The 88,573-nt window shown below is 63.2% G+C and carries 77 protein-coding genes and 1 pseudogene; 28 read left to right on the top strand and 50 right to left on the bottom strand.

All coding sequences use genetic code 11. The features are described 5' to 3' along the window. Positions 1 to 155 precede the first annotated feature (155 nt). Together queD and ABM562_RS16955 are read right to left on the bottom strand one after the other, a co-directional pair. The gene (gene queD / locus ABM562_RS16960; RefSeq protein WP_010226613.1) at positions 156 to 512 is read right to left on the bottom strand and encodes a 6-carboxytetrahydropterin synthase QueD; all 357 of its coding nucleotides are present in this window, start codon (positions 510 to 512) and stop codon (positions 156 to 158) included. 49 nt (positions 513 to 561) lie between these two features. Continuing rightward, a complete protein-coding gene (locus tag ABM562_RS16955; RefSeq protein ID WP_460422696.1) occupies positions 562 to 1,644 on the bottom strand; it encodes a patatin-like phospholipase domain-containing protein in 1,083 nt (360 codons plus the stop codon). Between the two features lie 157 nt (positions 1,645 to 1,801). Here ABM562_RS16955 and ABM562_RS16950 point away from each other — a divergent pair, with 157 nt between their 5' ends. From ABM562_RS16950 to ABM562_RS16935, 4 genes are read left to right on the top strand one after another with little or no spacing between them, the layout of a single operon-like run. Continuing rightward, positions 1,802 to 2,110, top strand: coding sequence for a PepSY domain-containing protein (locus ABM562_RS16950; protein WP_045201338.1), 309 nt, complete (start codon positions 1,802 to 1,804; stop codon positions 2,108 to 2,110). Then, complete coding sequence (locus tag ABM562_RS16945) at positions 2,110 to 2,424, top strand: PepSY domain-containing protein (RefSeq protein WP_115087843.1); 315 nt, start codon at positions 2,110 to 2,112, stop codon at positions 2,422 to 2,424. The genes ABM562_RS16950 and ABM562_RS16945 overlap by 1 nt, the downstream gene beginning before the upstream one ends. Then, the gene (locus tag ABM562_RS16940; protein ID WP_460422694.1) at positions 2,424 to 3,092 is read left to right on the top strand and encodes a response regulator transcription factor; all 669 of its coding nucleotides are present in this window, start codon (positions 2,424 to 2,426) and stop codon (positions 3,090 to 3,092) included. Before ABM562_RS16945 ends, ABM562_RS16940 begins: the two co-directional genes overlap by 1 nt. Then, positions 3,089 to 4,408: a sensor histidine kinase gene (locus ABM562_RS16935; protein ID WP_460422692.1), complete on the top strand. Its 1,320-nt coding sequence runs from the start codon at positions 3,089 to 3,091 to the stop codon at positions 4,406 to 4,408. Before ABM562_RS16940 ends, ABM562_RS16935 begins: the two co-directional genes overlap by 4 nt. A gap of 85 nt (positions 4,409 to 4,493) precedes the next feature. Here ABM562_RS16935 and ABM562_RS16930 read toward each other — a convergent pair whose 3' ends face one another. From ABM562_RS16930 to ABM562_RS16920, 3 genes are all read right to left on the bottom strand, one after another. Beyond that, positions 4,494 to 5,345 (bottom strand): ABC transporter permease, encoded by an 852-nt coding sequence (locus tag ABM562_RS16930; RefSeq protein WP_460422690.1) that lies wholly within the window; start codon positions 5,343 to 5,345, stop codon positions 4,494 to 4,496. Further along, positions 5,342 to 6,328: an ABC transporter substrate-binding protein gene (locus tag ABM562_RS16925; protein ID WP_233674779.1), complete on the bottom strand. Its 987-nt coding sequence runs from the start codon at positions 6,326 to 6,328 to the stop codon at positions 5,342 to 5,344. Before ABM562_RS16925 ends, ABM562_RS16930 begins: the two co-directional genes overlap by 4 nt. 153 nt (positions 6,329 to 6,481) lie before the next feature. Next, on the bottom strand, positions 6,482 to 8,629 hold the full coding sequence (locus ABM562_RS16920) for a methyl-accepting chemotaxis protein (protein WP_115087838.1): 2,148 nt from the start codon (positions 8,627 to 8,629) through the stop codon (positions 6,482 to 6,484). Positions 8,630 to 8,898: 269 nt separating this feature from the next. Here ABM562_RS16920 and ABM562_RS16915 point away from each other — a divergent pair, with 269 nt between their 5' ends. Beyond that, positions 8,899 to 10,218, top strand: coding sequence for a Na+/H+ antiporter family protein (locus tag ABM562_RS16915; protein ID WP_115087837.1), 1,320 nt, complete (start codon positions 8,899 to 8,901; stop codon positions 10,216 to 10,218). Positions 10,219 to 10,244: 26 nt separating this feature from the next. Here ABM562_RS16915 and ABM562_RS16910 read toward each other — a convergent pair whose 3' ends face one another. The 3 genes from ABM562_RS16910 to ABM562_RS16900 form a co-directional block, all read right to left on the bottom strand. Beyond that, positions 10,245 to 11,249: a FecR family protein gene (locus ABM562_RS16910; protein ID WP_115087836.1), complete on the bottom strand. Its 1,005-nt coding sequence runs from the start codon at positions 11,247 to 11,249 to the stop codon at positions 10,245 to 10,247. A 191-nt stretch (positions 11,250 to 11,440) separates the two neighbouring features. After that, entirely contained in the window at positions 11,441 to 13,210 is a 1,770-nt protein-coding gene (locus tag ABM562_RS16905) for an acyl-CoA dehydrogenase C-terminal domain-containing protein (RefSeq protein WP_115087835.1), read from the bottom strand. Positions 13,211 to 13,234: 24 nt separating this feature from the next. Continuing rightward, on the bottom strand, positions 13,235 to 14,857 hold the full coding sequence (locus ABM562_RS16900) for an acyl-CoA synthetase (protein WP_115087834.1): 1,623 nt from the start codon (positions 14,855 to 14,857) through the stop codon (positions 13,235 to 13,237). Positions 14,858 to 15,048: 191 nt separating this feature from the next. On the opposite strand from ABM562_RS16900, the gene ABM562_RS16895 reads away from it, so the two are divergent. Continuing rightward, a complete protein-coding gene (locus tag ABM562_RS16895) occupies positions 15,049 to 16,854 on the top strand; it encodes a PAS domain-containing sensor histidine kinase (protein ID WP_115087833.1) in 1,806 nt (601 codons plus the stop codon). A gap of 1 nt (position 16,855) precedes the next feature. After that, positions 16,856 to 17,470 (top strand): response regulator transcription factor, encoded by a 615-nt coding sequence (locus ABM562_RS16890; RefSeq protein ID WP_115087832.1) that lies wholly within the window; start codon positions 16,856 to 16,858, stop codon positions 17,468 to 17,470. A 39-nt stretch (positions 17,471 to 17,509) separates the two neighbouring features. On the opposite strand, the gene ABM562_RS16885 is transcribed toward ABM562_RS16890, so the two are convergent. Beyond that, the gene (locus tag ABM562_RS16885) at positions 17,510 to 17,830 is read right to left on the bottom strand and encodes an ElaB/YgaM/YqjD family protein (RefSeq protein WP_460422686.1); all 321 of its coding nucleotides are present in this window, start codon (positions 17,828 to 17,830) and stop codon (positions 17,510 to 17,512) included. 130 nt (positions 17,831 to 17,960) lie between these two features. Between ABM562_RS16885 and ABM562_RS16880 the strand changes: the two genes are divergently transcribed. Further along, positions 17,961 to 18,215: a hypothetical protein gene (locus ABM562_RS16880; RefSeq protein WP_010226580.1), complete on the top strand. Its 255-nt coding sequence runs from the start codon at positions 17,961 to 17,963 to the stop codon at positions 18,213 to 18,215. Between the two features lie 3 nt (positions 18,216 to 18,218). Here ABM562_RS16880 and ABM562_RS16875 read toward each other — a convergent pair whose 3' ends face one another. Beyond that, a complete protein-coding gene (locus ABM562_RS16875; RefSeq protein WP_460422684.1) occupies positions 18,219 to 19,127 on the bottom strand; it encodes a LysR family transcriptional regulator in 909 nt (302 codons plus the stop codon). 87 nt (positions 19,128 to 19,214) lie between these two features. Here ABM562_RS16875 and ABM562_RS16870 point away from each other — a divergent pair, with 87 nt between their 5' ends. Then, positions 19,215 to 20,144 (top strand): carbon-nitrogen hydrolase family protein, encoded by a 930-nt coding sequence (locus tag ABM562_RS16870; protein ID WP_115087829.1) that lies wholly within the window; start codon positions 19,215 to 19,217, stop codon positions 20,142 to 20,144. Here ABM562_RS16870 and ABM562_RS16865 read toward each other — a convergent pair. Next, positions 20,066 to 20,611 carry an LEA/WHy family protein gene (locus ABM562_RS16865; protein WP_460422682.1) on the bottom strand — a complete coding sequence of 182 codons (546 nt, stop codon included), beginning with the start codon at positions 20,609 to 20,611 and terminating at the stop codon, positions 20,066 to 20,068. The genes ABM562_RS16870 and ABM562_RS16865 overlap by 79 nt on opposite strands. 135 nt (positions 20,612 to 20,746) lie before the next feature. Between ABM562_RS16865 and ABM562_RS16860 the strand changes: the two are divergent. The 3 genes and pseudogenes from ABM562_RS16860 to ABM562_RS16850 all read left to right on the top strand — a co-directional run. Next, positions 20,747 to 21,250 (top strand): annotated as a pseudogene (locus tag ABM562_RS16860) (RNA polymerase sigma factor); the annotation flags it as partial. A 7-nt stretch (positions 21,251 to 21,257) separates the two neighbouring features. Then, a complete protein-coding gene (locus tag ABM562_RS16855; RefSeq protein WP_233674777.1) occupies positions 21,258 to 22,136 on the top strand; it encodes a FecR family protein in 879 nt (292 codons plus the stop codon). A 199-nt stretch (positions 22,137 to 22,335) separates the two neighbouring features. Further along, positions 22,336 to 24,771, top strand: coding sequence for a TonB-dependent receptor (locus ABM562_RS16850; RefSeq protein ID WP_460422680.1), 2,436 nt, complete (start codon positions 22,336 to 22,338; stop codon positions 24,769 to 24,771). A 1-nt stretch (position 24,772) separates the two neighbouring features. Here ABM562_RS16850 and ABM562_RS16845 read toward each other — a convergent pair whose 3' ends face one another. Continuing rightward, positions 24,773 to 25,663, bottom strand: a complete 891-nt coding sequence (locus ABM562_RS16845; RefSeq protein ID WP_460422678.1) for a LysR family transcriptional regulator — start codon at positions 25,661 to 25,663, stop codon at positions 24,773 to 24,775. A gap of 100 nt (positions 25,664 to 25,763) precedes the next feature. On the opposite strand from ABM562_RS16845, the gene ABM562_RS16840 reads away from it, so the two are divergent. The 6 genes from ABM562_RS16840 (at position 25,764) to ABM562_RS16815 (ending at position 31,349) form a co-directional block, all read left to right on the top strand. Continuing rightward, entirely contained in the window at positions 25,764 to 26,843 is a 1,080-nt protein-coding gene (locus ABM562_RS16840; protein ID WP_460422676.1) for an extracellular solute-binding protein, read from the top strand. 21 nt (positions 26,844 to 26,864) lie between these two features. After that, positions 26,865 to 27,824, top strand: a complete 960-nt coding sequence (gene speB / locus ABM562_RS16835) for an agmatinase (RefSeq protein ID WP_460422674.1) — start codon at positions 26,865 to 26,867, stop codon at positions 27,822 to 27,824. A gap of 125 nt (positions 27,825 to 27,949) precedes the next feature. Then, entirely contained in the window at positions 27,950 to 28,270 is a 321-nt protein-coding gene (locus tag ABM562_RS16830; RefSeq protein ID WP_134063382.1) for a hypothetical protein, read from the top strand. Between the two features lie 30 nt (positions 28,271 to 28,300). Then, on the top strand, positions 28,301 to 29,449 hold the full coding sequence (locus tag ABM562_RS16825; protein WP_115087821.1) for a PQQ-dependent sugar dehydrogenase: 1,149 nt from the start codon (positions 28,301 to 28,303) through the stop codon (positions 29,447 to 29,449). A 186-nt stretch (positions 29,450 to 29,635) separates the two neighbouring features. Beyond that, positions 29,636 to 30,754 carry a cell division protein ZapE gene (gene zapE / locus ABM562_RS16820; RefSeq protein ID WP_134063380.1) on the top strand — a complete coding sequence of 373 codons (1,119 nt, stop codon included), beginning with the start codon at positions 29,636 to 29,638 and terminating at the stop codon, positions 30,752 to 30,754. A gap of 10 nt (positions 30,755 to 30,764) precedes the next feature. Further along, on the top strand, positions 30,765 to 31,349 hold the full coding sequence (locus ABM562_RS16815; RefSeq protein ID WP_115087819.1) for a DinB family protein: 585 nt from the start codon (positions 30,765 to 30,767) through the stop codon (positions 31,347 to 31,349). Here the strand turns inward: ABM562_RS16815 and ABM562_RS16810 are convergent. From ABM562_RS16810 to ABM562_RS16795, 4 genes are read right to left on the bottom strand one after another with little or no spacing between them, the layout of a single operon-like run. After that, on the bottom strand, positions 31,346 to 31,780 hold the full coding sequence (locus ABM562_RS16810) for a YqaA family protein (protein ID WP_258579295.1): 435 nt from the start codon (positions 31,778 to 31,780) through the stop codon (positions 31,346 to 31,348). The two genes, ABM562_RS16815 and ABM562_RS16810, sit on opposite strands and share 4 nt — an antisense overlap. Before the next feature lie 10 nt (positions 31,781 to 31,790). Next, positions 31,791 to 32,219 carry a DUF411 domain-containing protein gene (locus ABM562_RS16805; RefSeq protein WP_115087817.1) on the bottom strand — a complete coding sequence of 143 codons (429 nt, stop codon included), beginning with the start codon at positions 32,217 to 32,219 and terminating at the stop codon, positions 31,791 to 31,793. A 15-nt stretch (positions 32,220 to 32,234) separates the two neighbouring features. Beyond that, complete coding sequence (locus tag ABM562_RS16800; RefSeq protein ID WP_460422671.1) at positions 32,235 to 33,101, bottom strand: copper resistance protein B; 867 nt, start codon at positions 33,099 to 33,101, stop codon at positions 32,235 to 32,237. Then, a complete protein-coding gene (locus ABM562_RS16795; RefSeq protein ID WP_460422670.1) occupies positions 33,094 to 34,803 on the bottom strand; it encodes a copper resistance system multicopper oxidase in 1,710 nt (569 codons plus the stop codon). The genes ABM562_RS16800 and ABM562_RS16795 overlap by 8 nt, the downstream gene beginning before the upstream one ends. Before the next feature lie 156 nt (positions 34,804 to 34,959). On the opposite strand from ABM562_RS16795, the gene ABM562_RS16790 reads away from it, so the two are divergent. Continuing rightward, positions 34,960 to 36,135 (top strand): sterol desaturase family protein, encoded by a 1,176-nt coding sequence (locus ABM562_RS16790; protein WP_233674773.1) that lies wholly within the window; start codon positions 34,960 to 34,962, stop codon positions 36,133 to 36,135. A 71-nt stretch (positions 36,136 to 36,206) separates the two neighbouring features. Next, positions 36,207 to 36,953, top strand: coding sequence for an SDR family oxidoreductase (locus ABM562_RS16785; RefSeq protein WP_460422668.1), 747 nt, complete (start codon positions 36,207 to 36,209; stop codon positions 36,951 to 36,953). On the opposite strand, the gene ABM562_RS16780 is transcribed toward ABM562_RS16785, so the two are convergent. From ABM562_RS16780 to ABM562_RS16760, 5 genes are all read right to left on the bottom strand, one after another. Next, on the bottom strand, positions 36,954 to 39,047 hold the full coding sequence (locus tag ABM562_RS16780) for a hybrid sensor histidine kinase/response regulator (RefSeq protein WP_460422666.1): 2,094 nt from the start codon (positions 39,045 to 39,047) through the stop codon (positions 36,954 to 36,956). Positions 39,048 to 39,129: 82 nt separating this feature from the next. Beyond that, on the bottom strand, positions 39,130 to 41,064 hold the full coding sequence (locus ABM562_RS16775) for a PoNe immunity protein domain-containing protein (RefSeq protein ID WP_460422664.1): 1,935 nt from the start codon (positions 41,062 to 41,064) through the stop codon (positions 39,130 to 39,132). A gap of 66 nt (positions 41,065 to 41,130) precedes the next feature. Next, positions 41,131 to 42,540, bottom strand: coding sequence for a GntR family transcriptional regulator MpaR (gene mapR, locus ABM562_RS16770; RefSeq protein ID WP_460422699.1), 1,410 nt, complete (start codon positions 42,538 to 42,540; stop codon positions 41,131 to 41,133). A gap of 41 nt (positions 42,541 to 42,581) precedes the next feature. Further along, positions 42,582 to 43,994 (bottom strand): cytochrome c oxidase accessory protein CcoG, encoded by a 1,413-nt coding sequence (gene ccoG / locus ABM562_RS16765; RefSeq protein WP_346617816.1) that lies wholly within the window; start codon positions 43,992 to 43,994, stop codon positions 42,582 to 42,584. Positions 43,995 to 44,115: 121 nt separating this feature from the next. Continuing rightward, complete coding sequence (locus ABM562_RS16760) at positions 44,116 to 44,355, bottom strand: DUF3203 family protein (RefSeq protein WP_115087810.1); 240 nt, start codon at positions 44,353 to 44,355, stop codon at positions 44,116 to 44,118. A 143-nt stretch (positions 44,356 to 44,498) separates the two neighbouring features. Here ABM562_RS16760 and ABM562_RS16755 point away from each other — a divergent pair, with 143 nt between their 5' ends. Further along, on the top strand, positions 44,499 to 45,023 hold the full coding sequence (locus tag ABM562_RS16755) for an MgtC/SapB family protein (RefSeq protein WP_115087809.1): 525 nt from the start codon (positions 44,499 to 44,501) through the stop codon (positions 45,021 to 45,023). 537 nt (positions 45,024 to 45,560) lie between these two features. Here the strand turns inward: ABM562_RS16755 and ABM562_RS16750 are convergent. The 3 genes from ABM562_RS16750 to ABM562_RS16740 all read right to left on the bottom strand — a co-directional run bounded on the left by ABM562_RS16750 (position 45,561) and on the right by ABM562_RS16740 (position 47,942). Next, on the bottom strand, positions 45,561 to 46,460 hold the full coding sequence (locus ABM562_RS16750; RefSeq protein ID WP_115087808.1) for a hydroxymethylglutaryl-CoA lyase: 900 nt from the start codon (positions 46,458 to 46,460) through the stop codon (positions 45,561 to 45,563). An 18-nt stretch (positions 46,461 to 46,478) separates the two neighbouring features. Next, positions 46,479 to 46,880 carry a MerR family transcriptional regulator gene (locus ABM562_RS16745; RefSeq protein ID WP_028944211.1) on the bottom strand — a complete coding sequence of 134 codons (402 nt, stop codon included), beginning with the start codon at positions 46,878 to 46,880 and terminating at the stop codon, positions 46,479 to 46,481. 123 nt (positions 46,881 to 47,003) lie between these two features. Next, positions 47,004 to 47,942: a LysR family transcriptional regulator gene (locus ABM562_RS16740; RefSeq protein WP_115087807.1), complete on the bottom strand. Its 939-nt coding sequence runs from the start codon at positions 47,940 to 47,942 to the stop codon at positions 47,004 to 47,006. 138 nt (positions 47,943 to 48,080) lie between these two features. Here ABM562_RS16740 and ABM562_RS16735 point away from each other — a divergent pair, with 138 nt between their 5' ends. Continuing rightward, entirely contained in the window at positions 48,081 to 49,310 is a 1,230-nt protein-coding gene (locus tag ABM562_RS16735) for an acyl-CoA dehydrogenase (protein ID WP_233674727.1), read from the top strand. On the opposite strand, the gene ABM562_RS16730 is transcribed toward ABM562_RS16735, so the two are convergent. From ABM562_RS16730 to xthA, 3 genes are all read right to left on the bottom strand, one after another. Then, complete coding sequence (locus ABM562_RS16730) at positions 49,304 to 50,326, bottom strand: TerC family protein (RefSeq protein ID WP_134063362.1); 1,023 nt, start codon at positions 50,324 to 50,326, stop codon at positions 49,304 to 49,306. The two genes, ABM562_RS16735 and ABM562_RS16730, sit on opposite strands and share 7 nt — an antisense overlap. Positions 50,327 to 50,491: 165 nt before the next feature. After that, positions 50,492 to 51,808 carry a substrate-binding domain-containing protein gene (locus ABM562_RS16725; RefSeq protein WP_115087804.1) on the bottom strand — a complete coding sequence of 439 codons (1,317 nt, stop codon included), beginning with the start codon at positions 51,806 to 51,808 and terminating at the stop codon, positions 50,492 to 50,494. A 198-nt stretch (positions 51,809 to 52,006) separates the two neighbouring features. Then, complete coding sequence (xthA, locus tag ABM562_RS16720; protein WP_115087803.1) at positions 52,007 to 52,819, bottom strand: exodeoxyribonuclease III; 813 nt, start codon at positions 52,817 to 52,819, stop codon at positions 52,007 to 52,009. A gap of 161 nt (positions 52,820 to 52,980) precedes the next feature. On the opposite strand from xthA, the gene ABM562_RS16715 reads away from it, so the two are divergent. From ABM562_RS16715 to ABM562_RS16705, 3 genes are all read left to right on the top strand, one after another. Continuing rightward, complete coding sequence (locus ABM562_RS16715) at positions 52,981 to 53,631, top strand: GNAT family N-acetyltransferase (RefSeq protein ID WP_115087802.1); 651 nt, start codon at positions 52,981 to 52,983, stop codon at positions 53,629 to 53,631. A gap of 66 nt (positions 53,632 to 53,697) precedes the next feature. Beyond that, positions 53,698 to 55,440: an autotransporter assembly complex protein TamA gene (locus ABM562_RS16710; RefSeq protein WP_134063359.1), complete on the top strand. Its 1,743-nt coding sequence runs from the start codon at positions 53,698 to 53,700 to the stop codon at positions 55,438 to 55,440. Beyond that, positions 55,437 to 59,111 carry a translocation/assembly module TamB domain-containing protein gene (locus ABM562_RS16705; protein ID WP_460422658.1) on the top strand — a complete coding sequence of 1,225 codons (3,675 nt, stop codon included), beginning with the start codon at positions 55,437 to 55,439 and terminating at the stop codon, positions 59,109 to 59,111. Before ABM562_RS16710 ends, ABM562_RS16705 begins: the two co-directional genes overlap by 4 nt. Positions 59,112 to 59,123: 12 nt before the next feature. Here ABM562_RS16705 and ABM562_RS16700 read toward each other — a convergent pair whose 3' ends face one another. From ABM562_RS16700 to ABM562_RS16685, 4 genes are all read right to left on the bottom strand, one after another. Next, entirely contained in the window at positions 59,124 to 59,657 is a 534-nt protein-coding gene (locus ABM562_RS16700) for a DUF2589 domain-containing protein (protein ID WP_233674739.1), read from the bottom strand. A 131-nt stretch (positions 59,658 to 59,788) separates the two neighbouring features. After that, entirely contained in the window at positions 59,789 to 60,358 is a 570-nt protein-coding gene (locus ABM562_RS16695) for a DUF2589 domain-containing protein (RefSeq protein WP_115087799.1), read from the bottom strand. 70 nt (positions 60,359 to 60,428) lie between these two features. Continuing rightward, positions 60,429 to 60,809, bottom strand: a complete 381-nt coding sequence (locus ABM562_RS16690) for a Mor transcription activator family protein (protein ID WP_134063353.1) — start codon at positions 60,807 to 60,809, stop codon at positions 60,429 to 60,431. Positions 60,810 to 61,108: 299 nt separating this feature from the next. Next, complete coding sequence (locus tag ABM562_RS16685; protein ID WP_134063351.1) at positions 61,109 to 61,570, bottom strand: hypothetical protein; 462 nt, start codon at positions 61,568 to 61,570, stop codon at positions 61,109 to 61,111. 159 nt (positions 61,571 to 61,729) lie between these two features. On the opposite strand from ABM562_RS16685, the gene ABM562_RS16680 reads away from it, so the two are divergent. Continuing rightward, the gene (locus ABM562_RS16680) at positions 61,730 to 61,918 is read left to right on the top strand and encodes a hypothetical protein (protein WP_115087782.1); all 189 of its coding nucleotides are present in this window, start codon (positions 61,730 to 61,732) and stop codon (positions 61,916 to 61,918) included. A 36-nt stretch (positions 61,919 to 61,954) separates the two neighbouring features. On the opposite strand, the gene ABM562_RS16675 is transcribed toward ABM562_RS16680, so the two are convergent. Beyond that, positions 61,955 to 62,341 carry a fe2+ zn2+ uptake regulation protein gene (locus ABM562_RS16675; protein ID WP_115087781.1) on the bottom strand — a complete coding sequence of 129 codons (387 nt, stop codon included), beginning with the start codon at positions 62,339 to 62,341 and terminating at the stop codon, positions 61,955 to 61,957. A gap of 242 nt (positions 62,342 to 62,583) precedes the next feature. Between ABM562_RS16675 and pvdQ the strand changes: the two genes are divergently transcribed. Continuing rightward, positions 62,584 to 64,875, top strand: coding sequence for a bifunctional acylase PvdQ (pvdQ, locus tag ABM562_RS16670; RefSeq protein WP_460422698.1), 2,292 nt, complete (start codon positions 62,584 to 62,586; stop codon positions 64,873 to 64,875). Position 64,876: 1 nt separating this feature from the next. Here the strand turns inward: pvdQ and trhP are convergent, their stop codons facing one another. Then, positions 64,877 to 66,196 (bottom strand): prephenate-dependent tRNA uridine(34) hydroxylase TrhP, encoded by a 1,320-nt coding sequence (gene trhP / locus ABM562_RS16665; RefSeq protein WP_134063349.1) that lies wholly within the window; start codon positions 66,194 to 66,196, stop codon positions 64,877 to 64,879. Positions 66,197 to 66,318: 122 nt separating this feature from the next. Here trhP and ABM562_RS16660 point away from each other — a divergent pair, with 122 nt between their 5' ends. Continuing rightward, positions 66,319 to 67,383 carry an AI-2E family transporter gene (locus ABM562_RS16660; protein ID WP_115087778.1) on the top strand — a complete coding sequence of 355 codons (1,065 nt, stop codon included), beginning with the start codon at positions 66,319 to 66,321 and terminating at the stop codon, positions 67,381 to 67,383. Here the strand turns inward: ABM562_RS16660 and ABM562_RS16655 are convergent. The 17 genes from ABM562_RS16655 to ABM562_RS16575 all read right to left on the bottom strand — a co-directional run bounded on the left by ABM562_RS16655 (position 67,380) and on the right by ABM562_RS16575 (position 88,429). Further along, positions 67,380 to 69,434, bottom strand: coding sequence for a TonB-dependent receptor family protein (locus ABM562_RS16655; RefSeq protein ID WP_460422655.1), 2,055 nt, complete (start codon positions 69,432 to 69,434; stop codon positions 67,380 to 67,382). The two genes, ABM562_RS16660 and ABM562_RS16655, sit on opposite strands and share 4 nt — an antisense overlap. Positions 69,435 to 69,644: 210 nt before the next feature. Continuing rightward, positions 69,645 to 71,114 (bottom strand): NADH-quinone oxidoreductase subunit NuoN, encoded by a 1,470-nt coding sequence (gene nuoN, locus ABM562_RS16650; RefSeq protein WP_115087775.1) that lies wholly within the window; start codon positions 71,112 to 71,114, stop codon positions 69,645 to 69,647. 7 nt (positions 71,115 to 71,121) lie between these two features. After that, entirely contained in the window at positions 71,122 to 72,654 is a 1,533-nt protein-coding gene (gene nuoM, locus ABM562_RS16645) for an NADH-quinone oxidoreductase subunit M (RefSeq protein ID WP_115087774.1), read from the bottom strand. A gap of 39 nt (positions 72,655 to 72,693) precedes the next feature. Beyond that, entirely contained in the window at positions 72,694 to 74,547 is a 1,854-nt protein-coding gene (gene nuoL, locus ABM562_RS16640; protein WP_115087773.1) for an NADH-quinone oxidoreductase subunit L, read from the bottom strand. After that, positions 74,544 to 74,852, bottom strand: a complete 309-nt coding sequence (gene nuoK / locus ABM562_RS16635) for an NADH-quinone oxidoreductase subunit NuoK (RefSeq protein ID WP_028944232.1) — start codon at positions 74,850 to 74,852, stop codon at positions 74,544 to 74,546. The genes nuoL and nuoK overlap by 4 nt, the downstream gene beginning before the upstream one ends. A gap of 4 nt (positions 74,853 to 74,856) precedes the next feature. Beyond that, the gene (gene nuoJ / locus ABM562_RS16630) at positions 74,857 to 75,357 is read right to left on the bottom strand and encodes an NADH-quinone oxidoreductase subunit J (protein WP_115087772.1); all 501 of its coding nucleotides are present in this window, start codon (positions 75,355 to 75,357) and stop codon (positions 74,857 to 74,859) included. A gap of 9 nt (positions 75,358 to 75,366) precedes the next feature. Continuing rightward, the gene (nuoI, locus tag ABM562_RS16625; protein ID WP_009400993.1) at positions 75,367 to 75,915 is read right to left on the bottom strand and encodes an NADH-quinone oxidoreductase subunit NuoI; all 549 of its coding nucleotides are present in this window, start codon (positions 75,913 to 75,915) and stop codon (positions 75,367 to 75,369) included. Positions 75,916 to 75,926: 11 nt separating this feature from the next. Then, positions 75,927 to 76,934 carry an NADH-quinone oxidoreductase subunit NuoH gene (gene nuoH / locus ABM562_RS16620; protein ID WP_038996049.1) on the bottom strand — a complete coding sequence of 336 codons (1,008 nt, stop codon included), beginning with the start codon at positions 76,932 to 76,934 and terminating at the stop codon, positions 75,927 to 75,929. Beyond that, positions 76,931 to 79,645: an NADH-quinone oxidoreductase subunit NuoG gene (gene nuoG / locus ABM562_RS16615; RefSeq protein ID WP_134063343.1), complete on the bottom strand. Its 2,715-nt coding sequence runs from the start codon at positions 79,643 to 79,645 to the stop codon at positions 76,931 to 76,933. The genes nuoH and nuoG overlap by 4 nt, the downstream gene beginning before the upstream one ends. 134 nt (positions 79,646 to 79,779) lie before the next feature. Then, positions 79,780 to 81,153, bottom strand: a complete 1,374-nt coding sequence (nuoF, locus tag ABM562_RS16610; protein ID WP_115087770.1) for an NADH-quinone oxidoreductase subunit NuoF — start codon at positions 81,151 to 81,153, stop codon at positions 79,780 to 79,782. Next, positions 81,150 to 81,647, bottom strand: coding sequence for an NADH-quinone oxidoreductase subunit NuoE (nuoE, locus tag ABM562_RS16605; RefSeq protein WP_115087769.1), 498 nt, complete (start codon positions 81,645 to 81,647; stop codon positions 81,150 to 81,152). Before nuoE ends, nuoF begins: the two co-directional genes overlap by 4 nt. A gap of 2 nt (positions 81,648 to 81,649) precedes the next feature. After that, positions 81,650 to 83,431, bottom strand: coding sequence for an NADH-quinone oxidoreductase subunit C/D (gene nuoC / locus ABM562_RS16600; protein WP_134063341.1), 1,782 nt, complete (start codon positions 83,429 to 83,431; stop codon positions 81,650 to 81,652). Between the two features lie 78 nt (positions 83,432 to 83,509). Beyond that, positions 83,510 to 84,187 (bottom strand): NADH-quinone oxidoreductase subunit B, encoded by a 678-nt coding sequence (locus ABM562_RS16595; protein WP_010220398.1) that lies wholly within the window; start codon positions 84,185 to 84,187, stop codon positions 83,510 to 83,512. Between the two features lie 10 nt (positions 84,188 to 84,197). Beyond that, positions 84,198 to 84,611: an NADH-quinone oxidoreductase subunit A gene (locus ABM562_RS16590; RefSeq protein WP_010220397.1), complete on the bottom strand. Its 414-nt coding sequence runs from the start codon at positions 84,609 to 84,611 to the stop codon at positions 84,198 to 84,200. Positions 84,612 to 84,969: 358 nt separating this feature from the next. Further along, on the bottom strand, positions 84,970 to 85,632 hold the full coding sequence (locus ABM562_RS16585) for a lysoplasmalogenase (protein WP_460422651.1): 663 nt from the start codon (positions 85,630 to 85,632) through the stop codon (positions 84,970 to 84,972). Positions 85,633 to 85,879: 247 nt separating this feature from the next. Beyond that, positions 85,880 to 87,205: an isocitrate lyase gene (gene aceA / locus ABM562_RS16580; protein WP_115087766.1), complete on the bottom strand. Its 1,326-nt coding sequence runs from the start codon at positions 87,203 to 87,205 to the stop codon at positions 85,880 to 85,882. A gap of 489 nt (positions 87,206 to 87,694) precedes the next feature. Then, on the bottom strand, positions 87,695 to 88,429 hold the full coding sequence (locus ABM562_RS16575) for a secretin N-terminal domain-containing protein (RefSeq protein ID WP_240047875.1): 735 nt from the start codon (positions 88,427 to 88,429) through the stop codon (positions 87,695 to 87,697). Between the last annotated feature and the right edge of the window lie 144 nt (positions 88,430 to 88,573).

Genomic DNA, 88,573 nt, shown 5'->3' with positions numbered 1-88,573 from the left:
GATTAAATTCCGAAACCCCTATCTGCGTATGCAGGTAGGGGTTTTGTCTTTCTGGGGTCTGTGGGAGCGGCGTCGCACCGCCGCTCTCACAGGACTGAAAACCAGGCCAAAAAAAACCACCCCGCAGGGTGGTCTCTTCACATCCATTTACCGACTCAGTCGCCGTAATACTCGCAACCACTGGTGCAGGTCTCATGAATGCGCACCTTGGAAAGCTCAGGCAACAGCGGCTTGACCTGGTCCCAGATCCACTTGGCGATCACTTCGCTGGTCGGGTTCTCCAGGCCAGGAATATCGTTCAGGTAGTTGTGGTCCAGTTGCTCGTACAGCGGCTTGAAGATCGCCTTGATCTCGGAGAAGTCGCGGATCCAGCCGGTATGTGGATCGAGCGGGCCAGTCAGGTGCAGGGCAACCTTGAACGAATGGCCGTGCAGGCGACCGCACTTGTGCCCTTCAGGCACGTGGGGCAGGCGGTGGGCCGATTCGAACGTAAACTCTTTAAAGATTTCCACGATGTCTTGACTCAGTAAACCAATGCTGGCGGCCAGTTTACCAGCATGGTCACTTCAGTGGTTGCAGATGCGCGTGCAGCTTGCCGGTTTCTATCAGCTCGAGCAGCTCATCGCCCAGGCGCTGGCTTTCGGCCATTGCCTTGTGCCAATAACGCTGACGGCTGCCAGCATCGCCCATGAAGCGCTTGAAGTCGCTACGATCCGGCAGCTTGCCGAAGGGCAAGCTGGCCAGATACTGCGGCGAGGGTGCAAGTAGCAGCACGTTGCGCAGCCGATCAGCATCGCCACGGCGCCACGGCAGGGCCTTGTCGAACCAGCCGGGGATGACCTTGTCGGTGAAGTGCGGGTAGAGCACCAGGTCATTGCCGGCGTAGGGCAGGTCCAGGTGATAGTCCAGCAAGCCGCCATCCCGATAGGTTCCCTGGCCCACGCCCGGAATATCGCGCACACCTTCCATGACCATGGGGATCGACCCGGAAGCCAGCAGGGCATGGCGCAAATTGGCGACGTCCAGGTGCAGGCAGCGCGACGGGAAGTCAGTCAATGGCTGCAGTGGCGGAGCACTGCGGGCATCATGAAGAATGATCCGCTCGAAGTGACGGGACAGGCGCGGGCGGCCGATCAGGTTGTCGGCGATCACAGACGACAGGCCCATGCCCAAGCGTCCGCGATGATCGTGAGCAAGCAATCCACGGCTCTTCACCACCATGATGTTCAGGCGATAGTCAGCACTTTCGAGGATCTGCGCGTCGCGTCCTTCGAGCAATTCATCGAGCATGCGCTCGCAGCTGCGGCTGACTTCGGCTTGAGTCACACCCTTGGCAAAGTCTTGTTCGGTGTACAGCTGCCCCAAGCGCCGCAGGGCCTGGGCCGGGTTGGGCAGGCAGGCACTGGCGAAGCGCCAGGAGCCGATCGAGGCACCGATCAGCGCCCGTTCACGCGGTGCGCCGGGCAACCACTGGCCGAACAATGCCAGGTCCAGCCCTTGGATGCCCAAGGCCTTGGGGCCGCCCGCAGCGCCTGGCAACACACCCACATCCGCTGCCTGCAAGCCACCTTCGCGTATGCGTTGCAGGGCACGGCTACCAGCCTTGAGGGTCAGGGCCGGGTACTTGATATGGATTGCGCTCATACGGGCCTCGCTGTGTTGAGCCGCAATTATAAAGAACAGCGTCCAGATGTGGGGCTGGGCTGCGCTATCATGTCGCCAGTTGTTTTCAGCTTCAATTAAGTTCGGTTGGGTACTTTAGGCCCCGTAGAAACATTTTTGATCTCAACGGAGAGACACCATGAAAACTTTGACTGCCCTGTTCGCCACTGCTGCCCTTGCCCTGAGCGCCAACGTTGCGCTGGCTAAAGACATTCCGACCAATGAAGTGGTCAAGCTGGTTCAGGCCAAGACCATCATGTCCCTGGACGACTTGAACGCCAAGGCGCTGGCCAAGCACCCAGGCGCTACCATCAAGGATTCCGAGCTGGAGGACGTCTACGGCCGCTATGTCTACAAGGTAGAACTGCGTGACGCCCAGAACGTCGAATGGGACGTTGATCTTGATGCCAAGACCGGTGAAGTCCTCAAGGACGCCCAGGACACCTGATGAGCCCTTGCATGCGAACAGCACAGACACTTCTTATTGCGCTGTTGGCCCTCTGCTCGCTGGCTTCGGCCCGTGACCTCGATCAGGATGAAGCCCTGCAACTGCGGGAGCGGGGCATCATCCTGCCGTTGGAGCAACTGCTTAAAGACGCCCTGGGACGCTATCCCGGGGCGAGGTTGCTGGAGGCGGAGCTGGAAGAGAAACACGACAGATACGAGTACGAGGTCGAATTGCTGACCCCTGAAGGCGTAGTGCGCGAGATCAAGCTCGATGCTACCAATGGAGCGCTGCTCAAAGACGAGGAAGATGACTGATGCGCCTGTTACTGGTCGAGGACAACGTGCCGCTGGCAGATGAACTGACCCAGAGCCTGCAACGCCAGGGCTATGCGGTCGACTGGCTGGCTGACGGCAGGGATGCGGTCTACCAGGGTAGCAGCGAACCTTACGACCTGATCATTCTGGACCTCGGCTTGCCCGGCTTGCCGGGCCTTGAAGTGCTGGCCCAGTGGCGTGCATCGGGGCTGTCGACACCGGTGTTGATCCTCACTGCGCGTGGGTCCTGGGCCGAGCGCATCGAGGGCCTCAAAGCCGGCGCCGATGACTACCTGAGCAAGCCGTTTCACCCGGAAGAACTGCAGCTGCGCATCCAGTCGCTGCTGCGTCGTGCCCGTGGCCTGGCCAACCAGCCGACCCTGGAAGCCGCCGGCCTGCAACTGGACGAAAGCCGCCAGTGTGTGACCCGCGCCGGTGTCGACATCCAGCTCACCGCTGCCGAGTTTCGCCTGCTGCGTTACTTCATGCTCCACCCGCAACAGATCCTCTCGAAAAGCCACCTGGCCGAGCACCTCTACGACGGTGAAACCGAGCGCGATTCCAACGTCCTGGAAGTGCACGTCAATCACCTGCGCCGCAAGCTCGGCCGCAGCGTGATCGAAACCCGCCGCGGCCAGGGTTATCGCTATGCCGGGAGCAGCGAGTGAAGTCGATCCAGGCACGCTTGAGCCTTGGCCTGATTGCGGTACTGGTGCTGGTCGGGCTGGTCCTGGCCCAGCTCAGCCTGTGGCTGTTCGAAGCCGGGCTGCAACGCTACCTGGAGACCGGCCTGCGCAAGGAAAGCGAAAACCTGCTGGTGGCGCTGGTGCGCGGCCAGACCGGCCTTGAACTGGATGAGCGACGGATTTCCTCGGCCTACAAGCGGCCGTTTTCCGGCTATTACTTTCGCATTGATTTCGACGGCGGCAGCTGGCGATCGCGTTCGTTGTGGGACATGGACATGCCAGCGCCGCAAAGCCCCGGTCTGCACACCGGACTGGAACTGGGGCCTGAAGGCCAGCAACTGCTGGTACTGCGCGCCGATTACCGGCGCCTGGGTCAGGCCATTTCCATCAGCGTCGCCCAGGACTACACCCCGGTACGGGATGGCTTCAGGCGCATGCAGCAGATCGGCCTGGGCCTGGGCCTGGTCGCGCTGTTGCTGATCCTGGTGCTGCAACGCATCACCGTGACGCGCTCTTTGCGCCCACTGGAGCGTGCCCGCGAACAGATCGCCCAGCTGCAGCAAGGCCAGCGTTCGCAGCTCGATACTCAGGTACCGACAGAACTTGAGCCCCTGGTCGCGCAGATCAACCACTTGCTGGCCCACACCGAAGACAGCCTGCGCCGTTCACGTAATGCCCTGGGCAACCTCGGTCATGCCCTCAAGACGCCTCTGGCGGTGCTGCTCAGCCTGGCCTCCAGCGAACGCCTCAAGGACCTGCCGGAAGTTCGTGCCCAGTTGCGCGACCAGCTCGAGCAGATCCAGCAGCGCCTGAGCCGCGAGCTCAACCGCGCGCGGCTGGCCGGTGACTCATTGCCGGGCGCGCAGTTTGATTGCGATGCCGAATTGCCAGGGCTGCTATCGACCCTGGGCATGATTCATGGCGAAGGCCTGGAGCTGAGCAAGCATGTGCCGCCGGGTTTGCTCCTGCCTTGGGACCGTGAGGACCTGCTGGAGCTGTTGGGCAACCTGCTGGACAACGCCTGCAAATGGGCGGACAGCGAAGTGCAGTTGAGCATCGAAGAACAGCCGCAACACTATTGCCTGTGGATCGACGACGACGGTCCCGGCATCCCGGAGACGGCCCGTGAACAAGTTCTCGAGCGCGGTACCCGGCTTGACGAGCAGGTCGATGGCCACGGCCTGGGCCTGGGTATCGTGCGCGACATCGTCGAGGCCTGGGGCGGGCAGATGCGTTTGCTGGAAAGCCCGCTGGGTGGTTTGCGGGTCAGCATCGAGCTACCGCGCAAGGTCAGATAGCATCGCGGGGCAAGCCCGCTCCCACAGACTTTGTGGGAGCGGCGGTGCGGCGATCCGACTTGCCCCGCGATGAGGTCTGCAAATTCTAATCGCGCCGCACCTGCCCATACGCCTGACTAATCCGGTCAATCACCATCGCCAGCGCCACAATCGCCAACCCGGCCTCCACCCCTTTGCCGACATTGAGTGTCTGAATCCCCGCCAGTACATCTTCCCCCAACCCGCGCGCGCCAATCATCGAAGCGACCACCACCATCGACAGCGCCATCATCACCGACTGGTTGAGCCCGGCCATGATGCTCGGCATCGCCAGCGGCAGTTGCACCCGCCGCAGTCGCTGCCAGCGACTGGCCCCCAGGCCGTGAGCCGCCTGGGTCAGGCTCGGGTCGATCTGGCTCAGGCCCAGTTCGGTCAGGCGGATCAAGGGCGGCAGGGCATAGATCAGGGTGGCGAAGATGGCCGGCACCTTGCCTAGGCCGAACAGCATCAACACCGGGATCAGGTAGACGAAGCTGGGCAGGGTCTGCATGACGTCGAGCACCGGCATCAGCAGCTTGCGCGCCAAGGGCCGGCTGGCCAGCAGGACGCCCACCGGGATGCCGATCAGTACGCACAGGCCGGTGCTCACCAGCACCAGCGCACAGGTTTGCAGGAGCTTGTCCCACAAGCCGACCACGCCGATCAGAAACAACAGGCCGCTGAGCACCAGGGCACGGACGACACTGCGGCTGGCGTGCCAGGTCATCAGTGCGACGATCACCAGCAACAGCCACCAAGGCGTCAGGCGTAGCAGGTTTTCCAGGCCGACCAGTACCTGCAGCAGGCCATCGGAGACATTGCGCAATTGATCGCCGTAAGCCAGTACCAGCCAATCAACGAAGCGGTTAACGGCGTCGGCAAAGGAGAAGTGCAGCGCTTCGGGGAAGCCTCCACTCACAGGCTCGCCTCGACCTTGCCCGCGATCTCGGCGGGTAGCCAGGCTTTCCAGATGTTCGGGTTATCGCGCATGAACCTGAGCGCTGCCTCCTTGGGCGCCTCGCGCTTTTCGCTCATCTGCGCCAGGGTCTTGTTGAGGGTGTCGATAGGCAGGTCGACCTTGGCGAAGAACTCGACCAGTTCCGGATAATCCTTTTTGAATGGCGCCGAAACACCAATGGACAATTTTGCCGGCAGTGAACGCGTGCCTTGCGGGTGCGGATGGCTGGCGTCGGTCAGGGTCTGCCAGGCCTCGGCATTGAACGGCGGTTCCTCAAGGCGTACCAGGTCGAAACGCCCCATCAGCGGGGTAGGGCTCCAGTAGTAGAACAGCACCGGTTTGCCACGGCGTATGGCCGAGGTGATTTCGGCATCGAGTGCGGCGCCCGAGCCACTGCGAAAGTTCACGTAGTCATTGTGCAGGCCGTAGGCCTTGAGCTTCTGGCTGTTGACGGTCTCGGAAGTCCAGCCGCTGGGGCTGTTGAGGAAGCGGCCCTTGTCGGGGGATTCGGGGTCCTTGAACACGGCCTTGTACTGTTTGAGGTCGGCCACCGAGCGCAGATTCGGCGCCAGATCCTTGATCACGTACGCCGGCACATACCAGCCCTCATCGGCATTCTTCACCGTATCGCCGATGCTGAACACCTGGCCGGCCTGCTCGGCCTTGATCCAGGCGGGGCTGCGACCGGCCCATTCTTCGCCGATGACCTGGATGTCGTTACGGGCCAGGGCCACTTCCATGCTCACGGTGCTGCCGGGCAGGGTGTCGGTGGGGTAGCCGTAGCCTTTCTCGACGATCAGCCGCAGGATCTCGGTGGTGAGGCTGCCGCTTTCCCAGGTGATGTCACCGAAGTGGATGGGCGTGGAGTTGTCGGCGGCGTGGCTGGAGGGTATCAGAGCCAGCGCAAGGAGAGCGCTGGCCAGCAGGGTAGTGATCGGCTTCATTGTGCCTCGCTCGCAGGGTAGGGAGTCTGGCAAGTGTAGTAGAGGAGAGCCGGCAGGTTTTTGTGGGAGCTGGCTTGCCAGCGATGAGGCCTGCATGAGGCTCCACCAGCGAGCGCTTTGCGCTCGATCGCTGGCAAGCCAGCTCCCACGGGGTTACACCCGGAACTGATCCATCAGCCCCTGCTGCTGGTTGGCCAGGCTGTTGAGCGACTGGCTGACCCGCGCCGATTCGTTGGCCTGTTCCGACAGCGACTCGGTGACGTCACGAATGGTCGCCACGTTGCTGTTGATCTCTTCGGCCACCGCGCTCTGCTCTTCGGCGGCGCTGGCGATCTGCAGGTTCATGTCGCTGATCACCGTGACCGCATCGCCGATCTGCTGCAGGGCCGTGACCGCCTGGCTGACCTGCTCGACGCTGCCCTGGGCCTGGCGATGGCTGCTGTCCATGGCGCCGACCACTTCACGGGTACCGGCCTGCAGCTGTTCGATGACCTGGCGGGTTTCTTCCACCGATTCCTGGGTGCGGCGGGCCAGGTTGCGGACCTCGTCGGCCACCACGGCAAAACCACGACCGGCTTCACCGGCACGGGCGGCTTCGATGGCGGCGTTGAGGGCCAGCAGGTTGGTCTGCTCGGCGATCGAGCGGATCACTTCCAGCACCGAACCGATCTTCTCGCTGTTCTCGGCCAAACCTTCGACCTGGCCCATGGCGGTACTCATGTCGGCGGCCAGGGTGTCGATGCTGCTGGTGGTGCGGTCGATCACGGCCAGGCCCTGGCGGGTGGCCTGGTCGGCGTCACGGGCTGCCTGGGCGGCTTGCGCTGCGCTGCGGGCGACGTCCTGGGCGGTGGCGCTCATTTCATGGGAGGCGGTGGCCACCTGGTCAACCTGGCGATACTGCTGCTCCATGCCGGCACTGGTCTGGGTGGCAATGGCCGAGGACTGATCGGCAGTGTCACGGGCGGCCTGGACCGAGCGTTTGACTTCGGCAATGGTCGGCTGCAGCTTGTCGAGGAAGCGGTTGAACCAGCCGGCCAGCTCACCCAGTTCATCGCGCTTGTCGTAGGTCAGGCGGCGGGTCAGGTCGCCTTCGCCGCTGGCGATGTCCTTGAGCATGGCCGCGACGCCGAGGATCGGCCGGGTCACGGTGCGCGCCATCAGCCAGATTAGCAGCAGGCCGACGATAGCCGCCAGCAGGCCCAGGCCCAGCTCCATCAGGGTGCCGCTGGTGTTGCGCTGGTCGAGCTCTTGCTTGAGGGCTTCGGCCGGGCCGGTCAGGGCGCTTTCCGGCACATCGAGCAGCACGCCCCAGGGTTTGCCGCCGGGGATCGGCGCGAACGAGGCCAGCACTTTCAGGCGCTGGTTGTGGTGGATGCTGTGCAGCGGAGTGCTATCGCCGAGCAAGCGGATCAGCTCGGCGCCTTTTTCCATGTCGACCTGGTCAAAGCGCTGGGCCAGCTTGCTGGCGTCCGGGCTGTAACCGGCCAGCAGGCCCACGGGGCTGAGAATGCCGACCTGGGTCTGGCCCTGGTAAAGGTTGCGGCTGGCCTGTTGGCTCATGGCCTGCAGGCTGTTGAGGTTGATGTCGATGGACAGGGTGGCGATGACCTTGTCGGCCGCCATCAGCGGGAACACGATGCTGGTCATCAGCACCTGCTGGCCGTTGATTTCATAGAAGTAGGGCTCGATCACACAGACCTTGCGGGTCGTGCGCGGGCACACCGACCAGGTGTTGGCCGGCTCGCCGCTGGGGCCGATGCTGGTGTCGTTCATGTCGCGCTCAGGCAGCGCCATTGAGGTCAACTGGCCCGGGGTCGGTTGCGACCAGTACAGGGCAAAGCGGCCTTTCTCGTTGCTGCCCAGTTCTTTCTGGTCGACGAACAGCGAGTCCTTGTTGTCCAGCGCGTTAGGCTCGAACACCAGCGACAGGCCGAGCAGGTCGGGGTTGGCCTGCAGCGCGGCGCGCACCTGGCGGGTCATGTCTTCGCGCAGGTCGAAGGCATCGAGGAAGCGCTTCTCGGCCTGCTCGCGAAGGAACAGTACCTGGCGGGAGAAGCCGGCACCGTACTGGTAGGCATCCATGAACTGGCGACGGATGTTCAAGGCCTGGACTTCACCCTGGGACTCGATGCGTCCCTGGGCCGCTTCAGTGAGCATCTGCATGCTGCTGGCCTTGACCAGTTGCGTGCTGTGCTCCATGCGGTACAGCGAGAGTCCCACCAGCAGGGTAACGATGCCGGCCAGGCACAGGCCGGCCAGCAGGGTGATCTTCCACTGAATGGAAAGTTGTCTGAACGACATGGCGAAGTCCTTTGATCCTGAAAGATTGAGGCTGCCGACTATATCGGCTGCGATGCCGTTTTCTTTATTCAAACGTTCAATTGAAATGCGTCGTTTTCGGTCACGGAAGCGACTGATTGTCGCAGGCGCGAAATCCCGTTTTTTTGACAAGCGCGGGGGTCTGCTTCAGAGTGTGCGCCCTCCATAAAAATACCTGTCGTTCGGCCACTGCTCCCGAGCAGTCTGTCGCCGGATCGGTCGCTTTTTGTCTGGTTTCTAGAGGTCACAGAATGAATGCAGTAATTGCCGCGGTCGGCATCATGCTGGTATTGAGCCTGTCCCGCGTGCATGTGGTGATTGCCCTGATCGTGGGTGCCCTGGCGGGTGGGCTGGTCGGCGGCCTGGGCATCGAAGGCACGCTCAAGGCCTTCAACGGCGGGCTGGGTGGCGGTGCCACGGTGGCGTTGTCCTATGCTCTGCTCGGCGCCTTCGCCGTGGCCATCGCCAAGTCGGGCATGGCCCATGCCCTGGCTGATCGTGCCTTGGCCATGATCGACCGGCAGGGGCACAGCAACGGCGGCAAGGTCAAATGGCTGCTGATCGGCCTGCTGTTGGTGGTGGCAATTTCGTCGCAGAACATCCTGCCGATCCATATCGCCTTCATTCCGTTGCTGGTGCCGCCGCTGCTGTATGTGCTGACCAAGCTGCAGATCGACCGGCGCTTGGTGGCCTGTGTGATGACCTTCGGCCTGATCACCCCGTACATCTTCCTGCCGGTGGGCTTTGGCAACATATTTCTCAACCAGATCCTGCTGGGCAGTGTCAGCCGCAGCGGCGTGGATGTCAGTGGCGTCAACGTCACCCATGCCATGGCCATCCCGGCGGCGGGCATGCTCTTCGGTTTGCTGGTGGCGGTGTTCATCAGTTATCGCAAGAAGCGCGTGTATGACCTGGAGAAAATCGAGCAGGTCGAGCAGGTGGCCGTGAGCTACAACCCGCTGACCCTGCTGGTAGCGGGCTTCGCCATTGCGGCGGCGTTCATCATCCAGTTGTGGCTGGACTCGATGATCATCGGCGCCATGGCCGGCTTTCTGATCTTCTCGGTGTCGGGCATCGTGCGCTGGAAAGACACCGACGACCTGTTCACCGAAGGCATGAAGATGATGGCCATGATCGGCTTCATCATGATCGCCGCCTCGGGCTTTGCCGAGGTGATGAAAGCCACTGGTGAGGTCAAGACCCTGGTCGAGGCCTCGGCGGCCTGGATCAATCACAGTAAAGGCATCGGTGCACTGCTGATGCTGCTGGTGGGGCTGCTGGTGACCATGGGCATCGGTTCGTCGTTCTCCACCGTGCCGATCCTGGCGGCGATCTTCGTGCCGCTGTGCGTGCAACTGGGCTTCGATCCCGTAGCGACCGTGTGCATCGTCGGTACTGCCGGTGCCCTGGGCGACGCCGGTTCACCCGCGTCGGATTCGACCCTGGGGCCGACCTCGGGCCTGAACGTCGACGGTCAGCACCACCATATCTGGGACACTGTGGTACCGACCTTCATCCACTACAATCTGCCGTTGCTGGCGTTCGGTTGGCTGGCGGCGATGATGCTCTAGGGCTGCGCAGGGGCTGAGCGCAAGGCTCAGCCTTTGGCGGGTGGCGGCGAGATGCGGTTAAGCACCATGTTGCCGCTCTTGTTCTGGGTCAGGTACACCGGCAACACCTTGGGCAGGGTACTGACCAGACGCTTGATCTCGCTGGTGTTGTAGATGCCGCTGATGCGAATGCTACCGGTGCTGGTGTCAGCCAGTTGCAGGGGTTTGTCCAGGTAGCGGTTGATCATCGGCAGGGCCTGGGCCAGGCTCTGGTTGTCAAGGATCAGCTTGCCATTGCGCCAGGCCAGGCTGTTGTCCTGGCTGTAGGTCTGATCCAGATGCGGTTCGTAATCACCCGCCCGGTAGCTGGCCTGCATGCCCGGGCCAAGGCGGTAGCTGCTGTCGCTGGCCTTGCCGTCACTGCTGACCAATACCGAACCTTCCACCAGGGTCACCTTGACCTGATCGTCATACTTCCACACGTTGAACTGGGTGCCGGTGACCCGGGTCCAGCCATTGGCCGCGTGCACCACGAAGGGATGCTGACTGTCGTGGCTGACCTTGAAGAAGGCTTCGCCCTTGATCAGCGTGACCCGACGCTCGTCCTTGTAATTGGTGAAACGCAGTTCGGTGTTGAGGTTGAGTTCGACTTCGCTGCCGTCGCTGAGCACTACGCGGCTCAGATGCTCACTGCTTTCCAGGTATTGATAGCTGTTGGGCAGCCAGCCTTGCTCCCAACCGATCCAGGCGCCAGCCGGCAGGGTCACCAGGGCGATGGCTGCGGCCGTGGCGAATCGCTGCCAGGTGCCGCGGCGGCGCTGAGGCAGGGGCACGACGTTGTCGGGGAAGGTGCGGGGCAGATGGTCGGCGGTCTGCCAGATGTCCACCATCGCCTGGTATTCCTGCAGGTGCAACGGATGAGCCGTCAGCCATTGCTCGAACGCCAGCCGCTCGGCGGCGGTGCAGTCTTCAGCTTGCAAGCGCAGGCACCACTGCGCAGCGGCATCGGTGATGGCATCATGTTCGGCGGCGCTGAGACTGGTGTGGTTCATTGAAACTCCCGGTTTTGTCCATTCTACCTTGCAGGGTAGGTGGCCGAGAACCGAGATAATGGCGAATGACTATCAGTTGTAGGTTTTTTTACCGCCAAAACCCCGTAAAACCACGGATTTGACAATGATTGCTTACAAAATCACGGACGAAAGGTAGGCCTGCGCCACCGGGCAGCAGCGCAGGCCGTTCTTCAGAACTGCGCGGCGTCAAGCTCGAACAACGAGGCACTGCCGGCACGAATGCTGGCTTGCAGCGACAGCGTCCGGGGCAACAGGCGTTCGAAAAAGAACGCCGCGCTGGCGAGCTTGGCGCCGTAAAAGGCCGGGTCTTGCACCAGCGCGTCGCGGGCGACCGCGGCCATGCGCGACCACATGTAGGCGTAGGCGACGTAGCCGAACAATTGCAGGTACTCCACAGATGCCGCGCCAATGGCATTCGGGTCGCGGCTCGCTTGCTCGCACAGCCACTGGCTGAGGTCCTCCAGCTCGTCCAGGGCGTTGAGCAGCGGCTGGCGAAAAGGCGGTTCGGTTGCGCTGAACTGGCGAATCTGCGCGGCGAAGGCCGCCAGCGCCTGGCCACCATCGGCCACGACCTTGCGCCCGAGCAGGTCCAGGGCCTGGATACCGTTGGTGCCCTCGTAGATCTGTGCGATGCGCACATCGCGCACCAGTTGCTCCTGGCCCCATTCGCGAATGTAACCATGGCCGCCGAACACCTGCTGGCCGAGCACACAGCTTTCCAGGCCGTTGTCGGTAAAGAAGGCCTTGGCCACCGGGGTCAGTAGCGCCACCTGACGTTGCGCCGCGTCGCGTTCATCGGCGTCTTCGGCGTACTTGGCGATGTCCAGTTGCTGGCCGACGTAAGTGGCGAAGGCGCGTCCGCCTTCGGTGAGGGCGCGCATGGTCAGCAACATGCGCCGCACATCCGGGTGGACGATGATCGGGTCGGCAATCCGCTCCTTGTCCTGGGCACCGGTGGCTGCCCGGCTTTGCAGGCGCTCACAGGCGTAGCGGGCGGCGTTCTGGTAAGAGGCCTCGGCACAGCCGATACCCTGGATGCCGATCGACAGGCGTTCGTAGTTCATCATCGTGAACATCGCCGCCAGGCCGCGGTTCGGTTCACCGATCAGGTAGCCGGTGGCGCCGTCGAAGTTCATCACGCAGGTGGCCGAGGCCTTGATGCCCATCTTGTGTTCGAGCGAGCCACAGCTGACCGCGTTGCTCTGGCCCAGGCTACCGTCGGCATTGACCAGGCGCTTGGGTACCAGGAACAACGAGATGCCCTTGGGCCCGGCCGGCGCATCCGGCAGCTTGGCCAGCACCAGGTGGATGATGTTGTCAGTCAGGTCCTGGTCGCCGCCAGTGATGAAGATCTTGGTGCCGCTGACCTTGTAGCTGCCATCGGCCTGGGGCTCGGCCTTGCTGCGGATGATGCCCAGGTCGGTACCGGCGTGGGGCTCGGTCAGGCACATGGTGCCGGCCCACTGGCCACTGTAGAGCGCCGGCAGGTAAGTGGCCTTGAGCGCGTCGCTGGCGTGGGCGTCGATCGCCAGGCAGCAGCCGGCGCTCAGGGCCGAGTACAGGCTGAAGCTGCAGTTGGCGGCATAGAGCATCTCTTCGAACTGCACCGCGAGCATCTTCGGCATGCCCAGGCCGCCAAATTCCGGGTTGCCGGCCAGGCCCACCCAGCCGCCGTCGCGGTAGGTCTGCCAGGCCTGGCGAAAGCCGTCCGGGGTGCGCACTGCACCGGCCTCGAACGCCACGCCCTGTTCATCGCCGCTGCGGTTGAGCGGGGCGAGCAACTGGCCGGTGATTTTCGCCGCCTCTTCGAGGATGGCCGTGGCGGTGTCGGCATCGACCCGCTCGGCCAGGGCTGGCAGGCGCGCCCACAGGGCCGGGCCATGGAACACTTCATGAAGGACAAAGCGCATGTCGCGCAGGGGAGCATTGAATTCAGGCATGGCAGTTCTCGCAGTCAAAAGGGGTCAGAGCGCCTTGGCCCAGTCGCGCAGCAGGTACTTCTGGATCTTGCCGGTAGAGGTCTTCGGCAATTCGCTGAACACCACGGTTTTCGGCAGTTTGAAGCCGGCCAGGTGCTCGCGGCAAAAGGCGATGATCTCGGCTTCGCGGGTGCCCTCGCAGCCGGCCTTGAGGGTGATATAGGCGCAAGGGGTTTCCCCCCATTTGTCATCCGGGCGGGCGACCACGGCGGCTTCGAGTACCGCCGGGTGCTTGTACAGGGTGTCTTCGACCTCGATGGTGGAGATGTTCTCGCCGCCGGAAATGATGATGTCCTTGAGCCGGTCCTTGATTTCCACGTAGCCGTCGGCATGCCACACCGCCAGGTCGCCAGTGTGGAACCAGCCGCCACGGAAGGCTTCGGCGGTGGCTTCGGGGTTTTTCAGGTAGCCCTTCATCACTGTGTTGCCGCGCATGAAGATCTCGCCCAGGGTGTTGCCGTCGCGCTGTACCGGCTCCAGGGTCTGCGGGTCGGCGACCATCAGGCCTTCGAGGGTCGGGTAGCGCACGCCCTGGCGCGATTTGATTCGCGCCCGTTCGGCCAGCGGTTGTTCATCCCATTCAGCGTGCCAGGCACAGACCGTCACTGGGCCATAGACCTCGGTCAGGCCATAGACGTGAGTGACCTTGATGCCCATTTCTTCCACCGCGCCGATGACCTTGGCCGGCGGCGCCGCGCCGGCGACCATGGCATTGACCGGGTGATCGATCGCCGCCTTGGCCGATTCGGGCATGTTGATCAGCGCATTGAGCACGATCGGCGCACCGCACAAATGGCTGACCTGATGTTCGCGGATCAGGGTGAGGATCTTCTGCGGGTCGACCCGGCGCAGGAACACATGGGTGCCGGCCAGGGCAGTGACGGTCCAGGGGTAGCACCAGCCGTTGCAGTGGAACATCGGCAGGGTCCACAGGTACACCGGGTGGTTGCCCATGGCCCAGGTCATCTGGTTGCCGAGGGCGTTGAGGTAGGCGCCGCGGTGGTGATAGACCACGCCCTTGGGGTTGCCGGTGGTGCCGGAGGTGTAGTTCAGCGAGATCGCCTGCCATTCGTCTTCGGGCCAGTGCCAGGCGAACTCGGGGTCACCTTCGGCGAGAAAGGCTTCATAGTCCAGGTCGCTGACCGCCTGGCCTTCGCCGTACTCCGGGTCATCGACATCGATCACCAGCGGCGGGTATTCCATCAGCGCCAGGGCCGCTTCAATGACCTTGTGGAACTCGCGGTCGCTGATCAGTACCTTGGCTTCGCCGTGCTCGAGCATGAACGCGATGGCCTCGGCATCCAGGCGCACGTTGAGGGCGTTGAGCACGGCGCCGATCATCGGCACGCCAAAGTGCGCTTCGAGCATGGCCGGAATGTTCGGCAGCATCACCGCCACCGTATCGCCCTGACCGATACCGCGCCCGGCCAGGGCGCTGGCCAGGCGACGGGAACGTTCGTAGGTCTGTTGCCAGTTGCGCCGGATCGCGCCGTGGATCACCGCCGGGTACTGGCCGTAGACGGCGGCGGTACGCTCGATGAAACTCAAGGGGCTCAAGGCAACATGATTGACAGGGGCGGGCGCCAGGCCCTGGGAGAAAATCGACATGAGGTCGTCCTGTGCAGGAGGCAGTCGCCCGTGGCGAACTGAAACCTCCGATGGCTGATTGTTAGCTCTGATCAGGTTTCGTGAAGGGCAGGCCCTTCCGCTGTCGCAAGTTTTACGCGAATGGCTATGGTAACTGGAAGATAGACTATAGCAATATGGTATAAATACTATAAAAGCCCTGAGGCGCCGCTTTGGATACTTCTTTCACCTTGCTGCTGGCCAAGGATCCGCAACCGAGCCTGTTGCTGGATGCTTCAGCCAGCGTACTGGCCAGCAACCCGGCCTTGCAGGCGCTGCTCGGGCCCTGGCCGCAGCGTGACGTCGAGCACTGGCTGCCGAGCAACTACCGGGCACTGGTGCGCGCCTGCCTGGAGCAAGGGCGGGCGATCAATGAGGTCGAGGCGCCGGTGGCCGGGCAGATCCTGCTCTGGACCTTCATCCCCGATGACGCCGCCCAGCAGGTGCTGGCGCGTTGTCGTGATGCCACCCTGGAGCGCCAGGGTGAACGTGACGCCAGCCAGGCCCGGCGCCTGTACCGGCTGATCACCGAGAACACCACCGACCTGATTTCCCGGCACACGCCTGACGGCAGTTTTATCGATGCCTCGCCCGCCGCGTTCCGCCTGCTGGGCTACTGGCCGGAAGAACTGCGCGGAGTGCAAGTGCAGTCGTTGTTCCATCCCCAGGATCGCCAGCAATCGTTGTTGCAGGCATCCCAGGCGCTGGAGCAGGACGGCTACCAGACCATGACCTGCCGGGTGCGGCACCGTGACGGGCGTTACCTGTGGTTCGAGATCGCCAGCCGCGCCATCCGCGAAACCTATACCGGTGCCGTGGTGGAGATTGTCAGCGTCTCGCGGGACATCAGTGTCCGTATCGAAGCCCAGGAAAACCGCCGGCGCCTGGCCGAGGTGGTCGAAGCCAACACCGACCTGGTGCTGTTCAGCGACCGCGACGGCCGGCTCAGCTACCTCAACCGCTCGGCGCGGCGGACCCTGGGGTTGCAGGGGGTAGAGCCGCTGCCCGGGTTGCACGCCTTGCTCGACCCGCAGCTGCAGCAGCGCTTGCACAGCGAAGGCTGGCAGCGTGCCGAGCAGCACGGCGTGTGGCAGGCCGAGGCGCGGCTGATCCCGCACCAGGGCGGCGCGGCGTTTCCGGTATCGCTGGTGTTGCTGGCCCATCGCGCTACCGGTGGTGAGCGCTACTACTCGCTGGTGGCCCGCGACATGACCGAGCGTGAACTGCGCGAAAGCCAGCAACGCCGCCATCAGGACGAACTGGCCCACAGCGCCCGGCTGATTACCCTGGGCGAGCTGGCCTCGGGGATTGCTCATGAAATCAACCAGCCGCTGGCGGCGGTGGTCAACTATGCCAGTGCCAGCCAGCGTTACCTGCAAGCCGTGGAGCGCGATCCGCAGGCCGCGCAACGCGTCGCCCAAGGCTTGCAGCGCATCAATGAACAGGCGACCCATGCCGCTGAAGTGATCAAGCGCTTGCGCGCCTTTTTGCGCAAGGAACCGCGACGCCTGCAGGCCTTGGCGATTGCCGATGTCGTGGCTGAAGCGGTACGCCTGTGCGACTGGGAGGCCAGCCGCGATCAGGTGAGCATCGAGCAGCGTGTGGACGAGGGGTTGCCACCGGTGTATGCCGACCGGGTGCTGCTCGAACAGGTGCTGCTTAACCTGTTGCGCAATGCCATCGACGCCAACCGTGACCAGCACGACGGTCAGGCCTCGCGTATCCTGCTCAGCGCCGAGCTTGCGGCGGGCTGGCTAACGATCCGGGTCAGCGATCAGGGGCCGGGGGTGGCGGCCGAGCGCCTGGATGGCATCTTCACCCCGTTCAACACCAGCAAGCCGGACGGCCTGGGTTTGGGCCTGAGCATGAGCCGCAGTATCGTCGAAGGCTTTGGCGGCACCTTGCAGGCACAGCCTGGCGAGGCGGGCGGATTGATCTTGTGCTGTCGGCTGGCGCCGGTGGCAAACAGTGGGGAGTGATATGCAGGAACCGCGGGTGTATGTGGTCGATGATGATCAGGGCATGCTCGATTCGACCGTGTGGTTGCTCGAGTCGGTGGGCTTGCAGGCGCTGCCGTTCACCAGTGGCCAGGCGTTTCTTGACGCCTGCGACGGCCATGTGCCGGCCTGTGTGCTGCTGGATGTGCGCATGCCGGGGATGGGCGGCTTGAGCGTGCAGGACGCGTTGCGTGCGCGGGGGATCGATTTACCGGTGATCTTTGTCAGTGGCCACGCCGATGTGCCGATCGTGGTGCGGGCCTTCAAGGCCGGGGCCTGCGATTTCATCGAAAAACCCTACAACGATCAGTTACTGCTCGATAGCGTTCAGGACGCGCTCGGGCAAGTGCGCCATGCCGGGCCGCTGGAAGCGGTGCAGGCGCGTGTCGACAGCCTCACGCCCCGCGAACGTGATGTGTTCCTGCCGCTGGTGCAGGGCTATACCAATCGGGAAATTGCCGAGCAGCTGGAGGTCAGCATCAAGACGGTCGACCTGTATCGCTCGCGGGTGATGAAGCGCATGCAGGCCGATCACTTGCCGGCGCTGGTGGGGATGGCGATTGCCTGCGGGCTGGTACAGCCGTTGAATTTGCGTTGACTGGATCGCGGGGCAAGTCGGCTCGCCCCGCGATGGGTATTAAGGTCTGCGCCCCAGCAACAAACCGACCACCAGGCCGAACCCCGCGGAAATCGCCACCGTCTGCCACGGATGGCCACCGATGTAGTCCTGGGTGGCATCCACCACTGGCTGCGCCTTGCTGCGCATGCTGGTGACCGCATCACGGGCCTGCTTCAATTTCAGTCCGATCTGGGCGCGCAGGGTTTCGGCTTCTTCGCCAACCAGTGCGGCACTGTCGTTCAGTAGTTTTTCCGACTCTTCGATCAACGCCTGCAGTTCACTGAAAGCCTGATCCTTGATTTGCTCGGCATCGCTTTGCACGGTGGTTTTCCTGGCCATGGGCGCTTCCTCGTCAGTTGATGGCATTGAACAGTGGATGCCGCCGGGCGCGGAAAGTTGCAGCGGTTTGCCGGGCCCCGGCGGCTACAGTGTAAGATAGCGCCTATTTTCCAGCGGCAGGACACCCCTCATGAGTTTCAATCTGGCCAACAAGAGCTTCGCCGAACGGGCGCAGATCGAGGACGAGAAAGCACGACTGTTCGAGCTCTGGCAGACCAACCTGGGCAAGGCCAAGGCCGACGCCGCCCGGCTGATCGCCGAAAAACCACGGCGCAAGGGCAAGTGGGCCGAATGGGTCCGGGCCGAACTGGACGGCATGTCGCCGCCCGAATACGCCAACATGGTCCGCAGTGAAGTCAACAAGCTGATGGCAGCGGCCAAGTAAGCCTCAGGCGAACACCGCCAGTACCGCTTCACGGACTTTCTCCAGCGCCGGGTCCGGTTGCCCGCCGGTGCGCCAGCCCAGTTCCACCGGATATTGCGGCAAGGCCAGCGGGCACGGCAGCACCACCAGGCCGGCGGTTTCGGCAATGGTCCGGGCGGCATGGCCGGGCAGGGTGGCCAGGCGCTCGCTGCCCTTGAGCAAGTAAGCCAGGGCAGCAAAATGGCTGGTCGACGCCGCCACCCGGCGACTCAAGCCCAGTTCGGCCAGTGCCTCGTCGACGATGCCGATAAACCCCCCTGATGACACCAGAATCTGCTCCCGCGCCACGAACTCATCCAGGCTTAATGCGCTTTGCCCGGGCGCCATGCTGTGCGGGTCGAGCAGGCACAGATAATCCCCTTCATCGAGCACCCGGCGGCTGAGCAGGCGGGCGGAAAACCCGCCTGAGGCCAGCGCCAGATCAAGGCTGCGATCAAGTAAAGCGCGGGCGACGATCTGGCTGTGAGTCTGGCGAAAGATCAGCCGCAGGCCCGGCGCCAGCCGTTGCACCTGCTCGATCAAGGCCCGGCCGTAGGCAATCTCGAAATCATCGGAGAGGCCCAGGGTCACTGCCCGGCCTTCGAACTGTTCGGCTTGCGGATCGAGCAGGGCCAGGCTTTGCCGGCATTTGTTCAACGCTTCGCTGATCAGCGGCTTGAGCTGGTTGGCCCGCAGGGTTGCTGCCAGGCCACGCCCGGTGCGCATGAACAGCGGGTCGCCATAGACCTCGCGCAAACGCCGCAAGGCAGCGCTGACTGCCGATTGGGTCAGGCCCAGGCGTACGGCAGCGCGGCTGGCGCTGACTTCGTCGTGCAGGGCTTCGAAGACCTTGAGCAGGTTGAGGTCGATGTCGGTGATATTTGCAGGATTCATATCATTCAGAAACGAAGTGGGCTTTATTCATGATTGGTCCGGCGCCGACAATCTGCAATACCCATCGCCCACCCGGAGCACCCGCTAATGACCAAGTCCGTCGTCGCCGCCTTGCAGATCGGTTCATCGCCTGAAGGCAAAGCCCATACCCTGGAGCAGATCCTTGCGTACGAGCAGGCCATCAGTAACGCGGGCGCCAGCCTGGTGGTGATGCCCGAAGCGCTGCTGGGCGGTTATCCCAAGGGCGAGACCTTCGGTACGCGCCTGGGCTACCGCCTGCCCGAAGGCCGCGAAGCCTTCGCCCGCTACTTCGCCAATGCCATCGACGTACCCGGCAGCGAGACCGAGGCCCTCGCTGGGTTGTCGGCGCGTACCGGCGCCAGCCTGGTGCTCGGGGTGATCGAGCGTAGCGGCCATACCCTGTATTGCAGCGTGCTGTTCTTCGAGCCCGAGCAGGGCCTGGTGGCGGTGCACCGCAAGCTGATGCCCACCGGTACCGAGCGGCTGATCTGGGGCCGTGGCGACGGCTCGACCTTGCCGGTGATCGAAGGCCGTGCCGGGCGTATCGGCGCTGCGGTGTGCTGGGAAAACTACATGCCGCTGCTGCGCACAGCGATGTACGCCAAGGGCGTGGAGCTCTGGTGTGCACCGACGGTGGACGAGCGTGAGCTGTGGCAGATGAGCATGCGCCATATCGCCGCCGAAGGCCGTTGCTTCGTGATCAGTGCCTGCCAGGTGCAGGACTCGCCCAACGCGCTGGGCATCGAGGTCGCCGACTGGCCGGGCGAGCGCCAGCTGATTGCCGGGGGCAGCGTGATCGTCGGGCCGCTGGGTGAAGTGCTGGCCGGGCCATTGGTCGGTGAGCGCGGTCTGCTGTGTGCCCAGATCGACACCGCAGAGCTGGTGCGCGCCCGCTATGACTTCGACGTGGTCGGCCATTATGCGCGGCCGGACATCTTCGAGCTGAGCGTGGATGAGCGCAGCAAGCCCGGCGTGCGCTTCATCAACCAGGGCTGAGCGCTGGCCGGTTGTGGCAGGTTGAGCCGGCCGCTGTCGCTGAAGCGCCGGGTGCCGAAGGCGCCGCCGGCCAGCTTGCCGCGCACCGTGTAGGGCAGACCGTCGAGGCTGCGCACCTGGCTCAGGCCCACAGCCTGGCGCAGCACCGAGAACGCGGTGATGCTCACCGGCACCACCAGCACGCCTTCGCTGAAGCGGCCGATGCTGCCGCTTTGATCACTCACGCCAGCTGCCAGCGGCTGGCCGTTGACCTCAAGGTTGAGGGCGATGCCGTTGTAGTCGATCGCGGTTTCATTGGGGTTCTGCACGCGGATCTTCACCGCCATGCGCAGCTCCAGGTCCTGGCCGGGCAGGGGATCGATACCGATCACGCTGATGTTCACCGGGTCGCGGGACTGGAACAGGGCGCAGGCGTTCAGGCCGCCGATCAACAGCAGGGCCAGGCAAAGGCGTAGGAATCGGGTCACAGGCACAGCTCCAACGCAGGAGAACAACTCCGAGTGTGGCAAATGCACAGCGGCGTTGAAAGTGCTGTGCGTTATGAAAGATACTTGTTCTCATTAACGCCCGCTAATTCCTCCCACTGGCCCATCGAATCCTTCATGTTGACGTCTCCCGTGTCCGGACTGCTTTCAAGCTTCCAGGAACATTACGATGACCTGCTGCAGTTCCTGACCCGGCGCATGAGCGACCGGCAGCGGGCCGCCGACGTCGCCCAGGAAACCTACCTGAAGCTGGTGAAGATCGAGCAGCAGGAGCTGCCGGTGCTGCATGCGCGCAGCTTCATCTTTCGCGTGGCCGGCAACCTGGCGATCGATACCCTGCGCCGCGAGCAACGCATGAGTGCCAACCTCGACGACAGCGAAGCGGCGCGCCAGGTGCCGTGCCCGGCGCCAGCGCCGGAAGCGGCGTTGCTGGCCAGTGAACGCCTGGAGCTGCTCGATGAAGCCTTGCTGCAATTGTCGGCCAATGCCCGTCAGGCGTTGCTGCTCAACCGCGTCGAAGGCCTGACCCAGGCGCAGATTGCACAACGGCTGGGCGTTTCCGAGAGCATGGTGGCAAAATACATCGGCCAGGCCCTGCGCCATTGTCGCGACTGGCTCAAACACAACCATGACTGATGCCCTTGCCATGCCCGCGCCGCAGCCGATCAGCGATTTGTCCGATGATGCCCTCGACTGGCAGGTACTGCTGCATTCGGGCAACGCCAGCGCCAGCGACCAACAACGCTACCAGCGCTGGTGCGCGCTGAGCCCGGCTCACGCCGAGGCCGCGAGCGAAGCCGAGGCGTTGTGGGCGGACCTCGGGCAGACCCGCGCGGCGGCTGAAGTCGTAGCGACGGCGCCACGTCGGCGGCGCTGGGGCTCGAAAATTGCCGCTTCGCTGGTGCTGGCGCTGGTCGGATATGGCAGTGTGCAGCAGGCACCAGCCTTGCTTGCCGACTACCACACCGGGGTTGGCCAGCAGCAACGCATCACCCTGGCCGATGGCTCGCAGGTCACCCTCAACAGTGGCAGCGCCTTGTCGGTGGATTTCAGCCGTGGCGAGCGCCGCGTTGTCCTCAAGGCCGGCGAGGCCTTGTTCGAGCCGGCCGCCGACCCGCGGCCGTTCGTGGTCGATGCCGGGGCTGAGCCCGTGCAGGGCAGCGCCGCGGTATTCAGTGTGCGCCGTGACGGTGCACGCAATCGCGTGGTGGTTGCCCAGGGCCAGGCGCGGGTCGGCGGGCAATTGCTGGAAACATCGCCCGATGCCCGGGCGCAAACCGCCTGGCAGCGCGGCAAGCTGATCTTCAACGGCAAGCCGCTGCGTGAAGTACTGGCCGAGCTTGAGCGCTATCAGCACGGGCGTATCGTGCTGTCTGACCAGCAACTGGCGGCGCTGCAGGTCAGCGGGGTGTTTGACCTGAACGACCCTGAGGGGCTGTTGCGCACCCTTGAGCAGCGCTATGCATTGAAGGTTACCTACCTGCCCTGGCTGGCGGTGGTGTACTGACGGGTCTCATCGCTGGCAAGCCAGCTCCCACAGGTATTGCATGCACCGTACCTGTGGGAGCTGGCTTGCCAGCGATAGGGTCGTAACTGCGCAAAAAATATTTTCAAATTCCCACTGCAAGTTCTTCCCCGCCCAATCGTCGTAGTGAGACTGATCAGCAATCCATTCTCATTTACAACCATTTGCCTGGAAGACAACAGTGAAGGGTCCGCTCAAGCCAATCGCCCGTTCCACCGGTTATTTCAAACACGCCCTGCTGGCCTCCACTGCCGTTGCCGCATTGCTCGGCACGCTACAAGTGCACGCTGCCGATGCGGTAAATGCCGCCAGCACCCAGCAGGAACGTGAAGTATCCCTGGACCTGCCAGCGCAGAGCCTCGACCAGGCCCTGACCGCCTTCGCCGACCAGGCGGGCCTGCACCTGCTGTTTACCAGCCAGGACGTGGCCGGCCGGCAAAGCCCGGCGCTCAATGGCCGCTACAGCATCGCCCAGGCCCTGCAAAGCCTGCTGGCCGGCAGCGGCATGAGCTGGCAGTTCAGCGAGCAGAACACGGTGATCCTGCGCAAGAGCGCGGCGGCGCAAAGTGTCAGCCTCAAGCCCATCGAAGTCAGCGTGGCCTCGCGTACCAGCACCTCGATCAGCGAAATCCCCGGCACCGTCTGGGTGGTCGACCAACAGCAATTGCGCGAGCAGATCGACAGCGGCGTCAGCCTCAAGGAGGCCATCGGCAAACTGGTACCGGGCCTGGACCTGGCGCCGGAAGGGCGCACCAACTACGGCCAGAACATGCGCGGGCGCAACGTGCTGGTGATGATCGACGGCGTCAGCCAGAACAGCTCACGCGGGCTGTCGCGCCAGTTCGACAGCATTTCGCCGTTCAACGTCGAGCGCGTCGAAGTGCTCTCCGGCGCCAGCGCCATCTATGGCGGCGGCGCCACCGGCGGGATCATCAACATCGTCACCAAGAAGGGCGAGGCGGGGCCGGCGCGCTTTGAAACCCAGCTGGGCGCCAGCAGCGGATTCAACAACAGCGACGACCTGTCGACCCGCATCGCCCAGTCGATCAGCGGCGGCAACGAGCGCGTCAACGCGCGCCTGGGCGTGTCCGCCGAGCAGAACGAAGCCTTCTACGACGGTGCCGGCGACCAGATCTTCATCGACAACACCCAGACCGACCTGCAGTACAACCGCACCATCGACGTGCTCGGCAGCCTGGGCCTGAAATTCAACGACGAGCAGAGCCTCGACCTGCTGGCCCAGTACTACGACTCGGGTAACCACGGCAGCACCGGTATCTACTTTCCCAACCTCAACTACAACGGCCCATCGGACCTGGAAGATGCCGAGCTGCGTGGTGGCTATTCCACCGACCTAGAGCCGCGCACCAAGCGCCTGCTGCTCAATGCCAACTACCACCACAGCGATGTGCTCGGCCAGGACTTCTACCTGCAGGCCTCGTACCGCAAGGAAGACGACAACTTCTATCCGTTCCCGTACTACAACACCGGCAAACCGGCGGGCTCCAAGGGCGTGTACTTTGCCGCTTCGCAGCAGAACTTCGAGGTCAGCAGCCTCAAGGCGCTGTTCGCCAAGCAGTGGGACAGCCTCAAGCTGACCTACGGCGTGGACCTGGACCGCGAGCGCTTCAATGCCGACCAGACCACCTTCGATGCCCTGACTTCATCCGAAAGCGGCGGCCTGGACCTGGATGAAGCCAGCAAGGCGGCGCGCTACCCCAGCTACCGGGTCGATGGCATTTCGGCCTACGCCCAGCTGGACTGGAAGGCGACCGATAACCTGACGGTTTCCGGCGGCGCCCGGCGCCAGCAGATGGACGTCGATGTCGGCGCTTTCAAGAGCGTGCCCGGCGGCAACAACGACTACCAGGTCAACCTGTTCAACCTTGGCGCCATCTACGACTTCAAGAACGGCCACCAGGTCTGGAGCAACTACGGCGAAGGTTTCGACCTGCCGGACCCGGCCAAGTACTACGGCAAGCCGGGCCTGAGTGTCGAAGACAACCCGCTGGCCGGGATCAAGAGCCGCCAGGTGGAACTGGGCTGGCGCTATGCCGACCTGGACTGGGACGCCCAGGCGGCGGTGTACTACATCTGGTCGGACAAGATCATCACCACTGACATGGCCACCCTGACCATCAACGTCGAAGAACAGAAGAGCCGCGACTTCGGCTTTGAAGGCGCGCTGACCCGCCACTTCGAAAGCGGCTGGGAGGCCGGCAGCACCCTGCACCTGGTGCGCTCGGAAGAGGAAGACAAGGACGGCGACTGGATCAAGCGCGATGCCCGTTATGCGTCGCTGTCCAAGTCCACTGCCTTCGTCGGCTGGAAGGGCGATGGCCGTAGTGCACGCCTGCAGGCCAACCACGCCTTCACCCTCAAGGACGATGCCGATCACACGATCAGCGGCTACACCACCTTCGACTTGCTGGGCAGCCAGGACACCGGCTTCGGGACCTTCAGTGCCGGCATCCAGAACCTGCTCGACAAACAGTACAGCACCGTCTGGGGCCAGCGCGCGACGCTGTTCTATTCACCGACCTACGGCCCGGCCTACCTCTACGACTACCAGGGCCGTGGCCGCACCTACACTCTGACCTGGTCGCTGGCCTACTGAGTCAGGCGAAGGCTGCCAGCAGGTCGGCTGCGAAGGCCTGCTGGGCGTCGCTGGGCACCTGGGCGCGATGGCGCACCAGCACGAACGGCACGGTGAAATCCAGCGCCGGGTCCAGGCCCTGCAACAGGCCGCGCTCAACCCAAGGCTCGGCGTAGTGGCAGGGCAGGTAGCCGATGTGCTGGCCGGAGAGGATGAAGGTCAGGGCACCGTCCACCTGCTCTGAACGGGCTGCGCCACTGGTGCCGTCAAAGGGCTCCTGGCGGCTCTGGAAACGGTAGGGGTGTTCGACCTGGTCGGCCTGCTGCAACGCCTCCAGGCTAACGTCCGGCTGGCCGGCCAGCGGATGATGGCTGGCGCAATACAGGCGCTGGTTTTCTTCGAATAACGGCGTGTAATCGAACGCCGCCTGTTTGCCGGAAAAATAGCCGATGGCCAGGTCCAGGCGTTGCTGCAACAGTTGACGCTCAAGGTCTGCCGGCATGGCGCTGACCAGTTCCAGGCGCACCGACTCGTCACGCTGGCGAAAGCGCTCGATGGCCCGCGCCAGGCGCAAGGTCACGGTGCTTTCCTGGGCTTCGGAAATGCCGAGGCGCACCTCGCCGAGCAAACGCCCGGCGACGCCATTGGCCTGATGGCGAAACGCCTCGATCTGCACCAGCAGTTCGCGAGTGGCCTTGAGCAGCACTTCACCCTTGGCGGTCAGGCGAAAGCCGCCCTTGCCGCGGCTGCACAAGCGATAACCCAGACGGGTTTCCAGGCGCGCCATCTGCTGGCTGATGCTTGGCTGGCTCAGGCCCAGCACGCCCTGGGCGGCGCTGAAGCCACCGGCCTCGACTACAGTGACGAACAGCCGCAGCAGATGCAGGTCGAGGTCGTGCAGTTGTCCCAACATCAAACATTGCTCCCGATGAATGTCAGGTTAATTGACTTGCCATTTTAGTAATGTAACCCGGCAGGCATGCTGGCGGCATCCACTGACAAAGGTGCCCGACATGCGTACATCCCTGTGGTTGTTGTCCCTGGTCCTGGCCTTGCCGGTGCAGGCCGAGGAAAAAGTCCTCAATCTGTACAGTTGGGCCGACTATGTCGCCCCCGAAACCTTGCAGCGTTTCGAGCAGGAAACCGGTTACAAGGTGCGCTACGACACCTTCGACACCACTGAAGTCCTGGAAACCAAGTTGCTCACCGGTGGCAGTGGCTATGACGTCGTGGTGCCGTCCGCCAGCCTGCTGGCCCGCGCCCTGGCTGCCGGTGCCTTGCAACCGCTGCAGGCCCAGGCCATGCCCGGCTACGGCAATCTAGACAAAGACCTGCTGGCCAAGCTGGCCGAGGTCGACCCCGGCAATCAGTACGCCGTGCCCTACACCTGGGGCACCCTGGGCCTGGGCATGAACCTTGAGGCGGTGCGCCAGCGGCTGGGCGATGCACCGCTGGACAGCCTCGACCTGTTGTTCAAGCCCGAGTACGCCAGCAAGCTCAAGGATTGCGGGATTGCCATGTCCGACTCGCCCCAGGAGGTGATTGGCGTAGCCTTGAATTACCTGGGCAAGGATCCCTACAGCCGCGACAAAAACGACCTGGCGGCCGCCCAGGCGCTGCTCAAGCAACTGCAACCCTCCATCCGCTATGTCGCCAACGGCCGGCAGATCAACGACCTGGCCAACGGCAGTGTGTGCCTGGCCCTGACTTACAACGGTGACGCGGCCATGGCCGCCGACCAGGCGCAAAAGGCCGGCAAGCCGTACCAGGTGATCTATCGCATTCCCCGCGAAGGCACGCTGATCTGGCAGGACAACCTGGTCATGCCCAAGGACGCGCCGCACCCGGACGCCGCCCGCGCCTTCATTGCCTTCATGTTGCGCCCCGACTCGGTGGCGCCGTTGACCAACACGCTGTTCTTCGCCAATGCCAACCAGGCCGCCACGCCCCTGGTGGACGAGGCGGTACGCAGCGACCCGGACATCTACCCTTCGGCCGAAGTGCGCGCGCGGCTGTTTGCCGACCGCAGCATGAGCCTGGCCGACATGCGCCAGCGCACTCGCCTTTGGACCACCTTCCGTAGCCGCCAATAACAACAGACCAGGAGCCCGACCATGGACCTCGCCCCCGACAACGACCAGGCCATCACCCGCGACAGCCTCTACGGCACCATCGCCGAAAATACCTTTGCCGGCATCACCAGCTTCTCGCGCCGCCGCTACAGCCGCGACCTGCGCGGTGTCGATGTGGTGGTCAGCGGAGTGCCGTTCGACACCGCCACCAGCAACCGCCCCGGTGCGCGTTTCGGGCCGCGGGCGATTCGCGCGGCGTCGGTGCAGCAGGCCTGGGCCCGGCACTGGCCGTGGGAGTTCGACCCCTTCGAGCACCTGGCAGTGATCGACTACGGCGATTGCAACTTCGACTACGGCAGCCCGCATACCGTGCCCGAGCGCATCCAGGCCCATGCCGAGCAGATTCTCGAAGCCGGCTGCGCCATGCTCACCCTGGGCGGCGACCACTTCATCAGCTACCCGCTGCTCAAGGCCCACGCACGTAAACACGGACCGCTGGCGCTGATTCACTTCGACGCCCACAGTGACACCTGGCCGGACGAGGAGGGCCAGCGCGTCGATCACGGCACCATGTTCTGGCATGCCGCCCGTGAAGGCCTGGTGGACCCGGCGCGCTCGGTGCAGATCGGCCTGCGTACCACCAATGACGATACCCAGGGCTTTGCCGTGCTCGACGCCCGCCAGGTGCATCGCCGCGGTACCCAGGCGATCATCGAGGCGATTCGGCAACGGGTCGGCGACCAGCCGGTGTACCTGACCTTCGACATCGACTGCCTGGACCCTGCGTACGCCCCAGGCACCGGCACCCCGGTGTGTGGTGGGCTGACCACGGTGCAGGCGCTGGAAATCCTCGGCGGGCTGCGCGGTATCAACCTGGTGGGCATGGACCTGGTGGAAGTCGCGCCGGCCTACGACCATGCCGATATTACTGCCCTGGCCGGCGCGACCCTGGCCATGGAGATGCTCTGCCTGTATGCCGCCCGGCATAAGGTCGATAGCTGATCCGGTAACAAAATGAATCACCTCCGGGGGAATTCGAGGTTTCCCGGCGAACCTGTCGCGCCTTAGGCTATCCAACGCTTGGGCGCGCTGGTTTTCGGCGCCGCGTGGTGCCGGAGGTGAATACCGTGAACCGATCCCTGTCGGGCCTGGCAATGGCCCTGCTCTTGAGCTCGCCGCTGCAGGCTGCGCCCGTTGCCGCGCCGTTGCAGCTGGCGGCCAGCAACAACAACCCCTACAACAGCCCGATCATGCGCGCCAACCCCAACAGCCGACAGGGCAGCGTGCCGGCCACGCCGCCTGTGCGCGGCCCTTCGACCCAGCCCAATCCGCGCCCGCCGACCCTTGAAAACCGCGGTATCGGCAATGGTGAAAACATCCGCCGCGAACAGACCACCCCGCGCCTGGAACCCACCCGCCCGCCGCGCGCACCTGCGCCCGCGCCCTGAGTAACAGGCCCTCCCTGGAAGGAATCGCTGATGTCCCCACGCACCTGGCTACCCACCCTGATGACCGCGGCGTTGCTGCCGCTGCTGGCCCACGCCGCGCCCGAGCGCGATTTCAAGAGCGAGGAGGGCAGCGTCAAGGTCAGCACCCTCGCCGAGGGCTTGCGCAACCCCTGGGCCCTGGCATTCTTGCCGGACGGTCAGGGCATCCTGGTGACCGAGCGGGCTGGCAACCTGCGCATCGTCAGCCCCGAAGGCAAGGTCGGGGCACCACTGGGCGGCGTCCCTGAGGTGTGGGCCCAGGGCCAGGGCGGCCTGCTCGATGTGGTGCTGTCGCCGACTTTCAAGCAGGACCGCATGGTCTACTTGTCCTATGCCGAAGGCGGCGGGGAAGGCGGCACGGCCGGCACAGCGGTGGGCCGCGGGCGCTTGTCAGCAGACAGTGCCAAGCTTGAAGACTTCAACGTGATTTTCCGCCAGCAACCCAAGCTCTCCAGCGGCAACCATTTTGGCTCGCGCCTGGTGTTCGACCGCGACGGCTACCTGTTCATCGCCCTTGGCGAGAACAACCAGCGGCCGACTTCGCAGGACCTGGACAAGCTGCAGGGCAAGCTGGTGCGCATCCTCCCGGACGGCACGGTGCCCAAGGACAACCCTTTTGTCGGTCGCGATAACGTGCGCCCGGAAATCTGGTCGTTCGGCCACCGCAACCAGCAGGGCGCGGCGCTCAACCCCTGGACCGGCGAGTTGTGGACCAACGAGCACGGGCCCCGTGGCGGTGATGAGATCAACATCCCCAAGCCCGGTAAGAACTTTGGTTGGCCGATTGCCACCCATGGCATCAACTATTCGCTGATGCCGATTCCCGAAGCCAGGGGCGAGCATGTCGATGGCATGGTCGACCCGCACCATGTCTGGGAAAAATCCCCGGCCATCAGCGGCATGGCGTTTTACGACAACCCACGCTTCAAGCCGTGGGAGCACAGCCTGTTCATCGGCGCGCTGGCGGCGCAGGAGCTGATTCGCCTGGAACTCAACGGCGACAAAGTGGTGCATGAAGAGCGTTTACTCGGCGAGCTCAAGGCGCGGATTCGCGATGTGCGGGTAGGGCCGGACGGGTATCTGTACCTGCTGACCGATGAGCGTGATGGGGCGCTGCTCAAAGTCGGGCTGGATCTTTAGAGTTGCACCGAGCCCTGTGGGAGCTGGCTTGCCTGCGATCGAGCGCGCAGCGGTCGTAATCCAGGCGCCTTCTGATGTGCAGGCTGTACTGGCCCCATCGCTGGCAAGCCAGCTCCCACAGAATGCGGGCTTGCCCCATACTGCGCTGCAGCCGCAGAATGCCTGCTTTTGCGACGGACGCCGCGCATGTCCTGCTTCACCGAACAGTCCCCCCTGACCCTCTACCGGCAGGCCATTGCCAGCCAGGGGTTTGTCAGCGACCCGGCCCAGTTGCAGGCCGCCACGGCCCTGCAAACCTGCTTCGAGGCCCTGCAACGCGGCGAAACCCCAACGGGTGTCTACCTCTGGGGCCCGGTCGGACGCGGCAAGACCTGGCTCATGGATCAGTTCCACGCCTGCCTGCAGGTACCGGCCCGGCGCCAGCACTTTCACCACTTCATGCGCTGGGTGCATCAACGTCTGTTCCAGCTCAACGGCACGGCCGAGCCCTTGCAGGCGCTGGCCTTGTCCCTGGCCAAAGAAATCCGCGTGCTGTGTTTTGACGAGCTGTTCGTCAACGACATCGGCGATGCGATCATTCTCGGTGGCCTGTTCCAGGTGCTGTTCGAGGCCGGGGTGGTGATCGTTGCCACTTCCAACCAGCCGCCCGAGCAGCTCTACAGCGACGGTTTCAACCGTGAGCGCTTCCTGCCGGCGATTGCCGCCATCGAGCAGCATATGCAGGTGGTCGCTGTAGCAGGGGAGCAGGACCATCGCCTGCATCCGGGCGCGGCGCAGCAACGCTACTGGGTACGCGACAACGGCCGGCCCAGTGCCCTTGAGCAGGTCTTCGCCCAGTTACGTGGTGATCAAGCGAGCGCTGGCCAGCCGCTGCAGATCGGCTCGCGCAGCTTGAACGTGGTGCAACGCTGCGACAGCGTGCTCTGGTGTCGCTACGCCGACCTCTGTGAGCAACCCTTTGCCGCCATGGATTTCATGGCCTTGTGCGACAGTTTCCAGGCCATCCTGCTGGGCGAGGTGCCGGCCCTCGGCGCCCGCCAGCGCCCGGCGAAGATTGCCCGCGGCACCGAGGATGGCGCCCAGCGGGTGGTGGCCGGGGACCGCGAACTGCCGCAGCTATCAGTACATGACGACAGCGTGCGGCGCTTCATCGCCCTGGTCGATGAATGCTACGACCGTCGAATCGCCTTGTACCTGGAAGCCGAGGTGGCGCTGGAAGCACTCTACACTCAAGGGTATCTGGAGTTCCCGTTCCGGCGTACGCTCAGCCGTTTGCGGGAGATGCAACTGCAACGCTTTTGCTGAGGAATCGATCATGGCCGAGCCTCTCTCGCACTACCTGCTGACCATGGCCTACCAGAATGGCTGGGCCAACCACAGGGTGTACAAGGCCTGCAGGCAACTGAGCCAGGACGAGTTCGTCGCCCCACGGGCGAGTTTCTTCCCGTCGATCAAGGCCACCCTCAACCACATCCTCACCGTCGACTGGTTCTACCTGCAGGCCCTCGAGTGCGAGCAGCGCGGCGAAGCGCCCGACCCGGACAGCCAGCGCTTCTTCGAGCCCGATGAGCCTTATGCCACCTGTCTGGAACTGCACGCCGAACAGGTCCAGGCCGACCACCGGCTGATCGCCTACTGCAGCCAGCTGCGTGACGACCAGTTGCACCGTTACGTGAATATCGTGCGCCCCGACTGGGTGCAGCGCGAGCAACGCCTGCGCCTGCTGTCGCACCTGTTCGAGCACCAGATTCACCACCGCGGCCAGGTGCACGCGATGCTCAGTGACACCTCGGTGCGCCCGCCGCAGCTGGATGAGTTCTTCTGTGAGGATGAAGCGCACCTGCGCGCCCAGGACTTTGCCGAGCTGGGCTGGACCGAGGCGCAGATCTGGGGGCGCTAGTGCTGCATCCAGCCGAGCGTCAGCAGCGCCAGCACCAGGTAACGGCCGGCTTTGGCGACAGTGACCAGCACTAAAAAGCGCCAGAACGGCTCGCGCATGATCCCGGCAATCAGCGTCAGCGGGTCGCCGATCACCGGCATCCAGCTCAGCAGCAGCGACCACTGGCCATAGCGCTGATAACGTTGCTGGGCTTTTTCCAGCTGCTCGGGCTTGAACGGGAACCAGCGTTTGCCGCGAAGGTGCTCGATGCCGCGGCCCAGCAGCCAGTTGACGATCGAACCGAGCACGTTGCCGGCGGTGGCGATCAGCAACAGGCTGACCATGGCTTCAGGTTCGCGCAGCAGCAGGCCGACCAGCACGGCTTCCGATTGCAGCGGCAGCAAGGTGGCTGCGCCGAAGGCGCTGAGAAACAGCGCCCAATAGCTGAGCATCACGGTCAGATCAGTAGTTGGCGACCACTTCGTCCTTGCCCTCAAGGGTCAGGCCGATGACCTGGTAGGCGTCCTTGTGGTCGCCCATTTCCATGCCCGGCGAGCCCATGGGCATGCCCGGTACGGCGAGGCCCTTGAGATCGGGGCGCTTGCCCAGCAGCTTGATCTGCTCAGCCGGTACATGGCCTTCGACGAACTTGCCGTCGATCACCCCGGTGTGGCACGAGGCCAGACGCGGTGCGACACCCAGGCGCTGCTTGACCGCGCTCATGTTCGGCTCGACATGGTCATTGACCGTGTAGCCGTTGTCTTGCAGGTGCTTGATCCATTCCTTGCAGCAGCCGCAGTTGGGGTCGCGGTACACGTCGATGGTCTGCCCGGCCTGAGCCAGGGTACTCAGGGCCAGCAGGCCGAAGGCGACGATTTTCTTGCTCAGCATGGTACTTCTCCACTTCTAGAAACGCAGGCGCACACCGGCGACCAGGCGGGTCTGGCCGATATCGCCGTGCTCATCACGGATCTGTTCGGCGTTGTTGCCATAGGCCCGGTTGAAGCTAATGCCCAGGTAAGGGGCAAAGCCGCGGGTGATTTCGTAGCGCAGGCGCAGGCCGATCTCGCTGTCGGCAAGGCCGCTGCCCTGGTCCCGTGTCGCGTCGTTACGGTCGTAGAAATTGGCCTCGAGCGACGGTTCGAGGATCCAGCGATTGGTCAGCAGGATAGCGTAACTGCTCTCCAGGCGCAGCGCGGTTTGCTGGCGCTCGCCGACATAGGCGGTGGCTTCCAGCTCCAGGCCATACAGCGGCGTGCCCTGGATACCGAAGGCGGCCCAGGTTTGCCCACTGGCCGGCTTGAAGTCCTGGCGCAGACCGCCGACCAGTTCCCACCAGGGGCTGATGGCGTGCCCCCAGAGGGCCTGCAGCTCGGCCTTGTGAGTCACACCTTGTTCGCGCTCACCCTCGGTGCGCAGCCATAGGCGATCGACATCGCCGCCGATCCAGGCATTGGCGTTCCAGTTCAGGGCGCTGCTGCTCTCGAAGTTCTGGTATTCCAGTTGCTCGACGATCACCGCCCAGTTCATCTGCCGGTCATGGACCTGATGACCGGGTAGGGGCGGGAAGGCCGCCTGGCGCTCGGCGTCGGTGATCGGACGCAGTGGCGTGCTTGGAGTGCCCGGCGCCATGCTGTGGTTCATGCCTTGATGGTTCATGGCACCGTGGCCCATGGCGGCATGATCCATGACTTCGGCGCGAGCCTCTTCACTGGCCAGCAAGGCCAGCAGGGCGAGGCTGCCGAGCAGTGGGCGATTGAGAAGCTCATTCATCGACGCGTACCTCGCGGAACATGCCCATCTCCATGTGATAGAGCAGATGGCAGTGATAGGCCCAGCGCCCCAGGGCGTCCGCGCTGACCCGGTAGCTGCGCCGGCTGCCCGGCGGGATGTCGAGGGTGTGCTTGCGCACCTGGAAGCGCCCGTGTTCGTCCTCCAGGTCGCTCCACAGTCCATGCAGGTGGATCGGGTGGGCCATCATCGTGTCGTTGACCAGGGTGATGCGCAGGCGCTCGCCGTAGGTCAGGCGCAACGGCTCGGCGTCGGAGAACTTGATGCCATTGAACGACCAGGCGAAGCGCTCCATGTGCCCGGTCAGGTGCAGTTCGATCTCCCGTGACGGCTCGCGGCCATCGGGGTCGGCGAAGGTGCTTTTGAGGTCGGCATAGGTCAGCACCCGGCGGCCGTTGTTGCGCAGGCCGATGCCCGGGTCGGCGAGGTTGGGCTTGGGGTTCATGGTCTGCATGTCGACCAGTGGGTTGCCGGTTTCGCTGGCCGGGTGCTGCTGCATGCCGGCCATCATCGAATGGTCCATGCCGGCCATCTGGCTGTGGTCCATGCCGCCCATGTCAGCCATGCCAGCGTGACCCATGTCGGCCATGCTCAGGATCGGCCGCGGGTCCGGTGCCGGCACCTCGGCGCTGAGGCCATTGCTGCGCGCCAGGGTGCCACGGGCGTAGCCGCTGCGGTCCATGCTCTGGGCATACAGGGTGTAGGCGGGCAGGTCACCGACCCGCACCAGTACGTCATAGGTTTCGGCCACGGCGATGCGCAACTCGTCGACCTCGACCGGCTGCACCGGTTGGCCATCGGCGGCAATGACCGTGAGCTTCAGGCCCGGAATGCGAAAATCGAAGTAGCTCATCGCCGAGCCGTTGATCAGGCGCAGGCGCACGGTGTCGCCGGGCTGGAACAGGCAGGTGAAGTTGCCGTCCGGTGGCTGGCCGTTGAGCAGGTAGGTGTAGGTGGCGGCGCTGATGTCGGCAAGGTCGGTGGGGCTCATGCGCATGGCGGCCCAGGCCTTGCGCTCGGCGACGGTTTGCCGCCAGCCGTTGCTGGCGACATCGTCGATGAAGTCACCGACGGTGCGCTTGTGATAGTTGAAGGCGTCCGACTGCTTTTTCAGGGTCGCCATCAGCTCGGCGGGGGCCTGGTCGCTCCAGTCGCTGAGCAACAGCACGTAGTCGCGCTGATAGCGATGGGCTTCGGGCTCTTGGGGTTCGATGACGATCGCCCCGTAGACCCCGGCCTGTTCCTGCAAGCCGGAATGGCTGTGGTACCAGTAGGTGCCGCTCTGCGCCAGGGTAAACCGGTAGAGGTACTCGCCACCGGGTTCGATGCCGGCAAAGCTCAGGCCCGGCACCCCGTCCATGTTGGCCGGGAGGATGATCCCGTGCCAGTGCAGCGAGGTCGGCTCGCCCAGGCGGTTGCGCACGCGCAATGTCACGGTGTCGCCTTCACGCCAGCGCAGGGTCGGGCCGGGCAGGCTGTTGTTGATGGTCAGGGCCGTGCGCGAGCGGCCAGTGATGTTCACCGGCGTTTGACCGATAAACAGCTCGAAGTGCTGGCCGCTCAGTTCATTGCTGAACACCGCAGGTGCGGCAAACGCCGGCAGGCGCCAGAGGCCGAGACCGGCCAGGGCGCTGCCGGCGGCAAAGCCCTTGACGAAGGTGCGGCGGGTCGGGTGTCGAAGCATGGGTGCCATTCCAGGGGCTGGGATGGCACGACCTTAGCCAGCACTGACTGTCAGCAAACTGAGCAGTGGATTACAGATTTGTCAGCTGCCCAGGCATGCACGCGTTCACTTGTGGCCGCAGGTCGGTATACTCCGCGCCGCACGGAGCCCACCACTATGAAGGATCAGCGATTCATGCAGGCAATCAAGGCCTATTTCAAACGCCACGGCCACGACCCGTTCAGACTTGGCCAGGGGCGTATCAGCGGTTACATTTCGGCCGCCCTCGGGCTGCTCAGCCTGCTGGCGGTATTGTGCTTTCTGTTTCCGCAGTGGCTGACCTTTGCCGAGTTCCGCAAGGTCTACAGCGTGCACTTTGCCCGCACCGCGCTGCTGATCGGGCTGATCCTGGCCTTTGCCCTGGGCACCCTGAACATCCTCCTCAACAAGCGCAAGCGCCTGGGCTTTACCGGCATTAGCGCGGCAGGGCTGGCGATGTTTCTGGGGGGCACCAACATCCAGACCGAAACCATCGGCCAGACCCCGTACTCGCTGGGCCTGGACTGGTTCGTGCTGGCGCTGCTGGTGTCGGCGATCATCTTCATCCCGCTGGAAAAGCTCTACGCCAAGGACCCGCAGCAGAACATCCTGCGCCCGCACTGGCGCACCGACCTCAGCTACTTTTTCGTCAGCCATATGCTGGTGCAGTTCATCCTCATCTTCGTCACCGCCTCTTCCGGCTGGCTGGCCGGCTGGGTGGTCTCCGACACCTTGCAGGCCAAGGTGCAAAGCTTGCCGATCGTCGTGCAGTTTCTGCTCGCGGTGTTCGTTGCCGACCTCGGCCAGTACTGGCTGCACCGCCTGTATCACGTGGTGCCGTGGATGTGGCGTTTTCATGCGGTGCATCACTCGAGCACGCACATGGACTGGCTGGCCGGTTCGCGTATCCACTTCTGCGAGATTCTCCTGACCCGCACCGGGGTGCTGGCACCGCTGATCCTGCTGGGCTTCTCGCCCCAGGCAATGAACGCCTATGTGATCCTGGTGGGCGTGCAGGCGGTGCTGGCCCATGCCAACGTGCGTATCGACGGCGGCTGGCTCAACTACCTGCTGGTACTGCCGCGCTATCACCACTGGCATCACGCCCGGCACAAGGATTACATTTACAAGAACTACGCAATCCACACGCCGCTGGTGGACATGCTGTTCGGCACCTTCAAGCTGCCGCCCAAGGAATGGCCGGCGCGTTATGGCGTGTTCGGCAAGGACCTGCCTGAAGGTATCGTGCGCCAGCACCTGTATCCGCTGCGCAAAGCCGAACCCAAGGCGCCCGTACCGCCACCGGCTGCCTGAAGCGGCTTTGTGCCCGGCCCCTGACTGCGTTAGCCTTGAGGGGTCAACGCCATTGGGGGCAAGGAGTATCCATGGACAAGGTTATCGTGATCACCGGCGCCAGCCGCGGCATTGGCGCCGCCACCGCGCGCCTGGCCGCACGCGCCGGTTACCGCATCTGCATCAACTACCTGCGTGACGACGAGGCCGCCCAGCGGGTGCTGGCCGAGGTCCGTGAACTGGGCGCCGAGGCCATTGCGGTCAAGGCCGACGTCAGTGTCGAGGACGAGATTATCCAGCTGTTCCAGCGCGTCGATGCCGAGCTGGGGCCGGTCACCGCGCTGGTCAATAACGCCGGTACCATCGGCCAGCAGAGCCGGGTCGAGGAAGTGTCGGAGTTTCGCCTGCTCAAGCTGATGAAGACCAACGTGGTCGGGCCGATGTTGTGCGCCAAGCACGCGCTGCAGCGCATGTCGACCCGCCATGGCGGGGAGGGTGGGAGCATCGTCAACGTCTCGTCGGTGGCCGCGCGGTTGGGCTCGCCCAACGAATACGTCGACTACGCTGCCTCCAAGGGCGCGCTGGACACCTTCACCCTCGGCCTGGCCAAGGAAGTGGCCGGCGAAGGTGTGCGGGTCAATGCCGTGCGCCCGGGCTACATCTTCACCGACTTCCACGCGCTCAGCGGCGACCCGGACCGGGTCAGCAAGCTCGAACCGGGCATTCCCATGGGCCGTGGCGGTCGGGCCGAAGAAGTGGCCGAGGCGATCCTCTGGCTGCTGTCAGACCAAGCTTCTTATTCGACCGGCAGCTTCCTCGACCTCGGCGGCGGGCGCTGATCAGCCCATCATCTCCTCGATGCGCTGGGCCAGGGTATCGAGGCTGAACGGCTTGGTCAGCACCCGGGTAGTGGGCTCGAAAACCCCAGTGCCGAGCACCGCCTGCTCGGCATAGCCGGTGATGAACAGTACCTTCAGCCCAGGCCGCAGTTGGCGGGCCGCGGCTACCAGTTGTTGGCCGTTCATGCCGCCGGGCATGCCGACATCGCTGATCAACAGGTCGACGGTCGCGCCGTTTTGCAGTGCATGCAGGGCGCTGTGGCCGTCGCCGAATTCGATCTTGGCGTAACCCAGGTCGCTGAGTACCTCGCCGACCAGCATGCGGATGGTTGCTTCATCATCGACCAGCATCACCGTCATGTCGCGCAGGTCACGCTGCTTGCGTGCAACCGGCAGCGACTCTTTGGCCGGCAGGCTGGCGCTGTCCAGGCGTGGCAGGTACAGGTGCACACTGGTGCCCTGGCCAGGTTCCGAATACACCCGCACCTGGCCACCGGACTGGCGGACGAAACCATAGACCATCGACAGCCCCAGGCCCGTACCCTGGCCCACCGGCTTGGTGGTGAAGAACGGATCGAAGGCGCGCGCCAGCACCTGCGGTGGCATGCCGCTGCCGTTATCGCTGACGCTCAGGGCCAGGTAGTCACCGGGGGCCAGGTCCAGGTGCGCGGCGACCTGGTCGTCAGCCTGCAGATGACGGGTTTCGATGGTGATCCGGCCGCCGGCCGGCATGGCGTCACGGGCGTTGATACAGAGGTTGAGCAGGGCGTTTTCCAGTTGCGATGAGTCGATGCTGGCCCGGCACGTAGTGCTGGCGGTAAACAAATCGATCTCGATATGCGGGCCAACGCTGCGGCGGATCAATTCGGTCATGCCGCTGACCAGGCGGTTGACATCGATGGTGCGTGGTTCAAGGGTCTGGCGCCGGGAAAAGGCCAGCAGCCGGTGGACCAGGGAGGCTGCGCGGTTGCACACGTCCTGGGCGGTACGCAGGTAGGGGTCGATATGCTGGTGGCGGCCGCGCCCGAGCAGGTTGCGCGACAGCTCCAGGGAACCGCTGATGCCGGTCAGCAGGTTGTTGAAGTCATGGGCGATGCCGCCGGTGAGCTGGCCGACCGCTTCCATTTTCTGCGCCTGGCGCAGGGCCTCTTCGGTGTTGCGCAGGCGCTTTTGCTCGCGGATCCGCTCGCTGATGTCGTAGGCGAACAGGTAGGCACCGATCAGTTGCCCGTGGGCATCATGCAGCGGGCTGAAACGCAGTTCGTAATGGCGACGCTGGTCACCCTCGCCAAACTCGGTTACGTCGACGAAGGCCTCACCTTTGAGCGCCCGTGTCCAGAGCAGCAGGCCGCGGGCGCAGTCTTCGGGATGCTTGGCCATCAGTTTCGGCAAGCTGTCGCCGACACTCGGTGTCAGGCCGAAAATCTGCCGGAACTCGTCGCGGGCAGCGCTGTTGATTGCCAGCCAGCGCATGTCCAGATCCACTACCTGGATCTGCGCCAGGGTGGCTTCGACCACATCGGTGAGGATCTTGCGTTCTGCCACTGCCTGGGCAACCCGTTGTTCCAGCTCCTGGTTGAGACGCCTGAGGGCGGATTCGGCGCGCTTGCGTGCAGTCACATCCTGGAACAGCACCGCCACCTGCTTGCGGCTGGCCGGCTCCAGGCGAAAGGCGCAGATGTCCAGGTGGCGGCCGGTGACCACCAGCTCCTGGTCAAAGCGGATCGGGTTGCCGCTGTGCAACACCGGACCGTAGCGGGCAATCCAGCCTTCCGCCTCATCGGGGACCAGCTGCCGCAGGGTTTGGCCTACCACGTTGTCGATACCGGCATGCATGGCGTAGGCGGCGTTGGCTTCGATGTGGACGTAGTCGCTGAGCGGGCCGTGGGGGCCGTCGAAGAATTCGATGATGCAAAAGCCTTCGTCCATGGCCTCGAACAGAAAGCGGTAGCGCTGCTGGGTATCGGCCTCGGCTTGCTCGACAGGTGCAGGGGCTGCGCCATTGCGTTTGGCGAGCCGGGCTTTGAGCAGGTTATTTTGCTGCTTCGACTGCTCAAGTTGCTGACGCAGGGACTGCAGTTCGCTCGACGGCATGCGCGTATTCCGACCTGGGGACTGTGGCAAATGTAGCGTCCCGCGCAGCACTCAACAACTGCGCGGCTGCAGGTCGGGCGGATCAATGGCCGTGGTAGCGAGCGCTGGCCCATTCCCACCAGAGGGCGTTCAGTTCACAGTACGGTGCAATCCGCCCGGTGGTTTCGGCATACAGGTCGTCCCGGTCGAGTTTCGAGGGGATGAAACCCAGGCTGCGCAGGTCTCGGTCGATCAGCGCTGCGCTGCTGTCCAGCGCCTTGATCGGCTGGCGTTGGTAGGGGCGCGGGTCCTCACCGTAATACACCTTGGCCGGGCCGAAGGGTACGCCCTCAAGGCGGATATGACCGAGGTTGTTCAAATGGCCTTCAGCAATGCTGCCGTCGGCGAAAATCACCTTGTAGGCCGCGCCGGGAACCCCGCCCAGCTTGCCGTCGTCCAGGCTCAGCTCCAGCCAGTTGCTGGTGGCCGCCGGGTTGATCTGCTCCCGGCTGAGTTTGCCGGCATCGGTGGCCGCCGGATGGGTACTGACCGTACCGTGTTCGCGCAGGCTGTCGACGCGCCGCGACTGCGGTTTGCTGGTTTGCGCCGGGGTGCGCAGGCTGCTGCCCGAAGCCTCGGCAGAGCTATTGCGTTGCACCGCAAGCCACGGCATCAGGCGTTCGTCGATGCGTTCGATCAGATCGTCCAGGTGTTCGCCGGCCTGCTCCAGGTCGCTCAGCACCAGCGCCTGGCGTTGCTCATCGAGTGCCAGGAAAGCCGCACTGGCACGTACCGCCATGATGATCTGCGCAAGCTCTGCACGCAGCACCTCGGCGTTCAGGCTTTCTTCAAGCAGGGCATCCGGGCTGGTCTTCAGTTTGCAATTGAGCAGCACATGGCGCAGCAAATCGTAAAGCTGCTCGGCGTGTTTTTGCGGGTCGCGATTGACCAGGCGCAGCACGCGCTTGAGCCCGTGGCCGGGGCCGGGTACCCAGCCGAGCAGGGCCAGGGCCAGGTCAAAATAGGCGTCGTCCTGCTCCTGAGCGTCGCCAGCAAGGTCCAGGGCCAGGATCGCCTCGACCGTGTCATAGGTGTTAAGGGCCTGGGCCAGGTGCGGGATGTTGCCGGCGTCGATGGCATCGGACAGGGTCACGCCGGCAGCCTTGATGTCGTAGGCGAAGTCTTCGTCGCGGTCTTCGTCGTCCTCTTCGTCGATAACTTCTTCGTCCTCGTGCTGGTCATCAGCGTCGCCCAGGCACTCCCAGCGTATGGCGTGGTAAACCGGCAGTTTGCGGGCGTGTTCGAGCAAGTCATGGGGGAAGATCACGTGCAGCAGTGCGCGGGTATCGATGCCATAGAGCAGGGCCACGGCTGCCGCCTCGAACGACCAATAGCCGACGTAGCCGCTTATATCGTCGCCATGGGTGTCGTACCAGCTGGCGTGCAGGAAGTGCTCGTACCATTGCTCGCAGTAGCCCTGCAGGCGGCTGGCCGCTTGCTCGGGGCTGGTGGCGTAGATGGTTTGCACCAGCGGCGTGGCGTAGTCCTGGTACCACTCATCGACATCGTAACGGTCGGGCAGCACCCGGCTCAGCAGGTCTTCATAGAGGGTGTCTTGTTCGGCGTAGCCGCCGTTGTCCATCAGCGCGACGAAGCGTTCGAGCAGGTCGTGGCGGCCGAGCAGGATGCACAGGCTGATGACCTGCATGCATTCGTGATGCTCTTCGACATCGTCCAGATTCAGCGGGGCGACGTCTGGCTCTTCGGCATACACCGCCATCTTGCGTTGCAGTTGCCCGTACTCGGCGACCAGCGCCTCGAGCAAGGCGGGCAGGGCGTCGAAGTCGACGCCGGCGGTATAGCTGATCAGCAGCTTGTCCAGCGCCAGGCCCTTGAGGCTTTTACCGCTGAATACCGCTTCCTGTTCGTCGGAGTCGGCCTGCAGGCGGTTGTTGCGCAGGAATGCACGGCTTTCTTGGTCGTGTTCGAGGAAACGCTCGTAGCGTTGCGGCGAAAGAAAATGCTGTCGCTTGTGCATGCCATCCATCCCTGGGAAATTCGAGCGCGCAGGGTGCAGCAAGCGCGCTCGAAGTTCAACCGGCGCTCAAAACGAGCGGACGATCTTGCCCAGGGTTTCCATGGCCTTTTCCGATTGCTCGGTCCAGGGGCTGCCATAGTTCAGGCGGATGCAGTTGCGAAAGCGCCGGGTCGGCGAAAAAATCGGCCCGGGGGCGATGCTGATGCCCTGGGCCAGGGCCATCTGGAACAGCTTGAGCGAGTCCATTTGCTCGGGCAACTCCAGCCACAGGAAGTAACCGCCAGCTGGATTGCTGACCCGGGTCTGTGGCGGGAAATATCGGGCAATGGCTGCGAGCATCGCCGCCTGTTGTTCCTCCAGGGCGTAGCGCAGCCTGCGCAGGTGGCGGTCGTAGCCGCCGTGCTGCAGGTAGTCGGCGATCGCCGCCTGGGCCGGCATCGAGGCGCACAGCGAGGTCATCAGCTTCAGCCGTTCGATCTTTTGCGCATAGCGCCCGGCCGCGACCCAACCGATGCGGTAGCCGGGGGCCAGGCTCTTGGCGAAGGAGCCGCAGTGCATCACCAGGCCGTCGGTGTCGAAGGCCTTGGCCGGTTTCGGCGCCTGCTGGGCGTAGTACAGCTCGGCGTAGACGTCGTCTTCGATCAACGGCACCTGATGCTCGCGCAAGAGCTCCACAAGCTGCTGTTTCTTTTCCTCCGGCATGCTTGCGCCTACCGGGTTCTGGAAGTTGGTCATGCACCACACGGCCTTGACCGGGTGTTTGGCCAGGGTCTGGGCCAGTACCCCGAGGTCGATGCCTTCGCGCGGGTGCACGGGGATCTCCACCGCCTTGAGCTTGAGCCGCTCGAGGATCTGCAGGCAGGCATAAAACGCCGGCGCTTCGATGGCCACCAGGTCACCGGGCTCGGTCACCGCCTGCAGGCACAGGTTCAGGGCCTCCAGCGCGCCGTTAGTGATCAGCAGCTCTTCCATGGGCAGCATCAGGCCGCCGACCATGTAGCGCAGGGCAATCTGCCGACGCAGTTGCGGGTTGCCCGGCGACAGGTCGGTGACCACCATGCGCGGGTCCATCTCGCGGCTGGCGCTGGCCATGGAGCGGGCCAGGCGTGGCAGCGGGAACAGGTTGGGGCTGGGGAACGCCGAGCCGAAGGCCACGGTTTGCGGGTCCTTGATCGAGTCGAGAATCGAGAACACCAGCTCGCTGACATCCACCTCGGTGGACTCGCTGGCCTGCTCGATGATCTGCGGCTCGCTGAACTGGCGCGGCGCGTGGGCGTTGACGAAGTACCCCGAGCGTGGCCGGGCACGGATCAGCCCACGGCGCTCCAGCAGGTAGTAGGCCTGGAATACCGTGGACGGGCTGACGCCGTGGGTCTGGCTGGCATATCGCACCGACGGCACGCGCTGGCCGGGGCCGAGGACCCCGGAGCGAATCAGTTCGGCAATGTCGTCGGCGAATTTCTCGTAGCGTTTCATCATGGCTCGAAAGGTTTCGGATGCTCGGGCAGTGTATGGGATCAGCGGTTCAAAGGCGCGACAAAACGGCTGTGGGCGACGCTGCGGATGCCCGGTTCGTCGGTGTCAACCAGTTCGAAGCTGATGTCCTGGGAGCTGCTTTGCGGGCGCTCGGCCAACATCGCCACCGACACCGGCAAGTCGCTCATTTCCCCGGCTGCCAGGCTGAACTCGGTCTTGCCGTGCAGTTCGAAGCCTTCGGCGTCGAGCAGGCGCAGGCGGTAGTGCTGGGCTTGCTGGGTCTTGTTGATGACCTTGAGGGTGTAGATGTTCTCGATCTGCCCGGCATTGTTCTCACGGAACAGGCCGCGGTCCTTGATCACGTCCATCGACACCATCGGCCGCTGCTGCAGGGCGATGACCAGGGCGCCGATCATCACCACCAGGGCGGTGACGTAACCGAGCAGGCGCGGACGCAGCCAGTTGGTGGTACCACCTTGCAGGGTGTGTTCGGACTTGTAGCCGACCAGGCCGCGGGCGTAGCCCATCTTGTCCATGATCGAGTCACAGGCGTCGATACAGGCGGCGCAACCGATGCACTCCATCTGCAGGCCATCGCGGATGTCGATGCCGGTCGGGCAGACCTGCACGCACATGTGGCAATCGATGCAGTCGCCCAGGCCCTTGGCCTTGTGGTCGATTTCTTTCTTGCGCGGGCCGCGGGACTCGCCTCGGGCCGGGTCGTAGGCGACGGTCAGGGTGTCCTTGTCGAACATCACGCTCTGGAACCGCGCATACGGGCACATGTGCATGCACACCGCTTCACGCAGCCAGCCGGCGTTGATGTAGGTGGCGCCGGTGAAGAACAAGATCCAGAACAGGCTGACTCCGCCCAGTTGCAGGGTGAACAGCTCTTCGGCCAGCGGACGGATCGGCGTGAAGTAGCCGACGAATGTCAGCCCGGTCAGCAGGCTGATGCCCAGCCACAGGGTGTGCTTGGCCGAGCGCCGGGCCAGTTTGTTCAGGCTCCATGGCGCGGCATCAAGCTTGATGCGCTGGTTGCGTTCACCTTCGGTGATTTTTTCGCACCACATGAAGATCCAGGTCCAGGAGCTCTGTGGGCAGGTATAGCCACACCACACCCGGCCGGCGAACACCGTGATGGCAAACAGGCCGAAAGCGCAGATGATCAACAAGGCCGAGAGCAGGATGAAATCCTGCGGCCAGAAGGTGGCGCCGAAGATGTGGAACTTGCTGTCGGCCAGGTCCCAAAGCACGGCCTGACGACCGCCCCAGTTCAACCAGACGGTGCCGAAGAACAGCAAAAACAGAAAACCCGCGCCAGCCAGGCGCAGGTTACGAAACAAGCCGGTGAAGCTACGGGTGTGGATCTGTCTGTCGCTGCTGGCAGGCTTCTTCTTGAAGGTGGAAGGCTCAGCAATTTCAACGATCTGGACGGGGATTCTATCGCTCATGGTTCGTCGCTCATCAGGCCTCGATCAGGCCAGAGCACTATGGCGCCCCATCTGTTTGCATAACAGGCTCAGGTATCTGGATAAAAACCGTATCAGATTTTGTGTCGAAACCCTGTAGGCCTTAGATTACCGAGCCTGGCTCGGATGCCTTGAGATGCCTGCGACCATCCACCGCACCCGCTACAGTGAGGGCATCGGCCTCCTGTTCGGTGATTGGCACGCGCTCGCCTTTGAGCACTGCGACAGACATGCGCAGTTCGGCGTCAGTGATGACTTCGACATCCTTGGCTTCACCCTGGACATGCATGTCGTCACTGATCAGGGTGCAGCGCTGATTGGTTTCATCTATTTCAATAGGCATGGCCGCTTCCTCATGGCTGGTGTCCTATTGCTTGAGACCGCAGCGCTGCCCCGGATACTGGCAACAACCGATCAGCGGTCAACGGCGCACTTGCCGTCACCGCCGTTGTCCACCGATTAATCCCTTCTGCATGGACAACGCCCATGGACGCCTGGTGGCATCAAGTCTGGATCACCCTGGTGGCGGAGTTCGCCGACATCACCGATGCCAAGCAGCTTACCCAGGTGACGGTGCGCCTGATCATGGCGGCGTTGCTTGGTGCCGTCCTCGGTTTTGAGCGTGAGCTCAAGGGCAAGGCCGCCGGGGTGCGCACCCATATGCTGGTAGCCCTGGGCGCGGCGCTGTTCGTGCTGGTGCCGCGCATGGCCGGGGCCGACGACGCGGCGCTGAGCCGGGTGGTACAGGGGATCGTCGCCGGGATCGGCTTTCTCGGTGCCGGCACCATTCTCAAGGGCCACGACCAGGATGCCGGGCATGTCAAAGGCCTGACCACGGCGGCGGGCTTGTGGATGACGGCGGCGATCGGCGTGGCGGCGGGCATGGGGCGTGAAGCAACGGCCGTGATCAGCACCTTGCTGGCCTTACTGGTATTGGGGGTGATGCCGCTGGTGGTAAACCGCTTCGAGAGGGACGACGAGGATGAAAACGGGGAGGGCGGGAAGCACTGAGGGGAGCCTAGGCTCCCCTCAAAGATTGTTGCGTGCTCTTTTTTTGTTATTGGAGGGCGGCCTGTTGTTGTTTTTGGCGACCGTTGCCTCTGTATCACTGGCGATCCCCATCCGGGATCAAGAGCAAACGTATTTTTTTGAGCGCTGATCTACCTTCATCATTGCTGATCCAACCGTGACCTGCGCTACCTTGGGGTAGTTTTATTGTTCTGTGTCCGGTTGCGGGGCAAGCCCCTGGAAAGCACATCCTCTCCAAAAAAATCTGTTAGCTGCGCCTCTGTCGTGTTGTTCTTGTTATGTCAGAGTCGTTTCGTCTTATTTTTATTGGGTGTGTCGCACTTTTTATTGTTCTTGTACCTGAGATATAGCAGGTGCCGTGCCAACTTTTTAAATAACAATAAAATCAATGACTTATAGGTTTCGCTGAAAATCTGGACCGAGAAATTCTGTCGATTTGTTTCCGTGTTACCCGGAATTTCCCTGAAAAGTGCGGGTGCGGTAACACCCAGGCCCTGACCTGGCTGTTACCGCCCGTGTTCAACGTGCGTTACGGGCGCGTGCCACCCGCGAACCGCTGGCGCGGCCGAGCACTTCACTGATACGCAAGCCCGCGGCGATCAGGCGCTCCAGGTCTATGCCGGTGTCGATGCCCAGGCCCTGGAGCATGTACAGCACGTCTTCGCTGGCAACGTTACCGCTGGCGCCCTTGGCGTAAGGACAGCCGCCAAGGCCCGCAACAGAGCTGTCGAATACACTGATGCCTTCGAGCAGGCTGGCATAGACGTTGGCCAGGGCCTGGCCGTAGGTGTCATGGAAGTGACCGGCCAGTTGGTCCCGTGGTACCTGGGCGCCGACCACTTCGAACAGGCGCCGGGTCGCCCCGGGGGTGCCGGTGCCGATGGTGTCGCCCAGCGACACTTCATAGCAGCCCATGTCGTGCAGCTCGCGGGCCACCGGGGCGACCTGTTCGGCACTGATCATGCCTTCATAGGGGCAGCCCAATACACACGATACATAACCTCGTACCCGCACCCCGTGCTGGCGCGCCGCTTCCATGATCGGTACGAAGCGCTGCAGGCTGTCGCTGATCGAGCAGTTGATGTTGCGCTGGGAGAACGCCTCGGACGCGGCGGCAAACACCGCGACCTCCTTGACCCCGGCCGCCAGCGCATCTTCGAAACCACGCAGGTTCGGCGCCAGCGCTGCGTAGGTCACCCCGCTGTGTTGCTGGATATTGGCAAACACCTCGGCGGAGCCGGCCATCTGCGGTACCCACTTGGGCGAAACGAAGCTGCCCACTTCTATATAGGACAGGCCTGCCGCACTCAGGTCATCGACCAGACGCACCTTGTCGGCCACGCTGATGGGCTGGGCTTCGTTCTGCAGGCCGTCGCGCGGGCCGACTTCGACCAGGCGGACTTTTTCAGGCAATGACATGGCAGGGTTCCTCAGGGCTCAATGGCTGTTTTTCTGGTTGTTCAGGGTGGCGGCCAGGGCTTGTTCGCAGCGCTCTTCGGCGGTGTCCAGCTCCAGTTGCATCTGCTGGATGTCCAGCAGTTGCTGCTCAAGCTGGGCCCGGCGTTCGGCGATCTTGGCCAGCATGCTGTGCAGTTGCTTGAGGTTGCCGCTGGTAGGATCGTAGAGCTCGATCAGCTCTCGGCACTCGGCCAGGGAAAAACCGATGCGCTTGCCGCGCAGGATCAGCTTCAGGCTGACCTTGTCGCGGGCCGAGTAGACCCGCTCCAGGCCACGGCGTTCGGGGCTGAGCAGGCCCTGTTCTTCATAGAAGCGGATCGCCCGGGTGGTGATGTCCAGCTCGCGGGACAGGTCGGAGATGCTGTAGGTCTGGCTGCTCATTGCTTGGCTCGGTAAAAGGGCATGGAGCTAAGCTAATTGCAGGTTGACGTATACGTCAAGCAAGGATTGGCAGGGCTATGCCCTGCATCGCCGGCAACGCCGGCTCCCACAATGGTTCTGTGTTCACTGCAACGGCACCTCAGCCGTGGCCGCCCGCTCATCCTGCGCCACCACCCCCTGGCACAGCTCGATGATCTGTTCGCGCATCCAGCGGTTGGCCGGGTCCTGGTCGGTGCTTTCGTGCCAGTACAGGTGGGTTTCCAGTGACGGCACGTCCACCGGCAGGCTGACATGATTGAGCTGGTGGCGGCGGGCAAAACGTTCCGGCACGGTCATGACCATATCGGTCTGCTGCAGCACCTGCGAGGCCATCAGGTAGTGCTGGGAGCGCAGGGCGACCTTGCGCTGCACGCCCATCTTGCCCAGGGCCAGGTCGACATAGCCCAGGCCATTACGGCGGCTGGAAATATGAATGTGGGTCATGCCCAGGTAATCGTCCAGGCTGAGCTTGTCCTTGAACAGCGGATGGCCCTGGCGCATGGCGCAGACGTAGCGGTCTTGCATCAGCTTGACGTGGCGCACCTGCGGGTCGGTGTTGAGCGGCGCATCGACGGCAAAGTCCAGGCGCCCGGCAGCCAGCTCCTTGGTGGTTTCCCGGCGCTTGCACAGGAAGCTTTCGATCACCACCGCCGGGGCCAGGCGGCGCAGGCGCTGGAACAGCGGCGGCAAAATCACCGCCTCGGTGAGGTCGGTCATGCTGATGCGAAAGGTCTTGTTGGCCTGCAGCGGGTTGAAGATGCGGCTTTCTTGCACCGATACGCGCAACAGCGAGAGGGCATTGCGCACCGGGCCGATGATGTTCTGCGCCATCGGCGTGGGCACCATGCCCTGGGCGGTACGCACGAACAGCGGGTCGTTGAAGGTTTCGCGCAGGCGCGCCAGGGCGTTGGACACTGCCGGCTGGGTAATGCCGACGATCTGCCCGGCCCGGGTCAGGTTGGCTTCGGTATAGATGGCATCGAAGACGATGAACAGATTCAGGTCGACCTTACTCAGGTTCATGGGCGCTGCTCTTGTTGGTGTTATAGGTCGATCATATATCGGTTATGAATGTTTATACACGCCGAGAATAGGCTAGGTGGATTTTGCCTGCTGATCTAGGATCTTTATCAGATCCCTTTTCCACTGAAGGTACTGCCCATGGATTTCGCCTATTCACCCAAGGTCCAGGCGCTGCGCGAACGTGTCACGGCGTTCATGGATGCCTATGTCTATCCCGCCGAAGCGGTATTCGAGCGCCAGGTTGCCGAAGGCGATCGCTGGCAGCCGACCGCGATCATGGAGGAGCTCAAGGCCAGGGCCAAGGCCGAGGGCTTGTGGAACCTGTTCCTGCCTGAGTCGGAACTGGGTGCGGGCCTGACCAACCTTGAATATGCCCCCCTGGCCGAGATCATGGGCCGCTCGTTGCTGGGCCCCGAGCCGTTCAACTGCTCGGCGCCGGACACCGGCAACATGGAAGTGCTGGTGCGTTACGCCAATGAAGAACAGAAGCGCCAGTGGCTGGAACCGCTGCTGCGCGGTGACATCCGCTCGGCATTCGCCATGACCGAGCCGGACGTGGCGTCGTCCGACGCTACCAACATGGCTGCCCGCGCCGTGCGTGACGGTGACGAGTGGGTAATCAATGGCCGCAAGTGGTGGACTTCCGGTGCGTGCGACCCGCGTTGCAAGATCATGATCTTCATGGGCCTGAGCAATCCGGAAGGTCCGCGTCACCAGCAGCATTCGATGATCCTGGTACCCACCGACACACCCGGGGTGAAAATCGTTCGCCCGCTGCCGGTGTTCGGTTACGACGACGCGCCCCATGGCCACGCTGAAGTGCTGTTCGAGAACGTACGCGTGCCTTACGAGAACGTGCTGCTCGGCGAGGGCCGCGGTTTCGAGATCGCCCAGGGGCGCCTTGGCCCGGGCCGCATCCACCACTGCATGCGGTCGATCGGCATGGCCGAGCGGGCCCTCGAGCTGATGTGCAAACGCTCGGTGGAACGTACCGCCTTCGGTCGGCCATTGGCACGCCTGGGTGGCAACATCGACAAGATCGCCGACTCGCGGATGGAAATCGACATGGCCCGGCTGCTCACCCTCAAGGCCGCCTACATGATGGACACCGTGGGCAACAAGGTCGCCCGCAGCGAAATCGCCCAGATCAAGGTGGTGGCGCCGAACGTGGCCCTCAAGGTCATCGACCGGGCGATCCAGATCCACGGCGGTGCCGGTGTCTCGGGCGACTTCCCGCTGGCCTACATGTACGCCATGCAACGCACCCTGCGCCTGGCCGACGGCCCGGACGAAGTGCACCGCGCGGCGATCGGCAAGTACGAGATCGGCAAGTACGTGCCCAAGGAAATGCTCCGTAGCGGTCATTGATGTTTGCCGCGCAAGCCCGTCTCTTTTGTAGGGCTGGGCTTGCCCCGCGAACGGGTCGAGAACAGCGAAAACAACACCCCACCGCTAAGCAGGGCAATGGTCACCCCCAGCGACAGCATCGGCGGTACGGCACCGATCAGGCCGTGATAGAAAATCTTGCCGCCGATGAACACCAGCACCAGTGCCAGCGCGTACTTGAGGTAGATAAAGCGGTGCATCAGTGCTGCCAGGGCAAAGTACAGCGCCCGTAAACCGAGAATCGCGAAGATGTTCGAGGTGTAGACAATGAACGGATCCTGGGTGATGGCAAAGATCGCCGGCACGCTGTCGACGGCGAACACCAGGTCGGCCAGTTCGATCAGCACCAGGGCCAGGAACAGCGGCGTGGCATAGCGCAGCGCCTTGCTCTGCCCGGTGGGGGTGATGTGCACAAAAAAACGCGGGCCATGAAGCTCGTCGGTCACCCGCAGGTGGCGCCGCACGAATTTCAGCACCGGATTATTGGCCAGGTCCGGGTGGGATTGTTCTCCGGAGAACAGCATCTTCACCCCGGTGAACAGCAGGAAGGCACCGAACACATAGAGAATCCAGTCGAACTCCTGTACCAGCGCACTGCCCAGGCCAATCATGATCGCCCGCAGCACCACTACCCCGAGAATCCCCCAGAACAGCACCCGGTGCTGGTAGCGGCGGGGGATGGCGAAGAAGCTGAAGATCATCGCCATGACGAACACGTTGTCCATCGACAGCGACTGCTCGATGAGAAAGCCTGTGTAGAACTCCAGGGCTTTCTGCGCCCCCAGCTCGAACCACACCCACACGCCGAACAGCACGCCAACGCTGAAATAGCCGCCATACAGCAGCAGGCTTTCGCGCATTTCGATTTCGTGCAGCTTGCGGTGCAGCACGCCCAGGTCCAGTACCAGCAGGGTCAGCACGATGCCGAGAAAGGCCAGCCAGAACCACAGGCTGGTGCCGAGGAAGTCGTTGTCGAGAAATACCTGTAGAGCTGCCATGAGCCCCTCCTTTATGTCGACGTTGCTGAGCAACAGTGACTCCGACATGGCGGCTTGGCAGCCGTCAGAGGGGCCCGGCGTCACTAAGGACAAGCCTAGCCCCGGGGAGGGTGAGCGCCCAATCGAGCCTGTAACAATTGATTGCCCAGGCTGCCAGGCAGCAAGTCAGTAGACCCACACCTCGACCCGTCGATTGCGGATCCGCCCTTGCTCGGCAGTGTTGGCCGCCACCGGCAGTTCGTCACCCAGGCCGATGATCTCGCGCAATTCGACGCCGCTGCGGGCCAGCTCCCGCCGCACTGCCATGGCCCGCAGCCGCGAAAGCAGGGCAGCGCGCCGCGGGTCATCCTTGGCATCGCCGAACCCCACCAGCACCACCTTGTTGGCCAGCTTGTGCCGCGCCTGCAGGTACTGGACGACCCGCTGCACATCGCGCAGGGCCTTGTTGTCGAGGCTGGCGTTGCCCTCCTGGAAGCGAAAGTTGACCGACAGGCGCTGGGCATCATTGGCAAGGCTCAGGTAACGGCGCGGCATGTCGGCACGGGGCTGAACCTTGCCGCTCTGCACCTGCTGGCCGACGAAGCCGTTGCGGGTAACGATGGCCTGGCCCTGGGGGCTTTGGGCGAACTCGACCAGGGCTCGGGCCAGCGGGTTGGCCTGGCCGGGCGGCAGATAGAAGTACAACCGTCGCGACAGTGGATAGTCTTCGCTGGCCACCAGCGCCGGTGTCGGCAGCATGGCCTGGGACTCACCGTCGGCAATCGCCACGACTTTGGCGCCATGCACCGTGGCCAGGCTGCTGAAGCCGATGGCCTGGCGGTCGCCGAGCACCTGGCTGGCCAGTTGTTCAGCCGATTCGAAGCGTCTGGCGGTGTCGGCCAGCGGTTGCTGGGCCGGGTCGAGGACAAGCGCCTTGAAGGTTTCGAAGGTCCCGGAGCGGTCGTCGCGGGCGTACAGGTTGATCGGGCCGCTGCCGATACCCAGTTGTTCCCAACGGTTGATCTGCCCGGAAAAAACCTGCGCCAGCTGGGTGGTGGTCAGCTGCGGCAGCGGGTTGTCGGGATGGACGATCACCGCGACACCGTCCAGGGCGATGATCTGCTCGGCAGCGGCACTGTTGAGGTCGCCCAGGGCTTGCAGCTCGCTCAGCTCAACCGGCTTGATCGGGCGGGAGGAGGCGGCCAGTTCTGCCTGGCCGGACTTGAGTGCGCTAAAGCCGGTGCTGGAGCCGTGTGCGGCGATGTCGATGAGCAAGGCCTGGCCGTTGCTGCCCCGGGCACGGACCTGGAGTTCGTTGGCGGCATCGCTACTGACGATGCTGATGGCGCTGGCGCCTTGTTGCTCGAGCAAACCGGTGACCAGCGCCGGTGCCAGCGCGGCACCGATGGTGTTGGAACCCTGGATACGCAATTGCGCCTGCGGGGCAGCGGCGCCAATCAGCGGGAGCAGGCAAAGCACGAGCAGGGAGAGGTGGCGCAACATGCCGTCTGGCACTCATGGGCAAAGGGTGTGCCGGGAGATTAAGACGGAAGGGTGACCAAAAGATGACAGCGTTTTTGCCAACCTGCGCCAATCCTGTGGGAGCCGGCTTGCCGGCGATGCTTTTCCGCGGCCGATACCGTGCTTGGCCAGCCGGGTCTCATCGCTGGCAAGCCAGCTCCCACAGGGTCTGCGTCTGAACTAGCCCAGTTCAAGCCAGATCGGCGCGTGGTCCGAAGGTTTTTCCATACCGCGCAAGTCATAGTCGACCCCGGCATCCTTGATCCGCGGCAGCAGCCCCTGGGAAGCCATGATCAGGTCGATGCGCAGGCCACGTTTGGGCTCGTCTTCAAAGCCGCGGCTGCGGTAGTCGAACCAGCTGAAACGGTCGGCCACTTCCGGGTGCAGGTGGCGGAAACTGTCGACCAGGCCCCAGTTCTTCAGGCGCGCCATCCACTCGCGTTCTTCCGGCAGGAAACTGCATTTGCCGGTCTTCAGCCAGCGCTTGGCGTTGTCGGCACCGATGCCGATGTCGCAGTCTTCCGGAGAGATGTTCACATCACCCATCACCAGCAATGGCTGATCGTTCTGGAACTGGGTTTCCAGCAGCGCCTGCAGGTCGCTGTAAAAGCGCTGCTTGGCCGGGAATTTGGTCGGGTGGTCGCGGCTTTCGCCCTGGGGGAAGTAGCCGTTCATGATGGTGATCGGCGTGCCATCGGCATCGGCGAAGGTGCCCCAGATGAAGCGGCGCTGGGCTTCTTCTTCATCGGTGCTAAAGCCCTTGTGCAGGCTCAGTGGCGCCTGGCGCGAGAGCAGGGCGACGCCGTAGTGGCCCTTCTGGCCATGAAAGTGTACGTGGTAGCCCAGGGCCTGGACCTCGGCGAGCGGGAACTGCTCGTCGCTGACCTTGGTTTCCTGCAGGCCGATGACGTCGGGCTGGTGCTTTTCGATCAACGCCGCCAACTGGTGGGGCCGGGCACGCAGGCCATTGATGTTGAACGAGACGATCTTCATGGAAGCACAATCCTGGTAAAACCCAGGATCCTAGCCGACATCGGCGGCGTCGGCCAGCGTGGCGATCCACTCGATAGGTTGCTAACCTGTGGCACGAGGTGAACGTTGGCACCCCGAACACCTCAAAGGCAATGAATGCCCATTTCCGGAGGTTTGCCAGCATGCCCGAATCGACTGCCGCACCGGCTGAAGTCCGTCTGCTCGATGGCGGCTACAGCCGCGAGGCGCGCTCCCTGCTGTATCACGCCTATCGCCACGAACCGACCTTTGCCTTTTTGTTCGAAGCCCAGCGCCCGGGGTTCGACCAGCGTATTCGCGCCACCGTGCGCGAGCGGGTCAAGCAGCATTTTCTCCAGGACTTGCCCGCCATTGGCCTGCTGGTCGATGACCGCCTGATCGGCATCGCCCTGATTGCCCCGCCGCAGCGACGCCTGGGCATCACCGAAAGCTGGGCCTGGCGTATGCGCATGGTGCTCAGCACCGGCTTTCGCTGCACCCGCCGCTACCTGGATTACCAGGCCGCGCTGATGGCCTGCCTGCCCAGTGACGCGGTGCATGTGTTGCCGCTGCTGGGGATTCACCCGCAGTTCCAGGGCAAGCACTACGGTGAACAATTGTTGCAGGCGGTGCACGACTGGTGTGCCGTGGATGAGCATTCCCAGGGCGTGGTGCTGGACACCGGCAACGAGCACTACCTGGCGTTTTACCAGCGTCAGGGCTATCAGGAAATTGGCGAGATCGCGGTAGGCCCGGTCCGCGAACACGTGTTCTTCCATCCCAATCCACAGTCGTCGCAGCAGGCTTCGGCCTGAATTGCTCAACCGCGAGGAAAACCTTGGGCTCCATGCTGCCGCCAAGCTCTGGTAGCATCCGCGCCTATGACGCATTCAGGACGATTCACCTGCGGTTTGATTCTATGGTTTGCCAGCATCGGCGCGTATGCGCAAAGCGAGCTGGTGGTCCGGGTCAAACCTGCCAATAACGAACTCAAGGCCAATGTCGAAGGCTATATCGGCAGCCTTGGTAAACGCGATGAAGAGGCGCTGTTGCGCTTCAGCCGCGGCGCAGTCGAGCAGGCGCGCAAGGCCGCTCAGGCCCTGGGTTATTACCAGGCGCAGATCGACAGCGAGGTCAAACCACCGGCCAAGGCCGACAAGGGGCCGCAGCTGGTGTTGAACATCGATCCCGGCGAGCCGGTGCACCTGCGTGATGTGACCATCCGCATCGATGGCCCGGCCAGCGAACTCAAAGCCTTCCGCATTCCCGACAGCAAGGCGCTGCGCTCGGGCGCGGTGCTCAACCATGGTCATTATGAAGACGCCAAGCGCCTGATCCAGAACCAGGCATCGCGCTACGGTTACTTCAGCGGCCACTTCGTCCGCCAGCGCCTGGCGGTCGACCCGCAGGCGGGCGTCGCCGACATCGAACTGATCTATGAAAGCGGCCCGCGCTACCGTCTGGGCAAGGTCAGCTTCGCCGGCGATACCCCCCTGGATGAAGACCTGCTGCAACGCATGGTGCCGTTCAAAGCCGACACGCCTTACGATTCCGAACTGATTGCCGACCTCAATAATGCCCTGCAATCGAGTGGCTATTTCGAAGGCGTACGGGTCGATGCCGCACCCACCGCCGCAGTCGATCAGAGCATCCCGGTGGCCGTCCGGCTCGAGACTCGCAAGCCGCGAACCATGGGCCTGGGCCTGGGTTTCTCGACCGACGTCGGGCCGCGCGGCAAGGCCAACTGGACCCGCCACTGGGTCAATCCGCAGGGCCATAGCTACGGTTGGGAAACCGAGCTTTCGGCGCCGCGGCAGAACGTCGGCCTGTGGTACGACATCCCGCTCGACCCGCCGCTGACCGACAAACTGCGTTTTGCCGGTGGCTACCAGAACGAAGAAATCGCCGGCACCGACACCTTGAGCAAGCTGCTCACGGTCGGCCCGGAATGGCACAGCAAATTGCCCAGCGGCTGGCAGCGGGTCATCTCGCTGAAGTACCAGCGCGAAGAATACAAGCTCGGTGACGATTCGGGCCTGAGCAACCTGCTGATGCCCGGCATTAGTTATTCCTACCTGCGCAGCGACAACCGCATTGACCCGCACAACGGCTATCGCCTGCAGTTCGATGTGCAGGCGGCCAAGGAAGGGCTGGTTTCCGACACCAACCTGCTGCACGCCAATGTGTTGCTCAAGGGCCTGACCACCCTGGGCCAGAACCATCGCTTCCTCGGCCGTGTGCAGTTCGGCGGCAGCGCCACCAACAGCTACAAGAACTCGATTCCGCCCTCGCTGCGCTTCTTTGCCGGTGGCGACCAGAGCGTGCGCGGCTACGATTACCAGACCCTGTCGCCAAAGAACTCCGACGGCGATCGCATCGGCGGCCGTTACCTGGTAGCCGGCAGCGCCGAGTACCAGTATTCGGTCGCCGAGAAATGGCGGGTGGCGACCTTCATCGACCAGGGTAATTCATTCAACAATCTGGAGCTCCCCAGCCTCAAGACCGGTGTCGGTATCGGGGTGCGCTGGGTGTCTCCGGTCGGGCCGCTGCGTCTGGATCTGGCCCGCGCGCTGGATGACGACGGCGGTTTCCGTCTGCACTTCTCCATGGGGCCGGAACTGTGAGTCGCGTTATCAAATTCATCGTTCTTGGCCTGCTGGCCTTGCTCGTACTCCTTGTGCTGGGTGTGGGCCTGATGCTCGGTACCCAGGCCGGCAGCCGCTGGGCACTGGGGCTGGTGCCGGGGTTGCAGCTGGATAACTTCCAGGGGCGCCTGGCCGGGCAGTGGCAAGCCGAGCGCTTGCTCTGGGAACAGGGTGGCGATCGGGTCGAGCTGCTGGCGCCGGTATTGGCCTGGTCGCCGGGCTGCCTGCTGCGCATGACCCTGTGCATCGATCAATTGGAAGCCGGCCAGGTCAACCTGGCCTTCGCCCCCGGCGAGCCGAAGCCCGACAGCGGGCCGCTGCAGCTGCCGGAACTCAAGCTGCCCATGGCCATCGAGCTGGGCACCGTGCGCATCGGCCATCTGCGCCTGGACGGCAATGAACAGCTCAGCCAACTGCAACTGGCCGCCCACTGGACCACGGCCGGGCTGCAGATCGACAGCCTGCAACTGCAGCGCGATGACCTCAAGCTGAGCCTGCAGGGCTCGCTCAAGCCCGAAGCCGATTGGCCGTTGCAGGCCCAAGGGCAGCTGCAGTTGCCGAGTGTCGATGGGCAGCCCTGGCAACTGGCATTGCAGGTGGACGGCGACCTGCAGAAAACCCTCAAGCTCAAGGCTGACAGCAGTGGCTACCTGCATGCGCGCCTGACCGGCGAGCTGCAAGCCCTGGCCGACAACCTGCCGGCGCAACTGCAGATCAGCAGCGAGGCGTTCAAACCCTCGGCCGAGCTGCCCGACACCCTGCAGCTGAACAAACTGCAACTGAGCGCCAAGGGCAACCTGCAAAGCGGCTATCGACTGCTTGGCACGGCCAGCCTGCCCGCCGAACAGGGTCCGGTGGCGCTCAACCTGCAAGGCCGGGTCGATGCCAAAGGCGCCGAACTCAGTGCCCTGGACCTCACCGCCAGCGCCGAGCAGGCGCTGAAACTCAAGGCCAAGGCCAACTGGCAGCAAGGCCTGAGCGCCGAAGCCAGCATCGACTGGCTGGATTTCCCCTGGCTGCGCCTGTATCCGCTGGAGCAAGCGCCCGAAGTTGCCTTGCGCCGTTTCAACGGCCAGGTGCAGTACCGCGATGGCAACTACCAGGGTGAGTTCAAAGGTGACCTGGACGGTCCGGCCGGTGCCTTCAGCCTGAGCAGCCCGTTCAAGGGCGACCTCAAGCAGGTCAGCTTGCCGCAACTGCTGCTCAATGCCGGCCAAGGCAAGGCCGCCGGCAGTGTCGGCGTGCAGTTTGCCGATGGCGTGGCCTGGGATGCGGCACTGGAGCTGTCGGCGCTGAACCCGGCGTACTGGCTGGCCGAATTGCCCGGCACCCTGGCCGGCCCGTTGCGCAGCAAGGGGGCAATGAAAAACGGCGAGTTGCGCCTGGACGCCGACCTTGACCTCAAGGGCCGTCTCCGTGGTCAGCCCGCAGTGCTTAAAGCAGTGGCCCAAGGGGCAGGGCAGCAATGGACCCTGGGTACCCTGGACATCCGCCTGGGCGACAACCACATCAATGGCAGTGGCAGCCTGCAGCAGCGCCTGGCCGGACAGATCGATATCAACCTGCCGCGCCTGGGCCAGCTCTGGCCGCAGCTGCAAGGCCAGGTCAAGGGCCGCCTGGAGGTTGCCGGTACCTTGCAGGCACCCCAGGGCAGCTTCGTGCTGCAGGGCCAGCAACTGGCCCAGGCCGACAACCGCGTGCAGCGCCTGAGCCTGGAGGCGCGTCTTGATAACGCGCAAAGAGCGGTCATCGACCTGCAGGCCGGCAGCATTCGCCTGGGCGATACCAGCCTCGGAATGCTCACTGCCAAGGGCGCCGGTGATCTTCGCCAGCAAAAACTGCAACTGGGCCTGGACGGGCCGCAGCTCAAGCTTGACCTGGGTCTGGATGGGCAACTGGACAAGGGCAACTGGCGCGGTCGCCTGGCCAGCGGCGAAATCCAGGCCGGAGGCCAGGACTGGCGCCTGCAGGCGCCGGCCAAACTGCAGCGCCTGGCCAGCGGCCAAGTGGATTTCGGTGCCCATTGCTGGCGTTCCGGCCAGGCCAGCCTGTGTGGTGAAGACCAGCGCCTGGCGCCCGAGCCGCGCCTGCGCTACCACCTCAAGCAGTTCCCGCTGCAAAGCCTGGCGCAGTGGCTGCCCAAGGACTTTGCCTGGCAGGGGCTGCTCAATGCCGACATCAACCTTGACGTACCGGCCAGCGGGCCCAAGGGCACCATCCTCATCGATGCCAGCGGCGGCACCTTGCGTGTGCGCGAAAAGGACCAGTGGCTGGACTTCCCCTACCAGACCCTGCGCCTGCAAAGTACCCTGGGCCCGCGGCGCATTGACACCCGTCTGGATTTCCAGGGCGACAAGCTCGGCGAGCTGGCGGTGAATACCCGGCTTGATCCGCTGGCAAAAAACAAACCCCTGAGCGGTGACTTCCGCCTCAGCGGCCTGGACCTGGCCATCGGCCGTCCGTTCGCGCCGATGGTCGAACGCCTCAATGGCCAGCTCAACGGCAGCGGACGCCTGTCCGGCACCTTGCTGGCTCCCCAGGTCAATGGCAGCCTGAACCTTGCGCGTGGTGAAGTCAGCGGCGCCGAGCTGCCGATCAGCCTTGAGGACCTGCAACTGCAGGCGCTGATCGCCGGCGAACAGGTCCAGCTCAACGGCAGCTGGAAAAGCGGCGATGCGGGCCAGGGCAGCCTGAGCGGGCAGATTGGCTGGGGCCATGCCCTGGCAGTCAACCTGGCACTGCAGGGCCAGCGTTTGCCGGTCAACGTCGAACCCTACGCGGCCCTCGAAGTGGCCCCGGACCTGAAGATCAGCCTGATCGACGACAAGCTCGCGGTGACCGGCAAGGTGCTGGTACCCAAGGGCAAGATCACCGTGCGTGAACTGCCGCCGTCCACGGTCAAGGTCTCCGATGACACGGTGATCCTGGGGCATCAGACCGAGGAGGGCAAAGCACCGATGGCCATGGCCATGGATATCGACGTCCAGGTGGGCCAGGAGAAACTCTCGTTCAGTGGTTTCGGCCTGACCGCCAACCTGTTGGGGCACGTGCATATCGGTGACAACCTCGATACCCGTGGTGAGCTGAGCCTGGCCGACGGTCGTTACCGTGCCTACGGCCAGCGGCTGACAATCCGCCGTGCGCGCTTGCTGTTTGCCGGGCCCATCGATCAGCCGTACCTGGACATCGAGGCGATTCGCAAGACCGATGACGTGATTGCCGGTATCCGCTTGAGCGGCAGCGCCGAGCAGCCTACCACCCAGGTGTTCTCGGAGCCGGCCATGAGCCAGGAGCAGGCGTTGTCCTACCTGGTCCTCGGGCGGCCGTTGGGCACCACGGGGGAAGACAACAACATGCTCGCTGAAGCCGCGCTCGGCCTGGGCCTGGCAGGCAGCGCCGGGATCACCGGCAGCCTGGCCTCGAGCCTGGGCATCGATGACTTCCAGCTCGACACCCAAGGCAGTGGCAACAACACCGCCGTGGTCGCCAGCGGCAACCTGACCGAGCGCTTGAGCCTGCGTTACGGGGTGGGGGTGTTCGAGCCGGCCAACACCATTGCCTTGCGCTACAAGCTCAGCAAGAAGGTCTACCTGGAGGCGGCCAGTGGCCTGGCCAGTTCCCTGGATATCTTCTACAAGCGCGATTTCTAGGGGCGGTCCTGGTCAACGCACGGTCGCGGCTTCGATGAACTCGTTGCTGTCGTCCGTGGGCTGGACAGGGGTGGACAAGCGAAGCGGGGTAATCAGTTTGGTGTACTCCTCGATCAGCCGGTTCAGCGCTTCCGGTGGTTCACAGGCCTGGAACTGCATGCGGATCTGCACTTCATCGGGGTCGCGTGCTGCATCGCCATTGCGTTTGCTCTGGCCGCCGACCGTTACATAGAAGCGCTCGCGTTGCAGGCTCTCGCTGGCCTCGGTGGTTTCGGTGTTTTGAATCCGCACAGAGAGGTCTACCTGCATGCGCTCCAGTGCCAGCCCCCGCGGTGACACCAGTGCGATCAGCGGGATCTGCATCGTGTGCTGATCGTCCATCGCCACTTCGACCATCTTGGCTTTCATCGGCGTGCCCAGTGCCTCGGCGTCATAGTCGAAAAACTGGTCGAACAGCTTGATGTACTGCTGGGCAATCAGGTTGTTGGTGGCCGCGGCGGCTTCCTGCAGGCCGCGAGTGATATCGCACAGGTCGCTGGCGATGATGGGCGCGTTGTTCGGCGGGCGCGGGTCCAAGCTGTGTGCACTCCTGGGAATCTTCAGCTCAAGCCCCCTCCAGCAGAGAGGGCCATTGGCGAAGGGTTACGCTGAGGTACCCAACGCAAGGGTGGTGGCTGTCAGCTGGAGCTTGTAACCGGCTTGCTGGCGGCTTCAGTGAGGGCATCGATGACCCGCATCAGTGCTTCAGGTGGTTCCATACGACGTACTTTGGTATTGAAGGCGTAGCGGGCACGGGTATCGGTCTTGCGGGTTTGCGTCGACTTGTGGCTGACCTGGCCTTTGAGCTCCATCTTGAACTTGCCGAAGCCAAAGGACGCGGCAGTACTCACTTCACCTGCGGTTTCGCTACTGGATTCGGCCTGTTGGCTAATGGTTACTTCGAACTCGACATTCCCTTCCTCGATGACGATGTTGGGGTGAGCGATCGCCGCCATGAGCGGGATGCGCATGGTTTTGGAGACGGTTCCCTTGGCTGCCCCCTGTTCATCGGTAACGGTTTCGTCGTAGTTGAATTCGATGGCGACCGCTTTGCCATTCTCGACACAGACGCCCATGAGGAAGTCAGCGTAAGATTGGCTGGCGGCGACTTGGGCCTGGACCATTGCCTGCAGCGGTCCGGCGATCATCCGATCCAGGGGTAGGGCGTTCATGACCGAACCGATCATATCGTTGTCGACTGTTGCCATGGGGGATTTCCTTATCGTGGGTGCGCACCTTGTGCGCGGGTTGGGAATCTAGGGTAGTTGTCTGCTGACATCAGCGCGGGCAAGCGTCCTGGCGGCGAATATTGCCGATCTGACGCAGGCTCAATCCGTACTTGTTGGCCAGCATGCTGCGCGACAGGCCATCGGCGCTTTCCTGTTGAATCTGCTGGTTGCGCAGTTGGCGCAGGAAATGGTCAACCTTGGGGATTTCCAGTGCCATGCCGGCAAATCGCTTGATCAGCGCATCCAGCGCGGGCGCTGGCAGAATTTCCGCCAGGGCCGTGCGTTCGCGGTGTTTGGGAATGTACTTGGGGCGTCCGCCATAGGTGTTCGTCAGGTTGTAGGCATGTTCAATGCCAAGGCATTCGATCAGCATCTGCAGCGAGTGGGGCAGTTGCTCGACGTCGATTCGGTCCAGGTCGCTCAGTTCCATGGTGACTTCCTTGTGGGCGATAGTTCGGCACCTTGATGATCCGTGCCATGCGGCTGAAGCCATTGCAGGTAGCATCAGCGCGGCAAAGCGCGTCTGCCTGTCGTGGCTTGAGCTGGATTCTCGGCTACCGGGCAGAACGGAGGCTAGGCAGCAAGTGGGGCAGAAGGGGTGGCCGATTTGCACGCTTTCTGTAGGACTGGCATTGCTTCGATGTGGGAATGGAATACAGCCTCAAGCGCTGAGCCTTGACTACCCGTTGGTAAGGTAATTTCACCTTTGTCTGGTTGGCCAACCCATGCTCACTCGCAAGGGCGAGCCAGCAGCAGGCTGACCTGGCCCAGATAGCTGGCCGGCCGGCTGACTCCATGTTCAGGGAAGCTGCGCCAGTCGACCCACACGCACACAGCGGTCACCTCCTGTGCGGCAACCTTGCCGATGACCCTGGGGTGAAAGTCACGGCGATACAGCACCTGCGTCTGCTTCAGCGCGAGGGCCTCATCCGCTGTGGCCAGGGTAGCGGCAACCAGTGCCGGGATTTGTGCCTGGGGCACATCGAAGTGCACGCCTCGTGCGCCAGAGTCCAGGTGCCCGGCCTGTCGGGTGCGTTGCCAGAGCTGTTGCCATTGGCTGCTACCGGCGCTGCCCGCCAGCTGTGCGCCGAGTTCCAGCAAAATGTTTCGAGGTTGGGATTCGGTCGGCAAGGCATGAGCCTTGAAGGTGCCAAGCAGTAGCAGGCTGGCCAGCAGGGTGCGCATGAACATGGTCGACTTCCATTCGTCTGGGCGTCAGCCCGGGAAGCCATGTTGGCAATGCAGTGCTGTCGGCAGAAGCGGGAAATTGTCCGCTGTCCGGCGGGGGACGTTGTATCATGCGCTCGGCCCGCGTCGGGCCTTTTCGCCGATGTCGCAAGGAAATACCCAATGACTCAAGGTCAACGCCTGAAATACTCCATCCTGATCTCCCTGCTGGTGCTGGGGATCATGCTCGGACTGTCCTACCTGCAAAAGCAGGGGACGATCAGCGAGCAAGTGTTCCAGTACATCGCCATCGGTGTGGCGGTGGTTGTGGTGGTGGTCAATGGCATCATGCGGCGCAAGGTCAAGACCTGAGGCCGTAAGCGTGGCCGGCTTTGGCCGGCCGGGCGCTCAACGAGAGATGGCCTGCTCCAGCACTTCACGGGCCTGGGGGTTGAGGCTGTAGCATTTATCGCTGCCCAGGCTGATCACGCCTTCGGCGCACAAGCGCTTGAGCACTTCGCGAACGCTGAGGAACGACAGCGGGATATCCAGTTGCTCGAGCTGGCTGTGTATCCCGCGTACACCGATACTGCGACCATTGCGATCGGCCATGTGCAAGGCATCGATGACCTTCAGGCGAATCAGGCTGGTGCGCAGGCCAAAGGCCCGGAGCAGCTCGCGGATGTGTTCATTGCCGGGACGCTCGTTTTCGCCGGCTTCAGTTCTTTCAGTCACAGGTTGGCTCTTCGTGCGTCCAGGGCCAGCTATCACCGCTGACTGTTGCTGGTTGTACATGTGAATGCTCCATTTCTTGGCCTGTCCAGATAAGCAAAAGTGTTTGCCTACACCTATAAGACGAATGAGCGCGGCAAAACTGCAGTACCTGACGAAAAAAATCTGCAGATTCACCTTCTAAAGACGTATTGAGCTGGCTGAAACCGTAAATTTCCCCGGCGTATTTCGTTCAATCAGAACGACTTTTCCCTGATTGAGCTGGAGTGCGCGTGATCAAGCCTCGTCCTTTTGCAACCCTTTGTATGGCCGGGCTGCTCGCCGGTCTCAGCCTTCCCGTCCAGGCGCGGGTGGCAGCGGGCGATGCGTCTGCCGAAATCCGCCGTACCAGTTTCGGCGTGCCGCATATCCTGGCCCAGGACGAGCAGGGCCTGGGGTACGGTATTGGCTATGCCTATGCGCAAGACAACCTGTGCCTGCTGGCTAACGAAGTGGTCACCGTCAACGGCGAGCGTTCGCGTTACTTCGGTCCCAAGCAGCGCACTTTCGAGCAGCGCGAAAACCTGCCCAGCGACCTGTTCTTCAATTGGCTGAACACGCCGACGGCGGTGTTCGGCTTCTGGCAGGCACAACCGCCGGCCATGCGCGCGCGCCTTGAGGGCTATGCCAAGGGTTACAACCGCGCATTGGCCGAATTCAAGGCCCAGGGCCAGGGCGCGCAATGCCTGCAGGCAGAGTGGCTGCGGCCTGTCACCACCCTCGATCTGGTCAAGCTGACCCGCCGCTTGCTGGTCGAAGGCGGTGTCGGCCAGTTCGCCGAAGCATTGGCCGGAGCAACGCCGCCCAACATCGTCGCCCAGTTGCGCCCCGACCTCAGCGTCGCCCAGGCGCGCCAGGAGCAATTTGCCGTCGAGCGCGGCAGCAACGCCGTGGCGATCGGTGCCGAGCGTTCATTCAATGGTCGTGGCATGCTCCTGGCCAACCCGCATTTTCCCTGGGCAGGCGGCATGCGTTTCTATCAGATGCAACTGACCTTGCCGGGCAAACTGGATGTCATGGGCGCGGCCTTGCCGGGGCTGCCGCTGATCAACATCGGCTTTAACCGCCATCTGGCCTGGACCCATACCGTAGACACTTCCAAGCATTTCACCCTGTATCGGCTGGAGCTGGACCCCAAGGACCCGACCCGCTACCTGCTCGACGGCAAGTCGCTCGCCATGACCCATCAACGCCTGAGCGTGACGGTGAAGGGCGAGGATGGCCAGTTCAAGCCCGTGACCCGTGACGTCTACAGTTCGGTATTCGGCCCGATCGTGCAGTGGCCGGGGCGCCTGGACTGGAACAAGCAGTACGCCTTCAGCCTGCGTGACGCCAACCTCGACAACACGCGGGTACTTGAGCAGTGGGATGCCATGAACCGCGCCGATAGCCTGAAAAGCCTGCAAGCTTCGGTGCAGCGCCTGCAGGGTATCCCCTGGGTCAACACCCTGGCGGTGGATGCCAAGGGCCAGGCGCTGTACCTGAACCAGTCGGTGGTGCCCTACGTCGATGCCGCCTTGCTCGCCCAGTGCAGCGATCCGGCCGCCGGCCAGGAAATGATCGTGCTCGACGGCTCGCGCAGTGCCTGCAACTGGAAGGTCGACCCGCGCGCCGCGCAGGCCGGCATCTTCCCCGCGCAACTGCAACCGAGCCTGAGCCGTAGCGACTTCGTCCAGCACTCCAACGACTCGGCCTGGATGGTCAACCCGGCCAAACCGTTGCAGGGCTACTCGCCGTTGATCAGCCGTGAAGGTCAACCCCTGGGCCCGCGCAGCCGTTTTGCCTTGCAGCGCCTGGCGAGCTTGAGCGAGAAGGGCAAGATCAGCCAGGCGGACCTGCAGCAGATGGTCATGGACAACCAGGTGTATGTCGCCGAGCTGGTCATGCCTGACCTGCTCAAGTGGTGCGCCGGGCAAACCGCCGATGCCCAGCTCGGCGCGCTATGCGCCAGCCTCAAGGCCTGGGACCAACGCGCCAACCTCGACAGTGGCCTTGGCCTGGTGCACTTCCAGAACATCATGCAGGCCCTGCAGGGGCGCAAGGACTTCTGGCGGGTCGGCTTCGACGCCGCCGATCCGCAGCACACACCGCGGGGGCTGGCCGTCGATCAGGCCGACGTGGCCAACGCCTTGCGTGAGGCAGCCTTGGCTTCAGTCGCGCAAGTGACCAAGGCCGGGCTCAGCAATGACGCGCGCTGGGGGCAGATCCAGCAGGCTGCCGATGGCACGCCGATTCACGGCGGGCCGGCGAGCCTGGGCGTGTACAACGCGATCCAGAGCGTACCGGTTGCCGCTGACAAGCGCCTGGTGGTCAGCGGCACCAGCTACCTGCAACTGGTAACCTTCGATGAGCGGGGGCCGCATGCCCTGGGCATGCTGGCGTTCTCGGAGTCCAGTGAGGCAGGTTCGGCCCATGCCGGTGACCAGACCCGGGCGTTCTCGGCCAAGCAGTGGCAGGTGATTCCATTCACCGAGGCGCAGATCAAGGCCGACCCGCAGTATCGTCTGCAGGTGATTCGTGAGGTTGAGGGCGCGGCGCTGGCGAAGTCCGCGCCTTGATTCAATGAACCAGATCCCTGAGCAGCAAGCCGAAGGCCAGATCGACCTGCTCGGGGATCGGCAGATACACCGTATGCCCATCCCCCGGCGCCACTTCGATCGTGCCACCCTGGCGATCACGCAACTGGTGCAGGTCGAAGTGGTAATTGCCCTTCGGCGTCATCAATTCCAGATGATCACCCACCGCAAAGCGATTCTTCACCCGCACTTCGGCCAGGCCGTTGATCCGCTCGCCGCTCAGTTCGCCGACGAACTGCTGGCGCTCGGACACCGAGTTGCCACGCTGGTAGTTCTGATATTCATCATGCACATGCCGGCGCAAGAAGCCCTCGGTATATCCGCGCTGGGCCAGTGATTCGAGGTTGAGCATCAGGTTGCGGTCGAACTCGCGCCCGGCCACGGCATCGTCGATGGCCTGGCGGTACACCTGGGCGGTGCGCGCGCAGTAGAAGTGCGACTTGGTCCGGCCCTCGATCTTCAGCGAATGCACGCCCATGCGCGTCAGCCGCTCGACATGCTGCACCGCGCGCAGGTCCTTGGCGTTCATGATGTAGGTGCCGTGCTCGTCTTCGAAGGCCGGCATGTCTTCGTCGGGGCGGTTGCTTTCCTGCAGCACGAACACTTGCTCGGTCGGTGCGCCGAGACCCAGGGTCGGCTCTACCTCGCGAACGATTTCACCGGTGACATTCTCGCTCGCCGGGGTGGCCTTGTACTGCCAGCGGCAGGCGTTGGTGCAACTGCCCTGGTTGGCATCGCGGCGGTTGAGGTAGCCCGACAGCAGGCAACGGCCGGAGTAGGCCATGCACAGGGCGCCGTGGACGAAGACCTCAAGCTCCATCTGCGGCACCTGTTGGCGAATCTCCTCGATCTCTTCCAGCGACAGTTCACGCGACAGGATCACCCGGGTCAGGCCCTGGCTGCGCCAGAACTCGACGCTGGCCCAGTTCACCGTGTTGGCCTGCACCGAGAGGTGGATCGGCATCTGCGGGAAGTGCTGGCGCACCAGCATGATCAGGCCGGGGTCGGACATGATCAGTGCATCCGGGGCCATGTCGATCACCGGCGTCAGGTCCCTGAGGAAGGTCTTGAGCTTGGCGTTATGCGGGGCAATGTTGACCACCACATAGAAGCGCTTGCCCTGGGACTGGGCCTCTTTGATACCTAGCGCGAGGTTGGCGTGATCGAATTCATTGTTGCGCACGCGCAGGCTGTAGCGCGGCTGCCCGGCGTAAACGGCGTCAGCGCCGTAGGCGAAGGCATAGCGCATGTTCTTCAGCGAGCCGGCGGGGGCGAGCAGTTCGGGTTTGGCGAGAAGGGTCATGATCGGGCTGCGGCAAAAGGCGCGAATGCTACGCCGGCTGCGGCAGGCTTTTATTGATCTGCATCAACGGCACTTTTACCACTGGCCGGGGCACTAACGAATAGAACGTACAAGGAGCGCACATGAACGAAACCGTCATGCAACACAAGGCGTTGCTGGCACTGCTGGTGCTGGTGACCATTGCCTTTATCTGGATTCTCCTGCCGTTCTATGGCGCGGTGTTCTGGGCAGTGATCCTCGGTATCGTCTTCGCTCCGCTGCAACGCCGGCTGTTGGCACGCCTGGGCTGGCGGCGCAACCTGGCCGCCGGGCTGACCCTGTTTATCTGCCTGGTGATCGCGATCTTGCCGGTAATCATTATCAGTACCCTGCTGGTGCAGGAGGGGGCTGCGCTGTACAAAAGCATCGAGAGCGGCGAGCTGGACCTGGCCGGCTACATCGAACGTTTCAAGAACATCCTCCCGGCCTTCGTCCAGAATTTCCTCGAGCGCATGGGCATGGGCGACCTGGCCGGCCTGCGCGACAAGATCACCAAGGGTGCGGTGCAGGGCAGTCAGTTCTTCGCGACCCAGGCCTTCAGCTTCGGCCAGGGCACCTTCGATTTTCTGGTGAGCTTCGCCGTCATGCTCTACCTGCTGTATTTCTTCTTGCGTGACGGCGCCGAGCTGGTGCGCAAGATCCGCACGGCGGTGCCGCTGGCCGAGCAGCAGAAGCGTCGCCTGCAACTGAAGTTCAACCGCGTGGTGCGCGCCACGGTCAAAGGCAACCTGTTGGTGGCGGTGACCCAGGGCGCCCTCGGCGGGATCATCTTCTGGATTCTGGACATTCCCAGCGCCCTGGTCTGGGGGGTGCTGATGGCTTTCCTGTCGCTGCTGCCCGCGGTGGGCGCGGGGATCGTCTGGGCGCCGGTGGCGGTGTACTTCGTCGCTACCGGCGCCTTCTGGCAAGGCGCGGTGCTGGCGGCCTACGGTGTGTTCGTGATCGGCCTGGTGGACAACGTGCTGCGTCCGATCCTGGTGGGCAAGGACACCAAGATGCCCGACTACCTTATTCTCGTCTCCACCCTCGGTGGCCTTGCCGTGTTCGGGCTCAATGGCTTCGTCATCGGCCCGCTGATCGCCGCGCTGTTCATGTCCAGCTGGGCGATCTTCGTCTCGACCAAGCCGCAGGTGCAATTGCCCAGTTAGCGGAAGCTGTACGACACCCCGGCGTAGACGCCGAAGCCTTCGCCCGGGGTCGAGCGGGCGGCGTCCGCCCCCTTGTCGTCGTAGCCCGGGGTAACGGTGGCGGCGTAGCGCTTGTTGGTCAGGTTGCGCAGGTCGAGCCAGGTTTGCCAGTCTTGTTTCGGCGAGTTGTAGCCCAGGGTGGCGCCGAGAATGGCATAGGCGTCGGCCGGGTAGCTGTTGGCGTAGTCGACCTGGACCTTGGACGCCATCTGCGTGTTGATCCCCGCATACAAGCCGCTGGGCAGGTCGAAGCGCAACTCGGCCTGGTAGTAGTGCATGGGGATGCCCGGCAGGCGGTTGTCGCCAAAGGTATCGTCGTCGCGGTAGTGGAAGTCGCTGAAGGTGTAGGCCTGGCGCAGGGACAGCTTGCCGACGCCGCCGCGTTCCCAGAGCAGGCTGTCGAGCCCGGCCTCGATGCCCTGGTGCACGGTTGGGCTGGCGTTGAACTCCTTGGCGGGCTGACCTTGCACGATCTCCACGGCCAGCAGCTCATGGCGTACGTCCGAGTAATACCAGGCCAGGTCCCAGCGACCGATGGCCGACTCGCCACGGGCTCCCAGTTCCAGGGTGGTGGCGGTCTGGTTGTGCATTTCGATAGGTTGCGTGGCGCTGGTCGAGCTCCAGATCAGCGCCCACGGGTGCGGCGGCTCCACCGAGCGGCTCAGGTTGCCATAGACCTGCAACTGCGGGTTGATGTCATAGCGCAGGCCCAGACGCGGGGCGTAGTCCCAGTCACTTTGGCTGACCTTGCCGCCGTTGTCCGGATAGGTCACCGCGCTTTCGCGACGGGTGTAGATCGCCGCCAGGCCGCTGGTCAGCCACAGGTCGGGGATCAGTTCCAGTTCGTTGCCAACATGCAGGACGGTGTCCGAACCCTGGTAGGTGAAATCTCGCGTTTTCGCACCGAATACCCCATTCACCCGCGCGTACTGCGAAGCACCGCTGTTGGGCAGGTGCTTGGTGGTGCGCCAGCCGACGGTGGTTTTGCTCTCGTGACCGAACAGAGTGTGGCGGCGCTGATAATTCAGGGTGCCGCTGACGTCGGTGTAGGCGACCTTCAGGCGCATCGGGCCTTCACGCAGATCCATCGGATAGTCGTGATAGACCAGGCCTGCTTCCAGTTGCGAATCGTCATCGAGATAGAAGGTGGTCTTGTTGCCCAGCCAGGTACTGCCCGGCTGCGGACGGCTGTCATCGCGGCTCAGGTAGGCCGGGTTGGCCGCGCGCGGGTCGTGCTTGATCTGCTCCTGGGTCAAGCGTCCGGCCAGATCGTTCTCGGTTTCGCGGTAGCGCAGGTAAAAGCGGGTTTCCAGGTTCGGGTTGAAACGGTAGCCGACGTTGGCGGCGATGCCCTTGCTGCTGCCGCTGCTGTGATCCTGGTAACCGTCGTATTCGGAATCGGTCAGCGCTACGTAGTAGTCCAGGTCACCCAGTACCTGGCCGGAACTGATCTGGCGCTTGGCGTAGCCGCGGCTGCCGATCTCGTAGCGCAGTTGCAGCGGTGCGGCGTCGCGGCCGGTGTGGGTGATGTAGTCGATGGCGCCGCCCAGGGCCAGTGACCCCTTGTCGAAACCGTTGGCGCCGCGCAGCACTTCGGCGCGGCTCAGCCACAGCGGCTCGAACAGCTCATAAGGGGTGCCACCCGGGCCGGTCAACGGCAAACCGTCGAACATCGTGTACACGCCCGAGCCATGGGCGCCGGGTGCGCGGTTGATGCCCGAACCGCGGATCGACAGCTTGATGCCATCGTTGCCGGCCGACTGGGCGAACACCCCGGGTTGGTAGGCGAGCACATCCTGGTTGCTGGCGACCCGGCCTTGCTCCACTTGCTGCATGTCGATCAGGTTGCTGGCGCCGGGCACCTGCTGCAGGCGATCGCGAGCGTCCTGCAGTTCGCTGTGTTCCTGTTCCTGGATCAGTACCTGACCGAGTTCGATGCCTTCGCCGGCCTGGACCGACGCGGCACAGGAGATCAGCAAGGCGAGGGAGGAGCGGGGTAGGGTGGGGCGCATCGAGGGGGTTCCGGGACTGTGAGCGGGTATCTGACGTCGCAACTATCAGACGAAGCACAGTCGCCGATCTGTACCGGCCTCATCGCTGGCAAGCCAGCTCCCACAGGATCATTACCAAATCCTGTGGGAGCTGGCTTGCCAGCGATGGTTGCAGAGCAGCCCAAAACAAAACACCCCGCCGAAGCGGGGTGTTTGTCATAGCCAGATCGATCAACCGATCAGTTGCAGCCCGGCATGCTGAACCATGTCCAGCAGTGGCTGCGGGTACACACCCAGCACGAAAGCGAGGATGGCGATGGCCAGCAGCATGACGCCGCCAGTGCGCTGTTCCCAGTTCAGCGGGGCGTCGTGGCGACGCAGGTTCGGCTCGATCAGGTACAGGGTGACCATCACGCGCAGGTAGTAGAACACGCCGATGGCACTACCGATCACCAGGGCACCGACCAGCCACCACAGCTGCGACTCGACGCCGGTAGCGATGATGTAGAACTTGCCGATGAAGCCTGCGGTCAGCGGGATACCCGCCAGCGACAGCATCATCACGGTCAGCACCGCGGTCAGGTACGGACGGCGCCAGAACAGGCCGCGGTACTCGTACAGGGCGTCGGCGTCACGGCCGTTGTACGGCGACGACATCAGGGTGATCACGCCGAAGGCACCGAGGCTGGTGATCACGTAGGTGACCAGGTACACGCCGATGGCTTCGACGGCCAGACCCTTGCTTGCCACCAGGGCGATCAGCAGGTAGCCGAAGTGGGCAATCGAGGAGTAACCGAGCAGACGCTTGAGGTTGCTCTGGGTCAGCGCCAGCAGGTTACCGATCAGGATCGAAGCCACGGCGATCACCGACAGCACGGTGGTCAGCACGCCGCTGCTGGCAGCAGGGGAGAGCATGAACAGGCGTACGACGACGGCGAACACGGCAACCTTGCTGGCGGTGGCCAGGAAGGCGGCAACCGGTGCCGGAGCACCTTCGTAGACGTCCGGGGTCCACAGGTGGAAAGGCACCAGCGACAGTTTGAAGGCCAGGCCGACCAGCATCATGCCCAGGCCCAGCTGGGCGATCATGCTCGGCATGCTGGTGGTTGCCAGGGCCTTGCCGATACCGTCGAAGCTCAGGCTGCCGGCGTCGGCATACAGCAGCGCCATGCCGAACAGCAGGAAGGCGGAACCGGCGGCCGAGAGCACCATGTACTTGATGCCGGCTTCCAGCGAACGCTTGTTGAAGAAGGCATAGGCCACCAGGCCATAGACCGGTACCGACAGCAGCTCCAGGCCAATGAACAGGCCTGCCAGGTGCTGCGCGCTGACCAGTACCAGGCCGCCCAGTGCCGACATGAGGATCAGCAGGTACAGCTCTTCGCGGTTGCCCGGGTAGCCTTTGCCGCCATCACCCAGATACGCGTGGGCGAGGGTGACGCAGGCCAGGGTGGCGACCAGGATCAGCGCCATGTACAGGCAGGCGAAGTTGTCGATGGTCAGCAGCGGGGTGACCGCCAGTGGCGCAACCTTCAGGGCCGGGATGATCGACAGCAGGGCCAGGTTCAGGCCCACGATGGACAGCAGGAAGGTTTGCGAGTGGTTGCGGCGCCAGGCGATCGCCAGCATCACCACGACAGTGGTGATGGTGGTGATCAGCAGCGGCGCAAGCGCGATAAAGTGTTGAATCGTCAGGTCCATAGCGCTCTTACCGGGCCGAAGCGAGTTGAGTGAAAGCGGTACCGAACCACTGCTGCACACCGCTCATGGTGGCGGCAGAAGTGTCCAGGAACGGCTGCGGGTAGATGCCCAGCAAGATCAGCAGGCCAGCCAGGCCCAGCACCATGATCAGTTCACGGGTATCCATGCCAGCCAGGGCTTCATCGGATTTGGCCGGGCCGAAGTAGGCGCGGTGAATCATGATCAGCGAGTACACCGAACCGAACACCAGGCCGGAAGTGGCGATCACGGTGACCCATGGCGAGGCGACGAAGCTGCCGATCAGGATCAGGAATTCGCCCACGAAGTTACCGGTACCCGGCAGGCCCAGCGACGCCGCAGCGAAGAACAGGCTGATGGCCGGCAGGTAGGCGATACGGTGCCACAGGCCACCCATCTGACGCATGTCACGGGTGTGCAGGCGCTCGTACAGCTGGCCGGCGAGGATAAACAGTGCCGCCGCCGACAGGCCGTGGGCCAGCATCTGGATCACCGCACCTTGCAGTGCTTGCTGGCTGCCGGAGTAGATACCGATCAGCACGAAGCCCATGTGCGAAACGCTGGAGAAGGCGACCAGACGCTTGATGTCGGTCTGGGCGAACGCCAGGAAGGCACCGTAGAAAATCCCGATCAGACCCAGGGTCATGGCGATCGGCGCAAACTCGGCCGAGGCATTCGGGAACAGCGGCAGGGCGAAACGCAGCAGACCGTAGGCCGCAGTCTTCAGCAAGATACCGGCGAGGTCGACGGAACCTGCGGTCGGTGCCTGGGCGTGAGCATCAGGCAGCCAGGAGTGGAAGGGTACGACCGGCAGTTTGACCGCGAAGGCGATGAAGAAGCCGAGCATCAGCAGGTATTCGGTGCCCGCCGGCAGTTCGGCCTTGAGCAACTGGGTGTAGTCGAAGGTGATCACACCGGTGTTGCTGTAGTTGACCAGTACCAGGCCGAGGATCGCCACCAACATGATCAGGCCGCTGGCCTGGGTGAAGATGAAGAACTTGGTCGCGGCGTAGATCCGGGTCTTCTTGCCGTCCGAGGAACTGTGACCCCAGAGCGCGATGAGGAAATACATCGGCACCAGCATCATTTCCCAGAAGAAGAAGAACAGGAACAGGTCCAGGGCGAGGAACACACCGACCACGCCACCGAGGATCCACATCAGGTTGAGGTGGAAAAAGCCAACGTGGCGGGTGATCTCTTTCCAGGAGCACAGTACCGAGAGCACACCGAGCAGGCCGGTGAGCAGGATCATCAGCAGCGACAGGCCGTCGAGGGCCAGGTGCAGGCTGATGCCGAAGCGCTCGATCCACAGCACTTTGAATTCGACCGCCCACTCAGGCGCGGCGCCCGGTGCAGGGGCCAGGGTGTAGTCCCCGTTGGCCCACAGCCAGAGGCCGATACCAAGCAGCAGGGACATGGTCAGCAGCGCAATCCAGCGCGGCAGGGTGGCGCCGAAGCGCTCACCCAGCCAGCACAGCAGGCCACCGATGAAGGGGATCAGGATCAGCCAAGGCAAAATCATGACGGGCTCAATTCCTTTCGCAAAGTCGCAAGGTTCATATCAGACCGCAGCCATAACAACGGCACCGAGCACAAGCACGGCACCTACGGCGATCGAAGCGGTGTACCAGCGCAGCTGACCGGTTTCGGTTTTGCTCATGGCGGCATGACCGCCCTTCGCCATACGCGGAATCAGGCCAATGCTGCGGTCAACCGGATCCTTGCGCAGGATGTGGCTGATCAGCAGGTAAGGTTTGACGAACAGCTTGTCGTAGATCCAGTCGAAGCCCCAGGCGGCGAACCACCAGGCCGACAGCACACGACCGATGCCGCTGTTGGCGATCGCGGTGACCAGGCGACGCTTGCCCAGGAACAGCATCGCGGCCAGCAGGATGCCGGCGATGGCGATGGCGCCCGAGGCGATTTCCAGGCTGTGCTTGGCTTCGCCGCCGGCATGGCCGACGCTCTGCGGCAGCACGCCTGCCAGTGGTGGATGAATCCAGGCACCGACGAAGGTCGACAGCACGATCAGCACGCCCAGTGGCAGCCAGTGGGAAATCCCGTGGCCGGCGTGAGCTTCGGTCTTGGCTTCGCCGTGGAAGGCGATGAAGATCAGGCGGAAGGTGTACAGCGAGGTCATGAACGCACCGACCAGGCCGGCGTACAGCAGACCGTTGTTGCCGCTGGCGAAGGCTTCCCAGAGGATCTCGTCCTTGGAGTAGAAGCCGGCGGTCAGCAGCGGCAGGGCAGCTAGGGCGGCGCCACCGACGATGAAGCTGGCGTAGGCCAGGGGCAGTTTCTTCCACAGGCCGCCCATCTTGAAGATGTTCTGCTCGTGGTGGCAGGCAACGATCACCGCACCGGAGGCAAGGAACAGCAGGGCCTTGAAGAAGGCGTGGGTCATCAGGTGGAAGATCGCGCCTTCCCAGGCGCCAACGCCCAGGGCCAGGAACATGTAGCCGATCTGGCTCATGGTCGAGTAGGCGAGGATACGCTTGATGTCGGTCTGGACCAGGGCGGCAAAGCCGGCCAGTACCAGGGTAACGCCGCCGACCACACCGACCAGGTGCAGGATGTCGGGTGCCAGGGCGAACAGACCGTGGGTACGGGCAATCAGATAGACGCCGGCGGTAACCATGGTTGCCGCGTGGATCAGTGCCGAAACCGGGGTAGGGCCGGCCATCGCGTCGGCAAGCCAGGTCTGCAGCGGCAGCTGGGCCGATTTACCGACCGCGCCACCGAGCAGCATCAGGGTCGCCAGGACCATCCAGAAATCACCCGCCTGGAACTTCTGCGGCGCCAGTACCAGCAGCTCCTGCACGTTCAGGGTGCCGAGCTGGGCGAACAGGATGAACAGGCCGATGGCCATGAACACGTCGCCGATACGGGTGACGATGAAGGCTTTCAGCGCGGCGTTGCCGTTGTTGCGGTTGCTGTAGTAGAAACCGATCAACAGGTACGAGCACAGGCCCACGCCTTCCCAACCGAAGTAGATGAACAGCAGGTTGTCGCCCAGAACCAGGAACAGCATGCTGGCAATGAACAGGTTGGTGTAGGCGAAGAAGCGCGAATAGCCGGCTTCACCACGCATGTACCAGGACGCGAACAGGTGGATCAGGAAGCCGACACCGGTGACCACGCCGAGCATGGTGACCGACAGACCATCCACGTACAGGGTGAAGTTCGGCGCAAAGCCGTCCACCGACATCCACTGCCACAGCAGCTGGCTGTACGCGCCGCCTTCCGGCGGGGCGATGTTGAACTGCCAGATCACGTAGGCGGCCACGGCGGCCGAGAGGCCCACCGAACCGACGCCAACCAGCGCCGACAGGTTCTCGGACCAGCGACCGCGCGAGAACGACAGCAGCAGGAAGCCGATCAGGGGGAATACGAACGTCAGGAAGATAAGGTTCATCCGCGCATCTCACTGGCTGCATCGATATCGAGAGTGTGGAAGCGGCGATACAGCTGCAACAGGATCGCCAGGCCGATACTGGCCTCGGCCGCTGCCAGGCTGATCACCAGGATGAACATGATCTGCCCATCCGGCTGCGCCCAGCGGCTGCCAGCGACGATGAAGGCCAGTGCCGAGGCGTTCATCATGATTTCCAGGCTCATCAGCACGAAAAGAATGTTGCGGCGCACCATCAGGCCTACCAGGCCGAGGCAGAACAGGATGCCGGCGACGGCCAAACCATGTTCGAGAGGAATTGCTGGCATGTGATTACTCCTTCGCCTCGTTGCGGCCGAGATGGAAAGCCGTCACCGCCGCGGCGAGCAGCAGCATCGAGGCCAGTTCCACCACCAGCAGGTAAGGGCCGAACAGGCTGATGCCGACGGCCTTGGCGTCAACGGTGGTGTGGCCGATGCCGGCACCGCTTTCGCTGACGAACAGCACGTACAGCAGCTCGACCAGCAGCAGTGCACCAAGCACCACCGGGCCGAGCCAGATGCCCGGCTTGAGCCAGCCGCGTTCCTGGGCGACCGAAGCCGGCCCGAGGTTGAGCATCATCACCACGAAGACGAACAGCACCATGATGGCGCCAGCATAGGCGATCACTTCCAGGACACCGGCGAACGGAGCGCCGAGGGCGAAGAAGGTCATCGCCACGGAGATCAGCGAAATGATCAGGTAGAGCAGGGCGTGCACGGGGTTGGTGTTGGTGATCACCCGAAGGGTGGACACCACAGCGACACCGGATGCGAAATAGAAAGCGAATTCCATCTTTCTTCCTTAAGGGAGCAAGCTCTTCACGTTGATCGGCTCGGCTTCGTTCTGCGCGGCGCCTTTCGGCTTGCCGGCAACAGCCATACCTGCAACACGGTAGAAGTTGTAGTCAGGGTTCTTGCCGGGGCCGGAGATCAGCAGATCTTCTTTCTCGTAAACCAGGTCCTGACGTTTGAACTCGGCCATTTCGAAATCCGGCGTGAGCTGGATCGCGGTGGTCGGGCAGGCTTCCTCGCAGAGGCCACAGAAAATGCAACGGGAGAAGTTGATGCGGAAGAACTCCGGGTACCAACGACCGTCTTCTGTTTCGGCTTTCTGCAGCGAGATACAACCGACCGGGCAGGCCACGGCACACAGGTTGCACGCTACACAGCGCTCTTCGCCATCCGGGTCGCGGGTCAGGACGATGCGGCCACGGTAGCGTGGCGGCAGGTAGACCGGCTCTTCCGGGTATTGCAGGGTGTCACGTTTGCGAAAACCGTGAGAGAACACCATCACCAGGCTGCGCAGCTGGGTGCCAGTGCCCTTAACGATGTCGCCAATATATTTGAACATGGGTCAAATCCTCACTGGGCCGCAACAGCTGGCGTGTTGAGCAACACGAGCGCAGCGGTCACCAGCAAATTGATCAGGGTCAGCGGCAGGCAGAACTTCCAGCTGAAGTCCATCACCTGGTCATAGCGCGGGCGCGGGATCGAGGCGCGCAGCAGGATGAACAGCATGATGAAGAACGCGGTCTTCAGGGCGAACCAGACGAACGACAGTTGCGGCAGGATGCCGAACGGGCCGTGCCAGCCGCCGAAGAACAGGGTTACCAGCAGCGCCGAGATCAGGATGATGCCGATGTACTCACCGACGAAGAACATGCCCCATTTCATGCCGGCATATTCAATGTGGTAACCGTCGGCCAGTTCCTGTTCCGCTTCCGGCTGGTCGAACGGGTGACGGTGAGTCACGGCGACGCCAGCGATGAAGAAGGTGCAGAAGCCGAAGAACTGCGGAATGATGAACCACAGGTTCTGGGCCTGGTAGTCAACGATGTCGCGCATGTTGAACGAGCCGACCTGGGCCACGATGCCCATCAGCGCCAGGCCCATGAACACTTCGTACGACACGGTCTGGGCCGAGGCCCGCAGGCTGCCGAGCAGGGCGTACTTGTTGTTCGACGACCAGCCGGCGAACAGCACGGCGTAGACCGACAGACCGGCCATGGCGAAGAAGAACAGCAGGCCGATGTTCAGGTCCGCGACACCCCAGGTCGGGGTGATCGGGATGATCGCGAAGGCGATCAGCAAGGCGCTCATGGCCACCACTGGCGCCAGGGTGAAGATCACCTTGTCGACGAAGGGCGGGTTCCAGTCTTCCTTGAAGAACATTTTCAGCATGTCGGCTGCGATCTGGAACATGCCGAACGGGCCGACGCGGTTCGGACCGTAACGGTCCTGCCACCAGCCCAGCAGGCGCCGCTCGACGAAGCTGAGCAGCGCACCGCAGACCACCACGGCCAGCAAGACCACGATGGCCTTGATGACGGTGATGATCACATCGATCACTTCAGGGGTGAACCAGGTCATTGTGCTGCCTCCTGCAGGCCTTCGACGGATGCACCGAAGATGGCTGGCGGAATGCCGGCCAGGCCTTTCGGCAGGGCAACCAGGCCTGCGCCCAGTTCTTCATTGATGCGCAGCGGCAGACGCAGGGTCACGCCTGCCACGTTCAGGCTGAGCAGGGCGCCGTCGTTGACACCCAGGCGGTCGGCTTCGGACTTGGCCAGGGCCACGTAGGCTTGCGGGATGCGCTCCTGCACCGGCGCTGCGCGCGAAGAGTTCTCTTCGCTGCCGAACAGGTGGTAGAACGGTACGGCCTGCCAGGTGCCGCGGGCCGGAGCGAAGGCTGCCGGAACGCTGGCGAACCAGTTCAGCTTGTCGCCCTGGGTTTCGATCAGGCGGGTGCCCGGGTCGCCTGCGCGCAGGTGACCACCGACCTCGTCCTGGAACTTGTTCCAGGCTTGCGGCGAGTTCCAGCCCGGCGACCAGGCGAACGGCACTTGCGAGCGCGGTTCGGCCGAACCCGAGTAACCTTCCATGGAGAAGGCGAATGCGGAGTCCTTGTCTTGCGGGGTACGCGGCTCGTGCACGCTGATGTCGGCGCGCATGGCGGTACGGCCGGAGTAGCGCAGCGGCTCACGCGCAAGCTTCATGCCCTTGATGCGGAACGAAGCGGACGGTGCGGCGTTGACAATGCCGGTCAGTTGCGGCGCGGCAGCGGCGCAGGCGCTGGTGACGTGGTCCAGCTGGGTCCAGTCGACCGGCTTGTTGAGCAGGGTGGCACGCAGGGCGTGCATCCAGCGCCAGCCTTCGTGAACCAGGATGCTGCTGTCCAGGTAGGTAGGGTCGAACACCTGGAAGAAGCGCTGGGCACGGCCTTCCAGGCTGACCAGGGTACCGTCGCCTTCGGCGAAGGACGCCGCCGGCAGCACCAGGTGGGCGCGGTCGGTGGTAGCGGTCTTCTGGTGATCGGCAACGATTACGACTTTGGCAGCGGCCAGGGCAGCGTCGACCTTGGCAGCGGCAACGCGGCTGTACAGGTCGTTTTCCATCACGACGATGGCGTCGGCCTTGCCTTCGATCACTGCGTCCAGCGCGGCATCGATCGACTCGCCACCGAGCATGGCCAGGCCGAGGCTGTTGGCCTCAGGCACCACCAGGCTCAGGGAACCGTTCTTCTCGCGCAGCTTCAGGGCCTTGGCGATGTTGGCCGCGGCTTCGATCAGGGCGTTGGAACCCAGCGAGGTACCGGCAACCACCAGCGGACGGTTGGCGGCCACCAGGGCGTCGGCGATGCGCTTGGCCAGGGCCAGGGCTTCGGCGTCCAGGCCGTCGACGGCAGGGGCGCTCGGGTCGATGGCATGGGCCACGGCGAAACCGATGCGGGCCAGGTCGTCCGGCGCTGCGTGCACGCACTCTTCGGCGACGTCATCGAGCTTGGTTTCGGCCAGGCTTGCGATAAACAGCGGGTACATGGCGTGCTGGCCGATGTTCTTCACCGCGGCATCGAGCCAAGGCTGAACGCGCATGGCATCGGCCATGGCTTCGGCCTTGCCCTTGACCGACTGACGCAGGGCCAGGGCCACACGGGCGGCGGTCTGGGTCAGGTCTTCGCCAAGTACGAACACCGCGTCATGGTCTTCCATGTCGCGCAGGGTCGGGACCGGCAGCGGGCTGTCGTTGAGCACTTGCAGGGCCAGGCGTACGCGGGCCAGCTCACCGGCTTCCATACCCGAGTAGAAGTGCTCGGCACCGACCAGTTCGCGCAGGCCGTAGTTGCTTTCGAGGCTGGCGCGCGGCGAGCCGATACCGACGATATTGCGCCCGCGCAGCATGTCCGCAGCCTTGTCCAGGGCGGCATCCAGGCTCAGCTTGGTGCCGTCGGCCAGCAGTGGCTGACGTGGACGGTCGGTGCGGTTGACGTAGCCATAGCCGAAACGGCCACGGTCGCAGAGGAAGTACTGGTTGACCGAACCGTTGAAGCGGTTCTCGATCCGGCGCAGTTCGCCGTAACGCTCACCCGGGCTGATGTTGCAACCGCTGGAGCAGCCATGGCAGATGCTCGGGGCGAACTGCATGTCCCATTTACGGTTGTAGCGCTCGGAGTGGGTCTTGTCGGTGAACACACCGGTCGGGCAGACCTCGGTGAGGTTGCCGGAGAACTCGCTCTCGAGGGTACCGTCTTCAACGCGACCGAAGTAGACGTTGTCGTGGGCACCGAATACGCCCAGATCGGTACCGCCGGCGTAATCCTTGTAGTAACGCACGCAACGGTAGCAGGCGATGCAGCGGTTCATCTCGTGGGCGATGAACGGGCCGAGCTCCTGGTTCTGGTGGGTACGCTTGGTGAAACGGTAGCGGCGCTCGTTGTGGCCGGTCATGACCGTCATGTCTTGCAGGTGGCAGTGACCGCCTTCCTCGCACACCGGGCAGTCGTGCGGGTGGTTGGTCATCAGCCATTCGACGACGCTGGCACGGAATACCTTGGCTTCTTCGTCTTCGATGGAAATCCAGCTGCCATCGGTGGCAGGGGTCATGCAGGACATGACGATGCGACCACGGGTGTCGTTCTCGTCGGTGTACTGCTTGACCGCACACTGGCGGCAGGCACCGACGCTACCGAGCGCCGGGTGCCAGCAGAAATAGGGGATGTCGAGGCCGAGCGACAGACACGCCTGTAACAGGTTGTCTGCGCCGTTGACTTCGAGCTCTTTGCCGTCTACGTGGATAGTGGCCATGGTTCAAAGTTCTTCGTTGGCCCGCGTCTGCGGGCGTGGCTAATGGAAATCTGTGTGCCTGCAGCCCGCGACAGGTGTCCCCGGGCGAGCTGAGCAGGCAAGCGGGCGGCACGGACCGCCCGCGTTGTTATTCGTTATGCGCCGACGACGATCGGCTTCGCCAGGTCCGGGCGCAGGCCGGCAGCGGCAGCAGCCGGTGCCTGGCTGGCGATGCCAGCCTCGAACTCAGGGCGGAAGTACTTGATCGCGCTACCCAGCGGCTCAACGGCGCCCGGTGCGTGTGCACAGAAGGTCTTGCCTGGGCCGAGGAAACCGACCAGACCCAGCAGGGTCTCGATGTCGCCCTGCTGGCCCTGGCCTTGTTCGAGGGCGCGCAGGAGCTTGACGCTCCACGGCAGGCCGTCGCGGCACGGGGTGCAGAAGCCACAGGATTCACGGGCAAAGAACTCTTCCATGTTGCGCAGCAGCGAGACCATGTTGACGCTGTCGTCCACGGCCATGGCCAGGCCGGTACCCATACGGGTGCCGACCTTGGCGATGCCACCGGCGTACATTTGCGCATCCAGGTGCTCGGGCAGCAGGAAACCGGTACCGGCGCCGCCTGGCTGCCAGCACTTGAGCTTGAAGCCATCGCGCATGCCGCCGGCGTAGTCTTCGAACAGCTCGCGGGCGCTGACGCCGAACGGCAGTTCCCACAGGCCCGGGTTCTTGACCTTGCCGGAGAAGCCCATCAGCTTGGTGCCGTGGTCTTCACTGCCTTCGCGGGCCAGCGACTTGTACCAGTCGATGCCGTTGCCGACGATGGCCGGCACGTTGCACAGCGTCTCGACGTTGTTCACGCAGGTCGGCTTGCCCCACACGCCAACGGCGGCAGGGAAGGGCGGCTTGGAGCGCGGGTTGGCGCGGCGGCCTTCGAGGGAGTTGATCAGTGCGGTTTCTTCACCGCAGATGTAGCGCCCGGCACCGGTGTGGACGAACAGCTCGAAGTCGAAGCCGCTGCCGAGGATGTTCTTGCCCAAAAGGCCTGCAGCCTTGGCTTCCTCGACCGCACGGTTGAGGTTGCGCGCTGCGGTGGTGTATTCGCCACGCAGGAAGATGTAGCCGCGGTAGGCTTTCAGCGCGCGGGCGCTGATCAGCATGCCTTCGATCAGCAGATGGGGCTGTTGCTCCATCAGCATGCGGTCTTTCCAGGTGTTGGGCTCCATTTCGTCCGCGTTGCACAGCAGGTAGCGGATGTTCATGGATTCGTCTTTGGGCATCAGGCCCCATTTGACGCCGGTCGGGAAACCCGCACCGCCACGGCCCTTGAGGCCGGAATCTTTCACGGTCTGGACGATATCGTCCTGGGACATCTGCGCCAGGGCCTTGCGGGCGGCGGCGTAGCCGTCCTTGGCCTGGTACTCGTCGAGCCAGACCGGCTCGCCGTCGTCACGCAGGCGCCAGGTCAGCGGATGGGTTTCAGCCGAGCGCGCAATGCGGTTGGCCGGGCCGAAGGAAGTGATGGTCATACGTAACCCTCCAGCAGCTTGGAGACGCCAGCAGGCTGCACGTCGCCAAAGGTGTCGTCGTCGATCATCAGCGCCGGGGCCTTGTCGCAGTTACCCAGGCAGCACACAGGCAGCAGGGTGAAGCGCCCGTCTGCGGTGGTCTGGCCCAGGCCGATGCCCAGTTCGGTCTGGATCTGGCTGACCACCGACTCGTGGCCGCCGATGTAGCAGACCATGCTGTCGCAGACGCGGATGATGTGCCGGCCAACCGGCTGACGGAAGATCTGACTATAGAAGGTGGCCACGCCTTCGACGTCGCTGGCAGGAATGCCGAGCACTTCGCCGATGGCGTAGATGGCGCCGTCCGGCACCCAGCCGCGTTCCTTCTGGACGATCTTCAGGGCTTCGATGGACGCCGCGCGCGGGTCCTCGTAGTGATGCATCTCGTGCTCGATGGCCGAGCGCTCGGTTTCGCTCAGGGCGAAACGATCGGTTTGGATAAGCGTGCTGTTCATGCTTAGCGGTCCACGTCAGCCATAACGAAGTCGATACTGCCCAGGTACGCAATGAGGTCCGCGACCATGCTGCCGCGGATCACCGAAGGGATCTGCTGCAGGTGCGGGTAGCTCGGGGTACGGATCCGGGTGCGGTAGCTCATGGTGCCGCCGTCGCTCGTCAGGTAGTAACTGTTGATGCCCTTGGTCGCCTCGATCATCTGGAAGGATTCGTTGGCCGGCATGACCGGGCCCCACGAAACCTGCAGGAAGTGAGTGATCAGGGTTTCGATGTGCTGCAGGGTGCGCTCTTTCGGCGGCGGCGTGGTCAGCGGGTGATCCGCCTTGTACGGGCCTTCCGGCATGTTGCGCAGGCACTGGTCGATGATGCGGATACTCTGGCGCATCTCCTCGACACGGACCATGCAGCGATCGTAGGCATCGCCGTTGTGGGCCAGCGGCACTTCGAACTCGAAGTTCTCGTAGCCGGAGTAAGGGCGGGCTTTGCGCAGGTCGAAGTCAAGACCGGTGGAACGCAGGCCAGCACCGGTGACGCCCCATTCCAGGGCCTCTTTGGTGTTGTACTGGGCAACGCCGATGGTCCGGCCCTTGAGGATGCTGTTCTGCAGGGCGGCCTTGGTGTACTCGTCGAGGCGCTTTGGCAGCCAGTCGACGAAGTCCTTCACCAGTTTTTCCCAGCCGCGCGGCAGGTCGTGGGCAACACCACCGATGCGGTACCAGGCCGGGTGCAGACGGAAGCCGGTGATGGCTTCGATCACGGTGTAGGCGCGCTGACGGTCGGTGAAGGTGAAGAACACCGGGGTCATGGCGCCGACGTCCTGGATGTAGGTCCCCAGGAACAGCAGGTGGCTGGTGATGCGGAAGAACTCGGCGAGCATGATGCGGATCACGTCGACCTTCTGCGGCACCTGGATGCCGGCCAGCTTCTCCACCGCCAGTACGTACGGCAGGTTGTTCATCACCCCGCCGAGGTAGTCGATACGGTCGGTGTAGGGGATGAAGCTGTGCCAGGACTGACGCTCGGCCATTTTCTCGGCGCCACGGTGGTGGTAGCCGATGTCCGGGACGCAGTCGACGATCTCTTCGCCGTCCAGCTGCAGGACGATACGGAAGGCACCGTGGGCCGAAGGGTGGTTCGGGCCCAGGTTGAGGAACATGTAGTCCTCGTTGGTGCCCTGGCGTTTCATGCCCCAGGCCTCAGGGTTGAAGCGCGCGGCTTCTTCCTCGAGTTGCTGCTTGGCCAGGGTCAGGCTGTACGGATCGAATTCGGTGGCGCGGGCAGGGTAGTCCTTGCGCAGCGGGTGACCTTCCCAGGTCGGCGGCATCATGATCCGGGTCAGGTGCGGGTGGCCGGCAAAGTCGATGCCGAACATGTCCCAGACTTCACGCTCGTACCAGTTGGCGTTGGGCCAGATACCGGTGACGGTGGGCAGGTTCAGGTCGCCTTCGCTGAGGGCCACCTTGATCATCACGTCGCTGTTCCGCTCCACCGAGAGCAGGTGGTAGAACACGCTGAAGTCTGCGCCCGGCAGGCCGCGGCGCTGGGTGCGCAGGCGCTCGTCGACGCCATGCAGGTCGTAGAGCATGCTGTACGGCTTGGCGACATGGCGCAGGAAACCCAGCACGTCCTTGAGTTTTTCGCGGGTAACCCAAAGCACCGGCATGCCGGTGCGGGTTTCCTGGGCGACGAACGCTTCGGGGCCGAATTTGTTGTTCAGTTCGACGACCACATCCTGGTCGTCAGCCTTGTAAGGCGGGATATAAATAGCGGTGTCCGCTGTCATGGTCTCGGTCGCTTTCGGTCAACGTAGAGAATGAAGCCAGGCTGCCTGTCGCGCATGCGCAGGCAACAGGTCGCTGGATCAGACTTCGTCGGGGCTGCGCAGGTTGGTGACCTGGATGCGCTGTTCACGGCGTTGCTCTTTCTGCGACGGCATCTCGGCACGGTAAATGCCTTGATCACCGACAACCCAGGAAAGAGGGCGACGCTCCTGGCCAATCGACTCCTGCAACAGCATCAGGCCTTGCAGGAAGGCTTCAGGGCGTGGCGGGCAGCCAGGCACGTAGACATCCACGGGGAGGAACTTGTCGACCCCCTGAACGACCGAGTAAATGTCGTACATGCCACCGGAGTTGGCGCACGAACCCATGGAGATGACCCACTTGGGCTCGAGCATCTGCTCGTACAGGCGCTGGATGATCGGCGCCATCTTGATGAAGCAGGTGCCGGCGATGACCATGAAGTCGGCCTGACGCGGCGATGCCCGGATGACTTCGGCGCCGAAGCGGGCGATGTCGTGGGGCGCCGTGAAGGCCGTGGTCATTTCCACGTAGCAGCAGGAGAGGCCGAAGTTGTACGGCCACAGGGAGTTCTTACGCCCCCAGTTGACCGCGCCACTGAGCACATCTTCAAGTTTGCCCATGAAGATGTTCTTGTGGACCTGGTCCTCTAGCAGCGAATCGGAGACGGTTTCCCGTTCTCCGATTGGATATTGCTCGTTGGGAGCATCCGGGTCGATTCTGGTGAGATTGTATTGCATTGCCAAAGCCTCATTGTTTCAGCTTCGCTTGCCGCTTGCGACGACCTTCGGGAGCCCAGTCAAGTGCTCCGACGCGCCATAGGTAGACAAGACCTGCCAACAGAATTGCTATGAAAACGAGTGCTTCGACGAATCCGGTCCAGCCGCTTTCGCGGACGGACACAGACCATGCAAAGAGAAAGAGGGCTTCGATATCGAAGATCACGAACAGCATCGCGACCAGATAGAATTTGGCTGACAGACGCAAGCGGGCGCCGCCAGTGGGCAGCATGCCGGACTCGAAGGGCTCGTTCTTGCTGCGGCCCCAGGCCTTGCTGCCGAGCAGGGCGGACAGGCCGAGCATGAAGGCACACAGGCCTACGACACCCAAAAGGAAAATGGCAAAGCCCCAGTTGTGGGCGATGAGTCCTGTCGAATCGGGCATGCTGAAAATCCTTATACAGAGACCAGTCTCTGCGGCTTGAAAAGAAGTAGAGCAGTGACGATATGTCGCAGCGGAATCTATCGCGCTGATTTTATGGGTAAACCCGGTGCAAGTAAAATTTCTGCAGCAAATTTATTCGTAAGATTAAGAACAAAAATCTTTCGTAACAGGCTGCAGGCCACGTAGACCGGGGATTGCCCCGGGTTCTGTTAATTATGTTTCTTGCAACGCGTAATGAATCAGCAACTTCGTAATGATAATTAATATCATTTGAGGTTGTGCGATTAGTCCTACTGTTCGAGTCAACTACAAAGTTGTGCAACATAGCCGTCACCTGCAAGTTTCCACACCCTGTGTTTTAACCTGTTTTTTCTTGCCTCGCCGCGCTCTGGATCAAGGCTTTTGTCGATTGCCTGGTGTAGGCCGAGGCGGCGATGGCCCACTGGCCCAGCCAGTAGGCGAGGATGATCAGGTACTGGGCGGCGCCAAACGGGCTGACGAAGCGGTCGATACCGATCAGGCTGTCGGAAAACACGAAAGCAACCGCGCCCAGTGCCGCGAGGCCGCCGCAGGCCAGGGCGCGCCAGAGCATGGCGCTGATGGCCAGGGCATACACGGTGACCGGAATCAGCAATTCACCCAGGCCGGAACTGATCAGCAGGCCCAGCAGCGCCGCACCGACAATCGCCGAGCCCAGCAGTGCAGCGGGCGCCAGTTGGCGGTCCTCGCCCAGGTAGCCGCGCAGGTAGGCCAGGTGCGCGCAGAGAAAGGCCGCCAGGCCAAACACGAACAGATCGCCAGGCACGGCCAGGAGTATGTCGCCGAGCAGTGAGAAACCTAGGCCAATGATGATCCAGCGCCGGTAGGCGGTGGGCTCGGCGCTACTCAGCCAGCAGATCAGCGCCAGCACCGGGATCGGTTTGACCGCCAGGCCCAGCAGCGCGTTGCTGCTGGCCAGTGCATATAGATAGAAGGCTGCACCCAGCAGGGCCAGGCAGAGCAGGGTGACAGGGCGGGGCATGGCCGATCCTTGGTGTTGTTGTGCACCTAGCATAGCCAATGGCAATTAATAAGGAAGCCCTGTGCATTTGCTGGGGGCCTATCGCTGGCAAGCCAGCTCCCACAGGTACTGCATGCACCGTGCCCGGTGGGAGCTGGCTTGCCAGCGATGGCGGCACCACCACATCCTGATAAAAAAACAAAACCCGGGGCCCCATCACAGGCCCCGGGTTTTGCGTGTTACCCGAATCTCAGCAACCGATCCGTGATCAGTGGAACTGCTCTTCTTCGGTCGAGCCGGTCAGAGCGGTCACCGAAGACTTGCCACCCTGGATAACAGTGGTCATGTCGTCGAAGTAGCCGGTACCGACTTCCTGCTGGTGGGCGACGAAGGTGTAGCCTTTCGACGCGTCAGCGAATTCTTGCTCTTGCAGCTTCACGTAGGCGGTCATGTCGTTGCGGGCGTAGTCGTGCGCCAGGTTGAACATGCCGTGCCACATGTTGTGGATACCCGCCAGGGTGATGAACTGGTGCTTGTAGCCCATGGCCGACAGTTCGCGCTGGAACTTGGCGATGGTTGCGTCGTCCAGGTTCTTCTTCCAGTTGAAGGAAGGCGAGCAGTTGTAGGACAGGATCTGGTCCGGGTATTCCTTCTTGATCGCTTCGGCAAAGCGGCGAGCTTCGTCCAGGTCCGGCTTGGCGGTTTCACACCAGATCAGGTCGGCGTATGGCGCGTAAGCCAGGCCGCGGGCGATGGCTTGATCCAGGCCTGCACGAACCTTGTAGAAGCCTTCCTGGGTGCGCTCGCCAATCACGAATGGCTGGTCGTACGGGTCGCAGTCGCTGGTCAAAAGGTCAGCGGCGTTGGCGTCGGTACGGGCCAGGATAATGGTCGGTACGCCGGCAACGTCAGCCGCCAGACGGGCAGCGGTCAGCTTCTGTACGGCTTCCTGGGTCGGAACCAGTACCTTGCCGCCCATGTGGCCGCATTTTTTCACCGAGGCCAGCTGGTCTTCGAAGTGAACGCCGGCGGCGCCTGCTTCGATCATGTTCTTCATCAGCTCGTAGGCGTTGAGGACGCCGCCGAAACCGGCTTCGGCGTCAGCCACGATCGGTGCGAAGTAGTCGACGTAGCCTTCGTCGCCTGGGTTCTTGCCGGCTTTCCACTGGATCTGGTCGGCGCGACGGAACGAGTTGTTGATGCGCTTGACCACGGTTGGGACCGAGTCCACCGGGTACAGCGACTGGTCTGGGTACATGGACTCGGCCGAGTTGTTGTCGGCAGCCACTTGCCAGCCGGACAGGTAGATGGCCTGGATACCGGCTTTGACCTGTTGTACGGCCTGGCCGCCGGTCAGGGCGCCCATGCAGTTGACGAAATCTTTCTCTGGACGGAAGGACGGGTGTGCGCCCTGGGTGACCAGCTTCCACAGCTTCTCGGCACCCAGATGGGCCAGGGTGTGCTCAGGCTGGATCGAGCCACGCAGACGAACGACATCAGCGGCGGTGTAGGTACGGGTCACGCCTTTCCAGCGCGGGTTCTCGGCCCAGTCTTTTTCGAGGGCTGCAATTTGCTGTTCGCGTGTCAGTGCCATGGAAATAAACCTCGTCGCATCGGTCTTGGGTAAAAATTCTCGCTCTCTGCTGCGCAGATCAGAAGCCAGGCAAAGGTCAGTATGGGCGAAATATGCGACGGTCGAACGATGGGGCTCGAAGAGGGGAAGTGAGCAGGTGGGCGAGGTTTTCGCTGCAGGGTGGCTCGTGGTTGCCGAACTGCAATGAACAGTGCTGCCGGGTACCTTTTGATGCGCTTCCGTCCCTCGGGACAACTTCGTTCCAGTCGCAATCTCGTCAAACTGCCTTGTGGGCGGTACAGACACGAGCCGGCTCAGGTGGGTGAGTTAGAGCGCGGCTCGAAAGCCCTTGCCAGGGCCTCTGATCAGCGGGAGCGGGGCCATCATGCCTCGACGTTTCGGGGTCGTCAAATGTTTTGTAGTGGTTTTTTATCGCCACTACATCTTTGGTCTAATACGACTCATCAGTCAGTTTCGAGGCCTTTGGTCGAGGCCTTGATTTGTCTGGGTTCAGTCCAAAGCATCGACTTTTACCCGCAATGTCATGTTTTCACCGCGCTGGGTGCTGTAACTGAGGGCCGAAGCGCTGCGTTCGGACTGACTCTGCTGGTTGACCCCTGCCAAGGTGATCCACTCACCGAGCTTGCCGGTGACTTTTGTGTCGGTACTTTGCACCTTCACTACATCAGGACGTTCCTGGCTCATCCGGTCATTGTTGGTACTGATGTTTAGGTGCACGGTGTCGCCAGTGACACTGGCGGTGACGTAAAAGCCCTGGGTGACGTTGCGGTATTCGGTGTCACTTTGCACCCGGCCATAGCCATCGGTACTGGTGCTGGTGATCGGGATGCTCTGCCCGACCTGGATCAGCGCCGGGCTGCCTTCGCTGGCTTGCACCTGTTGCAGGCCGCCTTCGCGGTTGGCAGTGCCGTAGCGAATGACCCGGGCATTGCCGCGGTTGTCCTGGAAGTTGCTGTCGTTGTTGTCGACGCTGATCAGCAGTTTACGCGGCGCGGTGTCCAGTTGCTGCAGCAGGGTGCGCAGGTCGTCGATGCGTTCGGGCTCGGCGTTGACGATCAGTTTGTTTTCAAAGGCACTGACGCTGCCGTCCTTGCCGATGAAGGCTTGCGCGGTGGGGAGGATTTCAGCGCTGGTGCGGTGGCTCAGCGGCAGGACTTCGGTGGCGGCCAGCGTACTCAGGCTGAACGACAGAAGCAGGGAGGCGAGAAGGGGGCGTAGCGGCATGTCCATGATCTCCGCGGGTGGAGTGGACATGATGGCAAATTTGTAGCAGTTATGGGAGCGAGGTTGTCAGGCTGAGGACTGCTTCGCAGCCCATCGCCGGCAACGCCGGCTTGTGTCTTGAGGTAGGAATAGAATCAGAAGTGA

This window comes from Pseudomonas sp. ZL2 (assembly GCF_054788455.1).
This window is presented reverse-complemented; position numbering and strand designations above follow the sequence as displayed.

Excerpts from the sequence above, each read along its gene's own strand:
- ABM562_RS16955 (WP_460422696.1), bottom strand. The coding sequence starts at position 1,644 with ATGAGCGCAATCCATATCAAGTACCCGGCCCTGACCCTCAAGGCTGGT.
- ABM562_RS16950 (WP_045201338.1), top strand. The coding sequence starts at position 1,802 with ATGAAAACTTTGACTGCCCTGTTCGCCACTGCTGCCCTTGCCCTGAGC.
- ABM562_RS16945 (WP_115087843.1), top strand. The coding sequence starts at position 2,110 with ATGAGCCCTTGCATGCGAACAGCACAGACACTTCTTATTGCGCTGTTG.
- ABM562_RS16940 (WP_460422694.1), top strand. The coding sequence starts at position 2,424 with ATGCGCCTGTTACTGGTCGAGGACAACGTGCCGCTGGCAGATGAACTG.
- ABM562_RS16925 (WP_233674779.1), bottom strand. The coding sequence starts at position 6,328 with ATGAAGCCGATCACTACCCTGCTGGCCAGCGCTCTCCTTGCGCTGGCT.
- ABM562_RS16920 (WP_115087838.1), bottom strand. The coding sequence starts at position 8,629 with ATGTCGTTCAGACAACTTTCCATTCAGTGGAAGATCACCCTGCTGGCC.
- ABM562_RS16915 (WP_115087837.1), top strand. The coding sequence starts at position 8,899 with ATGAATGCAGTAATTGCCGCGGTCGGCATCATGCTGGTATTGAGCCTG.
- ABM562_RS16910 (WP_115087836.1), bottom strand. The coding sequence starts at position 11,249 with ATGAACCACACCAGTCTCAGCGCCGCCGAACATGATGCCATCACCGAT.
- ABM562_RS16905 (WP_115087835.1), bottom strand. The coding sequence starts at position 13,210 with ATGCCTGAATTCAATGCTCCCCTGCGCGACATGCGCTTTGTCCTTCAT.
- ABM562_RS16900 (WP_115087834.1), bottom strand. The coding sequence starts at position 14,857 with ATGTCGATTTTCTCCCAGGGCCTGGCGCCCGCCCCTGTCAATCATGTT.
- ABM562_RS16890 (WP_115087832.1), top strand. The coding sequence starts at position 16,856 with ATGCAGGAACCGCGGGTGTATGTGGTCGATGATGATCAGGGCATGCTC.
- ABM562_RS16885 (WP_460422686.1), bottom strand. The coding sequence starts at position 17,830 with ATGGCCAGGAAAACCACCGTGCAAAGCGATGCCGAGCAAATCAAGGAT.
- ABM562_RS16880 (WP_010226580.1), top strand. The coding sequence starts at position 17,961 with ATGAGTTTCAATCTGGCCAACAAGAGCTTCGCCGAACGGGCGCAGATC.
- ABM562_RS16875 (WP_460422684.1), bottom strand. The coding sequence starts at position 19,127 with ATGAATCCTGCAAATATCACCGACATCGACCTCAACCTGCTCAAGGTC.
- ABM562_RS16870 (WP_115087829.1), top strand. The coding sequence starts at position 19,215 with ATGACCAAGTCCGTCGTCGCCGCCTTGCAGATCGGTTCATCGCCTGAA.
- ABM562_RS16855 (WP_233674777.1), top strand. The coding sequence starts at position 21,258 with ATGACTGATGCCCTTGCCATGCCCGCGCCGCAGCCGATCAGCGATTTG.
- ABM562_RS16845 (WP_460422678.1), bottom strand. The coding sequence starts at position 25,663 with ATGTTGGGACAACTGCACGACCTCGACCTGCATCTGCTGCGGCTGTTC.
- ABM562_RS16840 (WP_460422676.1), top strand. The coding sequence starts at position 25,764 with ATGCGTACATCCCTGTGGTTGTTGTCCCTGGTCCTGGCCTTGCCGGTG.
- speB (WP_460422674.1), top strand. The coding sequence starts at position 26,865 with ATGGACCTCGCCCCCGACAACGACCAGGCCATCACCCGCGACAGCCTC.
- ABM562_RS16825 (WP_115087821.1), top strand. The coding sequence starts at position 28,301 with ATGTCCCCACGCACCTGGCTACCCACCCTGATGACCGCGGCGTTGCTG.
- zapE (WP_134063380.1), top strand. The coding sequence starts at position 29,636 with ATGTCCTGCTTCACCGAACAGTCCCCCCTGACCCTCTACCGGCAGGCC.
- ABM562_RS16815 (WP_115087819.1), top strand. The coding sequence starts at position 30,765 with ATGGCCGAGCCTCTCTCGCACTACCTGCTGACCATGGCCTACCAGAAT.
- ABM562_RS16810 (WP_258579295.1), bottom strand. The coding sequence starts at position 31,780 with ATGCTCAGCTATTGGGCGCTGTTTCTCAGCGCCTTCGGCGCAGCCACC.
- ABM562_RS16805 (WP_115087817.1), bottom strand. The coding sequence starts at position 32,219 with ATGCTGAGCAAGAAAATCGTCGCCTTCGGCCTGCTGGCCCTGAGTACC.
- ABM562_RS16800 (WP_460422671.1), bottom strand. The coding sequence starts at position 33,101 with ATGAATGAGCTTCTCAATCGCCCACTGCTCGGCAGCCTCGCCCTGCTG.
- ABM562_RS16795 (WP_460422670.1), bottom strand. The coding sequence starts at position 34,803 with ATGCTTCGACACCCGACCCGCCGCACCTTCGTCAAGGGCTTTGCCGCC.
- ABM562_RS16790 (WP_233674773.1), top strand. The coding sequence starts at position 34,960 with ATGAAGGATCAGCGATTCATGCAGGCAATCAAGGCCTATTTCAAACGC.
- ABM562_RS16785 (WP_460422668.1), top strand. The coding sequence starts at position 36,207 with ATGGACAAGGTTATCGTGATCACCGGCGCCAGCCGCGGCATTGGCGCC.
- ABM562_RS16780 (WP_460422666.1), bottom strand. The coding sequence starts at position 39,047 with ATGCCGTCGAGCGAACTGCAGTCCCTGCGTCAGCAACTTGAGCAGTCG.
- ABM562_RS16775 (WP_460422664.1), bottom strand. The coding sequence starts at position 41,064 with ATGCACAAGCGACAGCATTTTCTTTCGCCGCAACGCTACGAGCGTTTC.
- mapR (WP_460422699.1), bottom strand. The coding sequence starts at position 42,540 with ATGAAACGCTACGAGAAATTCGCCGACGACATTGCCGAACTGATTCGC.
- ccoG (WP_346617816.1), bottom strand. The coding sequence starts at position 43,994 with ATGAGCGATAGAATCCCCGTCCAGATCGTTGAAATTGCTGAGCCTTCC.
- ABM562_RS16760 (WP_115087810.1), bottom strand. The coding sequence starts at position 44,355 with ATGCCTATTGAAATAGATGAAACCAATCAGCGCTGCACCCTGATCAGT.
- ABM562_RS16755 (WP_115087809.1), top strand. The coding sequence starts at position 44,499 with ATGGACGCCTGGTGGCATCAAGTCTGGATCACCCTGGTGGCGGAGTTC.
- ABM562_RS16750 (WP_115087808.1), bottom strand. The coding sequence starts at position 46,460 with ATGTCATTGCCTGAAAAAGTCCGCCTGGTCGAAGTCGGCCCGCGCGAC.
- ABM562_RS16745 (WP_028944211.1), bottom strand. The coding sequence starts at position 46,880 with ATGAGCAGCCAGACCTACAGCATCTCCGACCTGTCCCGCGAGCTGGAC.
- ABM562_RS16740 (WP_115087807.1), bottom strand. The coding sequence starts at position 47,942 with ATGAACCTGAGTAAGGTCGACCTGAATCTGTTCATCGTCTTCGATGCC.
- ABM562_RS16735 (WP_233674727.1), top strand. The coding sequence starts at position 48,081 with ATGGATTTCGCCTATTCACCCAAGGTCCAGGCGCTGCGCGAACGTGTC.
- ABM562_RS16730 (WP_134063362.1), bottom strand. The coding sequence starts at position 50,326 with ATGGCAGCTCTACAGGTATTTCTCGACAACGACTTCCTCGGCACCAGC.
- ABM562_RS16725 (WP_115087804.1), bottom strand. The coding sequence starts at position 51,808 with ATGTTGCGCCACCTCTCCCTGCTCGTGCTTTGCCTGCTCCCGCTGATT.
- xthA (WP_115087803.1), bottom strand. The coding sequence starts at position 52,819 with ATGAAGATCGTCTCGTTCAACATCAATGGCCTGCGTGCCCGGCCCCAC.
- ABM562_RS16715 (WP_115087802.1), top strand. The coding sequence starts at position 52,981 with ATGCCCGAATCGACTGCCGCACCGGCTGAAGTCCGTCTGCTCGATGGC.
- ABM562_RS16710 (WP_134063359.1), top strand. The coding sequence starts at position 53,698 with ATGACGCATTCAGGACGATTCACCTGCGGTTTGATTCTATGGTTTGCC.
- ABM562_RS16695 (WP_115087799.1), bottom strand. The coding sequence starts at position 60,358 with ATGGCAACAGTCGACAACGATATGATCGGTTCGGTCATGAACGCCCTA.
- ABM562_RS16690 (WP_134063353.1), bottom strand. The coding sequence starts at position 60,809 with ATGGAACTGAGCGACCTGGACCGAATCGACGTCGAGCAACTGCCCCAC.
- ABM562_RS16685 (WP_134063351.1), bottom strand. The coding sequence starts at position 61,570 with ATGTTCATGCGCACCCTGCTGGCCAGCCTGCTACTGCTTGGCACCTTC.
- ABM562_RS16680 (WP_115087782.1), top strand. The coding sequence starts at position 61,730 with ATGACTCAAGGTCAACGCCTGAAATACTCCATCCTGATCTCCCTGCTG.
- ABM562_RS16675 (WP_115087781.1), bottom strand. The coding sequence starts at position 62,341 with ATGTACAACCAGCAACAGTCAGCGGTGATAGCTGGCCCTGGACGCACG.
- pvdQ (WP_460422698.1), top strand. The coding sequence starts at position 62,584 with ATGGCCGGGCTGCTCGCCGGTCTCAGCCTTCCCGTCCAGGCGCGGGTG.
- trhP (WP_134063349.1), bottom strand. The coding sequence starts at position 66,196 with ATGACCCTTCTCGCCAAACCCGAACTGCTCGCCCCCGCCGGCTCGCTG.
- ABM562_RS16660 (WP_115087778.1), top strand. The coding sequence starts at position 66,319 with ATGAACGAAACCGTCATGCAACACAAGGCGTTGCTGGCACTGCTGGTG.
- ABM562_RS16655 (WP_460422655.1), bottom strand. The coding sequence starts at position 69,434 with ATGCGCCCCACCCTACCCCGCTCCTCCCTCGCCTTGCTGATCTCCTGT.
- nuoN (WP_115087775.1), bottom strand. The coding sequence starts at position 71,114 with ATGGACCTGACGATTCAACACTTTATCGCGCTTGCGCCGCTGCTGATC.
- nuoM (WP_115087774.1), bottom strand. The coding sequence starts at position 72,654 with ATGATTTTGCCTTGGCTGATCCTGATCCCCTTCATCGGTGGCCTGCTG.
- nuoL (WP_115087773.1), bottom strand. The coding sequence starts at position 74,547 with ATGAACCTTATCTTCCTGACGTTCGTATTCCCCCTGATCGGCTTCCTG.
- nuoK (WP_028944232.1), bottom strand. The coding sequence starts at position 74,852 with ATGCCAGCAATTCCTCTCGAACATGGTTTGGCCGTCGCCGGCATCCTG.
- nuoJ (WP_115087772.1), bottom strand. The coding sequence starts at position 75,357 with ATGGAATTCGCTTTCTATTTCGCATCCGGTGTCGCTGTGGTGTCCACC.
- nuoI (WP_009400993.1), bottom strand. The coding sequence starts at position 75,915 with ATGTTCAAATATATTGGCGACATCGTTAAGGGCACTGGCACCCAGCTG.
- nuoH (WP_038996049.1), bottom strand. The coding sequence starts at position 76,934 with ATGACCTGGTTCACCCCTGAAGTGATCGATGTGATCATCACCGTCATC.
- nuoG (WP_134063343.1), bottom strand. The coding sequence starts at position 79,645 with ATGGCCACTATCCACGTAGACGGCAAAGAGCTCGAAGTCAACGGCGCA.
- nuoF (WP_115087770.1), bottom strand. The coding sequence starts at position 81,153 with ATGACCATCACTTCCTTCGGCCCGGCCAACCGCATTGCGCGCTCGGCT.
- nuoE (WP_115087769.1), bottom strand. The coding sequence starts at position 81,647 with ATGAACAGCACGCTTATCCAAACCGATCGTTTCGCCCTGAGCGAAACC.
- nuoC (WP_134063341.1), bottom strand. The coding sequence starts at position 83,431 with ATGACAGCGGACACCGCTATTTATATCCCGCCTTACAAGGCTGACGAC.
- ABM562_RS16595 (WP_010220398.1), bottom strand. The coding sequence starts at position 84,187 with ATGCAATACAATCTCACCAGAATCGACCCGGATGCTCCCAACGAGCAA.
- ABM562_RS16590 (WP_010220397.1), bottom strand. The coding sequence starts at position 84,611 with ATGCCCGATTCGACAGGACTCATCGCCCACAACTGGGGCTTTGCCATT.
- ABM562_RS16585 (WP_460422651.1), bottom strand. The coding sequence starts at position 85,632 with ATGCCCCGCCCTGTCACCCTGCTCTGCCTGGCCCTGCTGGGTGCAGCC.
- aceA (WP_115087766.1), bottom strand. The coding sequence starts at position 87,205 with ATGGCACTGACACGCGAACAGCAAATTGCAGCCCTCGAAAAAGACTGG.
- ABM562_RS16575 (WP_240047875.1), bottom strand. The coding sequence starts at position 88,429 with ATGCCGCTACGCCCCCTTCTCGCCTCCCTGCTTCTGTCGTTCAGCCTG.